85 protein-coding genes (1 of these 85 cut by a window edge) are annotated in these 84,237 nt (G+C 72.8%); 55 read left to right on the plus strand and 30 right to left on the minus strand.

The window, feature by feature from the left end; all coding sequences use genetic code 11:
- The 4 genes from AB3M81_RS03280 to AB3M81_RS03295 all read left to right on the plus strand — a co-directional run.
- Positions 1-737: the 3' portion of a choice-of-anchor J domain-containing protein gene (locus AB3M81_RS03280; protein WP_412902469.1), read on the plus strand. 1,450 nt of this gene lie to the left of the window's left edge; 737 of the gene's 2,187 nt are visible here — the last part of the coding sequence; its start codon lies off the left edge, out of view; the stop codon is at positions 735-737.
- A gap of 112 nt (positions 738-849) precedes the next feature.
- A complete protein-coding gene (gene rph / locus AB3M81_RS03285) occupies positions 850-1,569 on the plus strand; it encodes a ribonuclease PH (protein WP_412902470.1) in 720 nt (239 codons plus the stop codon).
- Complete coding sequence (rdgB, locus tag AB3M81_RS03290; protein ID WP_412902471.1) at positions 1,566-2,180, plus strand: RdgB/HAM1 family non-canonical purine NTP pyrophosphatase; 615 nt, start codon at positions 1,566-1,568, stop codon at positions 2,178-2,180. The genes rph and rdgB overlap by 4 nt, the downstream gene beginning before the upstream one ends.
- 15 nt (positions 2,181-2,195) lie before the next feature.
- The gene (locus AB3M81_RS03295; protein WP_412902472.1) at positions 2,196-2,864 is read left to right on the plus strand and encodes a VOC family protein; all 669 of its coding nucleotides are present in this window, start codon (positions 2,196-2,198) and stop codon (positions 2,862-2,864) included.
- Positions 2,865-2,871: 7 nt separating this feature from the next.
- Here the strand turns inward: AB3M81_RS03295 and AB3M81_RS03300 are convergent, their stop codons facing one another.
- Positions 2,872-3,858, minus strand: a complete 987-nt coding sequence (locus AB3M81_RS03300; protein WP_412902473.1) for a YeiH family protein — start codon at positions 3,856-3,858, stop codon at positions 2,872-2,874.
- Positions 3,859-3,928: 70 nt separating this feature from the next.
- On the opposite strand from AB3M81_RS03300, the gene AB3M81_RS03305 reads away from it, so the two are divergent.
- Both AB3M81_RS03305 and dapE read left to right on the plus strand, forming a co-directional pair.
- A complete protein-coding gene (locus AB3M81_RS03305; protein ID WP_412902474.1) occupies positions 3,929-4,831 on the plus strand; it encodes a LysR family transcriptional regulator in 903 nt (300 codons plus the stop codon).
- A gap of 31 nt (positions 4,832-4,862) precedes the next feature.
- Positions 4,863-5,936 carry a succinyl-diaminopimelate desuccinylase gene (dapE, locus tag AB3M81_RS03310; protein WP_412902475.1) on the plus strand — a complete coding sequence of 358 codons (1,074 nt, stop codon included), beginning with the start codon at positions 4,863-4,865 and terminating at the stop codon, positions 5,934-5,936.
- Here dapE and AB3M81_RS03315 read toward each other — a convergent pair.
- On the minus strand, positions 5,920-6,834 hold the full coding sequence (locus AB3M81_RS03315; RefSeq protein ID WP_412902476.1) for an SGNH/GDSL hydrolase family protein: 915 nt from the start codon (positions 6,832-6,834) through the stop codon (positions 5,920-5,922). The two genes, dapE and AB3M81_RS03315, sit on opposite strands and share 17 nt — an antisense overlap.
- A 130-nt stretch (positions 6,835-6,964) precedes the next feature.
- On the opposite strand from AB3M81_RS03315, the gene AB3M81_RS03320 reads away from it, so the two are divergent.
- From AB3M81_RS03320 to AB3M81_RS03330, 3 genes are all read left to right on the plus strand, one after another.
- Positions 6,965-7,474 carry a hypothetical protein gene (locus tag AB3M81_RS03320; RefSeq protein WP_412902477.1) on the plus strand — a complete coding sequence of 170 codons (510 nt, stop codon included), beginning with the start codon at positions 6,965-6,967 and terminating at the stop codon, positions 7,472-7,474.
- Between the two features lie 95 nt (positions 7,475-7,569).
- Entirely contained in the window at positions 7,570-7,731 is a 162-nt protein-coding gene (locus AB3M81_RS03325) for a DUF3117 domain-containing protein (RefSeq protein WP_082530405.1), read from the plus strand.
- A gap of 16 nt (positions 7,732-7,747) precedes the next feature.
- Positions 7,748-8,074 (plus strand): hypothetical protein, encoded by a 327-nt coding sequence (locus AB3M81_RS03330; protein WP_412902478.1) that lies wholly within the window; start codon positions 7,748-7,750, stop codon positions 8,072-8,074.
- 36 nt (positions 8,075-8,110) lie between these two features.
- Here the strand turns inward: AB3M81_RS03330 and AB3M81_RS03335 are convergent, their stop codons facing one another.
- Positions 8,111-8,740, minus strand: coding sequence for an O-methyltransferase (locus AB3M81_RS03335; RefSeq protein WP_412902479.1), 630 nt, complete (start codon positions 8,738-8,740; stop codon positions 8,111-8,113).
- Between the two features lie 147 nt (positions 8,741-8,887).
- Here AB3M81_RS03335 and AB3M81_RS03340 point away from each other — a divergent pair, with 147 nt between their 5' ends.
- Positions 8,888-9,445, plus strand: a complete 558-nt coding sequence (locus AB3M81_RS03340; protein WP_412902480.1) for a sigma-70 family RNA polymerase sigma factor — start codon at positions 8,888-8,890, stop codon at positions 9,443-9,445.
- 60 nt (positions 9,446-9,505) lie between these two features.
- Here the strand turns inward: AB3M81_RS03340 and AB3M81_RS03345 are convergent, their stop codons facing one another.
- Genes AB3M81_RS03345 through AB3M81_RS03360 form a run of 4 tightly spaced genes read right to left on the minus strand, consistent with a single transcriptional unit; the run spans position 9,506 to position 12,780 of the window.
- On the minus strand, positions 9,506-9,823 hold the full coding sequence (locus tag AB3M81_RS03345) for a sec-independent translocase (protein ID WP_412902481.1): 318 nt from the start codon (positions 9,821-9,823) through the stop codon (positions 9,506-9,508).
- A gap of 10 nt (positions 9,824-9,833) precedes the next feature.
- Positions 9,834-10,985 (minus strand): Mrp/NBP35 family ATP-binding protein, encoded by a 1,152-nt coding sequence (locus tag AB3M81_RS03350; RefSeq protein WP_412902482.1) that lies wholly within the window; start codon positions 10,983-10,985, stop codon positions 9,834-9,836.
- A gap of 60 nt (positions 10,986-11,045) precedes the next feature.
- Positions 11,046-11,555, minus strand: a complete 510-nt coding sequence (locus AB3M81_RS03355) for a DUF1003 domain-containing protein (RefSeq protein ID WP_412902483.1) — start codon at positions 11,553-11,555, stop codon at positions 11,046-11,048.
- Positions 11,548-12,780: a magnesium transporter MgtE N-terminal domain-containing protein gene (locus AB3M81_RS03360; RefSeq protein WP_412902484.1), complete on the minus strand. Its 1,233-nt coding sequence runs from the start codon at positions 12,778-12,780 to the stop codon at positions 11,548-11,550. Before AB3M81_RS03360 ends, AB3M81_RS03355 begins: the two co-directional genes overlap by 8 nt.
- 113 nt (positions 12,781-12,893) lie before the next feature.
- Between AB3M81_RS03360 and AB3M81_RS03365 the strand changes: the two genes are divergently transcribed.
- The 14 genes from AB3M81_RS03365 to AB3M81_RS03430 all read left to right on the plus strand — a co-directional run bounded on the left by AB3M81_RS03365 (position 12,894) and on the right by AB3M81_RS03430 (position 23,385).
- Positions 12,894-13,775, plus strand: a complete 882-nt coding sequence (locus AB3M81_RS03365; RefSeq protein WP_412902485.1) for a DMT family transporter — start codon at positions 12,894-12,896, stop codon at positions 13,773-13,775.
- 74 nt (positions 13,776-13,849) lie between these two features.
- Positions 13,850-15,043, plus strand: a complete 1,194-nt coding sequence (locus tag AB3M81_RS03370; RefSeq protein WP_412902486.1) for an acyl-CoA dehydrogenase family protein — start codon at positions 13,850-13,852, stop codon at positions 15,041-15,043.
- 74 nt (positions 15,044-15,117) lie between these two features.
- Positions 15,118-15,594 (plus strand): YflT domain-containing protein, encoded by a 477-nt coding sequence (locus AB3M81_RS03375; RefSeq protein ID WP_412902487.1) that lies wholly within the window; start codon positions 15,118-15,120, stop codon positions 15,592-15,594.
- Between the two features lie 29 nt (positions 15,595-15,623).
- The gene (locus tag AB3M81_RS03380) at positions 15,624-16,436 is read left to right on the plus strand and encodes a sulfotransferase (RefSeq protein ID WP_412902488.1); all 813 of its coding nucleotides are present in this window, start codon (positions 15,624-15,626) and stop codon (positions 16,434-16,436) included.
- A gap of 97 nt (positions 16,437-16,533) precedes the next feature.
- Complete coding sequence (locus AB3M81_RS03385) at positions 16,534-17,841, plus strand: endonuclease/exonuclease/phosphatase family protein (RefSeq protein WP_412902489.1); 1,308 nt, start codon at positions 16,534-16,536, stop codon at positions 17,839-17,841.
- A 46-nt stretch (positions 17,842-17,887) separates the two neighbouring features.
- On the plus strand, positions 17,888-18,922 hold the full coding sequence (locus AB3M81_RS03390; protein ID WP_412902490.1) for a MaoC family dehydratase: 1,035 nt from the start codon (positions 17,888-17,890) through the stop codon (positions 18,920-18,922).
- Positions 18,923-18,927: 5 nt separating this feature from the next.
- On the plus strand, positions 18,928-19,527 hold the full coding sequence (locus AB3M81_RS03395) for a histidine phosphatase family protein (RefSeq protein ID WP_412902491.1): 600 nt from the start codon (positions 18,928-18,930) through the stop codon (positions 19,525-19,527).
- An 11-nt stretch (positions 19,528-19,538) separates the two neighbouring features.
- Complete coding sequence (locus AB3M81_RS03400) at positions 19,539-20,363, plus strand: PHP domain-containing protein (RefSeq protein WP_412902492.1); 825 nt, start codon at positions 19,539-19,541, stop codon at positions 20,361-20,363.
- A 161-nt stretch (positions 20,364-20,524) separates the two neighbouring features.
- A complete protein-coding gene (locus AB3M81_RS03405; protein WP_412902493.1) occupies positions 20,525-20,953 on the plus strand; it encodes a hypothetical protein in 429 nt (142 codons plus the stop codon).
- Positions 20,950-21,234 (plus strand): winged helix-turn-helix domain-containing protein, encoded by a 285-nt coding sequence (locus tag AB3M81_RS03410; RefSeq protein WP_412902494.1) that lies wholly within the window; start codon positions 20,950-20,952, stop codon positions 21,232-21,234. The genes AB3M81_RS03405 and AB3M81_RS03410 overlap by 4 nt, the downstream gene beginning before the upstream one ends.
- 115 nt (positions 21,235-21,349) lie before the next feature.
- Positions 21,350-21,787 carry a hypothetical protein gene (locus AB3M81_RS03415; RefSeq protein ID WP_412902495.1) on the plus strand — a complete coding sequence of 146 codons (438 nt, stop codon included), beginning with the start codon at positions 21,350-21,352 and terminating at the stop codon, positions 21,785-21,787.
- Positions 21,784-22,254, plus strand: coding sequence for a hypothetical protein (locus tag AB3M81_RS03420; protein ID WP_412902496.1), 471 nt, complete (start codon positions 21,784-21,786; stop codon positions 22,252-22,254). The genes AB3M81_RS03415 and AB3M81_RS03420 overlap by 4 nt, the downstream gene beginning before the upstream one ends.
- Entirely contained in the window at positions 22,254-22,739 is a 486-nt protein-coding gene (locus AB3M81_RS03425) for a hypothetical protein (RefSeq protein ID WP_412902497.1), read from the plus strand. Before AB3M81_RS03420 ends, AB3M81_RS03425 begins: the two co-directional genes overlap by 1 nt.
- Positions 22,740-22,743: 4 nt before the next feature.
- Positions 22,744-23,385: a TetR/AcrR family transcriptional regulator gene (locus tag AB3M81_RS03430; protein WP_412902498.1), complete on the plus strand. Its 642-nt coding sequence runs from the start codon at positions 22,744-22,746 to the stop codon at positions 23,383-23,385.
- Between the two features lie 119 nt (positions 23,386-23,504).
- On the opposite strand, the gene AB3M81_RS03435 is transcribed toward AB3M81_RS03430, so the two are convergent.
- Positions 23,505-24,338, minus strand: a complete 834-nt coding sequence (locus AB3M81_RS03435; protein ID WP_412902499.1) for an alpha/beta fold hydrolase — start codon at positions 24,336-24,338, stop codon at positions 23,505-23,507.
- Positions 24,335-25,093, minus strand: coding sequence for an SDR family NAD(P)-dependent oxidoreductase (locus AB3M81_RS03440; protein WP_412902500.1), 759 nt, complete (start codon positions 25,091-25,093; stop codon positions 24,335-24,337). Before AB3M81_RS03440 ends, AB3M81_RS03435 begins: the two co-directional genes overlap by 4 nt.
- A 100-nt stretch (positions 25,094-25,193) precedes the next feature.
- Between AB3M81_RS03440 and AB3M81_RS03445 the strand changes: the two genes are divergently transcribed.
- Together AB3M81_RS03445 and AB3M81_RS03450 are read left to right on the plus strand one after the other, a co-directional pair.
- Positions 25,194-25,961 carry a ParA family protein gene (locus AB3M81_RS03445; protein ID WP_412902501.1) on the plus strand — a complete coding sequence of 256 codons (768 nt, stop codon included), beginning with the start codon at positions 25,194-25,196 and terminating at the stop codon, positions 25,959-25,961.
- Positions 25,962-26,041: 80 nt separating this feature from the next.
- Complete coding sequence (locus tag AB3M81_RS03450) at positions 26,042-26,764, plus strand: L,D-transpeptidase (RefSeq protein WP_412902502.1); 723 nt, start codon at positions 26,042-26,044, stop codon at positions 26,762-26,764.
- A 57-nt stretch (positions 26,765-26,821) separates the two neighbouring features.
- Here AB3M81_RS03450 and AB3M81_RS03455 read toward each other — a convergent pair whose 3' ends face one another.
- Positions 26,822-28,294, minus strand: coding sequence for a DEAD/DEAH box helicase (locus tag AB3M81_RS03455; RefSeq protein WP_412902503.1), 1,473 nt, complete (start codon positions 28,292-28,294; stop codon positions 26,822-26,824).
- 171 nt (positions 28,295-28,465) lie between these two features.
- Here AB3M81_RS03455 and AB3M81_RS03460 point away from each other — a divergent pair, with 171 nt between their 5' ends.
- The gene (locus AB3M81_RS03460; RefSeq protein WP_412902504.1) at positions 28,466-29,164 is read left to right on the plus strand and encodes a ferritin-like fold-containing protein; all 699 of its coding nucleotides are present in this window, start codon (positions 28,466-28,468) and stop codon (positions 29,162-29,164) included.
- A 134-nt stretch (positions 29,165-29,298) separates the two neighbouring features.
- Complete coding sequence (locus tag AB3M81_RS03465) at positions 29,299-30,270, plus strand: hypothetical protein (protein ID WP_412902505.1); 972 nt, start codon at positions 29,299-29,301, stop codon at positions 30,268-30,270.
- 68 nt (positions 30,271-30,338) lie between these two features.
- On the opposite strand, the gene AB3M81_RS03470 is transcribed toward AB3M81_RS03465, so the two are convergent.
- The gene (locus AB3M81_RS03470; RefSeq protein ID WP_412902506.1) at positions 30,339-30,575 is read right to left on the minus strand and encodes a DUF3107 domain-containing protein; all 237 of its coding nucleotides are present in this window, start codon (positions 30,573-30,575) and stop codon (positions 30,339-30,341) included.
- Entirely contained in the window at positions 30,572-31,207 is a 636-nt protein-coding gene (locus tag AB3M81_RS03475; RefSeq protein ID WP_412902507.1) for a TetR/AcrR family transcriptional regulator, read from the minus strand. Before AB3M81_RS03475 ends, AB3M81_RS03470 begins: the two co-directional genes overlap by 4 nt.
- 146 nt (positions 31,208-31,353) lie before the next feature.
- Between AB3M81_RS03475 and moeZ the strand changes: the two genes are divergently transcribed.
- The 5 genes from moeZ to nudC are packed head-to-tail and all read left to right on the plus strand — an operon-like array spanning position 31,354 to position 40,088.
- Positions 31,354-32,526 (plus strand): adenylyltransferase/sulfurtransferase MoeZ, encoded by a 1,173-nt coding sequence (gene moeZ, locus AB3M81_RS03480; protein ID WP_489671964.1) that lies wholly within the window; start codon positions 31,354-31,356, stop codon positions 32,524-32,526.
- A 40-nt stretch (positions 32,527-32,566) separates the two neighbouring features.
- The gene (locus AB3M81_RS03485; protein WP_412902509.1) at positions 32,567-32,857 is read left to right on the plus strand and encodes an MGMT family protein; all 291 of its coding nucleotides are present in this window, start codon (positions 32,567-32,569) and stop codon (positions 32,855-32,857) included.
- Between the two features lie 55 nt (positions 32,858-32,912).
- Positions 32,913-36,095 carry an ATP-dependent helicase gene (locus AB3M81_RS03490; RefSeq protein WP_412902510.1) on the plus strand — a complete coding sequence of 1,061 codons (3,183 nt, stop codon included), beginning with the start codon at positions 32,913-32,915 and terminating at the stop codon, positions 36,093-36,095.
- Entirely contained in the window at positions 36,092-39,217 is a 3,126-nt protein-coding gene (locus AB3M81_RS03495; protein ID WP_412902511.1) for an ATP-dependent helicase, read from the plus strand. Before AB3M81_RS03490 ends, AB3M81_RS03495 begins: the two co-directional genes overlap by 4 nt.
- Positions 39,218-39,221: 4 nt before the next feature.
- Positions 39,222-40,088, plus strand: coding sequence for an NAD(+) diphosphatase (gene nudC / locus AB3M81_RS03500; protein WP_412902512.1), 867 nt, complete (start codon positions 39,222-39,224; stop codon positions 40,086-40,088).
- A gap of 134 nt (positions 40,089-40,222) precedes the next feature.
- Here nudC and AB3M81_RS03505 read toward each other — a convergent pair whose 3' ends face one another.
- On the minus strand, positions 40,223-40,468 hold the full coding sequence (locus AB3M81_RS03505; protein WP_412902513.1) for a mycoredoxin: 246 nt from the start codon (positions 40,466-40,468) through the stop codon (positions 40,223-40,225).
- 153 nt (positions 40,469-40,621) lie between these two features.
- On the opposite strand from AB3M81_RS03505, the gene AB3M81_RS03510 reads away from it, so the two are divergent.
- Positions 40,622-42,610, plus strand: coding sequence for an ATP-dependent helicase (locus AB3M81_RS03510; protein ID WP_412902514.1), 1,989 nt, complete (start codon positions 40,622-40,624; stop codon positions 42,608-42,610).
- Position 42,611: 1 nt separating this feature from the next.
- Here the strand turns inward: AB3M81_RS03510 and AB3M81_RS03515 are convergent, their stop codons facing one another.
- From AB3M81_RS03515 to AB3M81_RS03530, 4 genes are all read right to left on the minus strand, one after another.
- Positions 42,612-43,316 carry a spermidine synthase gene (locus tag AB3M81_RS03515; RefSeq protein ID WP_412902515.1) on the minus strand — a complete coding sequence of 235 codons (705 nt, stop codon included), beginning with the start codon at positions 43,314-43,316 and terminating at the stop codon, positions 42,612-42,614.
- On the minus strand, positions 43,313-44,674 hold the full coding sequence (locus tag AB3M81_RS03520; protein ID WP_412902516.1) for an ABC1 kinase family protein: 1,362 nt from the start codon (positions 44,672-44,674) through the stop codon (positions 43,313-43,315). Before AB3M81_RS03520 ends, AB3M81_RS03515 begins: the two co-directional genes overlap by 4 nt.
- Before the next feature lie 36 nt (positions 44,675-44,710).
- Positions 44,711-45,517, minus strand: a complete 807-nt coding sequence (locus AB3M81_RS03525) for a hypothetical protein (RefSeq protein WP_412902517.1) — start codon at positions 45,515-45,517, stop codon at positions 44,711-44,713.
- A 97-nt stretch (positions 45,518-45,614) separates the two neighbouring features.
- A complete protein-coding gene (locus tag AB3M81_RS03530) occupies positions 45,615-45,773 on the minus strand; it encodes a DUF5679 domain-containing protein (protein ID WP_146827129.1) in 159 nt (52 codons plus the stop codon).
- A 624-nt stretch (positions 45,774-46,397) separates the two neighbouring features.
- Between AB3M81_RS03530 and AB3M81_RS03535 the strand changes: the two genes are divergently transcribed.
- On the plus strand, positions 46,398-46,904 hold the full coding sequence (locus AB3M81_RS03535) for a M48 metallopeptidase family protein (RefSeq protein ID WP_412902518.1): 507 nt from the start codon (positions 46,398-46,400) through the stop codon (positions 46,902-46,904).
- On the opposite strand, the gene AB3M81_RS03540 is transcribed toward AB3M81_RS03535, so the two are convergent.
- Positions 46,825-47,400: an NUDIX hydrolase gene (locus AB3M81_RS03540; protein ID WP_412902519.1), complete on the minus strand. Its 576-nt coding sequence runs from the start codon at positions 47,398-47,400 to the stop codon at positions 46,825-46,827. The genes AB3M81_RS03535 and AB3M81_RS03540 overlap by 80 nt on opposite strands.
- Positions 47,397-48,692 (minus strand): zinc-dependent metalloprotease, encoded by a 1,296-nt coding sequence (locus tag AB3M81_RS03545; RefSeq protein ID WP_412902520.1) that lies wholly within the window; start codon positions 48,690-48,692, stop codon positions 47,397-47,399. The genes AB3M81_RS03540 and AB3M81_RS03545 overlap by 4 nt, the downstream gene beginning before the upstream one ends.
- Before the next feature lie 89 nt (positions 48,693-48,781).
- Here AB3M81_RS03545 and AB3M81_RS03550 point away from each other — a divergent pair, with 89 nt between their 5' ends.
- The 3 genes from AB3M81_RS03550 to AB3M81_RS03560 all read left to right on the plus strand — a co-directional run bounded on the left by AB3M81_RS03550 (position 48,782) and on the right by AB3M81_RS03560 (position 53,364).
- Complete coding sequence (locus AB3M81_RS03550) at positions 48,782-49,852, plus strand: YlbL family protein (protein WP_412902521.1); 1,071 nt, start codon at positions 48,782-48,784, stop codon at positions 49,850-49,852.
- A complete protein-coding gene (locus AB3M81_RS03555; protein ID WP_412902522.1) occupies positions 49,845-50,384 on the plus strand; it encodes a PPA1309 family protein in 540 nt (179 codons plus the stop codon). The genes AB3M81_RS03550 and AB3M81_RS03555 overlap by 8 nt, the downstream gene beginning before the upstream one ends.
- Positions 50,385-50,469: 85 nt before the next feature.
- Entirely contained in the window at positions 50,470-53,364 is a 2,895-nt protein-coding gene (locus AB3M81_RS03560; RefSeq protein ID WP_412902523.1) for a UPF0182 family membrane protein, read from the plus strand.
- On the opposite strand, the gene AB3M81_RS03565 is transcribed toward AB3M81_RS03560, so the two are convergent.
- On the minus strand, positions 53,365-53,967 hold the full coding sequence (locus AB3M81_RS03565; RefSeq protein WP_412902524.1) for a TetR/AcrR family transcriptional regulator: 603 nt from the start codon (positions 53,965-53,967) through the stop codon (positions 53,365-53,367).
- 94 nt (positions 53,968-54,061) lie between these two features.
- On the opposite strand from AB3M81_RS03565, the gene AB3M81_RS03570 reads away from it, so the two are divergent.
- A complete protein-coding gene (locus AB3M81_RS03570) occupies positions 54,062-54,538 on the plus strand; it encodes a hypothetical protein (RefSeq protein ID WP_412902525.1) in 477 nt (158 codons plus the stop codon).
- Position 54,539: 1 nt separating this feature from the next.
- On the opposite strand, the gene AB3M81_RS03575 is transcribed toward AB3M81_RS03570, so the two are convergent.
- The 3 genes from AB3M81_RS03575 to AB3M81_RS03585 are packed head-to-tail and all read right to left on the minus strand — an operon-like array spanning position 54,540 to position 57,664.
- Positions 54,540-54,995: an aminoacyl-tRNA deacylase gene (locus tag AB3M81_RS03575; RefSeq protein ID WP_412902526.1), complete on the minus strand. Its 456-nt coding sequence runs from the start codon at positions 54,993-54,995 to the stop codon at positions 54,540-54,542.
- 1 nt (position 54,996) lies between these two features.
- Positions 54,997-56,718 (minus strand): ubiquinone-dependent pyruvate dehydrogenase, encoded by a 1,722-nt coding sequence (gene poxB / locus AB3M81_RS03580; RefSeq protein WP_412902527.1) that lies wholly within the window; start codon positions 56,716-56,718, stop codon positions 54,997-54,999.
- A gap of 10 nt (positions 56,719-56,728) precedes the next feature.
- Positions 56,729-57,664 carry a LysR substrate-binding domain-containing protein gene (locus tag AB3M81_RS03585; RefSeq protein ID WP_412902528.1) on the minus strand — a complete coding sequence of 312 codons (936 nt, stop codon included), beginning with the start codon at positions 57,662-57,664 and terminating at the stop codon, positions 56,729-56,731.
- A 115-nt stretch (positions 57,665-57,779) separates the two neighbouring features.
- On the opposite strand from AB3M81_RS03585, the gene AB3M81_RS03590 reads away from it, so the two are divergent.
- The 9 genes from AB3M81_RS03590 (at position 57,780) to argH (ending at position 70,406) form a co-directional block, all read left to right on the plus strand.
- Complete coding sequence (locus AB3M81_RS03590; protein ID WP_412902529.1) at positions 57,780-61,217, plus strand: proline dehydrogenase family protein; 3,438 nt, start codon at positions 57,780-57,782, stop codon at positions 61,215-61,217.
- 354 nt (positions 61,218-61,571) lie between these two features.
- Positions 61,572-63,002 (plus strand): argininosuccinate synthase, encoded by a 1,431-nt coding sequence (argG, locus tag AB3M81_RS03595; RefSeq protein ID WP_412902530.1) that lies wholly within the window; start codon positions 61,572-61,574, stop codon positions 63,000-63,002.
- Positions 63,003-63,007: 5 nt separating this feature from the next.
- Positions 63,008-64,048 (plus strand): N-acetyl-gamma-glutamyl-phosphate reductase, encoded by a 1,041-nt coding sequence (gene argC, locus AB3M81_RS03600; protein ID WP_412902531.1) that lies wholly within the window; start codon positions 63,008-63,010, stop codon positions 64,046-64,048.
- On the plus strand, positions 64,045-65,196 hold the full coding sequence (gene argJ / locus AB3M81_RS03605) for a bifunctional glutamate N-acetyltransferase/amino-acid acetyltransferase ArgJ (RefSeq protein ID WP_412902532.1): 1,152 nt from the start codon (positions 64,045-64,047) through the stop codon (positions 65,194-65,196). The genes argC and argJ overlap by 4 nt, the downstream gene beginning before the upstream one ends.
- Before the next feature lie 8 nt (positions 65,197-65,204).
- On the plus strand, positions 65,205-66,167 hold the full coding sequence (gene argB / locus AB3M81_RS03610; RefSeq protein ID WP_412902533.1) for an acetylglutamate kinase: 963 nt from the start codon (positions 65,205-65,207) through the stop codon (positions 66,165-66,167).
- Between the two features lie 2 nt (positions 66,168-66,169).
- Positions 66,170-67,378 (plus strand): acetylornithine transaminase, encoded by a 1,209-nt coding sequence (locus AB3M81_RS03615; protein WP_412902565.1) that lies wholly within the window; start codon positions 66,170-66,172, stop codon positions 67,376-67,378.
- Positions 67,375-68,298: an ornithine carbamoyltransferase gene (gene argF / locus AB3M81_RS03620; protein WP_412902534.1), complete on the plus strand. Its 924-nt coding sequence runs from the start codon at positions 67,375-67,377 to the stop codon at positions 68,296-68,298. Before AB3M81_RS03615 ends, argF begins: the two co-directional genes overlap by 4 nt.
- Positions 68,299-68,452: 154 nt before the next feature.
- On the plus strand, positions 68,453-68,962 hold the full coding sequence (locus AB3M81_RS03625; RefSeq protein ID WP_412902535.1) for an arginine repressor: 510 nt from the start codon (positions 68,453-68,455) through the stop codon (positions 68,960-68,962).
- Positions 68,955-70,406: an argininosuccinate lyase gene (gene argH, locus AB3M81_RS03630; protein ID WP_412902536.1), complete on the plus strand. Its 1,452-nt coding sequence runs from the start codon at positions 68,955-68,957 to the stop codon at positions 70,404-70,406. The genes AB3M81_RS03625 and argH overlap by 8 nt, the downstream gene beginning before the upstream one ends.
- Here argH and AB3M81_RS03635 read toward each other — a convergent pair whose 3' ends face one another.
- A complete protein-coding gene (locus tag AB3M81_RS03635) occupies positions 70,407-71,363 on the minus strand; it encodes a DUF2804 domain-containing protein (protein ID WP_412902537.1) in 957 nt (318 codons plus the stop codon).
- An 81-nt stretch (positions 71,364-71,444) separates the two neighbouring features.
- Positions 71,445-72,650 (minus strand): SGNH/GDSL hydrolase family protein, encoded by a 1,206-nt coding sequence (locus AB3M81_RS03640; RefSeq protein WP_412902538.1) that lies wholly within the window; start codon positions 72,648-72,650, stop codon positions 71,445-71,447.
- Positions 72,651-72,748: 98 nt separating this feature from the next.
- Between AB3M81_RS03640 and AB3M81_RS03645 the strand changes: the two genes are divergently transcribed.
- Positions 72,749-73,318, plus strand: a complete 570-nt coding sequence (locus tag AB3M81_RS03645; protein ID WP_412902539.1) for a DNA-3-methyladenine glycosylase — start codon at positions 72,749-72,751, stop codon at positions 73,316-73,318.
- Here the strand turns inward: AB3M81_RS03645 and AB3M81_RS03650 are convergent.
- Together AB3M81_RS03650 and AB3M81_RS03655 are read right to left on the minus strand one after the other, a co-directional pair.
- Positions 73,303-73,965: a response regulator gene (locus tag AB3M81_RS03650; RefSeq protein WP_412902540.1), complete on the minus strand. Its 663-nt coding sequence runs from the start codon at positions 73,963-73,965 to the stop codon at positions 73,303-73,305. The genes AB3M81_RS03645 and AB3M81_RS03650 overlap by 16 nt on opposite strands.
- Complete coding sequence (locus AB3M81_RS03655) at positions 73,962-75,563, minus strand: sensor histidine kinase (protein WP_412902541.1); 1,602 nt, start codon at positions 75,561-75,563, stop codon at positions 73,962-73,964. Before AB3M81_RS03655 ends, AB3M81_RS03650 begins: the two co-directional genes overlap by 4 nt.
- 83 nt (positions 75,564-75,646) lie before the next feature.
- Between AB3M81_RS03655 and AB3M81_RS03660 the strand changes: the two genes are divergently transcribed.
- From AB3M81_RS03660 to AB3M81_RS03675, 4 genes are read left to right on the plus strand one after another with little or no spacing between them, the layout of a single operon-like run.
- Positions 75,647-76,651 carry a Bug family tripartite tricarboxylate transporter substrate binding protein gene (locus AB3M81_RS03660; RefSeq protein WP_412902542.1) on the plus strand — a complete coding sequence of 335 codons (1,005 nt, stop codon included), beginning with the start codon at positions 75,647-75,649 and terminating at the stop codon, positions 76,649-76,651.
- Entirely contained in the window at positions 76,648-77,157 is a 510-nt protein-coding gene (locus AB3M81_RS03665) for a tripartite tricarboxylate transporter TctB family protein (protein ID WP_412902543.1), read from the plus strand. The genes AB3M81_RS03660 and AB3M81_RS03665 overlap by 4 nt, the downstream gene beginning before the upstream one ends.
- A complete protein-coding gene (locus tag AB3M81_RS03670) occupies positions 77,157-78,686 on the plus strand; it encodes a tripartite tricarboxylate transporter permease (protein WP_412902544.1) in 1,530 nt (509 codons plus the stop codon). The genes AB3M81_RS03665 and AB3M81_RS03670 overlap by 1 nt, the downstream gene beginning before the upstream one ends.
- An 11-nt stretch (positions 78,687-78,697) precedes the next feature.
- A complete protein-coding gene (locus AB3M81_RS03675) occupies positions 78,698-79,105 on the plus strand; it encodes a universal stress protein (RefSeq protein WP_412902545.1) in 408 nt (135 codons plus the stop codon).
- 6 nt (positions 79,106-79,111) lie between these two features.
- Here AB3M81_RS03675 and AB3M81_RS03680 read toward each other — a convergent pair whose 3' ends face one another.
- Both AB3M81_RS03680 and AB3M81_RS03685 read right to left on the minus strand, forming a co-directional pair.
- The gene (locus AB3M81_RS03680) at positions 79,112-80,215 is read right to left on the minus strand and encodes an acyltransferase (RefSeq protein ID WP_412902546.1); all 1,104 of its coding nucleotides are present in this window, start codon (positions 80,213-80,215) and stop codon (positions 79,112-79,114) included.
- Positions 80,216-80,328: 113 nt separating this feature from the next.
- Positions 80,329-81,003 (minus strand): DsbA family oxidoreductase, encoded by a 675-nt coding sequence (locus AB3M81_RS03685; protein WP_412902547.1) that lies wholly within the window; start codon positions 81,001-81,003, stop codon positions 80,329-80,331.
- A 58-nt stretch (positions 81,004-81,061) separates the two neighbouring features.
- Here AB3M81_RS03685 and AB3M81_RS03690 point away from each other — a divergent pair, with 58 nt between their 5' ends.
- Positions 81,062-81,442 (plus strand): universal stress protein, encoded by a 381-nt coding sequence (locus AB3M81_RS03690; RefSeq protein WP_412902548.1) that lies wholly within the window; start codon positions 81,062-81,064, stop codon positions 81,440-81,442.
- Here the strand turns inward: AB3M81_RS03690 and AB3M81_RS03695 are convergent.
- Positions 81,432-82,577, minus strand: a complete 1,146-nt coding sequence (locus AB3M81_RS03695) for a hypothetical protein (RefSeq protein ID WP_412902549.1) — start codon at positions 82,575-82,577, stop codon at positions 81,432-81,434. The genes AB3M81_RS03690 and AB3M81_RS03695 overlap by 11 nt on opposite strands.
- A gap of 40 nt (positions 82,578-82,617) precedes the next feature.
- On the opposite strand from AB3M81_RS03695, the gene tyrS reads away from it, so the two are divergent.
- The gene (tyrS, locus tag AB3M81_RS03700) at positions 82,618-83,889 is read left to right on the plus strand and encodes a tyrosine--tRNA ligase (protein WP_412902550.1); all 1,272 of its coding nucleotides are present in this window, start codon (positions 82,618-82,620) and stop codon (positions 83,887-83,889) included.
- The last annotated feature ends 348 nt before the right edge of the window (positions 83,890-84,237 follow it).

The raw sequence follows: 84,237 nt of genomic DNA on the forward strand, positions 1-84,237 counted from the left end.
AGGGCGACACGACGCTGCCCACGCAGCCGCTGAGGTGGACGTCCGTCACGGACGATCCGGACAGCCCCGGCGACGCCGTGCTGTTCTCGGGCAACGCCAACAGCCTCGACGTCGCGGCGGTCACGCCGGTCAGCGTCCCGGCGGGCGACCCGACGCTCACGCTCGAGGCCAAGTACGGCGCCGAGGAGGGCTACGACTACGGCTACGTGCAGGTGTCCACCGACGGTGGCGCGACCTACACGTCGGTCGCGGGCGACAGGACGGTCGAAGGTCCGCAGGGTCCGGCGCTGGCCGGCACCACGGACGGCTTCGAGCCGCACTCGTTCGACCTCTCGGCCTACGCCGGCCAGGACGTCCTGCTGGCGTTCCGCTACATCTCGGACGGCGGAGTGAACGAGGGCGGCCTCAAGATCGACGACGTCAAGGTCGGCGGCACGCTCGTCAGCGACGGCTCGAACCTCGGCGCCTTCAAGTCGCCGACGCAGATCCGCCCGACGCCGGTCGAGAACTGGCACGTCAAGCTCGTCGGCATCCGCCCGGGCAAGGTGCCGTACGTCGCGCAGGTCGCGTGGAACGGCAAGTCGTCCATCACGCTCGACAAGGTCACGCGCCTGAAGCTGCTGCCGGCCAAGCAGGTCGTCGCGATCGTGAGCTTCGACGACTCGACCGAGATGGTCCAGCAGTACGCGCCGTACACCCTCACGGTGAACGGCCAGGTCCAGCCCGGCGGGCGCTGACCGATTCCCCGGTTAAGTGGGGAAACTGTCACTGAACGTGGTTCGCAACCCACGTTCAGTGACAGGAAACCCACTTAACCGGGGAAACTGCGCCCCGCTATACCGTGGGCACGTGACCCGAGAAGACGGCAGGACCCCCGATCAGCTGCGACCCATCACGTTCACCCGGGGCTGGCTCGACCACGCCGCCGGCTCGTGCCTGGTGGAGTTCGGCAAGACCCGCGTGCTGTGCGCCGTGGCCGCCACCGAGGGCGTGCCGCGCTGGCGCAAGGGCTCGGGCCTGGGCTGGCTCACCGCCGAGTACGCGATGCTGCCGCAGGCCACGCACGACCGCTCCTCACGCGAGTCGGTCAAGGGCAGGATCGGCGGCCGCACGCACGAGATCAGCCGGCTGATCGGCCGCTCGCTGCGCGCCGCGGTCGACCTGTCCGCGCTGGGCGAGAACACGATCGCGATCGACTGCGACGTGCTGCAGGCCGACGGCGGCACCCGCACGGCCGCGATCACGGGCGCCTACGTCGCGCTCGTCGACGCCGTGAACCACCTGAAGTCGCAGGGCGCCGCGAAGGGCGACCCGATCACCGACTCGATCGCCGCCGTCAGCGTCGGCATCATCGACGGCACGCCGATGCTGGACCTGCCGTACGTCGAGGACGTCCGCGCCGAGACCGACATGAACGTCGTGATGACCGGCTCCGGGAAGTTCATCGAGGTCCAGGGCACCGCCGAGGGCGCCGCCTTCGACCGCGCCGAGCTCGACGTCCTGCTCGATCTCGCGGCGCAGGGCTGCGGCGACCTGACGCGCCTGCAGCAGGAGGCGCTCGCGTCGTGACCCGCATCGTGCTGGCGTCCGGCAACGCCAAGAAGCTCGACGAGCTGCGCCGCATCCTCGAGCCGCTCGTCCCCGGGGTCGAGGTGCTGGGCCTGGCCGACGTCGAGCCGTACGACGAGCCCGCCGAGACCGAGCCGACGTTCGAGGGCAACGCCCTCATCAAGGCGCGCACCGCCGCGCGGGTCACGGGCCTGCCGGCGCTGGCGGACGACTCCGGCATCTGCGTCGACGCGCTCAACGGCATGCCGGGCGTGCTGTCCGCGCGCTGGTCGGGCGTGCCCAAGGACCAAGGCGGCGACGCCGCGAACAACCGCCTGCTCCTCGCGCAGCTGGCCGACGTCCCGGACGAGCGGCGTGGGGCCACGTTCCGCTGCGCGATGGCGCTCGTCATGCCCGACGGCACCGAGGTCGTCGAGGTCGGTGAGATGCCCGGCCGCGTCCTGCGTGCCGAGCGTGGCGAGGGCGGCTTCGGCTACGACCCGCTGTTCGCGGCCGACGGGTACGACGTCTCCACCGCCGAGCTGTCGCGCGAGGAGAAGGACGCCATCAGCCACCGCGGCCGCGCGCTGCGCGCGATCGCGCCGGTCGTGGCTGACATGCTGTCCGCCTGAACCTAGGCTGGCGCCATGGCACTCGTGGCGTTCAAGAACCTGGTCATCGACGTCGAGGACCCCGGTGCCGCGGCGCAGCGCTGGGGTCGTTGGCTGCACCTGCACGTCCGTGAGACGCAGGACGGCGCCGTCCTGGCCGGCCAGCGCCCGCAGCAGACGATCCTGCTGGCGTCCGCGCCGCCCAAGACGACCAAGAACCGCGTCCACCTCGACCTCGTCGCCCACGACCCGAGCCCGTTCGACGACCTCGAGCGGGTCACCGAGCCGGGGCGGTTCAGCTGGACCACGTATCGAGATCCCGAGGGCCACGAGCTCTGCGTGTTCACCGAGAGCGACCGCCCGGACGGCCTCAAGGACGTCGTCGTGGACTCGGTCGACCACCGGGCGATCGCCACGTGGTGGGCCGAGGTCTTCGGCGCCACGCTCGGCACGGACGACGAGTACTCGTGGGTCGACGACATCCCCGGTGCCCCGACCGAGTCGTTCGACTTCGTCCCCGTCCCGGAGCCCAAGACGGTCAAGAACCGCGTCCACTGGGACGTCGTCCTGCTGGGCGACACGACGGTCGACGACCTCGTCGACCGCGGCGCCAGCGTCCTCCTGCCGCCGGGCGGTGACCGCACCTGGACGGTCATGGCCGACCCGGAGGGCAACGAGTTCTGCGTCGTCCCCGCCGGTCACTGACCCCCGGTCACAGCAGCGCGACCTGCACCCCCGAGACCGTCACGGCCACGGCCGTGGCGAAGGCGGCCAGGCCGACCGCACGGACCGGGATGCGCGCCAGGTGGGCCAGTCGCAGGTCCAGGCCGAGGCCGAACATCCCGACGGCCAGCAGGAACGTCGTGGTGTGCCGTGCCCCGTCGAGCGTGCCGGCCGGGAGCACGCCGGTCGCCCGCACGAGGCACGCCACGACGAAGCCGACGATGAACCACGGGACGAGCGCGACGGATCGACCGGCGGGGTCGCGGTGCGTGCGGGCCGCGCGGGCGTAGGCGGGGGCCAGCAGGACGACGCGTCCCAGCTTGACGACGCTGGCCGTGGGCACGACGGCGGCGCCGAGGATCGTCGCGGCCGCGACCACCTGGCCCACTTCGTGGATGCTGGCGCCCGCCCACACGGCCCCCTGTTCGGCCGTCAGCCCGAGCGCGTGCGTGGCCGCGGGGATCGCGACGACCAGGGCGGTCCCGAAGAGGGTCACGAGCGCCAGGGCGGTGGCGACGTCGCGCTCGCGGGCGCGGACCGCGTCCTGCACGGCGGCGATCGCCGCGGCCCCGCAGATCGAGAAGCCGGCGGCGATGAGCGTGACGAGCCGGGGCTCCAGCCCCCAGCGGCGACCGGCGGCGTGCGTGAGCGACCACGTCGCCACGACCGTCGTGGCGATGACCAGCAGGCCTCGAGGCCCGACGGCGGCGACGTCGGAGAGCGAGAGCTGCAGCCCCAGTCCGACGATGCCCAGGCGCAGCGCCAGCCGGGCCGCGTCCGCGGTGCGTCGCCGGTCGCGGTCCGGGGCGACGTTGGCGACGACCGAGCCCAGGACGATGCCCCACATGAGTGGGCTCACCCACGGCAGCACCCACGAGAGGGCGATCGCGAGAGCCGCGCCCGCGGCCAGCGGCAGCAACGACGTCGCGGCGTCCCACGCGCGCGAGCGGGTGGACGGGGGAGCGGGTCCGAGCATGCCTCCAGCGTTCCGGCGCGGGACGGGCCGCGGTAGACGCCGGAACCGGGGCACCTCATAATCTGTGGTTATGGCCAGGGTGGACGTCACGACGATCGAGCTCCTCGTCGCGCTCGACGACCTGCGGAGCCTGTCCGCCGCCGCCGACCGCCTCGGGATCTCGCAGCCGGCGGCGAGCGCGCGCCTGCGCGAGTTCGAGGCCCGGTGGCAGCTGGCCGTCGCGGTGAGGTCGCCCCGCGGCACGGTCCTGACCGAGGACGGGCAGGCGGTCGTCGCGTGGGCGCGCCGCGTCGCGGCCGAGCTCGAGAGCTTCGAGACCGGGATCGCGGCGCTCTCGGCCGAGCGCGGCAGTGACCTGGACATCGCCGCGAGCCTCACGATCGCGGAGTTCGTCCTGCCGCGCTGGCTCGGCGAGCTGCGCGTCCGACTGCCCGAGGTCCGGCCCCACCTGCTCGTCGTCAACAGCGACGCGGTGCTGGGCGCCGTCCGGTCGGGAGCCGCCTCGGTGGGGTTCATCGAGACGACGTACGCCCCGCAGGACCTCGAGCACCGGGTCATCGGGCACGACCGGCTCGTCATCGTCGTGGCGCCCCACCACCCGTGGGCCCGTCGCGCGTATCCCGTCCCACTGGAGCAGCTGCGCGCGGCCGAGTACGTCCTGCGCGAGCCGGGCAGCGGCACGCGGTCGACGTTCGAGCGGGCGCTGCGGAGCATCCCGCGCGTCGCGATCGAGGCGAGCTCGACGACGGCGGTCATCGGCGCCGCGCTCTCGGGCGCCGGCCCGACCGTGATCTCGGGGCTGGCGGTGCGCCACCACGTCGAGACGGGCCAGCTCGTCGAGGTCGCGTCCGAGCTGGACCTGCGCAGGCCGCTCTCGGCCGTGTGGGGGCGTGGGCAGCGCCTGGCCGCGCCGGCGCGCGAGCTGCTGAGCGTGGCGGCCCTCCATGCGTCCACGCGCACCGCGCACCCGTGAGACCCGGGGACCCGCGCCGGGTCCACCTAGGATGAGCCGGGTGAGCCTCGACCTGACCGCCGACATCGTCACCCTGACCCGCGCCGTCGTGGACGTCCCGTCCGAGAGCCTCGAGGAGGCCGAGCTGGCGGACGCCGTCGAGGCGGCCCTGCGCGCGTACGACCACCTCGAGGTCGTCCGCGACGGGCACACGATCGTCGCCCGCACGAGCCTGGGACGCGACGAGCGCGTCGTCATCGCCGGCCACCTCGACACCGTTCCCGAGAACGGCAACCTGCCGTCCCGCCTCGAGGGCGACACGCTGTGGGGCCTGGGCACGTGCGACATGAAGGGCGGCGTCGCGATCGCCCTGTCGCTCGCCGCCGAGCTGGCCGAGCCCGTCCGCGACGTCACGTGGGTCTTCTACGAGGCCGAGGAGATCGCGGCGGTCCACAACGGCCTCGGCCGCATCGCGCGCGAGCACCCGGACTGGCTGGCCGGCGACTTCGCGATCCTCATGGAGCCGTCGAACGCCGGTGTCGAGGCCGGCTGCCAGGGCACGATGCGCGTCGAGATCCGGACCACGGGCGAGCGCGCGCACTCCGCGCGCTCGTGGATGGGCCACAACGCGATCCACGACCTCGCGCCGGCGCTGGCCACCCTCGCGTCCTACGAGCCGCGCACGGCCGACATCGACGGACTGACGTACCGCGAGGGCCTCAACGCCGTCGGCGTCCGCGGCGGCGTGAGCGGCAACGTCATCCCCGACGAGGCCGTTCTCACGGTGAACTACCGCTTCGCGCCCGACCGCGACGAGGAGGCCGCGCTCGCGCACCTGCGCGACGTCTTCGACGGCTTCGAGCTGACCGTCACGGACTCCGCACCGGGCGCCCTTCCCGGCCTGGGCCGTCCGGCGGCCGCCGCGTTCGTCGAGGCCGTCGGGGGAGAGGTGGGCCCGAAGTTCGGCTGGACCGACGTCTCGAAGTTCACCGTGCTGGGCGTGCCCGCCGTGAACTACGGCCCGGGGGACCCGTCGTTCGCGCACAAGGCCGACGAGCAGGTGCCGGTCGAGCACCTGCACCGCGTCCACGCGCGGCTGCGGAGCTGGCTCAGCCGCGCCGAGTGAGCGTCCCGCGCAGGGACTCCACCACGAGGTCGCCGATCGCCCGGTGGCCGTCGGGCGTCGGGTGCGGATCGCCGATCGCGCAGTAGTACGTCTCGTCGCAGATGCGCGCGGCCCGAGCCGCCACGGTGCCGAAGGTCGCCGACTCCGCCGTTCGGTCCGCCGGCAGGTAGGCGCCGAACGCCCGGGTCACGTCCACGAACCGGGCGCCGTGGGCCTCGTACGTGGCTCGCAGGGCCGGGTTCACGACGGTCCGGAACATCGCGACCGAGGACCGCGCCGTCACGAGCGCCTGGGGCGACTCCGGTCGCAGGACCGGCGCGCCGAGCCAGACGTCGGGGTACGTCAGCCCGACGATCGGCACGTCCGGGCCGAGCCGGGAGCGGAGCTCGGCCAGCAGGTGGTCGAGCGCGGCGGTGACGCGGGGCATGATCCGCGTGACGCACCGTCGCCAGCGCGCGTCGAGCTCGCACGGACGCAGGTCGTTGACGCCCAGGACCACGGTCACCAGCTCGACGTCCTGCGCGTGCCGGTCGAGGTGGTCCAGGGCGACGGCCAGCTCGGAGCCCTTCACCGGAGCCAGCGAGTCGGCCTCGGGGGCCCGCAGCTCCTCGTCGCACGGATCGCCCGAGACGAAGTCGACGCTCGTGATGCCCGAGCAGCTGACGTTGACCAGGCTCAGGCCCGTCCGCTCGGCGACGCGCCAGGCGAAGCCGTCGGTCGTGTTGGTCTGCTCCTCGCCGTCGATCGCGGGCCGGAATCCCGCGCTGTACGAGTCGCCGATCGCCAGGTACTGCCGTTCCGCGGTGCGGTTCTCGTCGGTGGGGTCGGCGCAGGCCGCCAGCAGCGCGGCGGGCAGGAGGACGGCGGCCAGGACACGGCGCAGGGAGGCGGCAGGCACGCCGACCACCGTAGTGAGGACCCCGCGAGGCGGCTCGTCGAGCGGCAAGCCTCAGGTGTGGCCTGAAACTTGTCCCGGGCCTCGGCGTGCCGCCGTTCCCACACGCGCCGGGATGCCTAGTCTTGGCCGCATGTCCAGCCGCACACTTCCCCGCTCGCTGCGCGTGACGTCCGCAGTGATCGTGCTCGCTCTGGCCGCCGTCGTCGTCGTCGCCGGTGTGGCGATGCAGACGGTGCCGGCCCTCATCATGGCCGCCTGCGTGGCCCTGTCCTCCGGCATCACCTCGACGGTCCTGATGTCCGAGGAGATCCGCGACGTCCGCCAGAGGTTCGCGCGCGACCGCGTGCGCGACGCCCGCACGATCGCCCAGCGCGAGCGCGAGCACCTCGACGTCGACGCGTCCTTCCGTCGCGCCGTCGGCGAGCGCCTGCGCGCCAGCGAGGCCGAGATCGCCCGCCTGCGCGCCGACCTGGCCGCCGGCAGCGCCCAGATCGACGAGCTCGAGGAGCGCCTGGCCACCGAGCAGGAGCTCGTCGCGATGCTCGGCATGCGCCCCGAGATCGACCCGCGCATCGTCAGCCCGACGGCCTCGGCCGAGTCCGGCGAGCAGGCCGACGGCTCGGGACTGCGCTCTGCCTGAGGCGCTTTCCGACCCCTTCTCGTGAATCCGTCGTCACGATGAGCGATAATGAACGTCGGGCCCGTGACCGCGGGAACGGAACGAGAGGGGTACAGATGGCCGCCATGAAGCCTCGGACCGGCGACGGACCGATGGAGGTCACCAAGGAGGGACGCTGCATCGTCATGCGTGTTCCACTCGAGGGCGGCGGACGTCTGGTGGTCGAGCTCAACAACGAAGAGGCCGCCACGCTGGGCGACCAGCTGAAGGCTGTCTGAGTTGTACGGCCTCTCGGTGCGTTGGTCCCTGACCGACGCACCGGCCGGCACGCTCGACCGTCTGCGCGACTACGTCGAGCACGAGTCCCACGCGAAGTTCGCGGGGCTCAGTGGGCTGCGCTTCAAGACCTGGCGCGCCCGCGAGGGGGAGTGGTTCGAGGGCACGTACGTCTTCGTCAGCGACGAGGCGCGTGCCGCGTTCCAGACCGACTTCGAGACCCGCGCCGACGGCGTCCCCGGCAGCACGATGACCGGGACGACGCCCGCGATCGAGCCGTTCGAGGTCGTGGCCGTCGTGCGCGGTCCCGCGGGGTTCCGCTCCGCCGCACGCTTCGAGAGCTGACACCGGCCCGGGCCCCACGGCCCGGGCCGTCGTGCGTCAGTGGGCCTTCTGCAGGACCAGCAGTCCGTCGCCGAGGGGCAGCAGCAGCGAGGACAGGTCCTCGTCGGCGCGCACCCGCTCGAGCAGCTCGCGGATCGCGACGGTCTCGGGATCGCGCTGCGACGGGTCCGCGACCCGGTCGTGCCACAGGGCGTTGTCGAAGACCACGAAGCCGCCGGCGCGCGTGAGCCGCAGCGCCTCGTCGAGGTACTCGCCGTACTCGACCTTGTCGCCGTCGCAGAACACCAGGTCGTAGCCGCCGTCGTTGAGTCGCGGCAGCACGTCGAGCGCGGAGCCGGTGATGAGGCGGAAGCGCGTGGGCGGGATGCCCGCGTCCCGGAACACCTCGCGCGCGAGGCGCTGGTTCTCGGCCTCCAGGTCCACCGAGGTGAGCACGCCGTCGGGCAGCATGCCGCGCAGCAGGGCGAGACCGGAGACGCCGGTGCCCGTGCCGATCTCGGCGATGCTCTTGGCGCCGGCGGCGCCGGCCAGGAAGGTGAGCGCGGCCCTGGCCCCGGGCAGGACGGGGACGACGCCGACGGTCTCGGCGTGCTGGCGCGCGGTGCGCAGGTGGTCGTCCTCGGACTGGAACTGCTCGACGTAGGCCAGGCTGGCTTGGGTGGTCATGCTCCCTCGCATTCGTTCGGCGGGTGGTCCCAGCCTATCGACGGCGGGCCGCGCGCAGCGCCCTGACTCGCGGTGCGCGTCGGTGGACTTCGCCAACCGTCAGGGCGTTCTTCGGCTGCTCTCAGGTTGGCCCGTGAGGATCGAGGCATGCCCGACACGGCCACCACGCACGAGCAGGTCGAGGTCTATGCCCGCCACGCGGCGCAGGTCCATCGCCTGGCGTACCGGCTGACGGGCAACCACCAGGATGCCGAGGACCTCACGCAGGACGTCTTCGAGCGCGTCTTCACGTCCCTCGACCGGTACGAGGCGCACAACCTGGCCGGCTGGATCCACCGGATCACCACGAACCTGTTCCTCGACCGCGCCCGTCGTGCCAAGCGCCAGCCGACGGCGGCGCTCACGACCGCGCAGGAGGACCGCCTCGTCGACCGCGGCGCGCTGCCCGCGGATCACGTCCACGACGCCGGCTTCGACCCCGACATCGAGGCGGCGCTGGCGACGCTGCCGAGCCACTTCCGCGTGGCGGTCGTCCTGTCCGACGTCGAGCAGCTGGCGCACGCCGAGATCGCCCACGTGCTGGGCGTCAAGCTGAACACCGTGCGCAGCCGCGTCCACCGCGGCCGCGCGATGCTGCGCCGCGAGCTGGCGCACCGAGAGCCGCGCGCGGGACGCACGCGCGTGCTGGGGGCACTGGGAGCCTGAGGCGTGGACGGGTCCGGCGCGGCCGTGTGATGGGAGTGTCGCGCCGGGCTCGTCCGTGCCTCAGGTCGCCTCGGTGTCGAACGGCGGGACCTCGCCCGGCCGCAGGGCCCGCTGGCGCGGGACGGCCGGGGCCGGGGGAGGCGGCGCGGAGAACATCACGTCGCGCACGGCCGTGCGCGGGTCGAGGTCGCGCAGGTTGACGTCCTTGAACTCCTCGCCCAGCTCGTCGCGGAGCTCGGCCTTGGCACTGTCGGCCATCTGGCGCACGACCTTGACGAACTGTGCCGCCTGACGTGCCAGTCCGGGGAGCCGGTCGGGACCGAACAGCAGCATCGCGACGACCAGGATCGCCCCGATCTCCATCCAGCCCAGGCCCACGGGCGCGATCCTACAGTCGGCCGGCGGGCGCGAGTCCGAGCTGCATGCCCGCGAGGCCGCGGGTGCGGCCGCTCAGGCCGTCGGCGACCTGCTGCAGGATCTTGGCGCTCTCGGCGTCGGGATCGGAGATCACGATCGGGGCGCCGGCGTCGCCGCCCTCGCGCAGCCGCTCCTCGAGCGGCACCTGGCCGAGCACGCTGATGTCGTAGCCCAGGCGGGCGCTCAGGGCCGAGGCGACCTGCGCCGCGCCGCCGGAGCCGAAGACCTCCATGCGCTCGCCCGAGGGCAGCTGCAGGTACGACATGTTCTCGACGACGCCGACGACGCGCTGGTGCATCATCGAGGCCATCGTGCCGGCGCGCTCGGCGACCTGGGCGGCGGCCTGCTGCGGCGTGGTCACGACGACGACCTCGGCGTTGGGCAGGTGCTGGCCCAGGCTGATCGCCATGTCGCCGGTGCCCGGGGGCAGGTCGAGGAAGAGGGCGTCGAGGTCGCCCCAGTAGACGTCGGCCAGCATCTGCACGAGCGCGCGGTCGAGCATCGGGCCGCGCCACGCGACGACCTGGTCCTTGCGCGGCTTGAGCATGCCGATGCTCATGACCTTGAGCGTGGTGCCGGCGATGTCCGTCGGGACGGGCATGATCATGTCCTCGACCTGGGTGGGGCGCTGGTCGCCCACGCCGAGCATGTCGGGGATCGAGTGGCCGTAGATGTCGGCGTCCACGACGCCGACCTTGAGGCCGCGCTTGGCCATCGCGACGGCGAGGTTGACCGTCACCGACGACTTGCCGACGCCGCCCTTGCCCGAGGCGATCGCGTAGACCTTGGTCAGCGAGCCGGGCTGGGCGAACGGGATCTCGCGCTCGGCGCGGCCGCCGCGCAGCTGCTCCTGCATGGCCTTGCGCTGCTCGTCGGTCATGACGCCCATGTCGACGCGCACGGTGTGCGCGGGGGCGACCTTGGCGACGGCGTTGGTCACGTCGCGCGTGAGCGTGTCCTTGAGCGGGCAGCCCGCGACGGTGAGCAGCAGGCGCACCACGATCTCGGTCTCGCCGATCGTGACACCGTCGACCATCCCCAGCTCGGTGATGGGGCGCTTGATCTCGGGATCGTTGACGGTCGAGAGCGCCTCGGTGATCTGCTCGGTGGTGACATCAGCCATGTCGGGAAGTCTACGGGGCCATAGCGAGCGGCCCGGCGCCGCGTCAACCCCCGGACGGGCTCAGTCCTGCTCGGCGGGCTCGTCGTCCTTCTCGAGCTCGGCCAGGAACGAGCGCAGCTCGCCGCGCAGGAAGTCGCGCGTGGCGACCTCGCCCAGGCCGATGCGCAGGCTGGCGACCTCGCGGGCGAGGAACTCCATGTCCGCGTGCGAGCGGGCGGCGGCGTCCCGGTCCTGCTCGGCGGCGATGCGGTCGCGCGCCTCCTGGCGGTTCTGCGCCAGCAGGATGAGCGGGGCCGCGTACGACGCCTGCAGCGACAGGATCAGCGTGAGGAAGATGAACGGGTAATCGTCCCAGCGCGGGCGGTCCGGGCCGTACGGCACGTTCCACACGATCCACACCAGGATGAAGATCGTCATCCACGCGATGAACCGCGCGGTGCCGAGGAAGCGCGCGGCCGACTCGGCGAAGCGGCCGAAGCGCTCGGGATCGGCCTCGCGGCGGGCGGCGAGGTTGCTGCGCAGGCCCCGGCGCAGGTCGCGGGGCTGGTCGAGGCGTTCGCGGTCAGCCATTCTCACGCCATCCCTGCGGCAGCAGGTGGTCCAGCACGTCGTCGATCGTCACGACGCCCAGCAGGTGCTGGTTGTCGTCGACGACGGGCACGGCCACGAGGTTGTAGGCGGCCAGCAGGCCGGCGACCTCGGCCAGCGTCGCCTCGGGCCGCGGCCAGTCGATGTCGTTGTCGACGACCTGGCTCACGAGCGTGGACGGCGGCTCGCGCAGCAGCGCCTGGAAGTGCGCGACGCCCAGGAACCGCCCGGTCGGCGTCTCGAGCGGCGCGCGGCACACGTAGACCATCGACGCGAGCGCTGCGCTGAGCTCGGGCTCGCGCACGAGGGCGAGCGCGTCGGCGATCGTGGCGTCCGGCGCCACGACGACGGGCTCGGTGGTCATCATGCCGCCGGCCGTGCGCTCCTCGTAGGAGAGCAGGCGACGCACGTCCTCGGCGTCGTCGGGCTGCATGAGGCCCAGCAGCTCCTCGGCCGTCTGGGCGGGCAGCCCGCCGAGCAGGTCGGCGGCGTCGTCGGGGTCCATCTCGCCGAGGACGTCGGCGCCGCGGCTGGGGTCGAGGATGCCGAGCACCTCGGCCTGCAGCTTCTCGGGCATCTCCTCGAGCACGTCGGCGAGCCGCTCGTCGCCGAACTCGCGCACGATCTCCATGCGCCGCTTGGGCGGCAGGTCCCGCAGCGCGTTGGCGATGTCGGCCGGGCGCATCTCGTCCATCATCGCGAGCAGGTGCGTGGCGCCCTGGGCGGCCGACTCGTTGGCCAGGCCGCGGACCTCGTCCCACTCGACCACGTGGCTCGTGCCGCGGCGGCCGAAGCGCTTGTGCGGCTCGGCGACGGCGACCGTGGACACGTACCAGTCGCGGCGCGGGTCCTGCTCGATCGCGAGGTCGTAGAGCGCGGCCGGGGTGCCGTCGGCGAGCGTGACCTGGCGGTCGAACAGCTCGTGCACGGCGAGGGTCTCGGTGGCGCGCTGCTGGAACCGCCGCAGGTTCAGCACGCCCGTCGTGATGATCTGGCCCGAGTCCAGCGACGTCACGCGCGTCATCGGCAGGAACACCCGTCGCCGGCCGAGCACCTCGACGACGAGGCCGAGGACGCGCGGGCGCTGCGTGGCGCTGCGGACGGCCACGACGATGTCGCGCAGCTTGCCCACCTGGTCGCCGACGGGATCGAACACGGCCTGGCCGACGAGGCGGGACACGAAGATCCGGGTCGGCTGGCTGGTCACGAGTCCGAGGCTACCGGCCGGGCGCCGTCGCGCGCTGAGGACTCGTGGGCGGCGCGGGGACTCGCCGGCTCCCCAGCGTCACGGACGCGCGTGGGGCGGGGGAGACTGGCGCGGTGAACGTGGTCCTGGCCCTGGTGGCCGTCATCGGGGTGTCGCTGTCCGGTCCGCTCATGGCGGCGACGGCCGCGCCCGTGCTGGCGATCGCGTTCTGGCGCAACGCCATGGCGACGGGCCTGCTCGCGCCGTTCGCGCTGACCCGGCACCGCGCCGCGATCACCGGCCAGGACCGCCGGGGCTGGGCCCTGGGCGTCGTCGCCGGCGCCGCGCTGGCGGCGCACTTCGCGTGCTGGGTCGGCTCGCTCAAGCTGACCTCGGTCGCGGCCGCCACGGCGCTGGTCTCGATGCAGGTGCTGTTCGTCATCGCGATCGACGCGCTGCGCGGCCAGCGCGCGAGCGTCGCCGTGGTCGGCGGGTCGCTGCTGGCGCTGTGCGGCGTCGCGGCGATCTCGGGCGTGGACCTGTCGCTCTCGCGCGAGGCGATCCTCGGCGACGGCCTCGCCCTGGCCGGTGGCCTGTTCGCGGCGATCTACGTGACGGCCGGCGCGCGCGTGCGCGAGACGCTCTCGACGACCGCCTACACGTTCACCTGCTACGGCATCTGCTCGCTCATCCTGCTCGTCGCGTGCCTCGTCGCGGGCGTGCCGCTGGGCGGCTGGTCGGCGAAGGCCTGGGTCCTGATCGTCGCCGTCATGATCTCGGCGCAGCTGCTCGGTCACTCCGTCATCAACCACCTGCTGGCGGTGATGTCGCCCGTCGTGGTGTCCCTGCTGCTCCTGCTCGAGGTCCCGGGGGCCGCGCTCGTGGCCGCCGCCTTCCTCGACGAGGCCCTGCCGTGGCCCACCTACGCGGGGATCGTGCTGATCCTCGGCGGACTCGCCGTCGTCACGGCGGCGAACGGGCGGGCCCGGCCCGTCGAGCCCCTCGTGGCCGACTGAGGCACCCGCACGGTGCAGGCCGCTACCTCGCGGTAGGCTCGCGGGCGATTCCACCGATTTCGAGGAGCCACCCCATGGGACGCCTTGCCACGACTGAGGGCTTGACCGACATCCAGTCCGAGATCCTCAAGACGATCCGTGAGTTCGTCGACGAGCGGATCATTCCCGTCGCGCAGGAGCTGGAGCACGCCGACGAGTACCCCACCGAGATCATCGAGGGCCTCAAGGAGCTCGGCGTCTTCGGCCTGACGATCCCCGAGGAGTTCGGCGGCCTGGGCGAGTCCCTGCTGACCTACGCGCTCGTCGTGGAGGAGATCGCGCGCGGCTGGATGAGCGTCTCCGGCGTCATCAACACGCACTTCATCGTGGCCTACATGCTCATGCAGCACGGCACGGAGGAGCAGAAGGCCAAGTACCTGCCGAAGATGGCCACCGGCGAGGTCCGCGGCGCCTTCAGCATGAGCGAGCCGGGCCTGGGCTCGGACGTCTCGGCGGTCTCGACCAAGGCGACCAAGCTGGACGACGGCTCGTACTCGATCACCGGCCAGAAGATGTGGCTGACCAACGGCGGCACGTCCACGCTCGTCGCGGTGCTGTGCAAGTCCGACGAGGGCGCCGACAGCGTCTACAAGAACATGACCACGTTCCTGGTCGAGAAGGAGCCGGGCTTCGGCCAGACGGCCCAGGGCATCACGGTGCCGGGCAAGATCGACAAGATGGGCTACAAGGGCGTCGAGACGACCGAGCTCATCCTCGAGGACCACAAGATCTCGGCCGACCAGATCCTCGGCGGCACGCCGGGCAAGGGCTTCTTCCAGATGATGGACGGCGTCGAGGTCGGCCGCGTCAACGTCGCTGCCCGCGCGTGCGGCCTGCAGATCCGCGCCTTCGAGCTCGCGATCGCCTACGCGCAGCAGCGCAAGACGTTCGGCAAGCCGATCGCCGAGCACCAGGCGATCCTGTTCCGCCTCGCCGAGATGGGCACCAAGGTCGAGGTCAGCCACAACATGATGGTGCGCGCCGCGCGCCTGAAGGACTCCGGCCAGCGCATGGACGTCGAGGCCGGCATGGCCAAGATGGTCGCCTCCGAGTACGCCAACGAGGTCGTCGAGGCGTCGTTCCGCATCCACGGCGGCTACGGCTACTCCAAGGAGTACGAGATCGAGCGGATCTACCGCGAGACCGCCTTCATGCTCATCGGCGAGGGCACCTCGGACATCCAGAAGATGATCATCGGCCGCAACCTGCTCAAGGACTACAAGGCCTGAGCACCGGCCCCGACCGACCCCGTCCGCGATGCGCGGGCGGGGTCGAGTCGTCCCTGCGGGTCTACGCTGGCTGCATGGCCCAGATCTTCTCGTTGGAGTACCCGCAGTCGCTCGGCGTCTACGACGACTACGCCGCGGCGCAGAAGGCGGTCGACCACCTGGCCGACCATGAGTTCCCGGTCGAGACGGTGCTGATCGTGGGCACCGACCTCAAGCAGCTCGAACGCGTCACTGGTCGCCTGACCTGGGGCCGCGTCATCCTCAGCGGCGTCGCCGGCGGCGCCTGGTTCGGCCTGCTCATCGGCCTGCTGCTGGGGCTGTTCGCGGCCGAGGGCGAATGGCTCGCGGCGGTGCTGACGGGCGTCCTGCTGGGCGTCGTGTGGGGCGGTGTCATCGCCGCCGTCGGGTACGCGGCGAGCCGCGGCCGGCGCGACTTCTCCAGCGTCAAGACGATCCTGCCGAGCAAGTACGAGGTGCTCGTCGAGCACAAGCACCTGGCCCGCGGCCAGGAGCTGCTGGCCCAGATGCCGGGGCGGACCACCACGTTCTGAGCCGGTCGCCGCGCGGTAGGTTGGAGGTCATGCCCCTCGCACGATCGGTCGCCCGCAAAGTCCCGCCCCTGCGTCGTGTGATGGACGACCGCGACGCGCTGCGGCGCGAGGTCAAGCAGCTGAACCGCGAGAACGCGAAGCTGCAGAAGCGTGTCGACTCGCTCACCGGTGACGTCAACCGGCTGACCACCGGCGGGGACCGCTCGTACGGATACGTCTTCGTCGTGACGTACGGCCGCAGCGGCTCCACGCTGCTGCAGGGCGTGCTGAACTCGATCCCCGGCTACCTCATCCGGGGCGAGAACGCCGGCACGATCGAGAGCCTGCACGACAACTGGCGCAAGATCGGCCAGCGCCTGGGCAAGGTGCGTGGCGGCTCGCCCACCCTGCCCTGGTACGGCATGGACCAGTACTCCACCGACCAGGCCGCGGCCTCGTACCGGCGTCACGTGCTCGAGGTCCTGCTCAAGCCGCAGGAGGACACCCGCGTCACGGGCTTCAAGGAGATCCGCTGGTGGAAGCGTGACCTCGTCGAGACGCTCGAGTTCACCCGCACCGTGTTCCCCGGGGCGCGCTTCGTGCTCAACACCCGCAACGTCGACGACGTCATCCAGAGCAAGTGGTGGGCCGACAAGGATCCCGCCGACGCCCGCCGCCAGGTGGAGGACTACGACGCCCGCCTCGAGCGCGCCCACCGCGAGCTCGGCGACGCGACGTACCGCGTCCACTACGACGACTACGTGGCCGACCACGGCGTGCTCGAGGGCCTGTTCGACTGGCTCGGCGAGCCGTTCGACCGCCAGCGGATCGACGAGGTCATGGGGACGCCGCACTCGTTCTGAGCCTGTGACTCCTGCGCTTCCTGTGCGTGGAGTTGTCCGAGCGGCCTACAGTGGGAGACCGCGGCCATCGGGGGTCCGCAGGTTCCGGAAGGTCGTCATGCGCGTTCGTCTCGCCGCCGTCGTCACGGCGCTCACCGTCTCCGTCGGGCTCCTCGCGGCGCTGTCCGCGACGCCCGCCCAGGCCGCCTCGACGCGCTGCGCCGCGTACGGCGACGTGGTGCGCGAGACCGCGCCCGGCCGGCCGTTCGCGGGCCGCACGCCGATCCTGGCCGCCTCGTACAACATCGGCGGCTACAACGGCGCGAAGTCGCTGCCGGCGTGGGAGTCGCGCTCCGCGCGCATCGTCTCGATGATCATGCGCTGCTCGCCCGACGTGATCGGCCTGCAGGAGGCGTCCGAGGCCTGGATGCAGCGTCGCCCCGCGGGTCAGCGCAACCACGCCCAGTACGAGCAGGTGGTCGACCTCATGAACGCGCGGACGCCGGGCTCGCCGTACCGCGTCACCAACACGTACCGCCAGCAGTGCCCCACGACCGGCCCGAACCCGGCCGTCTGGAACGGCACCTGGCAGGGCGAGCGCGCCCCGTGGCGCGTGTGCGCGACCTCGCCGACGCGCAGCTCGTCGGACAACCGCACGGTCTATGACTCGCGCGTGCTGAAGGTCGTCACGCACGGCTCGCGGCCGCTGACCAGCGCCACCCGCACCCGCCGCACGCTCGACTGGACGGTCTTCGAGGTCCGCCAGTCCGGCCGCCGGTTCGTCTTCGCCAACACGCACCTCGACGCGACCTACCGGGGCACGGCGATCGGCAGCTCCACGTCGAACGCGTTCCGCCGCTCGCAGGCCCGCCAGATCATCGCCGCGCTCAAGCAGGTCCGGGTGCGCGACGGCGCGACGCTGCCGATCGTGCAGGTGGGCGACCTGAACTCGACCGGCCGGATGATGCCGCGCACGCCCGTCGACGACCTCACCTCGTTCGGCCTCGTCGATGCGCTGGGCACCGACCGTCGCGTCCACCGCTCGAAGCGCGCGAAGTGGCGCGGCTCCTGCGCGTCCGTCGGCGTCACGTCCTCGCTCGTGACGGCGCGGTACGCGCGCGTGCCGCTGCACGTGACGCGGCGCATCAACGCGGCGTACAACACCTCGAACGGCGTCGCCGGCAAGCGGCCGGGCAGCGGCGTCAACACGTGCATGTTCCGCGACGCGAAGCACCGCAAGCCGCGCGGCTCGACGCCCGGGGCGTACTACCGGTACCAGGGCGTCCGGATCGACTACGTCCTCGCCTCGGCGGCGATCCGCGCGCGCGGCTGGGAGACGGTCGTGGACGCGAACCTGCGCACCGCGGGCTACCGGGCGACGCCCCCGTCGGACCACAACATGATCGCGGCGACGCTCGCCCTCTGACGATCCGCCATGATGGTCCCGCACCATCCGCGACCGTGAGGACGACATGAGCAAGACGAACCCGGGCAACTTCTTCGAGGACTTCACCCTCGGCCAGGTCATCGAGCACGCCACGCCGCGCACCGTCACCGACGGCGACCGCGCGCTGTACGGCGCGCTGTACCCGACCCGGTTCGCCGTGCCGTCCTCCGCCGCGTTCGCCGCGTCGGTCGGGCTCGACCCCGCGCCCGTCGAGGAGCTCATCGCCTTCCACATCGCGTTCGGCAAGACCGTGCCGGACGTCTCGCTCAACGCCGTCGCCAACCTCGGGTACGCCGAGTGCCGCTTCCACCGGCCGATCGTCGCGGGGGACACCCTCAGCACGCGCTCGGAGGTCATCGGCCTCAAGGAGAACTCGAACGGGAAGACGGGCGTCGTGTACGTCCGCTCGACGGCCACCGACCAGGACGGCGCCGTCGCGCTGGAGTGGGCGCGCTGGGTCATGGTGCACAAGCGCGACCACGCCGCGCCCGCCCCCGAGAGGGTCGTGCCCGAGCTGGCGAAGGTCGTGCCCGTCGAGGACCTCGTGATCCCGAAGGGCCTGGACTTCACCGACTACGACTTCGCCGCCGCCGGCGAGCCGCACCGCTTCGACGACTACGAGGTGGGCGAGAGGATCGACCACGTCGACGGCGTCACGCTGAGCGAGGCCGAGCACATGATGGCCACCCGCCTGTGGCAGAACACCGCCAAGGTGCACTTCAACGTCGAGGCCCGGCCCGACGGCAACCGGCTCATCTACGGCGGCCACGTCATCTCCATGGCGCGCGCCCTGTCGTTCAACGGCCTCGCCAACGCGCAGCTGATCGCGGCGATCAACGGCGGCTCGCACACGGCGCCGGCCTTCGCGGGCGACACGGTCTACGCGTGGAGCGAGGTGCTCGACAAGGCCGAGACCTCGGCGCCTGGCGTCGGCGCGCTGCGCCTGCGCCTCGTCGCGACGAAGGGCCGCGACGAGTCCATGACGCTGCGTGGCGACGACGGCAAGTACGCGCCCGGCGTCCTGCTGGACCTCGACTACTGGGCGCTCGTGCCACGCTGAGCACCATGGACCAGCCCGCGGAGGAGACCGAGCTGTGGCTGGTGCGCCACGGCGAGACCGAGTGGAGCCGCTCGTGGCGGCACACGTCCGTCACCGACCTCGAGCTCACGGACGCCGGCCGGGAGCAGGCGCGCACGCTGCGGCCGCTCCTGACCGGCGTCGCGTTCGACCGGATCTGGAGCAGCCCGCGACGGCGGGCGCTCGAGACCGCCGAGCTGGCCGGCTGCACGCCCGAGATCGACGAGGACCTCGTCGAGTGGGACTACGGCGAGTACGAGGGCATCACGACGGCGCAGATCCGCGAGACGGTCCCGGGGTGGACCGTCTGGTCGCACCCGACGCCCGGCGGCGAGACCGCGGCGCAGGTGGGGGAGCGGCTCGACCGCGTCGTCGAGCGGGTCCGCTCGGCGGGCGGACGCACCCTCGTGTTCGCGCACGGGCACTCGCTGCGCGTACTGGCGGCGCGCTGGCTCGGGCTGGACGTCGCGGACGGGCGCGTGTTCCTGCTCGACACCGGGACGTACTCCGTCCTGGGCGACGACCGGGGCCAGCCCGTGATCGTCCAGTGGAACGTCCACGATCGCGCCGCGCGCACGAGGGCATAGGCTTTCGGACGATGCGCATCGACCTCCACACCCACTCGACCAGGTCCGACGGCACGGACACCCCGACCGAGCTCGTCCGGGCGGCGAAGGCCGCGGGGCTCGACGGGGTCGCCCTCACCGACCACGACGCCACCGAGGGCTGGGACGAGGCCCAGCGGGCCGCCGACGAGGTCGGCATCCGGCTCGTGCGCGGCATCGAGGTCTCCACGACGTTCCACGGCTCGAGCGTCCACCTGCTCGGCTACGACTTCGACCCGGCGTACGAGCCGCTCGTCGAGGAGCTGGGACGCGTCCTGGGCGGCCGCACGCAGCGCCTGCCGCGGCTGTTGGACAAGCTGGCCGAGCACGGCATGCCGCTGACCGAGCAGGAGGTCCTGGCCGTCGCGGGGGATGCCGCCGCGTGGGGACGCCCGCACGTCGCCGACGCGATGATCGCCAAGGGCTACATCAAGGACCGCGACGAGGCGTTCCGCGACTGGCTCGTCCCGGGCAAGCCCGCGTACGTCGGGCGCTACTCCGCGGACCTGTTCGAGGCCGTGCGGCTGCTGCGCGAGGCCGGCGGCAAGCCCGTCATCGCCCACGCCTGGGCGCGCGACAGCCGCGACAAGGTCACGGCCGAGGTGTTCGCCGAGCTCGCGCAGGCGGGCCTGGCCGGCATCGAGGTCGACCACCCCGACCACGACGAGCGCGACCGCGCCGACCTGGCCGACATCGCCAAGCAGCTCGACCTCGTCCGCACCGGGTCGAGCGACTACCACGGCACCGGCAAGGGCCCCGAGTTCCACCTCGGCGCCAACACGACCGACCCCGAGCAGCTGGAGCGCCTGCTCAGCTGATGCGCCCGATGATCGAGCCCCGCTGGCGCGCCCTTCGGTGATCGAGTGCCGCCGAGCTTGCGAGGCGGTGTATCGAGATCACGACTTTCCGCCATGGCTTGCCAAAGTGGAAAGTCACGTGCAAGACTTTCCGTAACGGAAAGTCAATCACGGAGGTCTTCATGGACGAGCGGGACGAGGCGCGGGACGCGCTGGAGCAGATCGCGGCCACGCGCCGCACGACGGCGCACCGGGTCGCCAGCCCGCGGGGCTACTACGCGGTGGCCGGCACTGGTGTGGCCTTGGTGATCCTGGGACTCGGCCTGGACGGCTGGGTCCGGTGGGCGCTCTACGCGGCCGGGCTCGTCACCGTCTTCGGCGCCATGTCCTGGTACACGAAGCACACCGGCGTCGTCACGTGGGCCACGTTCCGCGAGCCGGGTGCGTGGCGGGCGTTCCTGATGATCGGCGTCTCGGTCGTCGGCGTCGCCGTCGCGACGTTCGGGATCGTGTACGCGGCCGTCGCCGCCGTCGTGACGGCGCTGACGTGGGCGATCGTGGGCCCCGCGTGGGACGCGGCCTGGGTGCGCAGCATCGAGGAGCAGCCGTGAGCGTGGACGCGTTCGACCCGCTCATCCACGCGCCGCACCGGCTGCAGATCTGCGCCATCCTCGACACCGTCGACAAGGTCGAGTTCGCCTTCCTGCGCGACCAGCTCGGCGTCAGTGAGTCGGTGCTGAGCAAGCAGGTCAAGGCGCTCGAGGACGCCGGCTACGTCAAGGTCTCGAAGGGCACCCGCGAGGGTCGCGTGCGGACGTGGGCGTCCTTCACCAAGGCCGGGAGGACGGCCTACCGCGGCCACGTCGCCGCGCTGCGCGCGATCGTGGGCTGAGGCGCCGTCACCGCTTCGACGAGGTTCTTGAGCGTTTGCTCAGGAACCCTCGTCAGCGTCCAGGCACCGTGCTATCGTCGTTCTTGAGCGAGTGCTCAAGATCGAGGTGATGGGCATGACCGAACGTTCCGTCGTGTACGCCGCGGCCGTCGCGGCACCGACATCCGGCGCGCTGTGCGCAGTGGGATGGCTCGCCATGGAGGACCTCGACCGCGTCCTGGGCGGGCGAAGCGCGAGCCCTGTGCTCGAGCTGCTGTCGCTGCTCCCGGTCTGGCTGCTGGCCGCCGTGCTGTACGGCATCCCGGCCGGCCTCCTGCTCGGGATCGTGCCGACGATCGTCGGCGTCATGGCCTGGGGGACGCTGCAGCGAACGCTGGGCACACGGCGGGCGTGTGGTGCCCTCGGTGTGCTGGTCGCCCTGGTCGGCGTCGCCGAGCTGTCCGCGCCGGGCGTCTCGGCGGAGGACGCTCCATGGCTCGTGGGCGTGGCTGTCGTGTGCGGCCTCACGTCCGCCGGGACGCTGTGGCTCTTCAGCCTCGGGAGCGCACGATGAGGCGCCGCGACGTGGTCGCCGCCTCCGTGCCCGCGTGCATCGTGATGAGTGTGCTGGGCCCCCTGCTGACCGGCGTGTTCTGGTGGGTGGAGAGCGCGCTCACGGGCGGGTCCACGACACTCGAGGAGGTCGCGCTCATCGGCGCCTACGGCTACCTTCCCGGGATGATGGCGACCGCTCTGCTGGGGCCGATTCCCGTCGCGCTCGCCGTGTGGCTCTGGAAGGACGCACAGGAGGACCTCGGGACGGCGCGGGCCATCAACGCCGTCTCGCTGGTCGTGGCCGTGACGGCGATGGCCGAGCTCTTCCTCCCCGTGTGCATCTTCACGCGGCCGGTGGGCGCGGCGCTCGCGTTGCTGGCGGCCTATGGCCTGCTCGCCGGACTCGTCACGAAGATCGCACTGGGGCTGACCTGGCGAGCCGTCTCGCCCTGGGATGCCCGCTCCAGGGCGGGCCGGACTCGATGATGCGGCGGGCCGAGGTGGTCGCGGCGGGCATGCTGGCCTCGCTCGTGTGTGGCGTCCTGTGCGCCTGGGGAGCCGTGGCGATGCTCGTCGGGTTGGAGGAGCTCTCGTCCTCGGCCGGGGAGCACACGGGGGCGGCGGCGGTGGCGGCCACCGTCCTCGGGCTCCTCCTGCTGCTGTTCCTCGCCACGGGGCTCGGAGTGGTGGTCGGAGGACTGCTCGGCCTGGGACCGACGGCCGTCGTCGTCCTGGTGTGGGGACCGTTGCAGGCTCGCCTCGGGGCCGATCGGGCCGTCACGGCCGCGAGCGCCGTGGCAGGCGCGGTCGTGGCCGTGGAGATGCTGCTGCTGTGGGACGACGGCGAGGGCGGCCTCGGTGCCACGCCCGTGCCGGCTGCGTGTGCCGTGATCGCCGTGCCCTGCGCGTGGGTCGCGCTGGGGTCGGCCCTGCGCAGCGCGCGGGCACGACCGGGCGCCACGGCATACTGAGCCCGTGCCGCCGAAGTCAGCCGAGGAGTCCAAGCGCCGTCTCGTCGCTGCGGCGATCGAGGTCCTGCGGACCGACGGCATCGCCGCGATGTCCGCGCGCGCCATCTCGCAGCGGGCGGGCGTGGCCCAGGGCCTGGTGTTCTACCACTTCGGGTCCGTGACCGAGCTCATCGCCCAGGCGTGCGTGACGGCCACGCAGGCGCGCGTCGACCTGCACCGCGAGCAGTTCGCGGAGGCGGCCAGCTTCGCCGACCTCGTCGCGCTGGCGCGGGAGGTCCAGGTGGCCGAGCGCGAGGCCGGCAACGTGTCGATCCTCGGCCAGGCCCTCGCCGTCGCCCAGACCGACGCCGAGCTGGCCGTCGCGATGCGGCAGGCGCTCGACCTGTGGCGTGAGCCCATCGTGGCCGTGTCGTCCCGGCTGCTGGGGGCCGGCTCGCCGTTCTCCGGGCTGATCGACGCCGAGACGTTCGCCGACCTGCTCATGGCGGCGTTCGTGGGGTTCGAGCTGACGGACGCCGTGCGCGAGGACGGCGTGGACGACCGGTCGTTCGAGGCGCTCGAGGTCGTCGCGGCCGTGCTGGACGGGCTCGGCCCGGTGGGCCGGCGGGCTCTGGCCGCGACGCTGCGGCGCCGGCGCACCCGCTGATCTGCCTGACGCCGAGTGGCGCAGACCGGGGTGGCGAGTGGCGCAGAAATGCCCGCCACTCGCCGAGTGGCGGGCACTTTTGCGCCACTCGCGGAACAGCGCGGGCCCCGGGCGGCGGCTCAGTGCGCGAGCAGGAAGTCCTTCCACTCGTCCACGAGCTCCTCGGGCGCCTCGACGCCGGGGGAGTGGGCCGCGGACGGCAGGATGACGATCTCGGTGTTCAGTCGCTTGGCCATGTCGGCCTGCGCGTCGTGCGGCCAGGCGTCGTCGGTCTCGCCGCGCGCGACCCAGCACGGCAGTCCGGTGGCGGCGACCTCGTCGACCCGGTCGGGCGCGTCGATGAGGTGCTGCGTCATGGCCTTGAGCGACGCCGGCGCGTTGGAGGTGAACCGCTTCGCCAGGAACGCCGTGATCTGGGCGGGGCGCTTGATGCCCTGCTCGCGCAGCTCGTGGATCTGCAGCAGCGGCACCTTGCCGATCGCGGTGACGATGCGCTGGAGGGGCCGCGTGGGGGAGTCGCCCAGGGCGCCCGGGCCGCTGCACAGCAGGCTCAGCGTGAGGAGCCGCTCGGGGTGCTCGATCGCCACGGTCTGCGACACGAGGCCGCCGAACGAGTGCCCGAGCAGGTGGAAGCGCTCGTCGGGCAACGTGACGTCCGCGAGCGCCAGCGCGTCCGCCGCGAGGCCCTCGAGGGAGTAGTCGTCGTCCACGTCGCCGGGCGACTCGTACTGGCCGCGCTGGTCGAACGTCACGACGTCGTAGCCCAGCGCCGCCACGAGTGGCAGGACCGGCGTGAAGTCCTCCTTGCTGCCCGTCCAGCCGGGCACCAGCAGGACCGAGCCGCGCCGCTCGCCGACGGCGTGGGCGCGATGGACGGCGTGCGTCGTGCGAGCCGTCTCGACGGTCTCGACGACGACGCCCTCGGGGATGTCCAGGGTCTTGGGAACGCTCATCGGCCCCTCTTCGCGATCGAGGCCACGAGGCCGGCGGGTGCGTGCCGCGCCAGAGAGGCGAGCACCTTGTAGCGCAGGGACGGCACCGAGATGGCCTTGCCGCGCTCGAGGTCGCGCAGCGAGGCCTTGGCGACGTGGTCGGCCTTGAGCCACATCCAGCGCGGGACGTCGGCGATGTCGGCCTCCATCCGCTGGTGGAACTCGGTGCGCGTGAAGCCCGGGCACAGCGCCTGCACCGTGATGCCGACGTTGCCGTACTGCAGGTTGGCCCACTGCGACAGGTTCACGAGCCACGCCTTGTGGGCCGAGTACGTGCCGCGCGGCGTGAACGCGGCGACGCTCGCGACGTTGATGATGCCGCCCTGGCCGCGGCCCGACATCGACTTCAGGGCCGCGTCCATGAGGTGCATCGGCGCCCGCACGAGCAGGTGCAGCTGATGGTCCTCGTCGGCGATGTCGGTGGTGCCGAACCAGCCCGCCAGCGAGGCGCCGGCGTTGTTGACCAGCAGGTCGATCGGGCGGCCGGCCTCGGTCAGCCGGTGGGCCACGTGGTCGATGCCCTCGCTCGTGGCGAGGTCGGCGGTGATCACCTCGACCTCGATGCCGTGCCTGGCACGCAGGTCGGCCGCGACCTGCTCGAGCCGGTCGGTCGAGCGCGCGACGATGACGAGGTTCGTTCCGCGGCGGGCGAGCTCACGGGCGAACGCATTGCCGATGCCGGCGGTCGCGCCGGTGATCAGGGCCGTGCGGGTCATGGAGCCAGCATGCCAGTTGAGCCCGGGCGCGACTCATCGGTCCCCGGCCGCCCGGACGGCGCGTGGCGGACGGCCCCTCACGAGCCGCGCCGATGGCACAATGACGGTCGTGACCACCACGCTCGCGCTCGCCAACCAGAAGGGCGGCGTGGCCAAGACGACGAGCGTCGCGTCGCTCGGCGCCGCCCTCGCCGAGGCCGGGCACCGGGTGCTCCTGGTCGACCTCGATCCCCAGGGCAGCCTCACGTTCTCGCTCGGCATCGACCCCGAGGACCTCGAGGTCACGGTGGCCGAGGTGCTGCTGGGCAAGGTCGAGGCCCGCGACGCGATCGGCACGACCGACGAGGGCGTCGACCTGCTGCCCGCGAACGTCACGCTCGCCGAGACCGAGGAGAGCCTCGTCACCCGCACGGGCCGCGAGCAGCGGCTGCGCGTCGCCCTGGCGAAGGTCGCCGACGACTACGACTGGATCCTGCTCGACTGCCCGCCCGCGCTGGGCGTCCTGACGGTCGGCGCGCTCTCGGCGGCGGACGAGGTGCTCATCCCGCTGCAGGCCGAGACGCTCTCGCACCGCGGCGTGGGGCAGCTGCTCGACACGATCCACGACGTGCGGCAGTTCATCAACCCGCGGCTGCGCATCCGCGGCGTGCTGGCCACGATGTACGACGGCCGCACGGCGCACGCCCGCACGGTCCTGTCGGCGATCGGCGAGACGTACGACCTCGAGGTGCTGGAGCCGCCCATCCCCAAGACGATCCGGTTCGCCGAGGCGCCGGCCATCGGCCGGTCGATCCTCAGCACGGCGCGCACGCACAAGGGCGCCGAGGCGTACCGCTCCATCGCACGAGCCCTGGTGGACGGCCGGTGACCGGGATCGAGCCGGGCCGCGCCACGCGCACGCCGCGCGAAGTCGGCCATCGCCGCAAGCCCGCGCCTACCGTGGAGAGCATGGCTTCCCCGCCCTCCGTCCCGTGCGTCGCGCCGCGCACGCGCGTGCGCCGCGGTCGCGTGCTGGCCCTCGGCGGCGCCCTCACGCTCACGGTCACCGTCGCGATCGCCTCGCTGGTGCTGCCCGAGCAGGACGCCTCGGCCGCGTCGGCGGCGCCCACGCCGGGCGCCACGGTCGCCGCGCTGATCCCGGCGGTGAGCGCCGACACGACCGAGTCGAAGGATGCCCCGGCCGCGTCGGCCGCGTCGGCCGCGCCGGTCGGCCGGCCGACCCGCACGGCGGCACCCGCCGCCGCGCCGCAGCGTGAGGCGAGCCCGCCGCCGCCGGCGAACTCCGGCTCGGGGCGTCGCATCGTGTTCGACCAGTCCGACCAGCGCGTGTGGCTCATCGAGCGCGACGGCACGGTCGACCGGACGTACCTGGTCTCGGGCAGCAGGCACGACAACCTGCAGCCGGGCACCTACGCCGTGCAGTCACGCCAGCGCAAGGCCGTGAGCTTCGACTACACCGGCACGATGGAGTACTTCGTGCGCTTCGCGACCGGTCGCACCGCGCCGATCGGCTTCCACTCGATCCCCGTCTTCAACGACGGCACGCCCGAGCAGACGGTCGAGCAGCTCGGCACGCCGCTGTCCGCGGGCTGCGTGCGCCAGAGGATGTCCGACGCCAAGTACCTGTGGGACTGGGCGCCCGACGGCACGACCGTCGTCGTCACCGCCTGAGACGCGAACGGCCTCCCCGGTCGGAACCGGGGAGGCCGTGCGTCGTTCGCGGACGCGTCAGGACGCGGAGGCGGGCGCCGAGCCGGACGGCTGGCCGCCCGAGGGACGACGGCGGCGACGGCGACGACGCGCCTGGCCCTCGCCGGCCGGCTTCTGCTCGCCGGAGGCCTCGGGCGCGGACGACTCGGTCGCGGGGGCCTGCTCGCCGCCCTCGACCGGCTTGCCGCCGCGCGTGCGCTGGCGGTTCCGGTTCCGGCTGCGGCTGCCGCCCTCGCGCTGGCCCTCGCCACGCTGACCACCGCGCTGCGCGTCCCGGCCGCCCTCACGGGGCTCCTTCGGCGCGGCGGGCCTGAGCCGGCCCTTGGCCTCGCGGCTGATGCCCAGGTCGTGGAACAGGTGATCGGACGTGGAGTACGTCTCCTGCGGCTCGTCGTAGGGCAGGTCGAGCGCCTTGTTGATGAGCTTCCAGCGCTGGACGTCGGCCCAGTCGACGAACGTCACGGCCGTGCCGCTGGCGCCGGCGCGACCCGTGCGGCCGATGCGGTGGACGTAGGTCTTGTCGTCCTCGGGGCACGTGTAGTTGATGACGTGGCTGATGTTCGCGACGTCGATGCCGCGCGCGGCGACGTCGGTGGCGACGAGGATGCTGACCTTGCCCTCGCGGAAGCCGTCGAGGGCCTTCTCACGTGCCTTCTGGGCCATGTCGCCGTGCAGGGGCGAGGCCGGGAAGCCGCGGTCGGCCAGGTCGTCGGCGACGCGCTGGGCCTGGCGCTTGGTGCGCGTGAAGATCACGACGCGCTCGACGTCGTCGGCCTGCAGGATGCGTGCGACGATCTCGGGTTTGTCCATGTCGTGCGCCTGCCAGACGAACTGGCTCGTGGCGGGCACGGTCTGGCCGGCCTCGGCCGACTCGGCGCGGATGTTCATCGGGTGGCGCATGTGCCGGCGCGCGAGGGTGACGATCGACGACGGCATCGTCGCGCTGAACAGCATCGTCTGGCGGGTCTCGGGGGTGCGGGCGAGGATCGCCTCGACGTCGGGCAGGAAGCCCAGGTCGAGCATCTCGTCGGCCTCGTCGAGCACGAGCGACTTGACGTGGCTGATGTCGAGGGCGCGGCGGTTGACCAGGTCGAGGATGCGGCCCGGCGTGCCGACGACGATGTCGACGCCGGCCTCGAGCGCCTCGAGCTGCGGCTCGTAGGGGACGCCGCCGTAGATGGTCAGGTTGCGCGTGCCGCGGTTCTTCGACGCGGTTTCGACGTCGCCGGCGACCTGGATCGCGAGCTCGCGGGTCGGCGCGACGATGAGCGCCTGCGGCTTGCCGGGCTCGACCAGCTGGTCGTAGTCGGGGTCGTGCGGGGCGACGGTGCGCTGGATGACCGGGATGGAGAAGGCGAGGGTCTTGCCGGTGCCCGTGCGGGCCTGGCCGATGAGGTCGGTGCCCATCAGGGCGACCGAGAGGGTCATCTCCTGGATGGGGAAGGCCTCGGTGATGCCCTTGTCGGCGAGGGCGTCGGCGATCTCGGGCATGACGCCCAGTTCGGTGAAGGTAGTCAGGGGTCTGCTCTGGTTTCTGTGTGCGGATCTACTGTCGCGGATCTCGATGGCGTGGACCCTGTGCGGCGACAGGATCGGCGAATACCCGGCCAGTCTATCGCTGCGGCCCCGGGGACCCGACCGTTGCCGCGATAAAGTCCCCGCATGACCTCGGATGCGACGCCCGGTGGACCCCTCGACGATCCCGACTACCGCGCCGGCGTGGTCGAGCTGCTCGGCCTGCTGTGCTTCGGCGAGCTGAGCGCCGTCGAGGAGCTGAACCAGGACGCGCAGGACGCCCCCGACCTGGCCACGAAGGTCCAGATCCAGACGATGGCGGCGGCCGAGTGGGGCCACTTCGAGCAGCTGCGCGACCGGCTCGTCGCGCTGGGGGAGGACCCCTTCGCGGTCATGGAGTCGTTCGGGGCGACGTTCGGGCGGTTCCACGGCCGCACCGAGCCCTCGGACTGGCTCGAGGGCCTGCTCAAGGCCTACGTTGGCGACGGCCTCGCGGCGGACTTCTACCGCGAGATCGCCGCGTTCCTCGATGCCGAGACGCGCCAGATCGTGCTCGAGACGATGAGCGAGACCGGCCACAGCGAGTTCGTGGTGGACCAGGTCCGCGAGGCGATCGAGGCCGACCCACGCGTCGCGGGCCGCCTGGCGTTGTGGGGCCGCCGGCTCATGGGCGAGGCGCTGAGCCAGGCCCAGATGGTGGTGGCCGAGCGCGACGCGCTCACGGCGCTCGTGGTGGGGGCGGTCGACCGCCCGGGCGGCTTCGACCTCGCCACGATCGGCCGGATGTTCACCCGCATCACCGAGGCGCACGCCGAGCGCATGGCCCGCCTCGGCCTCGACGCCTGACCCGCAGGCTCCTGGCTCGCTGAGTTGCACGTTCGGCCCGGTCTGCACGGCGTGTCGCGGGCCGAACGTGCAACTCAGCGGGAAGGGCTGTGGACGAGCGGTGACCGCGACGCGGGCGGGCCGAGACTGCGGGGATGGATCCGACACGCGCCGGCCTGCGGACCGGGAGCCTGCCCGAGATCGGCCTGAGTCGCCGCCGCCAGCTGAGCCGTGCGCGGTGGGTGACCACCACCCGCGGGATCCACGTCCCGGAGTACCTGCTCGACGACCCCGATCTGCCCACGATCGCGACCGCCATCGCGGCCATGGGCGCGGGGGGCGCCCTCGGCGGGTGGGCGGCGCTGGCGTGCCACGGCGTGCCGTTCTTCGATCGCGCGACGTTCGGCCCTGCGGCGCTCGTGCACTGTCTCCCGGGCTCGCGCCTGAGGGCGCGCTCGATGGTCACGCCGTTCCAGGGACTCGTCCACGACGACGAGCTCGTCGAGATCGAGGGCGTCAGGTTCGCGACGATCGCCCGCGCGGCGTTCGACGAGATGCGGATCGCCCGCTCCCTGGAGGACGCCGTGGTGGTGGCGGACATGGCGGCGAGCCAAGTCACCGAGGGCGGGCGGACGAGCCTGCGTGCGATCGAGCGGGTCGTCGACTCGCATCACAAGCTGCGCGGGATCGTGCAGGCCAGGGCGGCCCTGCCCCTGGCCCACGAGCGATCGGCCAGTCCCTGGGAGACGCGGCTGCGCCTGCGGGCGGTCCGCGACGTCGGGCTTCGGCAGCTCCTCGTGAACGTCCCGGTCTTCGATCGGTTCGAGCGACTGCTGGGGATCGCGGACCTCCTCGAGCCGCGGATCGGGCTGGTGCTCGAGTCCGACGGGGCCCAGCACCGCCGGATCGACCGGCACCGCGAGGACAACGAGCGCGAGGAGCGGTTCGAGCACGCAGGGCTCGTGGTCGCGAGGTTCACGTCGGGCGATCACGCCGATCGGTGGGCGACCGTGCGTCGCATCGAGCAGGCGCGTCAGCGAGCGGCGCGGTCGACGGCGGTCCGTGGCTGGACGCTGGACCCGCCGGCGTGGTGGTTCACGTGGGAACCGGGGCGCCGGTACCGCTGAGCTGCACGTGCGGCCGGGCGGACACGGCGTGTTGCTGGCCGAACGTGCAACTCAGCGGGTCGGGCGGGTCAGGCGCTGGTGAGGCCGAAGCCGACCTTGCGGCCGGTGTCGGCGTTGAAGTACAGGTACGCGACCTTGTCGGCCGGCACGGCCACGGTGTGGCCCTTGCTGTCGGTGATGGTGAACAGCGAGTCGTCCTTCAGCGCGGTGTCGAGGGACGCGAGCACCGCGTCGGGCTCGTTGTCGGTGTCGACGGACAGCTCACGGGCGGCGTGCTGGACGCCGATCTTGACCTCCACGGTCACTCATCTCCTTCGTTCGAGGGCTTGGGGAACCCGCCGATCCCGCGCCAGGCGAGGGTGGCGGTGAGGGTGACGGCTTCGTCACGGGTGAGGTCGGAGCCGCCGGACAGCCACGCGCGGGCGCCGACGTGGCCCATGCCGACGAGGCCGGCGGCGAGCAGCTCGGCGGCCGAGCGGGACAGGCCGGTGTCCTCGACGATGACCTCGGCGATCGCCGCGGCGGAGTCGGAGGTGACCCGCGCGACGAGGTCGCTCACGGCCGGGTCGCTGGTCAGGTCCGACTCGAAGACGAGGCGGAACGCCTTCTCCTGGTCGGCGACGCAGTCGTACCACAGGCGCATCGTGGCCTGGACGCGCTCGGAGTTGTCCTGCGTGGAGGCCAGGGCCTCGCGCACGCCGTCGATCACGGTGTCGACGGCCGAGGACACCAGCGCGGTGTACAGGTCGAGCTTGCCGGGGAAGTGCTGGTAGAGGACGGGCTTGGAGACGCCGGCCCGCTCGGCGATCTCGTCCATGGACGCGGCGTGGTAGCCCTGATCGACGAAGACCTCGAGCGCGACGTCCAGCAGCTGGGCCCGGCGCGCGGTGCGGGGCAGGCGTCCTGCGCGGGGTCGGGCCTCGGGGGTCTGGGTCACGAGGCAACCCTAGCGGGCGACCACCCACGGGTCGTCGCGTCCGCTGTCCACGGTTCGGACGGCGCGTCCGGCACGAGGACGCGGTGGGAACAATGGACGACGCCGCCGGGTTGACTCCGGTGAGCCAGCAACCGAAGGAGAAGCCCGTGGTCGCGCCCCTCGTGGAGCCCGCCGACGAACTGACCATCGACGAGGTCCGTCGCTACAGCCGACACCTCATCATCCCCGACGTGGGCATGACCGGTCAGAAGCGCCTGAAGAACGCCAAGGTCCTGGTCATCGGCGCCGGTGGCCTCGGCAGCCCCGCCCTGCTGTACCTGGCCGCGGCCGGCGTCGGCACGCTCGGCATCATCGACGACGACGTCGTCGACGAGTCGAACCTGCAGCGCCAGGTGATCCACGGCCAGTCCGACATCGACAAGCCCAAGGTGCAGAGCGCCGCGGAGTCGGTCGCCGAGACGAACCCGTACGTCAAGGTCGTCACGCACAACGTGCGCCTCGACAACGACAACGTGCTCGAGATCTTCAGCCAGTACGACCTGATCCTCGACGGCACCGACAACTTCGCGACGCGCTACCTCGTCAACGACGCGGCCGTCATCCTCAACAAGCCGTACGTGTGGGGCTCGATCTACCGCTTCGAGGGCCAGGTCTCGGTCTTCTGGGCGCAGGAGGGTCCGCAGTACCGCGACCTCTACCCCGAGCCGCCGCCGCCGGGCATGGTCCCGTCGTGCGCCGAGGGCGGCGTGCTGGGCGTCCTGTGCGCCTCGATCGGCTCGATCATGGTCACCGAGGCGATCAAGCTGATCACCGGCATCGGCGATCCGCTCATCGGCCGCCTCATGGTCTACGACGCGCTCGAGATGCGGTACACGACGCTCAAGATCCGTCGTGACCCGAACGGCGTCCTGCCCACCGAGCTCATGAGCGACTACGAGGCGTTCTGCGGCGCGATCAGCGACGAGGCCGCCGAGGCCGCCGCGGACTCGACGATCTCGGTCGGCACGCTCGAGGGCTGGCTCAAGGAGCGCAGCGAGGGCTCGCGCGACTTCGTGCTCGTCGACGTGCGCGAGCCGAACGAGTACGAGATCAACCAGATCCCCGGCTCGGTGCTCATCCCCAAGGGCGAGATCCTCGGCGGCAAGGCGTTCGACCGGCTGCCCCAGGACAAGCAGGTCGTCCTGCACTGCAAGTCGGGCGTCCGCTCGGCCGAGGCGCTGGCCGTGCTCAAGGGCGCGGGCTACGCCGACGCCGTGCACGTCGGCGGCGGCGTGGTCGCCTGGGTCAACCAGATCGACCCGAGCCAGCCGACCTACTGACATCCCGTCCGCGCCCCGGTCCTGGTGACAGGATCGGGGCATGGACGAGGAGTTCACCGAGGCGGTGCTGTCCGTCGTCGAGCAGATCCCGCCGGGGTCGGTCGCGACGTACGGCCTCATCGCCGAGCGGCTGGGCCGTGGCGGGGCACGCCAGGTCGGCCGCGTCATGTCGCTCTACGGCCAGGCCGTGCCGTGGTGGCGCGTCGTGCGCGCCAACGGCACGCTGCCGGCGCACCTCATGATCGACGCCCAGCAGTACTGGCGTGACGAGGACACCCCCGTCCGCAACGGCCACGTCGTCGTCAAGGACGCCCTCGCGCCCGGCTTCTGAGGCGCCCGGCGGTTCGCCCGAGGAAGTGTCGGAGGGGGCTGGTTCCATGGGACACGTGCCTCCCGAACTCGTGCTACAGCGACCCGACGGCGTGCGCGCCGAGGCGCCCGCGCTGGACGAGGCGCAGCGCTCCGTCGTCGACCACCGGGGCGGCCCGCTGCTCGTGCTCGCCGGTCCCGGAACGGGCAAGACCACGACGCTCGTCGAGGTCGTGGTCGAGCGGATCGAGTCCGGCGAGCTGACCCCCGACCAGGTCCTCGTCCTCACGTTCAGTCGCAAGGCGGCCGGCGAGCTGCGCGACCGGATCGCGCGGCGCCTGCCGGGCACCTCGGCCACCGTGCCGGCCATGACCTTCCATGCGTTCTGCTACGCCCTGGTGCGCGAGTTCAGCGATCCCGAGGCGTTCGCCGCGCCGCCCGAGCTGATGACCGCTCCGGCCCGCGACGCGGTCGTCGCCGACCTGCTGGGCGGTCACGACGCGTCCTCGTGGCCCGAGTCGCTGCGCGAGGCGCTCGGCACCCGCGGGCTCGCGGCCGAGCTCCAGTCGTTCATGGCGGCGGCCGTCACGCGCGGCCTGGACCCCCGGGACCTGCGGGCGCTCGCCGCCACGCGCGAGCGGCCCGAGTGGGTGCGCGTCGCCGACGCGATCGAGGAGTACCACCAGGTCATCGACCTGCAGAACCGCACCGACTACACCGACCTCGTCACGCGGGCCGCGGCGATCGCGGCCCACCCCGACCACCGGCGCTCCCTGCGCGAGCGGTTCCGGCTCGTCGTGGTCGACGAGTACCAGGACACCGACCCGCTGCAGGTGCAGCTGCTGCACGACCTCGCGGGCGACGGCCGCGACCTGGTCGTCGTCGGTGACCACGACCAGGCGATCTACGGCTTCCGCGGCGCGGACCCCACGGCGATCACGCGGTTCCCGCAGCAGTTCGCGACGCACACCGGTCCCGCGCCCACCGTCGCGCTGACCACCACCCGCCGGTTCGGCCCGCGCATCCTCGAGGCGGCACGCATCGCGCTGGGCAGCCCGCCGCTGCCGCCCGGCCTCGACGCCACCGCCGCCGGACGCCACCGCAACCTGGTCTCGGCCGCGCGCCACGAGGGCCGTGTCGAGGTCGCGACCTACGCCTCCGCCACGGCCGAGGCCGAGCACATCGCGGGCCTGCTGCGCCGCGCCCACCTCGACGAGGGCCTGGCCTGGTCCGACATGGCCGTGCTCGTGCGCACGGGCGCCGACCTGACGCGGCTGCAGCGGATCCTCGTTCCCGCCGGCGTGCCCGTCGAGGTCGCGGGCGACGAGGTCCCGCTGGTGGCCGAGCCCGCCGTGCGCACGCTGCTGCTCGCGCTCGAGGCGGCCGACCGGATCGCGCGCGAGGAGCAGCTCGACGCCGAGACGGCGGAGGCGCTGCTGACCGGGCCGCTCGCGGGCCTCGACGGGCCGGCGCTGCGTCGCCTGGGGCGTGCGCTGCGCCGGCGCGACCCCGAGACGCCGTCGTCGTCGCTCGTGGCAGCGGCCCTGTCCGACCCTGCCGGCCTCGGCCTCGAGGCTCCGGACCCCGCCACGGCCGAGGCGGTCGGCGCGGCGCGCGACCTCGCCGCCCTGCTCGGTCGTGCCGCGGCCGTGCTGCGTCGTGGCCAGCCGCCCGAGCAGGCACTGTGGCTGCTGTGGGACGGGACGGCCTGGCCGTCGCGGCTGCGCGAGCAGTGGAACCACGTCGATTCGCGCGCGCTCGCCGATCGCGACCTCGACGCCGTGTGCGCGCTGTTCCGGCACGCCGCCCGGGCGGAGGAGGGCGGCCGGCGCCGCGACGCCGTCAACTTCGTGGCCGAGCTGCGCGCCCAGCAGATCCCGGCCGACCAGCTCGACACCAGCACCGCCCGCCCGGACGCCGTCCGGCTCATGACCGCGCACCGGTCCAAGGGCCTGGAGTGGAGCCTCGTCGTCGTGGCGGGCGTCCAGGCCCAGCGCTGGCCCGACCTGCGCAGCCGAGGCAGCCTGCTGCGCGCCGAGTACCTCGACGGGCCGGTCCAGCCGGGCGCGCGCGGCGAGCAGCTGCGCGAGGAGCGACGGCTGTTCTACGTCGCGTGCACGCGCGCCACCGAGCGACTCGTCGTCACGGCGGTGCAGACGCCCACCGACGACGGCGACCAGCCGTCGCGCTTCGTGGCCGAGCTGCTCGAGGCGGGCTTCGGCGTCGCCGAGCAGCTGCCGCTCGGCCGGCCCTCGCGGCCCGTGTCGCTGCGCGGCGTCGTCTCCGAGCTGCGCCGCCTCGGCGAGACCACCGACGACCCTTCCGTCCGCGACGAGGTCGCCGCGATGCTCGCCGAGATCGTGCGGGCCGACCTGCCGCTGACCCGTCCCGCCGACCCCGATCGCTGGTGGGGCCTGGCCGAGCCCACGCGCGCCGAGACGCCGTGGCGGCCCACCGACCAGCCCGTGGCGCTGTCCGGCTCCGCGGTCGACGCGATGAGCGCCTGCTCGCTGCGCTGGTTCCTGGGCCGTGAGGCCCGTGGCGAGTCCGCGTCCACATCCGCGCAGGGCTTCGGCTCGATCGTGCACGCCCTCGCCGCCGACGTCGTCGACCGTGGCGTCGAGCCCGACCTGCCGACGATGGCGGCGCGCCTCGACGAGGTGTGGCACCGGCTCGACCACCAGGCGGCCTGGCTGGGCGAGCGCGAGCGCGAGGCCGCGCACCAGACGCTCGTCCGGTTCGCCCGCTGGCACCGCGACAACCCGCGCACCGTCCTGGCGGCCGAGCACCACTTCGAGACCGAAGTCGTCGTCGGTGGTGAGCGGGTCCTCCTGCGCGGTTCGATGGACCGCGTCGAGATCGATGCCGAGGGCCGCGTCCACGTGGTCGACTTCAAGACCAGCCGCAACGCGCCGTCGCCGCGCAAGATCGCCGAGCACGCCCAGCTGGGCGTCTACCAGGTCGCGGTCGAGCACGGTGCCGTCGAGTCGCTCGGCGTCTCCGGGGCCCGGTCCGGCGGTGCCGAGCTCGTCCAGCTGCGGACCCCGTCGGGCGCCAAGGACCCCGACGCCCCCAAGGTCCAGCCGCAGGCGGCGCCCGGCGGTGACGAGGTGTTCTTCGCCCTCGACCTGCTCGAGACGTCCGCGCGCGCGATCCGCGACGAGCAGCTCGTGGCGCGCCCCAACGACCACTGCGGCTTCTGCGACTTCCGCACCGTGTGCCCGTCGCTGACCGGCCCCACGATCGGAGGTGCCGAATGACGCCCCTCGTGCGCGACACCGAGCACCTCAAGGAGACGCTCGGCATCCCCTACAGCGAGCAGCAGCTCGCCGCGATCACGGCGGACCCCGCCGTCCCGCAGGCGATCATCGCCGGCGCCGGGGCCGGCAAGACGGCCGTCATGGCCGCGCGCGTCGTGTGGCTCGTGGGCCACCTCGGGTACGCGCCCGACCGCATCCTGGGCCTGACGTTCACGGCCAAGGCCGCCGCCGAGCTCGCCGGCCGCGTCCGCGAGTCGCTCGAGCGGGTCGGCGACTTCTCCGAGTTCGGCGAGCCGACCGTCTCGACCTATCACGCCTTCGCGGGCACCCTCATCGCCGAGCACGGCCTGCGGCTGGGCATCGAGCCCGACCTGCGCGTGCTGGCCGACGCCACGCGCTTCCAGATCGCCGCGCGGGTCGTGCGCGGTCACGACGGGCCGCTGCGGCACGTCTCGGCGTGGCTGCCCACCGTCATCGGCGACCTGCTCGACTTCGACGGGCAGCTCTCCGAGCACCTCGTCACCACCGACGAGCTGCGCGCGTTCGACCGCCGCACGATCGAGCAGGTCCAGGCCGCGCCCAAGCAGCTCAAGTGGCACGAGGAGGTCGTCGCGACGTGCCTCAAGCGCGACGAGCTGGCCGACCTCGTCGACGAGTACCGCGCCGCCAAGGCCGCCGCGGGCGTCATGGACTTCTCCGACCAGATGGCGTGGGGAGCGCAGCTCGCCACGCTGCCCGAGGTGCAGCAGTCCCTGCGCGAGCGCTACGACGTCGTCCTGCTCGACGAGTACCAGGACACGTCCGTCGCCCAGCGCGACCTGCTGCAGGCGCTGTTCGCCGGGCGGTCGATCAGCGCCGTCGGCGACCCGGCGCAGGGCATCTACGGCTGGCGGGGCGCCGCGTCGGGCAACCTCACCGCATTCCTGGGCGACTTCCCCGACGCCGGGGGCGGCCGGGGCCAGCTGTTCAGCCTCGACGTCACGCGTCGCTGCGCACCCGAGATCATCGACCTGGCCGGCTACGTCGCCCGTGAGTACTACGGCTCGCCCGGCGTCGCCGAGGTCGTCACGCCGCTCCGGGCCGCTCCCGAGAACCCCGCCGGCGAGGTGTCGGTCGCGCTGCACCAGGGCGTCGCCGAGGAGCTCGACGCCCTCGTCGACCTCGTCGCCGACGCCGCCGCCCGGGGTGTGCCGCTCAACGAGATCGCCGTCCTGGTCCGCACCACCAACGAGAACCCCGAGATCGTCCGTGCGCTCCGCGCCCGCGGACTGTCCGTCGAGATCGTCGGCCTGACCGGCCTGCTGTCGCAGCCCGAGGTCGTCGACGTGCTCTCGGTGCTGGCGATCCTCGAGGACGTCACCGCCAATCCCGCCGTACTGCGGCTGCTGACCGGCGTGCGCTGGCGGATCGGCGAGCGCGACCTCGCGCTGCTGGGTCGCCGTGCGGCCGACCTGGGCCGCCTGTGGCAGGGCGGCGCCGAGGTGGACCGCTCCGACCCGGACGCCGTCCTGCGGGCGGCGCTCGACGAGGCCACGGCGGGCGTCGACCCCACCGAGATCGTCTCGCTCGCCGAGGCCGTCGAGGACCCGGGCGACCTGCCGTACTCCGACGAGGCGCGTCGCCGCTTTGCGGACCTGGCTGCGATGCTCCGCCGGCTGCGGCGCCACGCCCACGAGCCGCTGCTCGACCTCGCGCGCCGCGTCGTCACCGAGCTCGACCTCGACGTCGAGCTGCCCGTCGCGGGCGTCCCGACCGACAACCTGTCGCTGCTGCTCGACGCGATCGGCGACTACGCCCAGCACGACCGGTTCGCCTCGCTGCCGGGCCTGCTGGCGCACCTGGACGCCGAGCGCGAGTTCAACGAGGGGATGGAGCTCAGCGCCCCGTCCGACGCCGAGTCGGTCAAGCTGCTGACGATCCACCGCGCCAAGGGCCTGGAGTTCGAGGAGGTCTTCGTCCCGTTCGTCTCCGGCACGGTGTTCCCCTCCGGTCGCGGCCGGTCCCGCTGGCCCACCGTCGCCAAGGCGCTGCCCGCGCCGCTGCGCGGCGACGTCGACTTCGTCCCGCAGCTGGCCGAGTTCAGCAGCACCGCCAAGAAGGAGTTCGAGGAGGAGACCCGGCGTGATTCCCTCATGGAGGAGATCCGCCTCGCCTACGTCGCCTTCACCCGCGCCAAGCGGCGCCTGCACGTGAGCGGCCACCGCTGGGGTCGCACCCAGTTGCGCCCCCGCGCCGAGTCCTCGTTCCTGGTCGACGTGCGCGATTGGCTCGCCCAGCGCGGCATCGAGCCGGTCGTGTGGGCGCCGCCCCCGGCCGACGACGAGCAGAACCCGCACCTGGTCGACCAGTCGGTGCCGTGGCCCGTCGCGCTCACCCCGTTCGACCGCCGGGCCGAGCTGGCCGCCGCGGTCCGCCGGCACCTGGGCGACGAGGCGCCCGAGCCGGTCGCGGACGGGCCGCTCGCCCAGCTGCGCGCCGATCTCGACGTGCTGCTCGAGGAGGCCCGCGCGCGCCACGAGCGACAGGTCGAGGTCCCGCTGCCGGCGTCGCTGTCGGCCACCGACGTGCTGGCGCTGGCCGAGGACGAGCAGGCGTTCGCGTCCCGGCTCGCCCGGCCGATGCCACGCCAGCCGTCGACGGCCGCGCGCTTCGGCACGCGCTTCCATGCCTGGATCGAGGCCCGCTACGGCCAGCAGACGCTGCTCGACCCCGACGAGCTGCCCGGCCGCGGCGACGCCGAGGTCGCCGACGAGTCCGACCTCGACCACCTCAAGCAGGCGTTCGAGACCGGTCCGTTCGCTGGGCGCGAGCCGGTCGCGGTCGAGGCGCCGTTCACCCTGCGCCTCGGTGGCCAGCAGGTCATCGGCCGGATCGACGCGGTCTTCCCGACCACGTTCGAGGACGGGACGCCCGGCTTCGAGGTCGTCGACTGGAAGACCAATCGCAGCGCCGATGCCGATCCGCTGCAGCTCGCGCTGTACCGGCTCGCGTGGGCCGAGCTGCAGGACATCGCGCCCGAACGGGTCGTCGGCACGTTCCACTACGTGCGGCTGGGGGAGTCGCAGACGTTCGACGACCTGCCCGAACGCGACAGCCTCGAGAAGCACCTCGGGCTACGGTGAGCCAATGGACTTCGCCTTCCAACGGGCCCAGCACGACCGCGCCGGCAACCTGCGCCGCAGTGAGGACCTGTGGAGGTCGGACGACCTGAGGGTCCTCGTCCTCGGTGGCGAGCACGTCGCCACCGTCGACGGGCCGGCGCTGCGCTGGCTCACCCCGGCCGAGGCGCCCGAGGGGGAGTGGATCCTGCTCGGCGAGCAGCACGGCGTGCGGTACGCCGCCGTCGCGGTCGACCGCGTGCCGCAGGAGTGGTCGCCCGTCAGCATCCGCGTGCTGGCGCCGCTGCTGGGCGCGGACGAGCTGTCGCTCGCGATCCACGCCGTCGGCCTCGCCCGCTGGCTCGCGTCCCACCGCTTCTGCCCGCGCTGCGGCACGGCGCTGCAGACCTCGCAGGCGGGTCACCTGCGCACGTGTCCCAACTGCGGGGCCGAGCACTACCCGCGGACCGACCCGGCCGTCATCATGCTGGTCACCGACCGCGACGACCGCGCCCTGCTGGCCCGCAACCCGCACTGGCCCGAGGGCCGCTTCTCCACGCTCGCGGGCTTCGTCGAGCCGGGCGAGGCCCTCGAGGACGCGGTGCGCCGCGAGGTCGCCGAGGAGGTCGGCGTGTCGGTCGGTGAGGCTCGCTACCTGGGCAGCCAGCCGTGGCCGTTCCCGCAGAGCCTCATGCTGGGGTTCCGCGCCGAGGCCGAGACGACCGACATCACCGTGGACGACACCGAGATCGCCGAGGCCCGCTGGTTCACCCGCGACGAGCTCCTTGCCGCGGCGCAGGAGGAGCGCATCGTGCTGCCGCCGCCCGGCGTCTCGATCTCGCGCTGGCTCGTCGAGGACTGGTTCGGCGGCGAGCTGCCCGGTCGCTGGGCCTAGTCCGTCGCGAGGGCGGGCGCCAGGTCGGTCGCGGCGACGTCGAGTGGCGCAAGAACGCCCGCCACTCGATGAGTGGCGGGCGGTTCTGCGCCACTCGGCGAACCGGGCGGCGACGGGGGGACGTGGGGGACGTCTCAGAGGCCGAGCTGGGCCTTCACCTGGGCAACGGACGGATTGGTCAGCGCCGTGCCGTCGGAGAAGACCAGGGTGGGCACCGTCTGGTTGCCGCCGTTGGCCTGCTCGACGATCTTGGCCGACTCGGGATCCTGCTCGATGTCGACCTCGGTGAAGCCGATGCCCTCGCGCTGCAGCTGGGACTTCAGGCGGTGGCAGTAGCCGCACCAGGGCGTGGAGTACAGGACGAACGATGCGTCGGACATCGGGACCCTCTCAAGTCGACGGAAGCTTCTGTCGGGGTCAACGTCCCACAGGCCTCGCGCATTCCCGCGAGCGGGCTGTGTGCGGCCGCCGAACGTGTCGGGTCGCGCGGCTACGCTGGTCTGGCCCCGCCCCCTCGACGCGATCTGGAGACCATGTCCGACGCCGACGACCTGCTCAACGGACTCGACCCCGAACAACGTGAGGTCGCCGCCACCCTGCGCGGACCGCTGTGCGTCATCGCGGGTGCGGGCACGGGCAAGACACGGGCGATCACGCACCGCATGGCCTATGGCGTGGCGACGGGCGTCTACAAGCCCACCGAGGTGCTGGCGGTGACGTTCACGGTCAAGGCCGCGGGCGAGATGCGCGAGCGGCTGCGCACCCTCGGCGCGGCCGGCGTCCAGGCACGCACCTTCCACTCCGCGGCGCTGCGCCAGGCCCGCTACTTCTGGCCACGCGTCTACGGCACCGAGTTCCCGCAGATCCTGGAGTCCAAGTTCGCGTTCGTCGCCGAGGCCGCGCGGCAGGTGGGCGTGCGCGCCGACCAGTCGACCCTGCGCGACCTCGCCGCCGAGGTCGAGTGGGCCAAGGTGTCGAACGTCCGCCCCGACGACTACGGTGCCGAGGCCGCGCGTCGCGGTCGTGCGGTCGGCGACGTCCCGGCCGGTGAGGTCGGCGCCATCCTGCGTGCGTACGAGCAGGTCAAGCGCGACCGCGGCCGGATCGACATGGAGGACATCCTGCTGATCACGGCCGCGATCCTCGCCGACGACGAGGCGATCGCCGCCGAGGTGCGCCGGCAGTACAAGTGGTTCGTCGTCGACGAGTTCCAGGACGTCAACCCGCTGCAGTCCACGCTGCTGGACCTGTGGCTCGGCGGCCGCGACGAGGTGTGCGTCGTCGGCGACCCGCGCCAGACGATCTACACGTTCGCGGGCGCCTCGGCCACGATCCTGGGCGACTTCGCCACGCGGCGGTTCCCCGACGCGCCGCGCATCGAGCTCGTGCGCAACTACCGCTCCACGCCGCAGATCGTCGCCGCCGCCAACGAGGTGTTCGCCGGCCGTGGCCCCTCGGTGACGCTCGGCGTGCGGCTGCAGTCGCAGAACTCGCCCGGCCCGGCCGTCGACTACCGGCCGTTCGCCGACGAGCCCGCCGAGGCCGACGCGATCGCCGATCGGATCCTGGCGCTGCACCGCCAGGGCGTGCCGTACCGCGAGATGGCCGTGCTCTACCGGATCAACGCGCAGTCCGAGGTGTTCGAGGAGGCGCTGGGCCAGCGTCAGATCCCGTACTCCGTTCGCGGCGGCACGGGATTCTTCCAGCGCGGCGAGGTCCGCCAGGCCGTGACGCTGCTGCGCGGCTCGGCCCGGGCGGGCGAGGGCTCCGGCTCGCTGCCCGAGGATGTGCGCGCCGTGCTGGCCGCGATGGACTTCACCGACACCCCGCCCGAGGGCCGGGGCGCGGTCCGCGACCGCTGGGAGTCGCTGCAGGCGATCCACCAGATGTCCATCGACCTCGCCCAGGAGCGTCCCGACGCCGACCTCGCGGCCCTCGTCGCCGACCTGGACCGCCGCGCCGAGCAGGCCTTCGCCCCGTCCACCGACGGCGTCACGCTCACCACCTTCCACGCCGCCAAGGGCCTGGAGTGGGACGCGGTGTTCGTCGCCGGGGCGCAGGAGGGAACGCTGCCCTACGTCGCCACGATGGACGACCCCGAGGCCGTCGAGGAGGAGCGCCGGCTGTTCTACGTCGGCATCACCCGGGCCCGCCGCCACCTCATGGTGTCGTGGTCGGCCGCCCGCAAGGCCGGGGGACAGGCCCGCCGCAAGCACAGCCGCTTCCTCGACCGCCTGCTGCCCGAGCCGGTGCGCGTGACGCGCGCGCCGCAGCGGCAGGTGCGGCTGCCGCAGCCCGACTTCGACTACGACGAGGAGCTGTTCGACCGGCTGCGCGCATGGCGCAAGGAGACCTCGCAGGCCGAGAGCAAGCCCGCGTTCACGGTGTTCAACGACGCCACCCTCAAGGCCATCGCGGCCGTGCGGCCCACGAGCGCCGAGCAGCTGCTGCAGGTGTCGGGGGTCGGCCAGTCCAAGCTCGACAAGTACGGCGACGACGTCCTGGAGATCGTCGGCGGCTGAGTCAGGACCGCGGCGTGCCCCCGCCGAACGAGTCCGAGACCGCCCGCCCGGCGAACACGCGGTATTCCAGCGGGGACGGCTCGCCGAACGGCCGGTCCGGCACCGCGCCGCAGGCCACCACGAGGTTGCCGGGGCGGCGCCCCTTGAGCGTGGCCGGCTCCACCCCCACCGTGACCGTGCCGAGCGCGCGAGCGGCGGCGACGAAGTCGCGCATCTCGGCGAACGGCGGACGGGCCACGAGGTTCGCCACCAGGACGCCGCCCGGCGCGAGCGTGCGACGGACGTGCTCCACGAAGGCGACGCCCGTCAGCTCGGCCGGGACCACCGCGCCGGCGAACGCGTCGAGGACGACGACGTCCTGCGAGGCGTCCCGCACCTCGGCGATCCCCGCCATCCCGTCGACCGGTCGCACCCGGATCCCGCTGCGTGGGGGCAGGGGAGCGTGCTCGCGCACGTGGTCGATGACGTCGGCCGCGGGCTCGAGCACGATCTGGCGCGACCCCGGCCGGGTGGCGGCGACGTAACGGGGCAGCGTCATCGCCGCGCCGCCGACGTGGAGGACGCGCAGGCGGCCGGGCGGCATCGCGTCGAGCACGTCGCCGATGCGGCGCATGTAGTCGAACGCGAGGTGGGTCGGGTCGTGCAGGTCCACGACCGACTGCTGCATGCCGTCGAGCTCGAGGACGAAGAGCCCGTTCCGGCTCACGCGTCCGCGAATCCGGGCAGCGACTCGGCCACGATCGACCGGAACCGGGCGGTCGCGCCCAGCTGGCACAGCACGCCGATGCCGCCGGCCCACACCCGGTGGATCAGCAGGTACTCGGGCGGGACGTTCAGCTTGAGCGCCGTGGACAGGCCGTCGGGACCGGGGGTGGACAGGCGCTGGGTCTGGCGGCGCAGCCAGTCGCGGTCGAACGTGAACGACTCGGTGGTGATCGCCTCGACGAGCGGCGACAGGTACCCCTGCAGGACGTCGGCGTCGATGCGGGCGTCGGGCTTGAGGAAGCCCTCGGTGCGCAGTCCCGCCGCCACGGTGTCGTAGTCGCCGTCGGCGGCCGCGCGCAGCAGCGGGCCGATCGGCGCGGGCAGGCCGTCCGGCACGCGCGCGACCGAGCCGTAGTCCACGACGCCGAGGCGGCCGTCGGGCAGGACCCGGAAGTTGCCCGGGTGCGGGTCGGCGTGCAGCAGTCCGGCGCGCTCGGGACCGGCGAACAGGAATCGCACGTACACCTCGCCGAGGTGGTCGCGCTCGGCCTGCGTGCCGTTCGCGATGACGTCGGCGAGCGACCGGTCGCCCGGCAGCCACGTCGAGACGAGCGCCTGGCCGGTGTGCGCCAGCGGTGTGGGCACGACGATCTCGGGGTCGTCGGCGAACGCCTCGGCGAAGCGGGCCTGGGCCTGGGCCTCGAGGGAGTAGTCGAGCTCCTCGGCGACGCGCTCCTGCAGCTCGGCCACGAGGGCCTTCACGTCGAGGTTGGGCATGAGGGTGCCGAACAGCCGGGCGAGCCGGCCGATCTGGCGCAGGTCGGAGCGCAGCGCCTCGCCCGCTCCGGGGTACTGCAGCTTGACCGCGACCTCGACCGGCTCGGCGCCCGGCTCGGGCACGAACCACGTGTGGTGCACCTGCCCGATCGACGCGGCGGCCGCGGGGGTGACGTCGAAGTCGGGGAACCGCTCGGTCCAGTCGGGGCCGAACTCGCGCTGCATGACGCGGCGGACCGTGGCGGCGCCCATTGGGGGAGCGGCGTCCTGCAGCTTCGTCAGCGTCTCGCGGTACGGCGCGACGAGCTCCTCGGGCAGCGCGGCCTCGAAGATGCTCAGCGCCTGGCCGAACTTCATGGCGCCGCCCTTGAGCTGGCCGAGCACGCTGAACACCTGGTCGGCCGTGCGGCGCTGGACGTCGTTCATGACGGCGGCGGCCGGCGCGCCCACGAGGCGGCGGCCGATGCCCCACGTCGTGCGGGCGGCGAAGCCCGCGGGCAGGCTCGCGAGGCGCGCCCCGCGACGCAGCGCGCTGCCGCTCAGGGGAGTCTCGCGCGCCTCGTCGGCGTATTCGTCGGCCACGTGGTCAGGATAGTGGCGAGACCCCGACGAGCCGGCTCATCGCGCCAGCAGGCCGCACGGGCACTCGCTCGCGAAGGGCACCGGGCGCAGGTCGGCGTCGTCCTGCCCCGGACCGAGCCACAGGGCGTGACCGGTGGTGGCGGGACGTCCGCCGGCGAGCAGGGTCTCGACCTGGGCGACGGCCTCGGCCGCGGCGCGCAACAGCAGGCCGTGGGGCAGGGCGACGGTCACGGTCCGGGGCCGCTCGAACTGCGGCACGAGCACCGACCAGGCCGGGTCGTACGCGGTCAGCAGCGCGTCGAGGCAGCCCAGGCACGGCGTGACACCGGGCACCACGAACGGCCCGAGCCGGACGCTCCGCTCGAGCAGCACGACGGGCAGGTGGGGGACGCCGGCGGTCGCCAGGACCTCGAACGCGGAGCGGCCGGGCTCGCCAGCGCTGAGGACGACCTCGACGTCCGGCTCGAGGGCGGTGGCGCCGAAGGCCGGCGCGATGAGCGCCGCGAGCCCGGCGCTCGAGCCGTCGTGGCGGACGGCGACGCGCGGCTCGGCGGGCGCGCCGGGGAGCGTCACGGCGCCGGCGGCGACGAGCCGGCCTACCGTCCCGGTCAGGTCGTCGGTGAACTCGGGGACGTCCCGCGCGACGAGCCGGGACAGGTGGCCGAGCGGCAGTGAGCCGTCGAGGAGTCGCAGGACGCGTCGCAGGCCGGGCCGGTCACGCACGACGACGCCGGGGGCCGTGCCGACCTGGAGGGTGCGTGCGTCGCGGCGCAGCACGAGCGCGCCGGGCAGCAGGCGGGGGCCGACGAGCGGGCTCGCGGCAGGGGAGGGGTCGCGCGGCACCGTCCCATCGTGGCCGATGCCGAGCGGCCGGGGCGGGCGATCCACAGGGGATCGCCGGGTGCGGCGGGGGCGAGGACCGCCCCCGCCGCGGAGGCGGTCAGGCCTTGCCGAGGATGCGGTTCAGCTTGGTGCCGCACTCGGGGCAGACGCCCTTGGCCATGCGGGTGCCCTTCTCGCTGACCTGGACCTCGCCGCTCGTCTCGCGCTTGTCCTTGCACTTCACGCAGTAGAACTCGCCCGTCCATGTCTCTGCCATTGCGGCCTCCTTGCCGATGGTGTGCTCACTGGTGTGGCACAGGTCACCATCAGCGTAGGGGCAAAACCCCGTCAGGCAAGGCGGAAGCCCCGCCCGGCGCGCCTTCCCCTTGCGCGTCGTGACGGGGCTTCGGTGGGTTCAACGTAGAGCCTGGGGGCCGGGCCGTCAATGGCCCGTCCGGCGCCGTCGCGACTCGTGTGCGGCGGGGCAGCGTAGCGGCTCGGGCGGGCCCGCGTGGGGCTTTTCACACCAGTAACTCCCGTCCCATCCGGAGCGTGGTCGGGGCGAATGTCCACCACTTGTGGACAGGCCTGGGGACAACGTGTGGGGAACGCCGAGGAAGGGTGTGAGGACGCATGTGGACAGAGGCGGATCAAGCTCGGCGCGTCGCGCGACACTGCCCTCTGACCTGCGCAAACGCGGCTTCTCGCTGTGGACAAGCGGGCGCGAGGGCGTGGGGATCGAGCGCGCAGGGTGGCGGGTCGAGGGGTCGCTTGTCAACCGGATTCCGACGATCCGAAGGGGGTTTTTCCACGGACTTTCCCCAGCCTCCGTGGACGCGCGTCCACCGACTCGTCCTGACGCGCCCGAGCGCTGTCGGAGCGCCCGCCTACGGTGGGGGGCATGGCCGAGATCGAGGTGCGCCGCAGCGCCCGCAGGAAGCGCACCGTCTCGGCACGGCGCGAGGGCGACCGCACGATCGTCATGGTCCCCGCGTCCATGTCCCGCGCCGAGGAGGAGCGCGTCGTCGCCGAGCTCGTGGGCAAGCTCGACGCGCGCGAGGACCGGCGTCGCGTCGCCCGCTCCGACGAGGCGCTCGCCCGGCGCGCGGCCGACCTCGCCGCGCGCTACGTCCCCGAGGCGCCGGCGCCCACGTCGGTGCGCTGGGTCACCAACCAGAACTCGCGCTGGGGATCGTGCACCCCGTCGCAGGGCACCATCCGGCTCAGCCATCGGCTCGAGCCGATGCCCGACCACGTCATCGACGCGGTCCTGGTCCACGAGATCACGCACCTCGTGGTGTCGGGCCACGGCCCGCGCTTCGACGCGATCAGCGAGCGCTACCCGCGGATGGCCGAGGCGATGGGGTTCCTCGCAGGCGTGACCTGGCAGCAGCGACGAGACTCCTGACGGACTCGTCCGTCGGCTCGGGCAGCGCGTCGACGTCGAACCAGCGGACCTCGTCGGACTCGTCGGAGCACACGGGCTCCGCCCCGGCCGGGGCCACCGCGACGTACTGGACGTCCAGGTGGTGTCCGCCCGGGTGGCAGCGGACGGGATGCCGCGACAGCAGCACCGGGTGGGGGTCGACGACGAGCCCGGCGATGCCGGTCTCCTCGGTCGCCTCGCGCAGGGCCGCGTCGGCGAGCGTGGCGTCGTGCGGCTCGCAGTGGCCGCCGGTCTGCAGCCAGCGGCCGAACTTGGGGTGCAGCACGAGGACGACCCGGTCGTGCTCGGCCGACACGACGAGCGCGCTCGCGGTCACGTGGTCGGGTGCGCATGCGCGCACGGCCGGGTCCTCATGGGCCTCCGCGTGCGCGGCGAACCGGGCGCGCAGCTCCTCCTGCTCGGCGTCGGGCGCGGTCCACCCCGCCAGCACCCGGCGGACGTCGGGGGTGAGGGTCACCGCTCGCCGGACGCGGAGTCGTCGCCCTCGTCCGAGGACAGCAGGTCGCGCAGCGCGGCGTCGAAGTCGGCGTCGTCGAGTCGCTCGGCCTGGCCCTCGACGAAGCCCAGCGGATCGTCCAGGTCGGCGGTCGTGGGCAGCAGATCCGGGTGGCTCCACACGGCGTCGCGGGCCTCGGGGCCGCGCCGGTCCCGCAGGGCCGACCACAGGTTCGCGGCGTCGCGCAGGCGGCGGGGGCGCAGCTCGAGGCCGACGAGGGACGCGAACGTCTCCTCGGCGGGACCGCCGGTCGCGCGGCGCCGGCGCATCGCCTCGGCGAGGGCCGGTGCGGCGGGCATGACGTCGACCGTGGCGCGGGCGACGACCTCGTCGACCCACCCCTCGACGAGCGCGAGCAGCAGCTCGAGACGCTCCTTCGCGCGCTCCTGCTCGGGCGTGGTGGTCGGCTCGAACAGGCCGCCGGCCAGCGCCTCCTGCATGGCCTCGGGGTTGGCCGGGTCGATCGTGCGCATCTGCTCCTCGATCGAGCCGACGTCGATCCGGATGCCCCGCGCGAAGTCCTCGATCGCGCCCAGCACGGCACCACGCAGCCACGGCGCGTGCGCGTAGAGACGGTGGTGGGCCTCCTCGCGCAGCATGACGTAGAGCAGGACGTCCGAGCGCGAGGCCTCGAGGTCGTCGGCGAACGCGGCCAGGTTGTGCGGCAGCACGGCCGCCGTGTGCTCGGGGCCGAGCGGCAGGCCGACCTCGGTGGAGGAGAGCACCTCGGTGGCGAGCGCGCCGATCGCGGAGCCGACCTGCTGGCCGAACATCGCGCCGCCGGCCTGGGTCAGCATGCCCAGCAGCGGGCCGGCCATCGCCTTCATCTCGGGCGGCATCGCGTCCTCCATCGAGGCGACGACGTGCTGCGCGACGGGCTCGACCATGACCTGCCACGTCGGCATCGTGTGCTCGACCCACTCGGCACGGCTCCACGCGGTGGCGCTCGTGACGCCCGTGGGCAGCTCGGTGACCTTGTCGAGCCACATCTGCGCCAGGCGTGACGCGTCCGAGACCGCGCCGGCCTGCCCGCCGTGCGGGGTCGGGTCCTCGCCCTGGGCGGCGACGGCGTGGCGCGCCACGTCGGCGGCCAGGCGGTAGTTCACCGCGCCCTCGTGCGGCTCGAACATGGCCTGCATCTGCGACATCATCTGGCCCAGGTCGAACTGACCTGCGCCCATCTGTCCGAACAGGCCCTCCAGCGGCGTGCCCTTGAACGGGTTCTGCGGTTCCTCGCGCGGTTCCTCGGCCATGGGGTCAGCCTAGGTCCTGGCGCCCAACACGAGAACGCTCGCGCCCGGCGTCGCGGAGCCGTCGTGGGAGCGGGCTCTAAGGTGTCGGTGTGTCGTCCCCGATGCGGCTGAGCCGCCGCACCCTGACGCTGGCGGTCGGACTGTCGGTGCTGACCGTCCTGACGTGCCTCGTGGCGTTCCTGCCCGTGCCCTACGTGACGATGAAGCCCGGGCCCGTCTTCAACACGCTCGGCGAGATCGACGGCACGCCGATGATCACGTTCGGCGACGACGTGCGCACCTATCCCACCGACGGGCGGCTCGACTTCACAACCGTCTCGGTCACCCGCGCGGAGTCGAAGATGTCGCTCGCCGGTGCGATCGAGGGCTGGCTCGACCCGGACGTGAACGTCGTGCCGCACGACTTCATCTACCCGGACCAGCAGACCAACGAGGAGTCCAACGCCGAGGGCGCCGCGCAGCTGGCCAGCTCGCAGGACGCCTCCCGCGCCGCCGCGCTGCGCGCCGCCGGCCAGAAGGTCGTCGAGGTCCCCAAGGTCGCGGGCGTCGTCGAGGACGGTCCCGCCGAGGGCGAGCTCGAGGTCGACGACCTCATCCTCAGCGTCGACGGGCGCGAGGTCACCACGCCCGCGTCGGTCGGCGAGGCCATCGGCACGCGCAGCCCCGGCGACGAGGTCAGGATCGGCTACCGCCGCGACGGCCGTGAGGGCACGGCCACGATCACCACGACCGCGCTCGGCGACGACGAGAAGAAGGCGCGCATCGGCATCACGGTCGGCTCGGGCTTCCGGTTCCCGATCGAGATCCAGAACCACATCGGCGACCGCGTCGGCGGCTCGAGCGCCGGCACGATGTTCGCGCTGGCGATCTACGACTCCCTGACGCCGGGCGCCCTGACCGGCGGCCAGAACGTCGCCGGCACGGGCACGATCAGCCCCGACGGCCAGGTCGGCGCGATCGGCGGCGTGCGCCAGAAGATGGCCGGCGCCGCGCGGGCCGGGGCCGACGTCTTCCTCGTGCCGGCCGACAACTGCACCGAGGCCGCCCAGGGCGACGACTTCGGCATGACCCTGGTCAAGGTGGGAACCCTCCAGGAAGCGATCGATGCGGTGAGCGAGCTCGCCGAGAACCCGAAGGCGGAGGTGGCGTCCTGTGGATGACGTGAAGGTGACCGTGACGGGGGAGGGCTTCGGCGAGGACTCGCCCGTCCGCCAGGCCGCGCTGGAGATCGAGGACCACGTCGCCGCCGGCGGCTGGGACCAGGCGCCGCGGCTGTTCGCGCTCGTGCTGACGGCCGACATCGTGGCGAACCAGCCCGAGCTGGCCGACCAGCTCGGCGACCCGGACTCGTACACGCCGATCGAGCAGGAGCTGCCCGAGGGCCGTGAGGTCGAGGACCTGCTGCCCGAGATCGGCTGGCCGGGCGAGGTCGCGGGCTGCGCCGTCGTCGTGGAGCGCGTGACGCTGCCGGCCGACGCCGAGGGCGAGGTCCCGCAGGACGCCGCGGCCGCCGCGGAGTTCGCCGCGTCGCACCCCGAGCGCCAGGAGATGCGCATCGTCACGGCCGTCCTGCGCGACGGCTCGGCGCACGCCGCGGTCCGCCCGCGGGTGCCCGAGGACGCGCCGCTGATCGAGGGGCCGGGGATCGTCCCCGGACTCGTCGAGCTGCTGGCCTCGACCCTGCAGGACTGAGGGCCCGATCACCGCCCGGAGCGGGTTGCACCCCACCCCGTAGGCTGTCGGCACCAGACCCACGCTGTTGTGAGCCAGGAGAGCCGTGAGCGACATCTTCGGACAGATGCCCCCCCGACGCGAGCCCGAGCCGCGTTCCGACCGTGGGCGGCGGGTGCTGATCCCGACGATCGTCACGCTCGGCGCGCTGCTCGCCGCCGGATCGCTGTTCGTCAGCCTTTGGACCGAGCGGCTGTGGTTCCGCTCCGTCGACTTCCAGGGCGTCTTCACGACCGTCCTGCTGACGCGCGTCGGCCTGTTCGTCGCGTTCGGCCTGCTCGGCGGCCTCGTCGTGGGCGCCAACGTGTGGCTGGCCCACCGCAACCGCCCCAACCCGCTCGGGCTGCGCCGTGACGACCCCGCCGCCCGCTACCGCGTCGCGCTGGCGCCGATCGCGCGCATCGCGCTGATCGCGGTCTCGCTGTTCGTGGCGTTCTTCGCCGGCCTCATCGGCAGCAGCCGGTGGGAGTCGTTCCAGATGTGGCGCAAGGGCACGGCCTTCGGCCAGAAGGACCCGCACTTCGGCAAGGACATCGGCTTCTACGTCTTCGACATGCCGTGGCTGCAGTTCCTGGTCTCGTTCGCCTTCGGCCTGCTGCTGATCACCGCGATCGCGGTGGCGTTCACGCACTACGTGTTCGGCGGCATCCGGATCGGCCAGAAGGGCCCGCGCTTCACGCGCGCCGCGCAGGTGCAGGTCGCGGTGCTGATCGGCCTGGCGATGCTCGTGCGCGCGGGCAACTACTGGCTCGACCGCTACGCGATGTCGTACGACACCTCGGGCCTGTTCGACGGCATCACCTACACCGCCGCCAACGCGCAGATCCCGGCCAAGAACATCCTCGTCGTGGTGGCCGCGCTGTGCGCCCTGCTGTTCTTCTCGACGATCTTCCTGCGCTCGTGGACGCTGCCCGCGCTGGGCCTGGGCCTGTGGGCGCTGGCCTCGCTGCTCATCGGCGCCGCGTGGCCGGCGATCATGCAGCAGTTCCAGGTCAACCCGTCCGAGCCGGACCGCGAGGGCCCGTACCTGGCGAAGAACATCGAGGGCACCCGCGAGGCGTTCGGCGTCGCCGACGTCCAGACGCAGGACTACTCCGCCAAGACCGAGCTGACGCCGAAGGAGCTCAACGCGACCGCCGAGTCGCGCGTCAGCACGCGACTGCTCGACCCGACGCTCATCTCGCCGGCGTTCCAGCAGCTGCAGCAGGTCCGCGGCTACTACAACATGCAGTCCACGCTCGACGTCGACCGCTACGCGATCGGCGACGACCCGCAGCCGCAGGACGTCATCATCGCGGCCCGCGAGGTCGACCTCAACGGCCTGCAGGCGTCGCAGCGCACGTGGTCCAACGACCACACGGTCTACACCCACGGCTACGGCGTCATCGCCGCGTACGGCAACAAGCGCGGCTCGCAGGGCGAGCCGGTCTGGGTCGCCAAGGACATCCCGCCCACCGGCGAGATCGAGTTCAAGCAGCCGCCGCGCATCTACTTCGGCGAGAAGTCGCCCTCGTACTCGATCGTCGGCCGCCCGGACGGTGCCAAGCCGATCGAGGTCGACACCCCGCGCGGCAGCGGCGACGACGCCGACGCCGAGGGGACCGCGGCGGACTCCAGCGCCAACACGTACGACGGCAAGGGCGGCGTCCCGATGGGCACGCTGTTCAACCAGGTGCTCTACGCGTTCAAGTTCGCCGAGCCCAAGCTGGTGCTGTCGGACCGCGTCAACGAGAACTCCAAGATCCTCTACGACCGTCACCCGCGTGAGCGCGTGCGCAAGGTCGCGCCGTGGCTGACCCTCGACGGCGACACGTACCCGGCCGTCGTCGACGGCAAGGTCGTGTGGATCGTCGACGGCTACACCACGTCCAAGACGTACCCGTACTCCGAGGCCCGCTCGCTGGCCACGGCGACCAGCGACACCCTCACCGAGGGCACGAGCCAGATCGCGCTGCCGACCGACCAGGTCAACTACATGCGCAACTCGGTCAAGGCCGTGGTCGACGCGTACGACGGCACCGTGAAGCTGTACGAGTGGGACGAGCAGGACCCGATCCTCAAGACGTGGTCCAAGGTCTTCCCGGACGTCATCGAGCCCAAGTCGGCGATCAGCCCCGAGCTGCTGCAGCACCTGCGCTACCCGGTCGACCTGTTCAAGGTCCAGCGCGACGTGCTCAGCCGCTACCACGTGACCAACGCCCAGACGTTCTACGAGGACGGCGAGCGCTGGAAGATCCCCGAGGACCCGTCCGCGTCGATCAGCACGAAGCAGCCGCCGTACTACCTCTCGATCAGCCGGCCGGGCGAGGAGACGCCGCGATTCAGCCTGACCAGCGTCTACCTGCCGAACAACCGCCAGAACCTCGCATCGTTCATGAGCGTGAACTCCGAGGCCTCCGACACCGAGAACTTCGGCAAGATCCAGATCCTGGAGCTGCCGAGCGAGACCCGCGTGGGCGGCCCCAACCAGGTGGCGGCGCAGTTCGAGTCCGATGCGGGCGTCCGTGCGGCGCTGCTGCAGTACGAGCAGTCCGAGAACACCCGGATCCTGCGCGGCAACCTGCTGACGCTGCCCGTGGGCGGAGCCATGCTCTACGTCCAGCCGATCTACATCCAGCGCCGCGGCGAGGGCTCGTACCCGGTCCTGCAGCTCATCACGGCGACGTTCGGCGAGGGCGTGGGCGTCGGTGCGACGCTCGACGACGCGCTGCGCGTGGCACTCGGTCTCGAGGAGGGCAGCACGCCGCCCGATCCGGACGCGCCGGCCGGCGGTGGCGACGCACCGGCGAAGACCGCCTCGCAGTACCTCGACGACGCGACGCGCTACTACGACCAGGCCCAGGCCGCGCTCAAGAAGGGCGACCTGGCGACGTACCAGCAGCGCATCGACGCGATGGCGGCGGCGCTGGAGAACGCCCAGCGTCTCGTCGCGGGGGAGTAGTCAGACCAGCAGGCCGCTGAGCAGGTGGACCATCACCTCACCGCACTCCCGGCGGACTCGTTCGCGGTCCGCCGGGTCGGTGCCGGCGATCGCGGTGGCGCACCCGGCGAGCGCGTTGAACGTGATGGCCGACGTCGTCTCGATCGGCAGCGACACGATGCGCCCCGACGAGACCAGTGACGTGATGATCTGCTCGATGAGGCCCGCCGCGTAGCGGCTCTGGGTCTGCGTCCACTGCTCCCATCCCAGGGCGATGGGGCCCTGGCGCAGCACGATCTCGGCGTACTCCGGATCCAGCCCGTGGTCGAGGTAGGCGCTGATCGCGGCGAATGCCCCCGTCACGGTGTCCTCGTGGGCGAGGTAGGCGTCGCGGACGGCGTCCATGCCCTCGGTCTCGGTCCGGTCCAGCACGGCGGCGAACAGGTCCTGCTTGTCCTTGAAGTGGTGGTAGACCGCGCCCCGGGTCACCTGCGCGTCGGCGGCGACGTCGGCGAGCGCCGTCCTGGCGTACCCGCGTTCGAGGAACTGCGCCTTCGCGGCCGTGAGCAGGGCCTCACGCGTCTCGTCGGAGTACTGCTGGCGCCGGCTGCGCGGTCGTGACATACTCGCAGCATATGACATACATGGTGTATGTGAGTGACGCGACGCAGGTGACACCGCGTCCGTCGCCTCGAGGAATCGCGCGAGAGGAACCACGATGACGACCTCGACCCTGAACCCCACCGCGTGGCAGCGGACGGCCGCGAGCCGCCGGGCCCTGCGCACGCTGACCACCGCGATCGCCGCCGACCCCGCCGCCCTGGACGAGGCCGTCCGCGCCGCGCTGCCCGCCTTCGACTCGCTCGACGACCTGCTGCTCCAGGCGCACGCCGAGTGGGCCCGCACCGTCGACGCGCGGATCGACCCGCTGCTCGAGGCGGGTGACGCCGACGCGCGTGGCCTGCGCCGCGTGTGGGACGAGACGGCGCGCGCCCTGCCCGGCGTGGCGCGCCTGCTCGCCCACCACGACTGGCACCCGGCGGTCGTGCGCGCCCATGCCCAGCACGTCCGGCGCGTCCAGCGCCTCGTCGGCGCGGGCCTGCCCGACGGCTGGGCCGTCCGGGCACGCGAGCACCGGCCGGCCCGGGCCGTGCGGCTCGGCTGCCTGCGCCTGCCGCGGCTGCGCGTGGCCTGACTCAGCCGGTCACGTCCGCGACGGTCGCGCCGAGGACCCGGATCACGTCCTCGGCCTCGACCGTGACGGCCACGCCGAGGGCGCCGGCGCCGAGCGAGATGGTGCCCTGCACGGCCTCGTCCGCGACGACCGGCCAGTCGTGCGACGAGCCGAACGGCGTGATGGTGCCGCGCTCGTAGCCCGTGGCCGCGAACGCGTCCTCCGCCGGCGGCAGTGAGAGTCGCGAGACGCCCAGCAGGGCGCGCAGCTTGGGCCAGCTGATCTGCCGGTCGCCGGGCACCAGCACGAGCAGGTAGTCGTCCTGGCCCCGCCGGACGACCAGCGTCTTGACGATCCGGTCGGGCTCGATGCCGCGCAGCGCGGCGGCCTCGGCCAGGGAGCCCACGGGCCCGTGGCGGGTGACGGTGAAGTCGATGCCGGCCGCCTCCAGGGCCGCGATCGCGCGCTCCTCGGTCACCTCAGAACACCTGCCGCAGGTTGGCGCGGGCGAGGTCGAGGATCTCGTCGCCGCGCCCCGAGACGACGGTGCGCAGGGCGTACAGCGAGAAGCCCTTGAGCTGGGCGGCCGTCACGGACGGCGGGACGGTCATCTCCTGGCGCTCGGTGACGACGTTGACCAGCGCCGGACCGTCGTGCGCGAAGGCCTCCGCCAGTGCCGGCTCGAGGTCCTGCGAGGCGTCGACCCGCACGCCGTGCAGGCCGATGGCCCGGGCGACCTCGGCGAAGTCGGGGTTCGTCAGGCCGGTGCCCCAGTTCACGAAGCCCGCCGCCTTCATCTCGAGCTCGACGAAGTTGTACGAGCTGTTCTCGAACACGACGACCTTCACCGGCAGCTGCTGCTGCACGAGCGTGATGAGCTCGCCGAGCATCATCGACAGGCCGCCGTCGCCGGACAGCGCGACCACCTGGCGGCCGGGGTGCGCGGCCTGCACGCCGATCGCCTGCGAGACCGCGTTGGCCATCGAGCCGTGCGTGAACGAGCCGACGAGGCGCCGGCGCCCGTTCATCCGCAGGTAGCGGGCGGCCCACATGACCGGGGAGCCGACGTCGGGCAGGAACACCGCGTCGTCGGAGGCCAGGCGGTCGATCGTCCGGGCCACGAACTGGGGGTGCTGGCCGCGGCCCTTCTTGACGGGCTCGGCGAGGTCGTCGAGCTTCTCGCGCGTGCGCGCGTAGTGCTTGAGCGCACGGTCGAGGTGCTGGCGATCTGCCTTGCGCTCGAGCAGCGGCAGCAGTGCCTGCGCCGTGTCGCGGACGGTGCCGACGAGCCCGAGGTCGAGCGGGGTCCGCCGGCCGAGCTGCTCCCCGCGGACGTCGACCTGGATCGTCGTGGCGCGCTTCGGGAGGAAGTCGGGGTAGGGGAAGTCGGTGCCCAGCATGAGCAGCGTGTCGCACGCCTCGATCGCGGCGTAGCCGGACGCGAACCCCAGCAGGCCGGTCATGCCGACGTCGAACGGGTTCTCCCACTCGACGTGCTCCTTGCCGCGCATCGCGTGCACCACGGGAGCCCCGAGGTGGTCCGCGAGAGTGACGAGCTCGTCGTGCGCCCCCGCGCAGCCGGCGCCCGCCAGGATCGTGACGCGCTCGCCCCGGTTCAACAGGTGCGCCGCGCGCTGCAGCTCGGCGGGGGAGGGGAGCACCCGGGCGTCCGTGGGCTGCACGACCGTGACCGCGTCGTCCTCGGCCTCCGCCAGGGCGATGTCGCCGGGCAGCACGAGGACTGCCACTCCCTGCTTCTCGATCGCCGTCTGCATCGCGATGCGCAGCATGCGCGGCATCTGGGTGACGCTCGAGACGTGCTCGGCGTAGACGCTGCACTCGCGGAACAGGTCCTGCGGGTGCGTCTCCTGGAAGTAGCCGGTGCCGATCTCGGCCGTGGGGATGTGGGCCGCGAGGGCGAGCACGGGGACGCGCGAGCGCTGGGCGTCGAACAGCCCGTTGATGAGGTGCAGGTTGCCCGGGCCGGCGCTGCCGGCACAGACCGCGAGCCGTCCCGTCGTGGCGGCGTCGCCCGCGGCCGCGAACGCGGCGGCCTCCTCGTGGCGCACCTGCACCCAGTCGATCGAGGACGATCGCAGCGCGTCGGTGATGCCGTTCAGGGAGTCGCCCGCGATGCCGTAGATCCGCTCGACGCCGTTCGCCTCGAGGGTGTCGACGATGTTCTTGGCGATGGTGACCATGGTCTCGACGTTAGGGCCGGACTGCCGGGGACACACCCCGAGCGTCGCGGCGGCCCTGCGCCACGGCGCGTGACAGCGCCTGGCGGGTGGCCGTGACGCCGGGGGAGTGGGCCGAGGCCCGGCGCGTGGAGGTGAAGATCGTGCGGTGCGGCCGGCCCTCCAGCCGGTGCAGCACGACGGGCGGCTCGCGGTGCAGCCACAGCAGGTCCGGCAGCAGCGCGACCGCGTGCCCGGACTCGATGAGGCTGACCTGCGCCTGCAGGTCGGCCGTCTCGTAGCGCACGTCCGGCTCGAAGCCGGCGACCCGGCACGCCTGCTCGGCGAAGTGCCGCGACGCGACACCGGGCGGCTCCATGACCCACGGCGCCTCCGCCGCCTCGGCGATCGACGTGATGTCGCCGAAGCGGCTGCCGGCGGGCGGCACGGCCAGGCGCACCTCGTCGGTGGTGAGGTCGACCGCGTCGAGCTCGGGGTGCCACGGGGTGTTGTGCCCGGGGTACTTCTCGGCGATGACGAGGTCGAACTCGCGCGCCCAGGTCTCGTACAGCGCGCTCTCGGGCTCGCGCTGCGTCATCGTCACGCGCAGCCGGGGGTGCTCGGCCTCGAGGATCGACAGCGTCGTGGGCATGAGCGCGAGCGCCACGGACTGGAACACCGCGAGCCGGAACGTGCCCGTCGCCTCGTCGAGCGAGGCCGCCAGGTCGGACTCGGCCTGCTCCAGCCGGTCGAGGACGACGGCCGTGTGCTCGACGAGGATCTCGGCCTGCGGCGTCAGCTGGACGCGGCGTCCGACCTTGCGCAGCAGCTCGACGCCGACCTCCTGCTCGAGCAGGGAGAGCTGCTGGGAGACCGACGACGGGCTCTGGTGCAGCGCGGCGGCCACGGCCGCCAGCGTGCCGCGGATCTGGAGCTCGCGCAGGAGGCGCAGGCGGCGGACGTCGAGCATGGCAACCCTTCATGCAATCTGATGAATACCCGTCACAAAAGATCGCTTTACCTTAACGGCTCGCGATCCCACACTGACTGCAGACCTCGTTCCCCCGCTCCGGAAGGCAAGCACCGTGATCGACCAGGTGACCCAGGACCCCGCGCCGGCGGCCCCGTTGGCCGACGACGCCGTGGCGCTCGTGCGCCACTGGCGCGAGGAGTCCGCGAAGGTGCCCGCCGACAAGGCCGGCGCGCAGCTCGCGGGGCTGCTCAAGGACCCGAAGGGCCTCGACTTCACCGTGGGCTTCATCGACGGCGTCATCCGCCCGGAGGACCCGCGGGTCGCCGCGCGCAACTTCGCCGCGCTCGCCTCGGACGTGCCGGGCTTCCTGCCGTGGCACCTGCGCACCGCGGTCCGGCTCGGCGCGCTGGCGGGGCGCTTCGTGCCGCGCCTCGTCATCCCGGTCGTGCGCCGCGCCCTGCGCTCGCTCGTCGGCCACCTCATCGTCGACGCGACCGAGAGCCGCCTCGGCCCGAGCATCGCCAAGATCCGCCGCGACGGCGTCCGGCTCAACATCAACCTGCTCGGCGAGGCCGTCCTCGGCGAGCGCGAGGCCGCGCGCCGCCTGCAGGGCACCCACGACCTGCTCGCGCGTCCCGACGTGGACTACGTCTCGATCAAGGTGTCCTCGACCGTGCCGCCGCACTCGCCGTGGGCGTTCGACGAGGCCGTCGAGCACGTCGCCGAGAACCTGCTGCCGCTGTACCGGCGCGCGGCCGCGGCGCCGACGCCGAAGTTCATCAACCTCGACATGGAGGAGTACCACGACCTCGACCTGACGATCGCGGTCTTCACGCGCATCCTGGAGACCCCGGGCCTGGAGCAGCTCGAGGCCGGCATCGTCCTGCAGGCGTACCTGCCGGACTCGATGCGCGCCATGATCCAGCTGCAGGAGTGGGCCGCCGCGCGCCGGGCCCGCGGCGGCGCCGGCATCAAGGTGCGCGTCGTCAAGGGCGCGAACCTGCCCATGGAGCGCGTCGACGCCGACCTCCACGGCTGGCCGCTCGCGACGTGGTCGACCAAGCAGGAGTCGGACACGAACTACAAGCGCGTCCTGAACTACGCGCTCGACCCCGAGCGGATCGGCAACGTCCGCATCGGCGTCGCCGGCCACAACCTGTTCGACCTCGCGTGGGCGTGGCTCCTGGCCGGGCAGCGCGGCGTCCGCGACGGCATGGAGATCGAGATGCTGCTCGGCATGGCGCAGAGCCAGGCCGAGGTCGTGCGACGCGAGGTCGGCGGCCTGCTCCTGTACACGCCGGTCGTCCACCCGAAGGACTTCGACGTCGCGATCGCGTACCTGATCCGCCGCCTCGAGGAGGGCGCGAGCCACGACAACTTCATGTCGGCGGTCTTCGAGCTCAACGACAACCACGAGCTGTTCGAGCGCGAGAAGGGCCGCTTCCTGGCGTCGCTCGCCGAGCTCGACGACTCCGTCCCGGCGCCGAACCGCACGCAGAACCGCCTCGAGCCGGTCGCCGAGATCGCGCCGGGCGCGCCGTTCGCGAACACGCCCGACACCGACCCGTCGCTGCCGGCCAACCGTCGCTGGGGCCGCGCGATCCTGGCCGCCGTGCCGACCTCGACGCTCGGGAACGACCTCGTCGCCGCCCACACGCTGACGGACGCCGACGCGCTCGAGTCGGTGCTCTCGACCGCCGTGTCGGCCGGCAACGCGTGGGGCCTGCGCCCCGCCGCCGAGCGGGCCGAGATCCTCGAGCGGGTCGCGCACCGGCTGGAGGAGCGCCGCGCCGAGCTGCTCGAGGTCATGGCCTCCGAGGCCGGCAAGACGCTCGACCAGGGCGATCCCGAGGTCTCCGAGGCGATCGACTTCGCGCGCTACTACGCGCACCTGGCCCGCGAGCTGGGATCCGTCGACGGCGCCTCGTTCGTGCCGTCGCGGCTCACCGTCGTGACGCCGCCGTGGAACTTCCCGGTCGCGATCCCGGCCGGCTCGACGCTCGCGGCGCTGGCCGCCGGCTCGGCCGTCGTCATCAAGCCGGCGCCGCAGGCCGCGCGCTGCGGCTCGGTGATGGTGGAGGCGCTGTGGGAGGCGGGCGTCCCGCGCGACGTCCTGCACCTCGTGCACGTCGAGGAGTCCGACCTCGGGCAGCGGCTCGTGTCCGACCCGCGCGTCGACCGGCTCATCCTGACGGGCGCGTACGAGACGGCGGAGCTGTTCCGCAGCTTCCGTCCCGACCTGCCGCTGCTGGCCGAGACGAGTGGCAAGAACGCGATCGTCGTGACGCCCTCGGCGGACTTCGACCTCGCCGCCAAGGACATCGCCTCCTCGGCCTTCGGGCACGCGGGCCAGAAGTGCTCGGCCTCCTCGCTCGTGATCCTCGTCGGCTCGGTGGCGCGCTCGCGCCGCTTCCGCGAGCAGCTCGTGGACGCCGTCACGTCGCTCACGGTCGGCATGCCCGAGGATCCGCAGACCCAGATGGGCCCGCTCATCGAGCCCGCGCAGGGCAAGCTGCTCCGGGGCCTCACGACGCTCGACGCGGGGGAGGAGTGGCTCGTCGAGCCGCGCCGTCTCGACGACGCGGGCCGCGTCTGGTCGCCCGGCATCCGCAGGGGCGTGCGGCCGGGCTCGACGACGCACCTGACCGAGTACTTCGGTCCCGTGATGGGCATCATGACCGCCGAGACGCTCGAGGAGGCCGTCGCGCTGCAGAACGCGGTCGACTACGGCCTGACCGCCGGCCTGCACGCCCTCGACCCCGAGGAGATCGACCTGTGGCTGCGCAAGGTCCAGGCGGGCAACCTCTACGTCAACCGCGGCACGACGGGCGCGATCGTCCGGCGCCAGCCGTTCGGCGGCTGGAAGAAGTCGTCGGTCGGCGCGGGCACGAAGGCCGGTGGCCCGCACTACCTGTTCGGCCTCGGCGAGTGGGCGCCGGAGCGCTCGACCGCCGTGGAGCGCCTCGACGCGCGGGCCGAGCGCCTGCTGCAGGCCGCCCGCGACGCGCACCTGCCGACGGCCGAGGTCGAGTACCTGGAGCGCTCGTTCAGCAGCGACGCCGCCGCGTGGCGCGAGGAGTTCGGCACCGCGCGTGACGTCTCGGGACTCGCGGCCGAGCGCAACGTGCTGCGGTACGTGCCGACGCCCGTGCACGTCCGCCTCGCGGGGGAGGCGTCCCTGGCCGACGGCCTGCGCGTCATCGGCGCCGGCCTGCTGGCGGGTGGCACGCTCGACGTGTCCTCGGCCTTCGAGGTCCCGGACGCGATCCGCACGGCCCTGCGGGGCGCCGGCGCCGCGTTCTGCCGCGAGGACGACGCGACGTGGCTGGCCCGGGTCTCGCGCCTCAAGGACGCGCGCATCCGGCTCGTCGGCGGCGACCGTTCGGCCGTCGCGCGGGGCACGGGCGGCAAGCCGGACCTGGCGATCTACGCGCACCGCCCCACGGAGGCCGGCCGCGTCGAGCTGCTGCCGTTCGTGCGGGAGCAGGCCGTCAGCATCACCGCGCACCGCTTCGGCACGCCCAACCACCTGACGGACACCCTCATCTGAGGGCCCCCGCCCGGCCCCGGCGCTCGACCGCCGGTGCCGGGCGCCCGGCGCTCGACCGCCGGTGCCAGCATCCGGTGATCGAGTGCCGGCGAGCGCAGCGAGACGGCGTATCGAGATCACGTGACGTGGTGGTCTCGATACGCCGCTCGTTCCTCGCGAGCACTCGACCACCGATGGGGGGCGCCCGGCGCTCGACCGCCGGTGCCAGCATCCGGTGATCGAGTGCCGGCGAGCGCAGCGAGACGGTGTATCGAGATCACGTGGTGGTCTCGACACGCCGTCGCTTCCTCGCGAGCCACCCACCACCCGGACCCGCTGTGCAAACTCTTGCAGCCTCATGCAAGAATGTTCACCATGTCCAAGGTCCTCACCAGTCTGCCCGTCGGCGAGCGCGTCGGCATCGCGTTCTCCGGCGGTCTCGACACGTCCGTCGCCGTCGCCTGGATGCGCGACAAGGGCGCCGTCCCCTGCACCTACACGGCCGACCTCGGCCAGTACGACGAGCCGGACATCTCCGGCGTGCCCGGCCGCGCGATGGAGTACGGCGCCGAGCTGGCCCGCGCCATCGACTGCAAGCGCCCCCTCGTCGACGAGGGCCTGGCCGCGCTGGCGTGCGGCGCCTTCCACATCCGCTCGGCCGGCCGCACGTACTTCAACACGACGCCGCTCGGCCGTGCCGTCACCGGCACGCTGCTGGTGCGCGCGATGCACGAGGACGGCGTCAACATCTGGGGCGACGGCTCGACGTTCAAGGGCAACGACATCGAGCGGTTCTACCGCTACGGCCTGCTGGCCAACCCCGAGCTGCGCATCTACAAGCCGTGGCTCGACGCCGACTTCGTCCACGAGCTGGGCGGCCGCGCCGAGATGAGCCAGTGGCTCGTCGAGCACGGCCTGCCGTACCGCGACAGCCAGGAGAAGGCGTACTCCACCGACGCGAACATCTGGGGCGCGACGCACGAGGCCAAGACCCTCGAGCACCTCGACACGTCGCTCGAGACCGTCGACCCGATCATGGGCGTGAAGTTCTGGGACCCGTCCGTCGACATCGACGCCGAGGACGTGACGATCTCCTTCGAGGAGGGTCGTCCCGTCGCGATCAACGGGACCCGGTTCGACGACCCGGTCGCGCTCGTCCACGAGGCCAACGCGATCGGCGGCCGGCACGGACTGGGCATGTCCGACCAGATCGAGAACCGCATCATCGAGGCCAAGAGTCGCGGCATCTACGAGGCGCCGGGCATGGCGCTGCTGTGGATCGCCTACGAGCGGCTCGTCAACGCGGTCCACAACGAGGACACGATCGCGAACTACCACCAGCACGGCCGCCGCCTGGGCCGGCTCATGTACGAGGGCCGCTGGCTCGACCCGCAGGCGATGATGCTGCGCGAGTCCATCCAGCGCTGGATCGCCTCGCTCGTCAGCGGCTCGGTCACGCTGCGGCTGCGTCGCGGCGACGACTACTCGATCCTCGACACGCAGGGCTCGAACTTCTCGTACCACCCGGACAAGCTCTCGATGGAGCGCACCGAGAACGCGGCCTTCGGTCCCACCGACCGGATCGGCCAGCTCACGATGCGCAACCTCGACATCGCCGACTCGCGGGCCAAGCTCGAGATGTACGCGTCGCAGCCGCTCGACCAGGGCCAGGTCCTGGTCGAGAACGGCACGCTCTTCGGCGACCTGCCGGCGGGCGGAGCGATGCGGATCGAGGCCAACCCGTCGATCGAGGGCGACGAGGAGATCGCGCTCGAGGCCGCCGCCATGGAGTTCGGGACGGACTGATCGCGATGATCAAGGCTGCTGTCACCGGCGCCACGGGATACGCCGGGGGAGAGGTGCTGCGGCTGCTGCTGCAGCATCCCGAGATCGAGATCGGGGCGCTGACCGCGGCGTCCACGGCGGGCACGCGCTTCGGCGAGCACCAGCCGCACCTCGTGCCGCTGGCCGACCGCGTCGTCGCCGAGACCACGCCCGAGACCCTCGCGGGCCACGACGTGGTGTTCCTCGCGCTGCCGCACGGCGCGTCGGGCGAGGTCGCCGCGCAGCTGCCCGAGGACGTCCTCGTCATCGACTGCGGGGCCGACCACCGGCTCGAGAGCGCCGCGGACTGGGCGGACTACTACGGCGGCGAGCACGCCGGCACGTGGCCGTACGGCCTGCCCGAGCTCATCACGGGCGACGGCCGTCAGCGCGACGCGCTGCCGGGCGCCCGGCGCATCGCGGTGCCCGGCTGCAACGTCACGGCCGTGACGCTGGGCCTGCAGCCCGCCGTCGCCGCCGGGATCGTCGAGCCGACGGACCTCGTCGCGGTGCTGGCCAACGGCTTCTCCGGCGCGGGCAAGGCGCTCAAGCCGCACCTGCTGGCCGCCGAGGGCCTGGGCTCCGCCTCGCCGTACGGCGTCGGCGGCACGCACCGGCACATCCCCGAGATCGCCCAGAACCTGCGCCACGCGGGCGCGGACGGCGTGACGATCTCGTTCACGCCCACGCTCGTGCCGATGGCCCGCGGCATCCTCGCCACGGCCACCGCACGGCTCGCCGAGGGCGTCGACGCGACCGCCGCGCGCGCCGTCTACGAGAAGGCGTACGGCGACGAGCCGTTCATCCGGCTGCTGCCCGAGGGCCAGTGGCCCACGACCGCCGCCACGCTGGGCGCGAACGTCGCGCACGTGCAGGTCGCCGTCGACGAGCGGGCGAACCGGCTCGTCACGGTCACGGCGATCGACAACCTCGTCAAGGGCACGGCGGGCGGCGCGATCCAGTCGATGAACCTCGCGCTCGGCCTGCCCGAGACCACCGGACTCACCACGATCGGAGTCGCGCCATGAGCGTCACCGCAGCCCGGGGCTTCCGGGCGGCCGGCGTGACCGCCGGCCTCAAGGACTCGGGCAAGCCCGACATCTCGCTCGTCGTCAACGACGGCCCGTCGGCCGCGGCGGCGGCGGTGTTCACCTCCAACCGCTGCAAGGCGCACCCCGTGCTGTGGAGCGAGCAGGCGATCAAGGGCGGCACGGCCCGCGCGATCGTGCTCAACTCCGGCGGCGCCAACTGCTACACGGGCCCCGAGGGATTCGCGGCCACGCACCGCACGGCCGAGCGTGTCGCCGAGCTCATCGGCGTCGGCGCGATCGACGTCCAGGTGTGCTCCACGGGCCTCATCGGTCGCCTGCTCGACGAGGGCAAGGTCCTCGCGGGCGTCGACGCCGCGGTCGAGGCGCTCTCGCCCGAGGGCGGTCACGACGCCGCCACGGCGATCATGACGACCGACACGGTCGACAAGCAGGCCACGGTCTCCGGCGACGGCTGGGTCGTCGGCGGCATGGCGAAGGGCGCCGGCATGCTGGCACCCGCGCTCGCCACGATGCTCGTCGTCATCACGACCGACGCCGACGTGGACGCGTCGACCCTGGACGGCGCCCTGCGGGCCGCGACGTCGCGGACCTTCGACCGCCTCGACTCCGACGGCTGCCAGTCCACGAACGACACCGTGCTGGTGATGGCCTCCGGCGCCTCGGGCGTCGTGCCCGACGCGGGCGAGTTCACCGAGGCGCTCACCAAGGTCTGCCACGACCTCGCGCTGCAGCTGCTCGCCGACGCCGAGGGCGCCGACCACGAGATCGCGATCACGACCGTCAGCGCCGCGAGCGAGGCCGACGCCCTCGAGGTCGGCCGCTCGGTCGCGCGCAGCAACCTGTTCAAGACGGCGATCTACGGCAAGGACCCCAACTGGGGCCGCATCCTCGCCTCGGTGGGCACCACGTCCGCGCAGTTCGACCCGCTCGACCTCGACGTCGCCGTCAACGACGTCTGGGTCTGCCGCGGGTCCGGCGTGGGCGAGTCGATCGACCTGGTCGACCTTGAGCCGCGGCAGGTGAGCGTCACGATCGACCTCAAGGCCGGCGACCAGAGCGCCACGATCTGGACCAACGACCTGACGCACGCGTACGTCCACGAGAACTCCGCCTACTCGACCTGAGGAAGCACATGAGCGACAACCCACTGACCGAATGGGCGCCCGAGGCCTGGGCCGAGGCGACCACGAAGGCCGCCACGCTGGCCCAGGCGCTGCCGTGGCTGAAGGCGTACCACGGCAAGATCGTCGTGGTGAAGTACGGCGGCAACGCCATGACCGACGACACGCTCAAGCGCGCGTTCGCCGAGGACATCGTGTTCCTGCGCCTGGCCGGCTTCAAGCCCGTCGTGGTGCACGGCGGCGGCCCGCAGATCAGCGCGATGCTCGACCGCCTGCAGATCGAGTCCGAGTTCCGCGGCGGCCTGCGCGTCACGACGCCCGAGGCGGTCGACGTCGTCCGCATGGTGCTCAAGGGTCAGGTCGGCCCCGAGCTGGTGGGCCTGCTCAACCAGCACGGCGACCTCGCCGTGGGCCTGTCCGGTGAGGACGGCGGCCTGTTCCGCGCCGAGCGCACGCGGCCGGTCGTCGACGGCGAGCCCGTCGACGTGGGCCTGGTGGGCGAGGTCGTCGGCGTGCGCCCCGAGGCCGTCATCGACCTCATCGAGGCGGGCCGCATCCCGGTCGTCTCGACCGTGGCGCCCGACGCCGAGGGCCAGGTGCTCAACGTCAACGCCGACACGGCGGCCTCCGCGCTCGCGGTCGCGCTCGGCGCCGAGAAGCTGCTCGTGCTGACCGACGTCGAGGGCCTCTACGCCGACTGGCCGAACAGCTCCGACGTCATCGGCGAGATCAGCCCCGAGTCGCTCGAGGCGATCCTGCCCGAGCTGGCCAGCGGCATGATCCCCAAGATGACCGCGTGCCTCGACGCCGTGAAGGGCGGCGTCAAGCGCGCCACCGTGGTCGACGGCCGCGAGCCGCACTCGGTGCTGCTGGAGATCTTCACCGACGAGGGCGTCGGCACCCAGGTGCTGGCCGGCGCGAGGACCAAGATCCGCACCGCCCTGTACAAGACCAGCGCGAAGGAGCAGTCGTGAACGTGCCCGAGGGAGTCGTCATCCACGGCCGCGAGCCCCGGCTCGGCGGCGCCGAGTGGACCGAGCGCTACCGCGGCGCCGTGATGAACACGTTCGGCGACCCGCAGCGCGTGCTCGTGCGCGGCGAGGGCTCGCACGTGTGGGACGCCGACGGCAACACGTACCTCGACCTGCTCGGCGGCATCGCCGTGAACGTGCTCGGCCACGGTCACCCGGCGATCGTCGACGCGGTCACGTCGCAGCTGCAGTCGCTGGGCCACATCAGCAACTTCTTCGCGTCGGCGCCGCAGATCGAGCTGGCCGAGAGGCTGGTGGAGCTGCTCGGCGGCGACGGCCGCGTGTTCTTCGCGAACTCCGGCACCGAGGCCAACGAGGCCGCCTTCAAGGCCACGCGGCGCACCGGCCGCACCACGATCGTGGCGGCGCAGGGCTCGTTCCACGGCCGGACGATGGGCGCGCTCGCACTGACGTCGAAGGCCGCCTACCGTGAGCCGTTCGAGCCGCTGCCGGGCGACGTCCGCTGGGTGCCCTACGGCGATGCCGCGGCCCTCGAGGAGGCCGTCGACGAGACGGTGGCCGCCGTCATCCTCGAGCCCATCCAGGGCGAGGCCGGCGTCGTCGTCCCGCCGGACGACTACCTCGCGGCCGCGCGCCGCATCACCTCGGCCCACGGCGCGCTGCTGTGGCTCGACGAGGTCCAGACCGGCGTCGGCCGCACGGGCGACTGGTTCGGCCACACGCCGTCCGGCGTGCGCCCCGACCTCGTCACGCTGGCCAAGGGCCTCGGCGGTGGCATCCCGATCGGCGCGTGCGTCGCGCTCGGCGAGGCCGGCTCGCTGCTCGGCCCGGGCAACCACGGCACGACCTTCGGCGGCAACCCCGTCGCCACGGCGGCGGGCCTCGCGGTCCTGCGCACGATCGAGTCCGAGGGCCTGCTGGCCGCGACGAGAGCCCGCGGCGACCAGCTCGCCGACGGCCTGTCGGCGCACCAGCGCGTCGAGACCGTCACCGGGCGGGGCCTGCTGCGCGGCGTCGTGCTCACCGAGCCCCGCGCCGCCGAGGTGCAGACGGCCGCGCTCGATGCGGGCCTCATCCTCAACGCGCCCACGCCCGACCGCCTGCGGCTCGCGCCGCCCCTCGTCCTGACCGAGGACGAGGCCGCCCACGCCGTCTCCACGCTCGGCGCGATCCTGGACGAGGTGCTGGCATGACGAGGCACTTCCTGCGCGACGACGACCTGAGCCCGGCCGAGCAGGCCGAGGTGCTGGCGCTCGCCGCCGAGCTCAAGGCCGAGCCGTACTCGCGCCGCCCGCTCGCGGGCCCGCAGTCGGTCGTCGTGCTGTTCGACAAGTCCTCGACCCGGACTCGGGTCTCGTTCGCCGTCGGCATCGCCGACCTCGGGGGCAACCCCGTCGTGATGGACTCCGGCGTCACGCAGGTCGGCCGCGGCGAGCCGATCGCCGACACGGCGCGCGTCTTCGGCCGCATGGCCAGCGCGATCGTGTGGCGCACGTACGCCCAGGCGGGACTCGAGCAGATGGCCGAGCACGCCGGCGTGCCGGTCGTGAACGCGCTGTCGGACGACTTCCACCCGTGCCAGATCCTCGCGGACTGGCTGACGGTCATCGAGCACAAGGGCTCGCTCGCGGGCCTGACCGTCGCGTACGTCGGTGACGGCGCCAACAACATGGCGCACTCGTACCTGGTCGGCGGCGCCACCGCGGGCATGCACGTGCGCATCGGCGCCCCGCAGGGCTACTGGCCCGACACCGAGATCGTCAACGACGCCGAGCGCATCGCCGCCACGACCGGCGGCTCGGTCACGGTCGTGGCCGACCCCGGCGCGACGGTCGCGGGTGCCGACGTCGTCATCACCGACACGTGGGTCTCGATGGGCCAGGAGGACGAGAAGGCCGAGCGCGTCGCGCTGTTCGGCGACTACTCGGTGACCGCCGACCTCATGGCGAAGGCCGCGCCCGACGCGATCGTGCTGCACTGCCTGCCCGCCTACCGCGGCCTGGAGATCGCCGAGGAGGTCATCGACGGCCCGCAGTCGGTCGTGTGGGACGAGGCCGAGAACCGCGTCCACGCCCAGAAGGCGATCCTCGCCTGGCTGCTGGAGCGGTCGTGACCTCCGGCCGCCTCGCCTGCTCGCCGCCCCCGGTGGTCGAGTGCGGCGAGGAACGAGCCGTGTATCGAGACCACGAGCGGCGTCTATCGAGACCACACGTGATCTCGATACAGCGCCTCGCAAGCTCGTCGCCACTCGATCACCGGGGCGGACGATGACCCCCGGCACGAAGACCGCGCGCCAGCAGCTCATCGTCGACCTGCTCGGCTCGTTCGACGTGCGCTCGCAGGGCGAGCTCGTCGAGCTACTGCGCGAGCGCGGGGTCACGGCGACGATCTCGACCGTGTCGCGCGACCTCGACGAGCTCGACGCCGTCCGCGTCCGCCAGGGCGACGGTGCCCTCGTGTACGCCGTGCCGGGGGAGGGCGGCGACCGCAGCGCGCGCGCCGCGGCGGACTCGTCCGCGGCGCAGAACCGGCTGCAGCGCCTGCTGCGCGAGCTGCTCGTGTCGGCGCAGGGCTCGGCGAACCTCGTGGTCCTGCGCACGCCGCCCGGAGCGGCCCAGTTCCTGGCCTCCGCGATCGACCACGTCCAGATGAGCGAGACGCTCGGCACGATCGCCGGCGACGACACGGTCATGCTGATCGCCCGCGACCCGGCCGGCGGCGAGGCCCTCGCCGCCCACCTCACCTCCCTCGCCCGTAAGGTGCCCACCGATGACTGACACTCCCGACCTGACGCCCGCCGTGCCCGGCTCCACCGACGTCGAGGCCGCCGACTCGCGGCTGTGGGGCGGCCGGTTCGCCGGCGGACCCTCGCCCGAGCTGACCGAGCTCTCGCGCTCGACGCACTTCGACTGGCGCCTCGCGCCGTACGACCTGGCGGGCTCGCGGGCGCACGCCCGCGTGCTGCACGCCGCCGGGCTGCTCACGGACGACGACCTGGCCGGCATGCTCGAGGGCATCGCGGCGCTCGACGGCGACGTCCGCTCGGGCGCGTTCCGTCCCGAGCCGGGCGACGAGGACGTCCACTCCGCGCTCGAGCGCGGCCTCATGGAGCGCCTCGGCCCCGACCTCGGTGGCCGCCTGCGCGCCGGCCGGTCCCGCAACGACCAGGTCGCCACGCTGTTCCGCGCCTACCTGCGCGACCACGCCCGCCAGATCGCCTCGCTCGTGCGCGAGCTCGTCGAGGCGATCGCCGGCCAGGCCGAGCGCCACCTCGGCGCGCCGATGCCGGGCCGCACGCACCTGCAGCACGCCCAGCCCGTCCTGCTGTCGCATCACCTGCTGGCCCACGCGTGGCCGCTCGTGCGCGACCTCGACCGGCTGCGCGAGTGGGACGCCCGCGTGGGCTCGGAGTCGCCGTACGGCTCCGGCGCGCTGGCCGGCTCCTCCCTCGGACTCGATCCCGAGGCGGTCGCGGCGGAGCTCGGCTTCACGGGCTCGGCGGCCAACTCGATCGACGGCACGGCCGCGCGCGACTTCGTCGCGGAGTTCGCCTTCGTGACCGCGCAGATCGGCGTCGACGTCTCCCGGCTCGCCGAGGAGGTCATCATCTGGAACACGAAGGAGTTCGACTTCGTCACGCTGCACGACGGGTACTCCACCGGGTCGAGCATCATGCCGCAGAAGAAGAACCCGGACATCGCGGAGCTGGCGCGCGGCAAGGCCGGCCGCCTGATCGGCAACCTGTCCGGCCTGCTCGCGACGCTCAAGGCGCTGCCGCTGGCGTACAACCGCGACCTGCAGGAGGACAAGGAGCCGGTCTTCGACTCGATCGACACGCTCGAGGTCCTGCTGCCGGCCTTCACCGGCATGGTGGCGACGCTCGAGTTCAACACGCGGCGCATGGCCGAGCTCGCGCCGCAGGGCTTCGCGCTGGCCACCGACGTCGCCGAGTGGCTCGTCCGCCGCGGCGTGCCGTTCCGCATCGCGCACGAGCTGTCCGGCGCGTGCGTGCGCGTGTGCGAGGAGCGCGGCATCGAGCTGTGGGACCTGTCCGACGAGGACTTCGCCGAGATCTCGCCGCACCTGGCCGGCGCGTCCGAGGACGGGGGAGTGCGCGAGGTGCTCACCGTCGGCGGCTCGATCGGCTCGCGCGACGGCCGCGGCGGCACGGCGCTGACCCGGGTCACCGAGCAGCTGGCCGAGCTGCGCTCCCGCCTCTGATCACCAGCGGTTGTGGGCCTGCTCGGCCCACCCCACGAGGCCGTCGAGGCGGTACTCGCGGCCGCGGGTCGTGCGCGCCCAGCCGGACCAGCGCCCGAACGCCTGGTACGTCCGCGCGGCGATGACGCCCAGCTGGGTCGACGCGACCCGGCGGTGGAACGGCGTCAGGACGGCCTCGACGTCCGGGCCGGTGACAGTCCACGTCGAGGCCGGGTCGTCGAGGTCGTAGTCCCACGTGAGGTCGTCGTCCCAGTGGTGCAGGCGGCCGTCGACGACGAGGGCGTTCTCGGTGGCGCCGGTGCCGTCGGTCCACTTGCCGCCCAGCTGCAGCCCGAGCACCCGTCCGGAGGCGTCGCCGCTGCCGGCGGCCCAGTTCCACGTCTTGCGGTAGGGCCACACGCCGCGGCCGCGGTCGAGGACGCCCCAGCCGGCCAGGACGGCCTCGCGCTCGCCGTCGACCTCGATCGTGCCCGTGACGGGGCGGGCCGGGTCCTTGAGCGTGTACTGGAAGCGCCGCCGGCTCCACGGCACGACGACGCCGAGTGCGTCGTCGCCGCCGACGGCCTCGAGCGCCACGCGGACCCGCTCGTGCTCGACGACGATCCGCGTGCCCCGGCCGTGGTCGGCGAAGGTCAGCGGTCCGCTGGTGGCCGTGATCGGCGGCAGGTCGTCCGAGAGGCCGGGCCGCAACGGGCCGGGCCTCGACGTGTCGGCGGTGACCTCGCGGTCGAGCAGCCGGTCGTACGCGTAGATCTGGGTGAGGTTCGCGTAGTCGAGGTCGGCGATCGTCAGGCCCAGCACGAAGCGGCGGGTGACGATGCCCCAGTACTCCCAGCGCTTGACCCGGCCCGTCCACGGCAGCGCCGTGCGGTGCAGGGGGCGGCGGCTCCAGCCGACCGCGGCGGGGTTGAGCCGACGGCCGACGGCCAGGTCGACGGGCGCGACGATCTCGGGCATGCGCGCCAGCCTAGGGGGCGCCGGCCCGCCCGGGGGAGCACGGCTCGGAGACGCTCCCCGCGTCCCCGAGCCGTGCTGGTCTCACCGGAGGCAGGACGGGCGCTGGGCGGACAGCCGGACCAGCCGGGTGGCCTTCCCGTGCCGCAGGCCGACCTTGGCCGTCACCGGCCCGCGGGCCTGCTTCGAGCGCAGGGTCGAGGCCTTGCGGGTGACCGTGAAGGGAGCCTTCCGGTCGACGACGAGCCACGTGCGGCCGACGCTGAAGCTGACGGCCTTGACGAGTCCGTTGCCGCCCGTGACGCGCAGCGTGACCTTGCGGCTCGAGCGCGGCCCGGCGCAGACGGCGCGCAGCTTGAGCGTCTTCGCGGCCGCCTTGACCCGCTGCTCCGAGGTCGGCTTCGGGGCCGGCGCCGGGGTGGTGGGCGTCGGGGCCGGCGCGACGAGCGGCTCGATGACCTTGAGCGCCTGGGTCGCCATCTGCGCCATGCCGGCCGTCGACGGGTGCAGCGTGATGCCGTCGTTGTAGCCGTTCAGGCCACGGACCCACTGGTCCTCCGGAGCCGCGCACGCGGTGTGCTCGCGCCAGCCGGCGATGTCGCGCATGTCGACGAACGCGATCTTCTCCTGCTTGGCGACGGCGCCGATCGTGTCGCTGAGGCGGTCGATCATGCCCTGCAGGTACACCAGGTCGGCATTGGTCGCGTTGAGCAGCGCCGAGCACGTCTCGTACGGGACGTAGGTGCCGTAGCCCACGGCCACGATCTTGGCCTTGGGCGAGCGCGTGCGGACCTCCGCGATGGCGTCGCGGTAGACGTCGGCGAGGGCGTCGATCCGCGCCTGCATGGGCTCGGGCGGGATCGTGCTGCAGCCCTGGACGAGGCACGTCTGCGCCAGGCTCACGAGGCCCACGTCGTTGCCGCCCATCGTGCCGAGCGTGACGAGCGTCGTGTCGGGCTCGAGGGCGTCGAACTGCGGCGGGACGCCCGCGCTCTGCGAGGTCGTCCAGTCCTTGGTCTGGGCGCCGCCGCAGCTGGCGTCGGTGAACGAGTCGGCCTCGATCGCGGCGGCGACGAGGCTCACGAAGTTCTTCTCGCTGCGGGCGCACTGGGGCACCTCGGGCCGCTGGGGCGCGATGCCGGGGCCGGAGACGAAGGAGTCGCCCAGGGCGACGTAGTGCTCGCCGGTGGGGGCCGGCGGGGCTGCGTGGGCCGACGAGGCCGAGACGAGCCCGGCGGAGAGCAGCGCGCTCGTGGCGGCCGCGAGGGAACGGGTGATGAGGGGACGCAAGGGGACTCCTGAGACGAAGTGAGTGACTTGCCTCACATATACACCACCCACCGTCGCCCGGACAGGTGCGTGGGCGTGGCGTGGTAGTCATGGGGACCATGACCGACGTGACCGAGCGCGCCCGCGACCTGCTGGGGCGCCTGCTGCACGGGCACGGCGTCGTCGCGCGGATCACCGAGGTGGAGGCGTACGGCGGCATCGAGGACCCGGCCTCCCACGCCTTCACGCGCACGCCGCGTTCCGAGATCATGTACGGCCCGCCGTGGCGTCTGTACGTCTACCGGATCCACGGACACCACGCCGCGAACGTCGTCACGGGGCCCACCGAGCAGGCGGCGGCGGTGCTGATCCGGGCCGGCGAGATCGTCGAGGGCCACGAGCTCGCGTACGAGCGGCGCGGGGCCGTGGCCGAGCACGCGCTGGCCCGCGGCCCCGGCAACCTGACGAAGGCGCTCGGCATCACGAGCGCCGACCTCGGCACCGAGCTGCTCGACCCGGTGCCGGTCTTCCTGGGCGAGCGGGTCGAGACGCCGCGGATCGTGGCCGGGCCGCGCGTCGGCGTGCGGCTCAACGCCGACGTGCCGTGGCGGTTCTGGGTCGAGGACGACCCCACGGTCTCGGCCTACCGCCGGCACCCGAAGGCCGGGGCCGCTCAGCCCAGCAGGTAGCGCCGCTCGGGGCGCCCGGCGCTGCCGTACCGCAGGCGCACCGTCGCGCGTCCCGCGGTCACGAAGTGCTCGAGGTAGCGGCGGGCGCTGACCCGCGAGAGCCCCACGAGGTCCGCGGCCTCGGCCGCCGACACCTCGCCGGCGCCCTCCAGGGCGGCCAGCAGCGAGGCCGCCGTCTCGACGCTCAGGCCCTTCGGCAGCGGCTCGGCGCCCGGCGCGCCGCCGCCGAACGCCCGGTCGATGGCGGACTGGTCGGGCTCGGTCTCCGTGCGCAGGGCCTTGAGCGACCGGGCCACGGCGCGCAGCCGCTCGGCCAGCGCGGGGTACTCGAACGGCTTCACGAGGTACTGCTGGGCGCCGCCCAGCAGGGCGGCCCGGACGATGTCGGCGTCTCGGTCGGCGGTCACCATGATCACGCCGACTCCGTGCCCGGACGCGCGCAGCGACCTTAGCACCTCGATGCCGTCCATGTCGGGCAGGTGGACGTCCAGCAGCACGAGGTCGGGGGCGAGGTCCGCGACGGCCGCGAGCGCGTCGGCGCCCGTGCCCGCAGTGCCGACGACGGTGAAGCCCTCCGTCCGCTCGACGAAGCGCTCGTGGATGCGCGCGACCATGAAGTCGTCGTCCACGACGAGGACGCGGATCACGCGGTGCCGCCCATCGGGAGCCTGACGCGGAACGTCGCGCCGGGGCCACCGTCCTCGAGGGTCGCCGAGCCACCGCGGCGCGTGGCGATGAGCCGCACGAGCGGCAGGCCGATGCCGCGGCCGCCCAGGACCTCCGGCTTGGTCGAGAACCCGCGCGCGAAGATCGATCGGCCGATCTCGCCGGGCACCCCGGGTCCGTCGTCGCTCACCACGATCTCGATCGTGCCACCGGCGTCGTCCAGCCGGACGGCGACCTCGTGCCCGGCGCCGCCGCGGCACGCGTCGATCGCGTTGTCCACGAGGTTGCCCAGCACCGTGGTGACGTCGGCGGCGAGGTCCGGCGCGAGCGCGGGGACCCGGGAGCCCTCGTCGATGCGCAGGGTCAGTCCCGCCTCCACGGCCTGGCTGACCTTCGCGGCGAGCAGCGCGGCGACGGCGGGATCGCGCACGGCGTCGCGCAGGCTCGCGTCGAGCACGGCGCGCTCGCGCGTGAGCGTGCCCAGCAGGCTGGCCAGCTCGTCGTACTCGCCGAGCTCCACGAGGCCCGAGATCGTGTGCAGGCGGTTGTCGAACTCGTGCGTCTGGGCGCGCAGCGCGTCGGTGATCGAGAGGTTCGAGCTGAGCTGCTGCTCGACCTCGACGACGTCCGTCCGGTCGCGCATCGTCGTGACGCCGCCGATGCCCAGGCCCCGGCTCGAGGCGGCGCGCCGGTTCACCACCAGCACGCGGTCGCCGGTCAGCACGACGGCGTCGCGGGTCTCGGCGTCGCCCGCGATCACGGCGGTCAGCTCGGCGTCGAGCCCCAGCGCGTCCAGTGGCCGGCCGACCGGGTCCTCCGAGACGCCGAGCAGGCGGCGGGCCGCATCGTTCATCACGGTCACGACCCCGGCGTTGTCCACGGCGACGACGCCCTCGCGGATGCTGTGCAGGAGCGCGTACCGGTGGTCGGCCAGCGTCGCGATCTCGTCGGCCGCGAGACCGCGCGTGCGGCGCTTCAGCAGGCGCGACACCGCCCACGTGCCCAGGCCGCCGAGCAGCGCACCGAGCCCGAGGTAGGGCGCGAGGTCGGTCGAGGAGTCGGCGATCCGGTCCCACCACGACGGGTAGGCCTGCTCGGCGACGGCGATGCCGACGAGCGTGCCGTCGTCGCCGATCACCGGCGCGTGAGCCGTCACGAAGCGTCCGCCGTCCCGCTCGACGTCACCGCTCCAGCCGCGCCCCTCGCGCACGCGACTGTCGCCGAGGTCGAGCCTCGAGCCGACCTCCGAGGGCTCGGCCGAGGCGATCACGACCCCGTCGGGGTCCGTGACCAGCACGTCGGTCGCCCCCGACAGCGCGACCGCGCGCTCCACGAACGGGGCCAGCGTCCGGGTGGCGGAGGGGTCGTCGATCGCGGTCCGGACGACCTCGCCGCCGGCGAGGTACTCGGCGACGGACCGCATCGCGCTGCCGCGCTCGTCCGTGAAGGCCGCGGTGCTCTGCCGGAACGAGATGACCGCCACCACCAGCAGCACGGCCGCGACGACGGCGAGCTGCAGCAGCAGCACCTGTCCCGCCAGCGTCAGCCGGCGCCTGCCGATGCCCGTGCGCGTGACCACAATGACCAGAACCTCCTTTGGTTCCGCAATCGTGACCCACGCCACAGGCGACTGCATGATCGGGGGCAGAGCGAGGAGGATCGATGATCACGTGGGGAACGAGCGGCCGACGCGGCCGCATGCTCGGTGTCGGCGTCGTGCTGGCGCTCGCGCTGGCGATGCTCGCTGGCTGCGGGGTGACCCGGGACGACGAGGACGCGGCCAACCGGCGGCTGCGGATGATGATCCCGAACAGCCCCGGCGGCGGCTACGACCTCACGGGCCGGGCCGGCGTCCGCGCGATGGAGCAGAACGAGCTCACCGGCCGCTTCGAGGTCACGAACGTCATCGGCGCCGGCGGCACGGTCGCCATGCAGCGGCTCATGAACGAGCGCGGCGCCGACGACCTGCTGATGACCATGGGCCTGGGCGTGGTCGGCTCGGTCTTCACGAACGGCTCGGACGCCACGGTCGACAAGGCCACGCCGATCGCGCAGCTGGTCTCCGAGCCCGAGGGCATCCTCGTGCCGGAGGACTCGCCGTTCCGCACGGTGCAGGACTTCGTCGAGGCGTGGCGGAAGGACCCGGGCAGCGTCTCGATCGGCGGCGGCTCGTCCCCGGGCGGCCCCGACCACCTGTTCCCGATGCAGCTCGCCGACGAGCTCGGCATCGACGCGAAGGACGTCAACTACATCACGTACGACGGCGGCGGACCGCTCACGACGGCGCTGCTCGGCGCCAAGATCGACGTCGGCATGTCGGGCCTGGGCGAGTTCGAGGGCCAGATCGAGGACGGCTCGCTGCGCGTGCTCGCCGTCTCGGGCGACGAGCGCCTGGAGACCGTCGACGCCCCCACCCTGAAGGAGGAGGGCATCGACTTCAGCTTCATCAACTGGCGCGGCGTGCTGGCCCCGCCGGGCATCTCCGAGCAGACCCGCGAGGAGTACATCGAGCTGCTCACCGAGATGCACGACACGCCGGAGTGGCGCGAGGCGCTCGAGCGCAACGGCTGGATCGACGACTTCACCACGGGCGACGAGTTCGGCACCTTCCTCGAGGAGCAGAACGAGCGCGTCGCCTCGACCCTCGAGGAGCTGGGACTCGCATGACCACCACCCCCGTCACCCCGTCACGCACGGTGGATCGCGCCCAGTACGGGCTGGCCGCCTTCGTCACCCTCGTCGGGATCGTCGTCCTGGTCGACGCGCTCGGCCTCGACCCGGGCTTCGCCGACCAGCCCGTCCAGCCGTACGCGTTCTCGTACGCGATCGGCTCGGTCCTCGTCGTGCTGGGCGTCCTGCTCGCCGTCGCCACGTGGCGCGGCGACGTGGCCCAGCCCGAGGAGGGCGAGGACGTCGACCTCAGCGGCGGCCTCGACTGGAACACGCTGCTGCAGCTCGTCGCCGTGATCGTCGTCGCGGTCGCGCTGATCGACTGGCTCGGCTGGGCCATCGTGGGCGCCGTCCTGTTCGCGGCGTCGGCCCGCATCCTGGGCAGCCGCCGCCTGCTGCTCGACATCGGCGTGGGGATCGCCCTGTCCCTGCTGACCTGGTACGGCTTCTACGTCGGCCTGGGCATCCCGATCCCTGCGGGCGTCCTGGACGGAGTGCTCTGATGGACCTGCTGCTGGACGGCTTCGCGAACGCGCTGACCCCCGAGAACCTGCTGTACGCCGTCATCGGCGTCCTGCTGGGCACGGCCGTCGGCGTCCTGCCGGGCATCGGCCCGGCCATGACGGTGGCCCTGCTGCTGCCGATCACCTACAACGTCGACCCCGCCGGCGCCCTCATCATGTTCGCCGGCATCTACTACGGCGGCATGTACGGCGGCTCGACGACCTCGATCCTGCTCAACACGCCGGGGGAGTCGTCCTCGGTCGTGACGGCGCTCGAGGGCAACAAGATGGCCAAGCGCGGCCGAGCCGCGCAGGCCCTGGCCACGGCCGCGATCGGCTCGTTCGTCGCGGGCACGATCGGCTCGGTGCTGCTCGTCGTCCTGATGCCGAGCGTCGCGGACGTCGTCGTGAAGCTCGGCGCCCCCTCCTACTTCGCGATCATGCTGTTCGCGCTGTTCACCGTCACGGCGGTGCTCGGCTCGTCCAAGCTGCGCGGCTTCATCTCGCTGTTCCTCGGCCTCACGATCGCGCTGGTCGGCTCGCAGACGGGCCAGGCACGGCTCACGTTCGGCCGCCCGGAGCTGGCCGACGGGATCGACGTCGTGGTCGTGGCCGTCGCGATCTTCGCGATCGGCGAGGCCCTGTGGGTCGCGGCGCACCTGCGCCGGCGGCCCTTGGAGATCATCCCGGTGGGGCAGCCGTGGATGAGCCGGGCCGACTGGGGGCGCTCGTGGAAGCCGTGGCTGCGCGGCACCGCGTACGGCTTCCCGTTCGGCGCACTGCCGGCCGGCGGCGCGGAGGTCCCGACGTTCCTGTCGTACATCACCGAGCGCCGCCTGACGAAGCACCCCGAGGAGTTCGGGCAGGGCGCGATCGAGGGCGTCGCCGGCCCCGAGGCGGCCAACAACGCCTCGGCCGCCGGCACCCTCGTCCCGCTGCTCGCGATCGGCCTGCCGACCACGGCGACCGCCGCCGTCATGCTGCTGGCGATCCAGAGCTACGGCATCCAGCCCGGCCCGCAGCTGATGGACGCCGAGCCCGAGCTGGTGTGGGCGCTGCTGGCCAGCCTGTTCATCGCCAACGCGCTGCTGCTCGTGCTGAACCTGCCGATGGCGCCGGTCTGGGCGAAGCTGCTGCAGATCCCGCGCCCGTACCTGTACGCCGGCATCCTGTTCTTCGCGGCCCTGGGCGCCTACAGCGTGAACTTCCAGGCGTTCGACCTGGCGATCCTGCTGGTGCTGGGCCTGCTGGGCTTCGCGATGCGCCGCTTCGGGCTGCCGGTGCTGCCGCTCATCATCGGCGTCATCCTGGGCCCGCGCCTGGAGGAGCAGCTGACCACCGCGCTGGCGATCTCGCAGGGCGACCTGAGCACGCTGTGGAGCGAGCCCGTGGCCGTCCTGGTCTACGCCCTCATGGCCGTCATCGCGGTCGTGATGGGGGTCGTGGGCTGGCGCCGGCGCGGCCAGGAGCCCGACGAGCTCGACCGCATGCTCGACCGCGCGGCGGCCACCGACCGCGACGACATCTGAGAGGACATGACATGACGATCGTGGTGGCCTACAGCCCCGACCGGTACGGACGAGCCGCGCTCGCGCACGGCGCCGCCCAGGCGACGCTGCGCGGCGAGGACCTGCTCGTCGTCAACGACACCCGCGGCGACGCCCTCGTGGACGACCGGTTCGCGCACGAGGACGAGATCGCGCAGGTCCGCGAGCGGCTCGCGACGCTCGGCCTCGAGGCCGAGGTCCGGCAGGACGTCGTGCGGGACGTGGCCGAGGGCGTCGTCCGCGCTGCCGTCGAGCGCTCGGCCAGCCTCGTCGTGGTCGGCGTGCGGCATCGCAGCCCGGTGGGCAAGGCGCTGCTGGGCAGCGTGGCGCAGCGCGTCATCCTCGACGCGCCGTGCCCCGTGCTGGCGGTCAAGCCCGACGAGGACTCCGACGGCGTCTGAAAGGTCTCAGACCCAGCGGCGCAGCGGCCTCACCAGGTCGAGCAGCCACGAGACGACCCACGAGATCACGACGACGGCCGTGAACATCGCGGGGATGCCGACGAGCGGACGCTCGGACAGCAGCGGGCCCAGGTCCGTCGTGACGCGCAGCGTGTGCAGCACCGCGATGTGCACGAGGTAGATCCGGAAGCTCAGCTCGGAGGTGCGCAGCACGAGCGGCCACACGGGGCCGGGGCCCCACGCGCGGGTCGCGAAGAAGCCGAACACGCCGATCGACAGCATCAGCACGGGCGGCAGCAGGTTGTCGTAGGCGGCGAAGACACGGGACTCGCCGTCGCGCGCCGCCCACCACACGTCCGTGAAGGTCCACACGAAGCCGGCAGCGGCGAGCGCCGCCCAGCCGAGCGACGGGACGCGCAGCCGGTCGCGGTAGTGGCTGATCGCGAAGCCCAGGACGAACAGGCCGACGTAGCCGACGGGCAGCGCCTCCAGCGGCATCGCGTACAGCACCGGGAACCGCTCGCCGAGCAGCCAGGCGCCCCACCGCGGCAGCAGCCCGGCGACCAGCCACAGCGTCAGGAACCACAGCAGGAGCCGCTGCCGCTCGGGCTCGGGCCGGTCGGTCAGCGCCCGCAGCAGCGGAACCATGAGGTAGATGCCGAGCAGCACGTAGACGAACCACAGGTGGTAGACCGCGGGCCCGGCCAGCAGGGCCCGGACCAGCTCGGTCGGCTCGAGCGACAGCGGGTCCTTCAGGGCACCGCGGACGCCGGGGCGGCCGCTGTCGTTGAGGGCGATGTTGAGCAGCGTGTAGACGACGATCCACGTCAGCGTCGGCAGGGCCACCCGCAGGAACTGCGGCCGCAGCACGAACCGGCGCACGGGATCGAGCAGCAGCGCGCCCGACGTCATGAAGAAGCAGTTGACCGCGAACCGCCCGCCGGTGTTGGCGAGGTTGCCGAGGTTGAACTGCGAGAGCAGGTCGGGACGGGTGTCCTTGAACGCCACCACGACGATCGCCGCGACGTGCAGCAAGATGACGCCGAGCGTCGCCAGGACGCGCAGGTGGTCGAGCTCGTGACGGCGCGTGCGCGTGACCGTGGTGCTCATGGCGGCACCCTAGAGGTCGGTCGCGTCCGCCTCGTCGGTCGGCTCGCCCGGCAGCTGGCAGACGCCGTCGACGCACACGGGCGCCTCCTCGCCGACGACCTCGAACGGCCCGGTCACGCCGAGGCCTCCTCGGCCTCGTCGGCGGCGCGCTGGAGGACCTGCTCGAAGACCTTCGAGTCCTGCGCTCCCGAGACGCCCAGGCGGCCGTCGAACACGAAGAACGGGACGCCCGTGATGCCGTAGGCGCGGGCCTGCGCGATGTCGGCCTCGACGGCGTCGGCGTACTGCGCGGACTCGAGCGCGGCGCGCAGGGCGCCGGCGTCCAGTCCGACCTCGGCGCCCAGCTCGACGAGCTCGTCGACGCGGCCGACGTGGCGCCCCTGCTCGAAGTACGCCGACAGCAGGCGCTCCTTGAGCTCGGCCTGCAGGCCGTGGTCCTTCGCGAAGTGCAGCGCCTGGTGCGCCAGCAGCGTCTTCGTGTGCCGCAGCGCCTCGAAGTCGTAGGCGAGTCCCTCGGCGGCGGCCAGCTCGGTCATCTGGCCCAGCATCTGCTCGACCTGGGCGGGGTCCATGCCCTTGTGGTGCGCGAGGAAGTCGACCTCGCTGCCCTCGAAGTCGACCGGGGTGTCCGGCGCCAGCTCGAAGCTGTGGAACTCGACCTCGACGTCGCCGGCCCAGCTCGCGACGGCGCGCTCGAAGCGGCGCTTGCCCACGAAGCACCAGGGGCAGGCGATGTCGGACCAGATGTCGACCTTGACGGGACGGGCAGCAGACGTGTTCACGATCATGCAGAACGCTCGCGGCGCTGCCGCCATTCCCGCGTCCGCCTCGCGCTACGCTCGGCTCATGACCATCGCCGTCGCGTACCGTCCGGACGACTATGGCCGCGCAGCGGTCCGCTGGGCCGCCGCCAAGGCCGAGGCGAACGACGAGAGGCTCATCCTCATCACCGTGAGCGAGATCGACCCCGAGGTCGACGAGCCCGAGGAGATCGACCTCTCCGAGTTCACCGAGCGGTTCGACCTCGAGGGCATCGACTACGAGATCCGCCGCGCCGCGTCGCTGTCGGTCTCCGACGTGGTCATCGACCAGGCGGTCGAGGCCGGCGCCGACCGCCTCGTGATCGGCATCCGCAAGCGCACGCCGGTCGGCAAGATGCTCATGGGCCGCGTCACGCAGATGATCCTGCTCGACGCCCCGATGCCCGTCATCGCCGTCAAGCCCTGACGCGCCGGCGCAGCGTCGTGGCGGCCGCGACCGTGTTGGTCCCGCCGTCCCACGCCCACACCGCGCACAGCGTCCAGCGCAGCACGGGCGAGTCGACCAGGCCGGGCAGCAGCATGAGCGCCGCGACGACCAGCTCGGCGACGCCGTAGGCGAGCCACCACGCCGGGTGGCGGCGGAAGAACCTGCGCATCCGCGCGAACGGGCCGCGGCCCGGCAGCTCGCCGGTGTAGGCGTCCTTGACGCGCTCGGTCGCGTTCGGGCGGTGGACCGGTCGCGCCGCGCCGCCGTCGGCGTCCGGGTCGACCGCCCAGCGCGCCGCCACGGCGGGGAACTGCAGGTGGCCGGCGGCGAACTCCAGCAGCGAGCCCGGTGACGTCGAGGCGTACTCCATCGCCGCGGCGGTGTCCTCGTCCGGACCGCTCTCGGGGGTCTCGTAGTGGACGAACGCCGGGCGGGCGGAGACGAGCTCGTCGTCCGGTCCGAGGCCCTCGGCGCCCACGGGGCACACGACCCGCCAGCTCTCCGAGCTCCACGTCTCGCCGCGCGTTACGGCGACCTCGCGGTGGTCGCCGGCGGCGTGCAGGACGAACATCGGCCGGCGCTCGCGCGTCAGGTCGCCGCTGAAGAAGGCACGACTGCGGGGGCCGGCGATCTCGACGAGCAGCCAGCCGTTCACGACGAGGCTGCGTCGTCCCTCCAGCGACGAGGCGAACATCGCGTCCATGACCTCGTCGCGCGCACGGCACACGACGATCGTGCGGTCGGTGACCTCGCCGAAGAGGTCGGTCAGGTCCTCGTCCTCTGGGGCGTCGTCGATGCGCCCGTCGGGGTGGATGATGACCTGCGCGTCGAAGCTGACGCGGGCGGGGACCCGCCGGGCGAGGTGCTGGCCCAGCTGCGACCACTGCGGCCCGGGGACGAGCCCGCCGTCCTCCCACGCGGCGAGCCGCAGCTGGTCGTCCAGCGCGACCCGGACGACGACGGTGTCGGGCGCTCCCTCGCGCTCCCCGAGGACGGTGCCCGCGGCGACCCGGTACTCCGCCAGGGCCTGCCTCACCGCGGTCAGGCCGGCGGCGACGTCGCCGTCCACCGGCCTCACGTAGATCTCGGCTCGACTCCAGCTGGGCTCGGTCATGGTCAGGAGCGTAAGTGGCGTGAGGCTACCCTCGTGGCGGATGAAAGGGATTTACGTGACCACACATGTGATCGATGACCTGCAGGCGCGCGGACTGATCGCGCACTCGACCGACCTCGACGCCCTGCGCGCCGAGATGGACGAGGGGCCGATCACGTACTACGTGGGCTTCGACCCGACGGCGCCGAGCCTGCACGTGGGCAACCTGCTGCAGCTGCTCACCGCGCGTCGCCTCCAGCTGGCCGGGCACCGGCCGCTGCTCCTCGTGGGCGGGTCCACGGGCCTCATCGGCGACCCGAAGCAGTCGGGCGAGCGCGTGATGAACTCCAAGGAGACCGTCGCCGAGTGGGTCGAGCGGATCCGCGGCCAGGTCTCGCGCTTCGTCTCGCTCGACGGCGACAACGGCGCCACCGTGGTCAACAACCTCGACTGGACGCAGCCGATGTCCGTGGTCGACTTCCTGCGCGACATCGGCAAGCACTTCCCGGTCAACCGGATGCTGGCGCGTGACGTCGTGGCGAGCCGGCTCGAGTCGGGCATCAGCTACACCGAGTTCAGCTACATCCTGCTGCAGTCGATGGACTACCTCGAGCTGCACCGGCGCCACGGCGCCGTCCTGCAGACGGGTGGCAGCGACCAGTGGGGCAACCTCACCGGGGGAGTGGAGCTCATCCGCCGCGCCGACGGCGACCGGGTGCACGCGCTCGCCACGCCGCTCATCACGAAGGCCGACGGCACGAAGTTCGGCAAGACCGAGAGCGGCACGATCTGGCTCGACCCCGAGCTCATGAGCCCGTACGCCTTCTACCAGTCCTGGATCCAGGCCGAGGACAGCAAGGTGGGGGAGTACCTCAAGCAGTTCACGTTCATCGCCGTCGACGAGATCGACGCGCTCATGGCCGAGCACGCCGAGCGACCGGGGGCCCGGGCGGCGCAGCGTCGCCTTGCCGCCGAGCTCACGACGCTGGTGCACGGCGAGGCCGAGACCAAGGCGGCCGAGCTCGCGTCGACCGCGCTGTTTGGTCGAGGCGAGCTGGGCGACCTGCCCGAGTCGACGCTGGCGGCCGCGCTGCGCGAGGCCGGCGCCGTGGACGTGACCGAGGGGACGACGATCGTCGACGCCCTCATCGCCTCCGGCCTGGCCGAGTCGAAGTCGGCCGCGCGCCGCGCGATCGCCGACGGCGGCGCGTACGTGAACAACCAGCGGGTCGAGGACCCCGAGCTCGTGCTCGGTGCGGAGCACCGGCTGGCCGGGGGCTGGAGCGTGCTCCGCAAGGGCAAGCGAGCCGTCTCGGGCGTCCGGACGGCCTGATTTGCCCGTCGTTCCAGCATGTGACGCAGGGCACCCCGACCCCGATTTGGAGCCTCGCGAGATGTGTGTGTAATGTACTTCTTGTTGCTCCGCACGGCGGGGGAACAGCCCGAAACCGGAACGATCAACGCCAGGAGCTCCTCGGAGGTCCGGAAACTGATCGCTGACAACGGAGGGCACATCGTAACCGAACCGGGTTTGACCCGGATGAAAACGGCGATGTAAAGTGGATGAGCCTCGAGGGCCGACCCGGGAACGGTGAAGCCTGAGATGTGCGTCTGATCCTTGAGAACTCAACAGTGTGTCAAAAGTCGACGAATTTTTATCAGTACCCCGGCGACTCTGAAG

The organism is Aeromicrobium jepli, assembly GCF_047246605.1.
Lineage (GTDB): Bacteria > Actinomycetota > Actinomycetes > Propionibacteriales > Nocardioidaceae > Aeromicrobium.

Bases quoted from the DNA above. Each gene is read 5' to 3' on its own strand.
- AB3M81_RS03450 (WP_412902502.1), top strand. From the start codon at position 26,042: ATGGCTTCCCCGCCCTCCGTCCCGTGCGTCGCGCCGCGCACGCGCGTG.
- AB3M81_RS03510 (WP_412902514.1), top strand. From the start codon at position 40,622: ATGTCCGACGCCGACGACCTGCTCAACGGACTCGACCCCGAACAACGT.
- AB3M81_RS03585 (WP_412902528.1), bottom strand. From the start codon at position 57,664: ATGCTCGACGTCCGCCGCCTGCGCCTCCTGCGCGAGCTCCAGATCCGC.
- AB3M81_RS03690 (WP_412902548.1), top strand. From the start codon at position 81,062: ATGACCATCGCCGTCGCGTACCGTCCGGACGACTATGGCCGCGCAGCG.
- argC (WP_412902531.1), top strand. From the start codon at position 63,008: ATGATCAAGGCTGCTGTCACCGGCGCCACGGGATACGCCGGGGGAGAG.
- AB3M81_RS03380 (WP_412902488.1), top strand. From the start codon at position 15,624: ATGCCCCTCGCACGATCGGTCGCCCGCAAAGTCCCGCCCCTGCGTCGT.
- AB3M81_RS03685 (WP_412902547.1), bottom strand. From the start codon at position 81,003: ATGATCGTGAACACGTCTGCTGCCCGTCCCGTCAAGGTCGACATCTGG.
- AB3M81_RS03340 (WP_412902480.1), top strand. From the start codon at position 8,888: ATGCCCGACACGGCCACCACGCACGAGCAGGTCGAGGTCTATGCCCGC.
- argH (WP_412902536.1), top strand. From the start codon at position 68,955: ATGACTGACACTCCCGACCTGACGCCCGCCGTGCCCGGCTCCACCGAC.
- AB3M81_RS03295 (WP_412902472.1), top strand. From the start codon at position 2,196: ATGGCACTCGTGGCGTTCAAGAACCTGGTCATCGACGTCGAGGACCCC.
- AB3M81_RS03390 (WP_412902490.1), top strand. From the start codon at position 17,888: ATGAGCAAGACGAACCCGGGCAACTTCTTCGAGGACTTCACCCTCGGC.
- AB3M81_RS03300 (WP_412902473.1), bottom strand. From the start codon at position 3,858: ATGCTCGGACCCGCTCCCCCGTCCACCCGCTCGCGCGCGTGGGACGCC.
- AB3M81_RS03505 (WP_412902513.1), bottom strand. From the start codon at position 40,468: ATGTCCGACGCATCGTTCGTCCTGTACTCCACGCCCTGGTGCGGCTAC.
- AB3M81_RS03370 (WP_412902486.1), top strand. From the start codon at position 13,850: ATGGGACGCCTTGCCACGACTGAGGGCTTGACCGACATCCAGTCCGAG.
- AB3M81_RS03320 (WP_412902477.1), top strand. From the start codon at position 6,965: ATGTCCAGCCGCACACTTCCCCGCTCGCTGCGCGTGACGTCCGCAGTG.
- AB3M81_RS03355 (WP_412902483.1), bottom strand. From the start codon at position 11,555: ATGGCTGACCGCGAACGCCTCGACCAGCCCCGCGACCTGCGCCGGGGC.
- argB (WP_412902533.1), top strand. From the start codon at position 65,205: ATGAGCGACAACCCACTGACCGAATGGGCGCCCGAGGCCTGGGCCGAG.
- AB3M81_RS03405 (WP_412902493.1), top strand. From the start codon at position 20,525: ATGGACGAGCGGGACGAGGCGCGGGACGCGCTGGAGCAGATCGCGGCC.
- AB3M81_RS03625 (WP_412902535.1), top strand. From the start codon at position 68,453: ATGACCCCCGGCACGAAGACCGCGCGCCAGCAGCTCATCGTCGACCTG.
- argJ (WP_412902532.1), top strand. From the start codon at position 64,045: ATGAGCGTCACCGCAGCCCGGGGCTTCCGGGCGGCCGGCGTGACCGCC.
- dapE (WP_412902475.1), top strand. From the start codon at position 4,863: ATGAGCCGGGTGAGCCTCGACCTGACCGCCGACATCGTCACCCTGACC.
- AB3M81_RS03415 (WP_412902495.1), top strand. From the start codon at position 21,350: ATGACCGAACGTTCCGTCGTGTACGCCGCGGCCGTCGCGGCACCGACA.
- AB3M81_RS03420 (WP_412902496.1), top strand. From the start codon at position 21,784: ATGAGGCGCCGCGACGTGGTCGCCGCCTCCGTGCCCGCGTGCATCGTG.
- AB3M81_RS03455 (WP_412902503.1), bottom strand. From the start codon at position 28,294: ATGCCCGAGATCGCCGACGCCCTCGCCGACAAGGGCATCACCGAGGCC.
- AB3M81_RS03445 (WP_412902501.1), top strand. From the start codon at position 25,194: ATGACGGTCGTGACCACCACGCTCGCGCTCGCCAACCAGAAGGGCGGC.
- AB3M81_RS03645 (WP_412902539.1), top strand. From the start codon at position 72,749: ATGACCGACGTGACCGAGCGCGCCCGCGACCTGCTGGGGCGCCTGCTG.
- poxB (WP_412902527.1), bottom strand. From the start codon at position 56,718: ATGGTCACCATCGCCAAGAACATCGTCGACACCCTCGAGGCGAACGGC.
- AB3M81_RS03305 (WP_412902474.1), top strand. From the start codon at position 3,929: ATGGCCAGGGTGGACGTCACGACGATCGAGCTCCTCGTCGCGCTCGAC.
- nudC (WP_412902512.1), top strand. From the start codon at position 39,222: ATGGACTTCGCCTTCCAACGGGCCCAGCACGACCGCGCCGGCAACCTG.
- AB3M81_RS03545 (WP_412902520.1), bottom strand. From the start codon at position 48,692: ATGGCCGAGGAACCGCGCGAGGAACCGCAGAACCCGTTCAAGGGCACG.
- AB3M81_RS03530 (WP_146827129.1), bottom strand. From the start codon at position 45,773: ATGGCAGAGACATGGACGGGCGAGTTCTACTGCGTGAAGTGCAAGGAC.
- AB3M81_RS03375 (WP_412902487.1), top strand. From the start codon at position 15,118: ATGGCCCAGATCTTCTCGTTGGAGTACCCGCAGTCGCTCGGCGTCTAC.
- AB3M81_RS03465 (WP_412902505.1), top strand. From the start codon at position 29,299: ATGGATCCGACACGCGCCGGCCTGCGGACCGGGAGCCTGCCCGAGATC.
- AB3M81_RS03425 (WP_412902497.1), top strand. From the start codon at position 22,254: ATGCGGCGGGCCGAGGTGGTCGCGGCGGGCATGCTGGCCTCGCTCGTG.
- AB3M81_RS03495 (WP_412902511.1), top strand. From the start codon at position 36,092: ATGACGCCCCTCGTGCGCGACACCGAGCACCTCAAGGAGACGCTCGGC.
- AB3M81_RS03460 (WP_412902504.1), top strand. From the start codon at position 28,466: ATGACCTCGGATGCGACGCCCGGTGGACCCCTCGACGATCCCGACTAC.
- AB3M81_RS03565 (WP_412902524.1), bottom strand. From the start codon at position 53,967: ATGTCACGACCGCGCAGCCGGCGCCAGCAGTACTCCGACGAGACGCGT.
- AB3M81_RS03325 (WP_082530405.1), top strand. From the start codon at position 7,570: ATGGCCGCCATGAAGCCTCGGACCGGCGACGGACCGATGGAGGTCACC.
- AB3M81_RS03570 (WP_412902525.1), top strand. From the start codon at position 54,062: ATGACGACCTCGACCCTGAACCCCACCGCGTGGCAGCGGACGGCCGCG.
- argG (WP_412902530.1), top strand. From the start codon at position 61,572: ATGTCCAAGGTCCTCACCAGTCTGCCCGTCGGCGAGCGCGTCGGCATC.
- AB3M81_RS03440 (WP_412902500.1), bottom strand. From the start codon at position 25,093: ATGACCCGCACGGCCCTGATCACCGGCGCGACCGCCGGCATCGGCAAT.
- AB3M81_RS03670 (WP_412902544.1), top strand. From the start codon at position 77,157: ATGGACCTGCTGCTGGACGGCTTCGCGAACGCGCTGACCCCCGAGAAC.
- tyrS (WP_412902550.1), top strand. From the start codon at position 82,618: ATGAAAGGGATTTACGTGACCACACATGTGATCGATGACCTGCAGGCG.
- AB3M81_RS03400 (WP_412902492.1), top strand. From the start codon at position 19,539: ATGCGCATCGACCTCCACACCCACTCGACCAGGTCCGACGGCACGGAC.
- AB3M81_RS03350 (WP_412902482.1), bottom strand. From the start codon at position 10,985: ATGGCTGATGTCACCACCGAGCAGATCACCGAGGCGCTCTCGACCGTC.
- argF (WP_412902534.1), top strand. From the start codon at position 67,375: ATGACGAGGCACTTCCTGCGCGACGACGACCTGAGCCCGGCCGAGCAG.
- AB3M81_RS03675 (WP_412902545.1), top strand. From the start codon at position 78,698: ATGACGATCGTGGTGGCCTACAGCCCCGACCGGTACGGACGAGCCGCG.
- AB3M81_RS03385 (WP_412902489.1), top strand. From the start codon at position 16,534: ATGCGCGTTCGTCTCGCCGCCGTCGTCACGGCGCTCACCGTCTCCGTC.
- AB3M81_RS03435 (WP_412902499.1), bottom strand. From the start codon at position 24,338: ATGAGCGTTCCCAAGACCCTGGACATCCCCGAGGGCGTCGTCGTCGAG.
- AB3M81_RS03535 (WP_412902518.1), top strand. From the start codon at position 46,398: ATGGCCGAGATCGAGGTGCGCCGCAGCGCCCGCAGGAAGCGCACCGTC.
- AB3M81_RS03695 (WP_412902549.1), bottom strand. From the start codon at position 82,577: ATGACCGAGCCCAGCTGGAGTCGAGCCGAGATCTACGTGAGGCCGGTG.
- AB3M81_RS03680 (WP_412902546.1), bottom strand. From the start codon at position 80,215: ATGAGCACCACGGTCACGCGCACGCGCCGTCACGAGCTCGACCACCTG.
- AB3M81_RS03335 (WP_412902479.1), bottom strand. From the start codon at position 8,740: ATGACCACCCAAGCCAGCCTGGCCTACGTCGAGCAGTTCCAGTCCGAG.
- AB3M81_RS03660 (WP_412902542.1), top strand. From the start codon at position 75,647: ATGATCACGTGGGGAACGAGCGGCCGACGCGGCCGCATGCTCGGTGTC.
- AB3M81_RS03665 (WP_412902543.1), top strand. From the start codon at position 76,648: ATGACCACCACCCCCGTCACCCCGTCACGCACGGTGGATCGCGCCCAG.
- AB3M81_RS03395 (WP_412902491.1), top strand. From the start codon at position 18,928: ATGGACCAGCCCGCGGAGGAGACCGAGCTGTGGCTGGTGCGCCACGGC.
- AB3M81_RS03485 (WP_412902509.1), top strand. From the start codon at position 32,567: ATGGACGAGGAGTTCACCGAGGCGGTGCTGTCCGTCGTCGAGCAGATC.
- AB3M81_RS03635 (WP_412902537.1), bottom strand. From the start codon at position 71,363: ATGCCCGAGATCGTCGCGCCCGTCGACCTGGCCGTCGGCCGTCGGCTC.